Origin of the sequence: Acidovorax sp. 22279 (assembly GCF_052045435.1) — a bacterium.
Classification (GTDB): Bacteria; Pseudomonadota; Gammaproteobacteria; order Burkholderiales; family Burkholderiaceae_C; genus Acidovorax; species Acidovorax delafieldii.
Genome location: NZ_JBQEOV010000003.1, coordinates 282,079 through 374,429 on the forward strand (window position 1 = coordinate 282,079; position 92,351 = coordinate 374,429).

Genomic DNA, 92,351 nt, shown 5'->3' on the forward strand with positions numbered 1-92,351 from the left:
TGTTGCCAATTGCTCCGTTCACGGAAACTTCGGGCAGCTTTGTCAACGCCGAGGGACGCATACAGGGTTTCCACGCCGTGGTGCGCCCTCTGGGCGATACCCGTCCCGCTTGGAAGGTTCTGCGCGTGCTGGCCAACCTGTTGGGTGTGCCAGGCTTCGACTTTGAGACCTCCCAGGATGTTCTGACCCGTGCGACGAACGCCGCTGCCGGTGCCGTTACGCAGGTGCCCGCCGCACAGTTGTCGAATGCAGTGAAGGCGTCGCCAGCCGCAACGGCTGCAGCTGGTGATCCGGTCGTGGCATCCATCTATCAACTGGACGGCTTGGTGCGCCGTTCTACGTCGCTGCAGCTCACTGCCGACGCACGCATGGCACGCGAAGGAGTGGCCGCATGATCGACGCGATCTACAACGCGGGCCTGAACCTGCTCTCCTTTGGGTGGTGGACCGGCATCGTCTGGCCAGTGCTCTGGATCCTGATTAAAATCGTCTGCATCTTGGCGCCGCTCATGGGTGCCGTGGCTTACCTCACGTTGTGGGAGCGTAAGCTGCTGGGCTTCATGCAAGTGCGCCACGGTCCCAACCGCGTGGGGCCGATGGGGCTGCTGCAGCCCATTGCTGACGCACTGAAGCTGCTGACCAAGGAAATCATCCAGCCTACGGCGGCCAGCAAGGGCCTGTTTGTTCTCGGGCCCGTCATGGCCATCATGCCGGCCCTGGCTGCCTGGGTGGCCATTCCTTTCGGCCCCGATGTGGCCTTGGCGAATGTGAATGCTGGTCTGTTGTTGGTGATGGCCATCACTTCCATCGAAGTCTATGGCGTGATCATTGCGGGCTGGGCTTCCAACTCCAAGTACGCATTCTTGGGCGCACTGCGGGCCTCGGCACAGATGGTGAGCTACGAAATCGCGATGGGCTTTTGTTTCCTCGTCGTGATCATGGTGTCGGGCAGTATGAACCTGACGGAAATCGTGCTGGGTCAGGGGCGGGGCATGGCCGCAGACAAGGGCCTGACGTTCCTGTCTTGGAATTGGCTGCCCCTGCTGCCGATCTTCCTTGTGTACCTGATCTCCGGCGTGGCAGAAACCAACCGCCATCCCTTCGACGTGGTGGAAGGCGAGGCAGAAATCGTGGCCGGCCACATGGTCGAGTACTCCGGTATGGGCTTCGCGATCTTCTTCCTGGCCGAGTACGCCAGCATGTGGCTCGTATCCATCCTGGCGGCTCTCATGTTCCTGGGCGGCTGGCTGTCTCCCATCGATAGCGCGGTGTTCAACTGGATTCCAGGCTGGATCTGGCTGGGTCTCAAGACCTTCCTTGTGGTATCCATGTTCATCTGGATCCGGGCTACCTTCCCGCGGTTCCGGTACGACCAGATCATGCGTCTGGGCTGGAAGATCTTCATTCCGGTCACGCTGGTGTACTTGTTGTTTGTTGGCGGGTGGTTGCTCTCGCCTTGGAATATCTGGAAATAAGCGGGGACACAAATGACTGCTGTTGCTGCTGCTGCACCTTTTTCGTTCAAGGATTTCTTCAAGAGCTTCATGCTCGTGGAGTTGCTCAAGGGGATGGCCCTGACTGGCCGCTACGCGTTTCGCCGCAAAGTGACCGTGCAGTTTCCCGAAGAGAAGACGCCTTTGTCGCCACGCTTCCGTGGCCTGCATGCACTGCGCCGTTATGACAACGGCGAGGAGCGTTGCATCGCTTGCAAGCTGTGCGAAGCCGTATGCCCTGCGATGGCCATCACCATCGAATCGGATGTGCGTGCAGATGGTTCGCGTCGCACCACGCGCTATGACATCGACTTGACCAAGTGCATCTTCTGCGGGTTCTGCGAAGAGAGCTGCCCGGTCGATTCGATTGTCGAGACACACATCTTTGAATACCACGGCGAAAAGCGTGGTGACCTGTATTTCACGAAGGACATGCTCTTGGCTGTGGGCGACCGGTACGAAGGTGAAATTGCGGCAGCCAAGGCTGCAGACGCCAAGTACCGCTGAGCGGTACGGGGTTCAGCCTCTTTGCCAGACTTTCTATAAAGACCCGATTCATGGACGCCAAGACTGGTTTCTTCTATCTCTTCTCGGTGGTGCTGCTGTTTGCAGCCTTCCGGGTGATCACTGCGCGCAACCCTGTGCATGCAGTGCTGTATCTCATCCTTGCGTTCTCGCAGGCGGCGGCTGTTTGGCTGTTGCTCAAGGCAGAGTTCCTGGCAATTGCGCTGGTGCTGGTGTACCTGGGCGCGGTCATGGTGCTCTTCCTGTTCGTGGTGATGATGCTGGACATTCATATCGATACCGTACGCAAGGGGTTCTGGAAGCATTTCCCTTTGGCGGCCCTCATTGGGGCGGTCATCGCCCTGGAAATGGCTGCCGTGTTGATGGGCGGATTCCGCGGCATGGAAGAGCCCAAGGCCGTCGCTGCCATGGTCGATGCCGCTGGTCATGTGGTCCCGTACTCCAACACCAAGGCGTTGGGCAAGCTGCTGTACACCCAGTATCTGTATCCCGTTGAGATCGCTGCAGTCATTTTGCTGGTGGCCATGGTGGCTGCCATCGCACTGACCCTGCGTCAGCGCAAGGACAGCAAGGCCATCAATCCTTCAATGCAGATCCGAGTGCGTGCGGCCGATCGTCTGGCAGTGGTCAAGTTGGCCGCCACCCAAAAGCCTGCTGCTGAAGAGCCTGCGCAAGCTGCTGCCGAGGAGAAAAAAGCATGACATTGACTCTGGGCCACTTTTTGTCGCTGGGCGCCATGCTGTTTGCGCTCGCTGTGATCGGCATCTTCCTGAACCGCAAGAACCTGATCGTGCTGCTGATGGCGATCGAGCTCATGCTGCTTGCCGTGAACATGAACTTCGTGGCGTTTTCCCACTACCTGGGAGACATGCACGGCCAGGTGTTCGTGTTCTTTATCCTGACCGTGGCAGCCGCTGAATCGGCGATTGGCCTGGCCATCCTGGTGCTGCTGTTCCGCAACAAATCCAGTATCAACGCGGAAGACCTCAACACCCTCAAGGGTTGATGGGTCGCGAGTATTCCCAAGGTTCTCAAGAATGAGTCAAACCCTCTCTGCTTCAACCCTCCTGGCAGTGCCGTTGGCACCGCTGGCAGGCGCCGTACTGGCCGGCGTCTTCGGTACGACCTTCGGTAGTAACTGGATCGGTCGTCGCCTGAGCCATACCCTGACCATCCTCGGGGTGCTGGTTGCTTTCATCCTCTCGGCGATGACGCTCAAGAGCGTGGCGCTCGATGGTGCCCGGTTCAATGAAACCCTGTACACCTGGATGGTGGTGGGTGGCTTGAAGATGGAAGTGGGTTTCCTGATCGACAGCCTCACGGCGATGATGATGGTGGTGGTGACCTTTGTGTCGCTGATGGTTCACATCTACACCATTGGCTACATGGAAGAAGACGAGGGCTACAACCGCTTCTTTGCCTACATTTCGCTGTTCACTTTCTCCATGCTCATGCTCGTCATGAGCAACAACCTGCTGCAGCTGTTCTTTGGTTGGGAGGCGGTGGGTCTGGTGTCCTACCTGCTCATCGGGTTCTGGTTCAACAAGCCTTCTGCCATCTTCGCCAACATGAAGGCGTTTCTGGTCAACCGTGTCGGCGACTTCGGCTTCATTCTGGGCATCGGCCTGATCGCAGCGTATACCGGCACCTTGAACTATGGCGAGATCTTCGCCAAGGCGGGTGAACTGGGCTCTCTGTCGTTCCCCGGCACCAGCTGGATGCTCGTCACGGTGATCTGCATCTGCCTGTTCATCGGCGCTATGGGCAAGTCGGCGCAGTTTCCCTTGCACGTCTGGCTGCCTGATTCGATGGAGGGTCCGACTCCCATCTCCGCTCTGATCCACGCTGCCACCATGGTGACCGCCGGTATCTTCATGGTGTCGCGCATGTCGCCTCTGTTCGAGCTGTCGGACACTGCGCTGAGTTTCATTCTGGTGATTGGTGCCATCACAGCATTGTTCATGGGTTTCCTGGGCGTCATCCAGAACGACATCAAGCGCGTGGTGGCGTATTCGACGCTTTCGCAGCTCGGCTACATGACAGTAGCGCTTGGCGCCTCGGCGTACTCGGTGGCTGTGTTCCACCTGATGACCCATGCGTTCTTCAAAGCCTTGTTGTTCCTGGGCGCAGGCTCGGTCATCATGGGCATGCATCACAACCAGGACATCCGCTGGATGGGCGGTGTGCGCAAGTACATGCCCATCACCTGGATCACCTCGCTGCTGGGTTCTATGGCCCTGATCGGCACGCCGCTGTTCTCGGGTTTCTATTCCAAGGACAGCATCATTGAGGCGGTGCACTTCAGCCACCTGCCAGGTGCGGGCTTCGCGCACTTCGCTGTGCTGGCAGGTGTGTTCATCACAGCGTTTTACTCGTTCCGGATGTACTTCCTGGTCTTCCATGGCAAGGAGCGTTACGACCAGAACCCGGATGCTCACCACGACGATCACCATGGCCATGATGACCACCACGGTCATGACGCTAAGCCACATGAGTCGCCCTGGGTGGTGACAGTCCCCTTGGTGCTGCTAGCGATCCCGTCGGTGGTGGTGGGCTTCTTGTTCATCCAGCCCATGCTGTTTGGGGACTTCTTCAAGGATGTCATTTTTGTGAATGCGGCCAAGCATCCTTCCATGGCACACATGGCGGAGCATTTCCACAGCGCCTGGGCCATGGCATTGCATGGTCTGCAGACGGCGCCGTTCTGGCTCGCATTGGCAGGTGTTGCGCTTTCGTACTACATGTACATGGTCAATCCTGCGTTGCCCACGGCGATCAAGGCGCGCGTACAGCCCATCTACACATTGCTTGAAAACAAGTACTACCTCGACTGGATCAACGAGAACATTCTGGCTCGTGGTGCACGTGCGCTGGGCGTGGGTCTCTGGAAGGGCGGGGATCAGGCTGTGATCGATGGCGCCCTGGTCAACGGGTCCTGGAAGCTGGTCCGTGGCGTCGCGGGAGTAGTCCGCTGGGTGCAGTCTGGCTTTATCTTCCATTACGCACTGGTGATGATCCTGGGTGTATTCGCACTGATGACCTGGTTTGTCTGGGGCGATGTTTTCATGCAGCTCATCAAATAAGGAAAACAACAAATGGGTCTGTTGAGTCTTGCAATCTGGACACCGATTGCGTTTGGCGTGCTGTTGCTCGCCATCGGGCGCGATGAGCACGCGCGTGCCGTGCGCTGGCTGGCGCTCGTCGGCGCGCTGATCGGCTTCCTGGTCACGCTGCCTTTATACGATGGCTTCAAGCTGGGTACAGCAGCCATGCAGTTTGTGGAGAAGGCTGACTGGATCGAGCGCTTCAACGTCCACTACCACCTTGGGGTGGACGGCATTTCCTTCTGGTTCGTGCCGCTGACAGCATTCATTACCGTCATTGTGGTGATTGCTTCCTGGGAGTCGATCACGGAGCGCGTGAACCAGTACATGGGCGCTTTCCTGATCCTTTCGGGGCTCATGATCGGTGTGTTCAGCGCACTCGACGGCATTCTGTTCTATGTGTTCTTCGAGGCAACGCTGATCCCGATGTATCTGATCATCGGCATCTGGGGCGGCCCCAACAAGATCTACGCAGCGTTCAAGTTCTTCCTGTATACGCTGCTCGGATCGCTGTTGATGCTCATCGCGCTGATCTACCTGTACAACCAGTCGGGTGGCAGCTTTGACATTGCGACCTGGCATCAGCTGCCGTTGAGCGGACGTGCGCAGACCCTGCTGTTCTTCGCATTCTTTGCCGCCTTTGCTGTGAAGGTGCCCATGTGGCCCGTCCACACTTGGCTGCCCGATGTGCACGTGGAGGCGCCTACGGGCGGTTCTGCAGTGTTGGCCGCCATCATGCTGAAACTGGGTGCCTACGGTTTTCTGCGGTTTTCGCTGCCAATCGCTCCTGACGCTGCACGCCAGTGGGCTTGGCTGATGATTGCCTTGTCGCTGATCGCCGTGATCTATGTGGGCCTGGTGGCCATGGTCCAGAAGGACATGAAGAAGCTGGTGGCTTACTCGTCGGTGGCGCACATGGGTTTTGTGACCTTGGGCTTTTTCATCTTCAACGACCTGGGCGTGTCCGGCGGTATTGTCCAGATGATTGCGCACGGTTTTGTGTCCGGTGCGATGTTCTTGTCCATCGGTGTCTTGTACGACCGCGTGCACTCCCGTGAAATTGCCGCCTATGGTGGCGTGGTCAATACCATGCCGAACTTCACGGCGTTTGCCCTGCTGTTTGCCATGGCCAACTGCGGTCTGCCGGGTACGGCCGGTTTTGTGGGTGAGTGGATGGTGATCCTGGGTGCCGTCAAGGCCAATTTCTGGATCGGTCTGGCTTCCGCCACTGCGCTGATTTTTGGTGCTGCTTACACCCTGTGGATGTTCAAGCGTGTGTACCTGGGCCCCGTGGGCAATGACAACGTCAAGGGCTTGACGGACATCGACAGCCGCGAGTTCCTGGTGCTTACTGTGCTGGGCATCGCGGTGCTGGCCATGGGCCTCTACCCCCGTCCGTTCACCGACGTGATGGACACCTCGGTGGCAGAACTGCTCAAGCATGTCGCGCAGACCAAGCTGAACTGAACAGACCAGACTGAACTGAGAGATTCGAGATGATTGACAACATCAGCTGGCTAGCGATTTACCCCGAAATTGTGCTGTTGACGATGGCCTGCGTGATTGCGCTGGTTGATCTGGGCGTACACAGCCCTCGTCGCACCAGCACCTATGTGCTGACCATGCTCACGCTGGCCGTGGTGGCTGCCCTGCAGGCCATGTATGCCAGCAGCGGTAACACCTTCTACGGTTTTGGCAACATGGTGGTGAGTGACGCCATGGGCAATTGGCTCAAGTGTTTTGCCACCGTGGCCATGATGGTCACCCTGGTGTATGGCCGCCCCTATGCTGCCGACCGCGACATGTTGCGGGGGGGCGAGCTCTTCACGCTGGCCATGTTCGCTTTGCTCGGCATGTTCATCATGATCTCGGGCAACAACTTCCTGGTGATCTACCTGGGGCTTGAGTTGCTCACGCTGTCGAGCTATGCCCTGGTGGCATTGCGTCGCGACAACGCTACCGCCACAGAAGCGGCCATGAAGTATTTTGTGCTGGGCGCCATGGCCAGTGGCTTCCTGCTGTATGGGTTGTCCATGGTGTACGGTGCCACGGGCTCGCTGGATATTGGCCAGGTGTTCAAGGCAGTCAATTCCGGTCAGATCAAGCATCAGGTGCTGGTGTTCGGCTTGGTGTTTGTGGTAGCCGGTCTGGCCTTCAAGCTGGGGGTGGTGCCCTTCCACATGTGGATTCCCGATGTCTACCAGGGCGCACCCACTGCAGTGACGCTGATGATTGGTGGTGCGCCCAAGCTGGCTGCATTTGCCATCACCATCCGTTTGCTGGTGGATGGTCTGCTGCCGCTGGCTATCGACTGGCAACAGATGCTGGCCGTGTTGGCGATTGGTTCTTTGCTCGTGGGTAACCTGGCAGCCATTGCGCAGACCAATCTCAAGCGCATGCTGGCCTACTCCACCATCTCCCAGATGGGCTTTGTGCTGCTGGGCCTGATGTCCGGGGTCATCAATGGCAACGTGGACGCCACTGCGGTGGAGAACGCCTACAGCGCCTCGATGTTCTACGTCATCACCTATGTGTTGACCACGCTGGCGGCCTTTGGTGTGATCCTGCTGCTGGCCCGGGAAGGTTTTGAGAGCGAAGAGATTTCCGATTTCGCAGGCCTCAATCAGCGGAGCCCCCTGTACGCTGGCGTGATGGCTGTCTGCCTGTTCTCCATGGCAGGTATTCCTCCTCTGGTGGGCTTCTATGCCAAGCTGGCGGTTCTTCAAGCCCTGATCGCTTCGGGGCAGACCATCTACATGGCGATGGCTGTGTTTGCCGTGATCATGTCGCTGATCGGTGCGTTCTACTACCTGCGGGTGGTGAAGGTCATGTATTTCGACGCACCCTTGACCGCTACCAATGTATCGGCGCCCGCCGATGTGCGCGTGGTGCTGACCATCAACGGCGCGTTGGTGCTGGTGTTGGGCTTGCTGCCAGGCGGTTTGATGGCCCTGTGTGCCGACGCCGTGGTCCGCGCACTGGCGACCTGATCGTAGCCTGCGTGCACACGCCGCGCGGGCTACTGCTCCCATTCCCAATTTGCTGCCTCGATCAGTTCCTCTGTGTCACTTACCGGTTCGGTTTGGCTTGTGATTGTGGCGGCTTTGATTGCCGCCAATCTGCCCTTCGTCAATCAGCGCTGGCTGGTGGTGGGCCCCTCCGTCGCCAACGGCAAGCCTCTGGTCGGGCGCATGGCCGAACTGATCGTTTTGTACTTCTTGGTGGGCGGGATGGCTCTGTTGTTGGAGCGTCGTGCAGGCCAAATTGCACCTCAGGGCTGGGAGTTTTACGCCATCACCGGCACCATGTTTCTCACGCTGGCCTTCCCCGGGTTTGTCTATCGGTATCTGCTGCGGCGCCGCGGCTGAAGCAGCGGTCGGTTCCGGGCAGTTCCATTCGACAAAGCCTTGAGGGCACTTCCCCGTTGCCAGCTGTAGGCCTGCAAATGGGGTGGAGCACTTCTGAACACAACTCTGCACCTGGACGTTGATGTGCCTGGTGGCGCCAATCATGGGATCGCGCTCGCCAGCGTACGATGCATCTTATGAAGGTACTGGATCTCCAATGTCAGCACGGCCATGTGTTTGAAGGCTGGTTTGGTTCTGAAGATGACTTTCAGAGCCAGAAGCAGCGCGGGTTGGTGGAGTGCCCTTTGTGCGCAGACGTCCATATCGACAAGCGGCTGAGCGCGCCGCGCCTGAATCTGGGCGCCCGCGAGCCCGCCGCAGCTGCGGCGGCACCGTCCGGCACAACTTCTGTTTCGCGTGCTGTTTCCAGCGTGCAGGTCGAGGCATCGACGCTTCCCCCGGCGCTACAGGCAGCGTGGCTGGAGCTGGCCCGCAAGGTCGTCGCGAATACCGAAGATGTCGGCTCCCGGTTTGCCGATGAAGCCAGGCGCATGCACCACGGCGAGGTTCAGGATCGGGCCATTCGTGGCCAGGCCACCGCGCAGGAGGCGTTGCAGCTGCTGGATGAGGGCATTGCCGTCGTGCCGTTGCCAGCGGCAGTCAAGGAAACCCTGCAGTAGCCACTGCACCCGGTCCTGGGGGTAGACCTTGCGGAATGGTGCCGGGATCAACTGGTGAACTGCAGTGCCGCCAGGCGCGCATACACCCCACCTTGTGCCATCAATGCGCTGTGGGTGCCTTGCTCCACGATCTGACCGTGGTCCAGCACCACGATGCGGTCGGCATTTTGTACCGTGGCCAGGCGGTGGGCGATTACCAGCGTGGTCCTTCTGCCCGTGTGGCGCTGCATGGCGGTGTCCAGCGCGGCCTGCACCATGCGCTCACTTTCTGCGTCCAGTGCGCTGGTGGCCTCGTCCAGCAGCAACAGGGGCGGATTTTTGAGCATGGCTCGGGCAATGGCGATGCGTTGGCGCTGGCCGCCCGACAGGCGTACACCCCGTTCGCCCAGAAACGTGTGGTAGCCCTCGGGCAGGGCTGCGATGAAGTCATGCGCAAAGGCAGCCCGGGTGGCCGCCATGACCTCTTCGTCGGAGGCATCCGGACTGCCATAGCGGACGTTGTCCATGGCCGAGGCGGAGAAAATCACGGCATCCTGGGGCACGGTGCCCGTATGGGCGCGCAGTGTGTCCAGGCTCAGGTCGCGGATGTCCACACCGTTCAATAGGATGCGTCCCTCTCGTGAACCCTGAGCACCCGCCTCCCTGCCTCTATCCACGTCATAAAAGCGCTGCAGCAACTGAAACACCGTTGTCTTGCCCGCCCCGCTGGCGCCCACCAGTGCCACCGTCTCTCCGGGTAACAGGTGCAGCGAGAAGTTCTGCAGTGCGGGCTGATCCGGGCGCGACGGGTAGTGAAACTGCACGTTGTCAAACTGCACCTCCAGCCCTTGATCCGAAGTGGGCAGCCGCTTGGGTGTCGCAGGGTTTGCCACGGGGGACCGGCTCGACAGCAATTCCATCAAGCGCTCGGTGGCACCGGCCGCACGCAGCAGGTCTCCGTACACTTCGCCCAGCACTGCCACCGCGCTCGCCAGCAGAATCACGTACACCACGGTCTGGCCCAGGTGGCCCGCACTCATCTGTCCGGCCAACACGGCTTCTGTGCCCCGGTACAGCCCCCACAGCAACAGGGCCGCGTTGGCGATGATGATGAAGGCCACGAGCAAGGCGCGTGCCTTGGTGCGCTTGACCGCCGCGCGAAAGGCGTCTTCCGTGGCCCGCGCAAACCTTGAGGCCTCGCGTGGCTCAGCGGTATAGCTCTGCACCACGGGGATGGCGTTGAGCACTTCGGCCGCGATGGCGCTGGAGTCGGCCACGCGGTCCTGGCTGTCGCGTGACAATCGGCGCACCCTGCGACCGATCCACATCGTGGGCAGCACCACCAGCACGACGGCCAGCAGTACCACCGACATCACATAGGGATTCGTCCACACCAGCATGACCAGGGCACCCAGGCCCAGAACCGCATTGCGCAGCCCCATGGACAGCGATGAGCCGACCACGGTCTGCACCAGCGTCGTGTCCGACGTCAGCCGCGACAGCACCTCGCCGGTTTGGGTGGTCTCGAAGAACTGGGGGCTTTGCTGCAGCACATGGCTATAGACGGCGTTGCGCAGGTCAGCGGTGACGCGCTCGCCCAGCCAGCTCACCATATAAAAGCGCGCGGCTGAAAACCCGCCCAGTGCCATGGCCACCGCAAACAGCTCTTCAAAATGCCCACTAAGGGCCATGGCCTGCGCTCCCCGGTCACCCGTCGCAGAGACCAGACCTCCATCGATGAGATTGCGCAGTGCCATGGGAAACGCCAGTGTGGCCAAGGCCGCCAGCACCAGGAACACCAGCGACAGTGCAATGCGCGCACGATACGGCCGCAAAAAGGGCAGCAGTCCCGTGAGCGAGCGGGGGGCGCCACGGGCGGGTGTCGAGGAGGGGAGGGAGGGCATCATGGCAGTGTAGGCGGCTTAGCTGGGTGCCGCAGAAGGAGCGCGGTCCGGCCCCTCCATGGTTATAAGTGGTGCCCACGGTGGTGAATACCAAGGCTTGTCAGTAAAAAGTCAGTGATGGGCGCGGCGCTGCACCACCAACGCGCGTGGTCTTCTGTGCCTGCCACGGCGTCAGATTGAGCATTGGCGCGCTGCCCGCGCCCGTACATCCCCGGCGCCATGCGCCCTCAGGGCGGGTACGTAGGCATTTATACATAGGCATTAGTCCCAGTATCTACCGCGGGGTAGGGAGACATACGATGCGTTGCGATCCAACCTCCCCGGAGACCTTGTTGCAAGGCTCCTCATTTCAGCACCTTACGGAGCGGCCAAGGCGCAATGAGCGACGTCATTCTTGAAACCAACAGCCTGACCAAAGAGTTCAAGGGCTTCACCGCCGTCAGCGATGTGAACCTGGCCGTTCGGCGCGGCTCCATCCATGCGCTGATCGGTCCCAATGGTGCGGGCAAGACCACGTGCTTCAACCTGCTCACCAAGTTCCTGGAGCCGACCTCGGGTGTCATCCGCTTCAACGGGCACGACATCACGCGAGAGCAGCCCGCACAGATTGCGCGCCGTGGAGTGATCCGCTCGTTCCAGATATCGGCCGTGTTCCCGCACCTGACACTCATCGAGAACGTGCGCCTGGGCCTGCAGCGCAAGCTGGGCACTTCGTTTCACTTCTGGCGCAGCGAGCGCACCCTGCGACAGCTTGACGACCGTGCCATGCAACTGCTGACCGAGGTGGGGCTGGAAGACCTGGCCGATGAAGTGACCGTGAACCTGCCCTATGGCCGCAAGCGCGCATTGGAGATCGCGACCACGCTGTCCATGGAGCCCGAGTTGATGCTGCTGGACGAGCCCACGCAGGGCATGGGCCACGAAGACGTGGACCGCGTTACCCAGCTCATCAAGAAGGTCTCGGCAGGCCGCACCATCCTGATGGTGGAACACAACATGAAGGTGGTGTCGACCATCGCAGACCGTATCACCGTGCTGCAGCGCGGCGCCGTGCTGGCCGAAGGCCCCTACGCAGAAGTCTCCAACAACCCCCAAGTCATGGAAGCCTACATGGGCACGACCGACGGCCAACTGCAGGGAGCGCACTGATGGCTGGCGCTCCCGCACTCGAAATCAAGAACCTCGAAGCCTGGTACGGCGAGTCGCATGTGCTGCACGGCGTGGACATCGTCGTCCAGCCGGGCGAGGTGGTCACGCTGCTGGGCCGCAACGGTGCAGGCCGCACCACCACCATGCGCGCCATCATGGGGCTGACCGGTGCGCGCAAGGGTTCGGTCAAGATCAACGGCGTGGAAACCGTGAACATGCCCACGCACCGTATTGCGCACCTGGGCGTGGGCTACTGCCCTGAAGAGCGTGGCATTTTCTCCAGCCTGTCGTGCGAAGAAAACCTGCTGTTGCCACCCGCCCTCAAGACGGGCACGCCGGGCATGTCGGTGCAGGAGATCTACGCCATGTTCCCCAACCTGGCCGAGCGCAAGAACAGCCAGGGCACGCGCCTGTCGGGCGGTGAACAGCAGATGCTGGCCGTGGCCCGCATCCTGCGCACTGGCGCCAATCTGCTGCTGCTCGATGAAATCTCCGAAGGCCTGGCGCCCGTCATCGTGCAGGCCCTGGCCCGCATGATCACCATGCTGCGCCAGAAGGGCTACACCGTGGTCATGGTTGAGCAGAACTTCCGTTTTGCCGCACCGCTGGCCGACCGGTTCTACGTGATGGAGCACGGCCGCATCGTGGAGAAGTTTGGCGCCGCCGAGCTGGAGGCCAAGATGCCCGTGCTCAACGAACTGCTGGGCGTCTGAGCCACGCCCACACCCTTTCCCCACCGTTTTCTTCCACCACACCCACAGGAGACAAATCCATGAAGAAACAACTCAAAGTGCTGGCACTGATGCTGGGCGTTGCAGGTCTGGCCACCTCGGCCGCGCACGCGCAGGACAAGGTCAAGATCGGTTTCATCACCGACATGTCCAGCCTGTATGCGGACGTGGAAGGCAAGAACGGCGCAGTGGCCATTCAGATGGCGATTGATGACTTTGGCGGCAAGGTGCTGGGCATGCCCATCGAGCTGCTGACAGCAGACCACCAGAACAAGGCCGACATCGCAGCCTCCAAGGCCAGGGAGTGGATCGATACCCAAGGCCTGACAATGCTGTTTGGGGGAACCAACTCGGGTACCGCACTTGCTTCGGCCAAGGTCGCTGCAGAGAAAAAGCGTGTCTATATCAACAACGGTGCTGCCAGCTCCGCGCTGACCAACGACCAGTGCACACCGTACACCGTGCACTACGCGTATGACACTGTGGCACTGGCCAAGGGCACGGGCTCGGCCATTGTGGATGGTGGCGGCAAGAGCTGGTACTTCCTGACGGCAGACTATGCCTTCGGCCATGCGCTCGAAGCCGACACCACCGCCGTGGTCAAGGCCAAGGGCGGCAACGTGGTGGGCGCTGTGCGCCACCCGCTGAACGCGTCCGACTTCTCGTCCTTCCTGCTGCAGGCACAGAACTCCAAGGCACAGATCCTGGGCCTGGCCAATGCAGGTGGTGACACCATCAACTCCATCAAGGCTGCCAAGGAGTTCGGCATCGGCAAAAGCATGAAGCTCGCCGGCCTGCTGATCTTCATCTCCGACGTGCACAGCCTGGGCCTGCGCAACACCGAAGGCCTGCAGTTCACCACCAGCTGGTACTGGGATCTGAACGACGAGACCCGCAAGTTCTCGGCCCGCTTCTTCGAGAAGACCAAGCGCATGCCAACCGAAATCCAGGCGGCTGACTACTCGGCCACCATGAATTACCTCAAGGCCGTGGAAGCCGCCAAGTCGGTGGACGCCGACAAGGTCATGACCACATGGCGCGGCATGAAGATGAACGACTTCTTCGGCTCGGGCCAGCTGCGCGCCGACGGCCGTTACGTACACGACATGTACCTGATGGAAGTGAAGAAGCCTGCAGAGTCCACCAAGCCCTGGGACTACTACAAGCTGATCAAGAAGCTGCCTGGTGACTCCGTGTTCACCACCAAGGCCGAGAGCAAGTGCCCGCTCTGGAAGTAAACCCCTGAGAGGGCCCACGCCGGCCAAGCTGTCCCAGCGGGACGCCGGTCCCGGTGTGGCCCTCTGACCTGAACTCTCTCCACCTGCTGCTGCCTCCCATGGAAATCTTTGGTGTCTCATTGCCCGGCCTGTTGAGCCAGCTCCTTCTGGGGCTGGTCAACGGATCGTTCTACGCAATCCTCAGCCTGGGGCTGGCTGTGATCTTTGGCCTGCTCAACGTCATCAACTTTGCGCACGGTGCACTGTTCATGACCGGGGCATTGCTGACATGGATGGCCATGAACTACTTCGGCATCAACTACTGGTTGATGCTGGTGCTGGCGCCGCTCTTGGTGGGGCTGTTTGGGGTGCTGATCGAGCGCTTGCTGCTGCGTTGGATCTACAAGCTTGATCACCTGTACGGGCTGCTGCTCACGCTGGGCCTGACCCTGCTGATCGAAGGCGTGTTTCGCTCCATCTATGGCGTGTCGGGCCTGGGCTACGACACTCCCGAGCTGCTGGAAGGCGCGACCAACCTCGGCTTCATGATCATGCCCAATTACCGTGCGTGGGTGGTGGTGGCCTCGGTGGTGGTGTGCATCGGCACCTGGTACGTGATCGAAAAAACCAAGCTGGGCGCCTATCTGCGCGCCGGTACTGAAAACCCGCGCCTGGTGGAAGCCTTCGGCATCAACGTGCCGGTGATGGTGACCCTGACCTACGCCTTTGGTGCCGCACTGGCTGCTTTTGCCGGTGTGCTGGCCGCCCCCGTGTACCAGGTCACCCCGCTCATGGGCCAGAACCTGATCATCGTGGTGTTTGCCGTGGTCGTGATTGGCGGCATGGGCTCCATCATGGGCTCCATCTTGACCGGGCTGGGCCTGGGAGTGATCGAAGGTTTCACCAAGGTGTTCTACCCCGAAGCATCTTCCACCGTGGTGTTCGTCATCATGGTCATCGTTCTTCTCATTCGCCCCGCCGGCCTGTTCGGCAAAGAAAAATAAGGGGCCGCCAGCATGAATTCCAAGAACACTGCCACCATTGGTTACGGCCTGCTGTTGCTGGCCCTCATTGCCGCGCCTTTTCTCGGCGCCTATCCCGTCTTCGTGATGAAGCTCATGTGCTTTGCACTGTTTGCTTCCGCGTTCAACCTGCTGCTCGGTTACACCGGCCTGCTGTCTTTTGGCCATGCGGCCTTCCTCGGTGGCGCAGCCTATGTGGCTGGCCACGCCATCAAGGTGTGGGGCCTGACGCCTGAAGTGGGTCTGCTGCTCGGCACCGCCGGTGGCGCGCTGCTGGGCCTGCTGTTTGGCTGGCTGGCCATTCGCCGCCAGGGCATTTACTTCTCCATGATCACATTGGCGCTGGCGCAGATGCTGTTCTTTGCCTGTCTCCAAGCCCCCTTCACGGGTGGTGAGGACGGCTTGCAGGGTGTGCCGCGCGGTAAGCTGTTTGGCGTGATCGATCTGCAAAGCGACCTCGTCATGTACTACGTCGCGCTGGTCATCGTGGTCGCGGCCTTCTTGCTGATCGTGCGCACCATCCACTCGCCGTTCGGCCAGGTGCTCAAGGGCATCAAGGAGAACGAGCCCCGCGCCATCTCGCTGGGCTATGACACGCACCGCTTCAAGCTGCTGGCCTTTGTGTTGTCGGCGGCTCTGGCGGGCCTGGCAGGCTCTCTCAAGACCCTGGTGCTTGGCTTTGCCACGCTGTCCGATGTGCACTGGACCGCGTCGGGTCAGGTCATCCTGATGACGCTGGTAGGCGGCCTGGGCACGCTGTCGGGCCCGCTCATTGGCTCGGCCGTGGTGGTGCTGCTGGAGAACAAGATCGGTGAATTCGGCAACCTGTTGGCCGCCTTGACCAGCGTGGAATGGTTCAAGACCCTGGGCGAATCCGTCACCATGGTCACGGGCCTGATTTTCGTGATCTGCGTGCTGGCTTTCCGCCGCGGCATCATGGGCGAGATCATTGCCTGGCTGGCGCAGCGCCGCGCAGGCAGCTCCGCCAAGCATTGAAGATGTGACACCGCCCGATCTGGCGGTGTCTTTCTGACATCAAGCCGCTGCTGCTTTTACAGGCGCAGCGGCTTTGCGTATCCAGTCATCTCCAGGTAGCCCCTACCTATAGGTTGGCCTCTGGCGCTCATCAGGTCAGACAGGCCTTCCCAATAGATCGCCCCCGTTGATCCGCTGCTGTCCAGCTCCTGGCTTTCCAGCAGCGCGTTCACTTCAAAGCTGCCTGCGGGCGTTTCCACCCGCCACTGCACCGGGTAGCGCGCGCCACTGCGCGGGCTGGTCCACCACCGCAAGGGGGTGAACGCCACAGACTGCGCCCCAAACACCTGCACCGGCTGCCCGGGCGCTCGCCACGATCCTCCCGCCCACAACGCAGTGCCATCAGCCCGCCGCAGGCGAAAGGCTGTGAGCGCGCTGCCGTCGTGCAGGTTCATGCCGATCCAGTCCCACCCCTGGGCGTCAGGGTGCAGCAGTGCCTCGCTCCACTCGTGGTCCATCCAGGCGCGGCCAGTGTCGGGCGTCACCGCCATGCGTTGGTTGCCCACCTGCAAGGTGCCGCTGACGGCCAACTGTGGCTGGCTGTAGTAGTAACTGGCCTGCTCGGCGTCCGGCCCCTTGCGGGACAGCCCTTGCTGCCCCTGCAGCAGCACGGGCTGGGTGCTGTCAAACACCAGGTCCAGCCCAAAATCGCTGCCCACGATGTGGGTGGTGTAGCGGCTGGCTGCAAAGTCTGACTTGCCGCGCGCTGTGTCGCTGCGCTCCAGCGTCCAGTCCTGCAGGCGGATGCGGGTGTCGGCCTCACTGGCCTGCGCCACCCCAAAACCGGCACGCGCAATCCGCTGGTCATGCACCAGCTGCTGGCCTCGCACATCGGTGATGGCGGCGTGCGCAAACAGCAGGTGTTTGGCCGCAAAGGCGGACTGCAACTGCTGCGTGCCATCCACCCGCGAGCGGAAGAACGTGATCTGAAAACCCCAGGGCTGCCCCTGCGCCTGCACATGGCCGGTGATGTACCACCACTCGGTGCGCAGCTCCGGGTGGCTGCCATGGTCGCGCGGAAAGGCCAGCGTGCGTGCAGGCAAGGCATGCGCGGAAAGGGGCAACCACCCCGCAGCCCCGATGGCGGCCAGGCCCCAGGGCATCTGTTGCGCCAGCCACCGCCGGCGCGTGACCATGGGACCGGGGGCAAGCGGCAAAGAACCTGGGGGCAATGGGTGGGAGGGCATGGTGCAGTGCGTGGCTGGCATCAGCCGATCAGGCCATCCACCTTCTGCTGCGCAGCCGAGCAATCGCCAAACGTGCGGTCCACCCATGCCGTGTCGAAGTACGTGGGCAGATACCGTTCGCCCGCATCACACAGCAGCGACAGGATGGAGCCGCGCTCGCCCCGTTCGCGCATCTCGCTGGCCAGCGTGAGCATGGCCACAAAGTTGGTGCCTGTGGACGGGCCCACGCGCCGCCCCAGCAACTGCGACAGCGCACGCATGGCGGCGATGGACTCGCAGTCCGCCACATCCACCATGCGGTCCACCAGCGTACGGATAAAGCTTGGCTCCACCCGTGGGCGACCAATGCCTTCAATGCGGGATCCTGGCGCCGTCAACTGCGCATCGCCCGTGCGGTGGTAGGCGCTGAACACCGACCCCGCCGGGTCGGCCACACACACCTGCGTGGCATGGCGCTGGTAGCGCACGTAGCGGCCAATGGTGGCGCTGGTGCCGCCCGTGCCCGCGCCCACCACGATCCAGTGCGGCACAGGGTGCGGCTCGCGCGCCATCTGCGTGAACATGCTCTCGGCAATGTTGTTGTTGCCGCGCCAGTCGGTCGCGCGCTCGGCATACGTGAACTGGTCCATGTAGTGGCCGCCCGTCTCCTCGGCAATCGCACGGGCCGCGTCATACACAGCGCCCGCGCTGTCCACAAAGTGGCAACGCCCGCCATGGAACTCGATCTGCGCCACTTTCTCGGGTGACGTGCTGCGCGGCATCACCGCCACAAACGGCAACCCTAGCAGCCGGGCAAAGTAAGCCTCACTCACCGCCGTGGAGCCGCTGGACGACTCGACGATGGTCGAGCCCTCATGCACCCAGCCATTGCACAGCGCATACAAAAACAGCGACCGCGCCAGCCGGTGCTTCAGGCTGCCCGTGGGGTGGGTGGATTCGTCCTTGAGGTACAGGTCAATGCCATGCGCGGCAAACGCTGGCAAGCGCAGTGGGATCAGGTGGGTGTCGGCACTGCGCTGGTAGTCGGCTTCGATGCGAGCGATGGCTTCGTGCAGCCAGGGGGCGCGATCTTGAGGGTGGCAAGGTCCGGAGGTGTTCTGTTGAAAAGACATAGTTGCATTGTCGCGGTGTTCCATGGGGTAGCTTGTATCTTCACCAATCCTCCTTCACCGCCATCACCGCATCACGCCCTGCTGCCGCCCGGCCCGCCAGCCATGCGGTGACCGTGCCCGACACAACAACGGCAGCACACAGCCCCAGCAACCTCCAACCCGGCACCGCCAAATCCATCGTCCAGTGAAAACTCTGCGGGTTGACCACGTGCACCAGCACCACGGACACGGCCAGCCCCAGCAGCACGCCCGCCGCTGCACCCACCGCCGTCCACGCGGCCCCTTCGCCCGCCACCACGGTCAGGATCTGGCGCCGCGTGAGGCCCAGGTGGGCGAGCAGGCCAAACTCCTTGCGCCGTGCCAGCACCTGGGCGCTGAAGCTGGCGGCCACGCCGAACAGGCCGATGCCGATGGCGACGGCCTGCAGCCAGTAGGTGACGGCAAAGCTGCGGTCGAAGATGCGCAGCGAGCGTTCGCGGATGGTGGCGGCGGAGCTGAATTCCACCAGGGCCTCGTTACCGTCGCCCGTGGTGGCGCCCGCCGCAGTGGAGGGCTGGCGGCCGGCTTGGGTCGCAGCGAGCGCGCGGATGGACGCCTGCAAGGCAGACACATCGGTGCCCTCGCTGGGCCACAGGGCCAGGTCGCTGGTGCGGGCGTCGCCGGTCAGGCGCAGCCACACAGCGCGGTCCATCACCACGGCGCCGGTTTGCCGGGCATAGTCACGCCAGATGCCTGCTATGTAAAAGATAGCTGCTGGCGCATGATTCTCTGGCGCTTGAGGGCTAAAAGCCTTGGAAAGTGCAGGCCACTCCATGCCGGGGCGCAGGCCGTACAGGTCCACCACGGCCTCGCTGATGTAGACGCCGGTGCGGCCGGGGGGCACGGGCAGGGCCTCGCCCACCAGCGGCAGGGTCTGCGCCGGCTCATCTCCCAGGGGGCGGCTCAGCACCGTGAGGGCGGGCAGGGTGGGGGACAGCTGCAGCGGGCTGGCGCGCAGGGGCTGCACGTGGTCCAGTCCTGGCAACTGGCCCACCGCCTCCGCAAAGCCCGCAGGCAGCAACGCGGCCTCACCGCCGCCCGTGCCACCCGCACTGAGGGCCGAGCGCACGTACAGCGGCGACGGCAGCACCGCGTCCAGCCACTGTGTGACCGAGCCGCGAAAGCTGGACACCATCACCGTCAGCGCAACGGCCAGGCTGAGGGATGCGACCACGCCGCCCACCGCGATGGCAGCGCTGCCCCGCATGCGCCGCGCGCGCTCCAGCGCCAGCAGTGGCAGCGCATGGCGTGCGGCCAGGGGCTGCAGCCATGCCAGCAACCGCGCCATGCCCCAGGGCAACAGGGCGATGCCACCCACCAGCAGCAGGGCAATGGCGACGTACGCGGCCAGTGGAATGCCAAATACGGGTGGAGCGCTAGTCAAAATTGCCCCGGCAGCTATCAAAACGATACCAACAGTGCCCTTGTCCGCCTGGCTGGCTGCGGCGCCAAGGCCCTTCAGGGTCTGGGCCGGGGGCAGGGTCTGCGCGGCGCGGGCGGGCCACCAGCCACCCGCCAAGGCGGCCGCCACGCCCAGTGCGCCGTACATCAGGGCGGCGGGGGCGCTCCATTGCAGCGCGGGCCGCACGCCCGCAAAGTAGCCACCGCCCAGGTCGCCGCCCAGCAGTTGCAGCGCTGTGGCAGCCAGCGCGGTGCCCAGCGTTATGCCCAGCACGCTGCCCAGCAGGCCCAGCGCTGCCGACTCTGCCAGCACCAGTGCCAGCCGCTGGCGCGGTGTGGCGCCCAGCACGGCCAGCAGCGCAAACTGCGGCCCGCGCTGCGCCACGCTGAGGGCCAGCACCGAGAACACCAGAAACGCCCCGGTGAACAGTGCCACCAGCGCCAGCACCGTCAGGTTGACCCGGTAGGCGCGCGACAGGTTGCTGATGCGCTGGGTGGCATCGCCGGGCTGCGCCAGCACTAGGTTGGCAGGCCAGCCGGGCTGCGCGCGCAGTGTGGCTTCCCACGCAGTGCGGTCGGTGCCGGGCTGCAGTTGCAGGTCGATGCGGGTGAGTGCGCCCGCACGGCCAAACAGATCTTGCGCAGCGCCAATGTCCATCACGGCCAGCGGCGCGCCGCCGGCGGTCACGGTGCCCGCCACCTGCACCGTGAGCGCCTGTTGCAAACCCACCTGCAGCGTAAGGCGGGGCAGGGGCGACGATGGTGCTGGAGCGGCGGCAGAAAGCCCCAGCACCTGCAGCGCGGCCGTGTTGAGGAACACCGTTGCGGGGGCGAAGAGGGCAAACCGGTCGGCGCTGTCCCAGGGGCGTGGCACCAGCGCCGGGGCCATGGTGGGCAGCAGCAGTGCATCGGCGCCCAGCACACGGATGGGAGTGCGAAGGGACTGGTCTTTGGTGCCCGCTGCATTAGCGCCCGCCGTGGTGGCTGCCTGCGCTACGGCCGACAGCTCCAGCAGCGGGCTGGCGCGGGTCACTTGTGGGTCGGTGGCCAGGCGTTCGTACAGCGCCTCGGGCAGGCCGCCTTGCATGGCGCGCAGCTCCAGGTCGGGCTGGCCGTTGACGGCGCGCACGGCCTGCGAGAACTCGTCCAGCGCCGACGCATTGATCACATGCACCGCAAACGCCAGTGCCACACCCAGCATCACGGCCGCCACCGCTGCGGCGCTGCGCCAGGGGTGGTGGCGCAGGTCTTGCCAGGAGAAGGTGCGGAGCAGGGCGAGCATGGCCAGCATTGTGGCCGCAGGCGTTGGGAGCCTGGGTTTTTGACGCACATCAACCTTGCATTTCAACCCCCTTGAAGCCGCGATGCCGCAGGCCTATCTTGGAGTCAGGGCCCGCCCTCCTGCGCTGGCTCAGTTGTCTGTTTCAACCCCTTTTCAGGAGCCAAAACCATGAACTCTCTCGTGACCCGTGGCAGTCTGTTTGACGACTTTTTCAAGGACATTGCCCCCGGCTTTTACGTGCGCCCGCTGCATGGCGACAACCTGCCTTCGCCCAGCCAGATCAAGGTGGATGTGAAGGAAACCGAAAGCGGCTACACGGTGCAGGCCGAGGTGCCCGGCGTGGCGAAGGAGGACATCCATGTCTCGCTCGAAGGCAATGTGGTGAGCCTGCGCGCCGAGGTGCGCCAGCACGATGAAAAGCGCGAGGGCGAGAAGGTGCTGCGCAGCGAGCGCTACTTTGGCGCTGTGGCCCGCAGCTTCCAGTTGCCCGCCGATGTGGACGCCGCGCAGGCCAAGGCCAAGTACGACAACGGCGTGCTGACGCTGAACCTGCCCAAGAAGGTGAACAAGGCGGCGCAGCGGCTGAACATCGAGTGAGCGTGGCTCACACAACCCTTCTGGCGTCGTTGCTGCGCTTGGCCAGAACCGCTGCGCTGGGCAGTGTGATCCGCTCTACGCCTTCGCTGAAGTTCGGGTTTGCCTAGGCGGCGATGCCGCTGGCAGTGAGGCGCAGCACCCGGTCGGCCCGCGCCGCAGCAGCGTCGGAATGGGTGACCAGCACCAGCGATGCGCCGTGCTCGCGTGTCTGCGCCAGCAGCAGGTCCATCACGCGCGTGGCGGTGGTGGGGTCGAGGTTGCCGGTGGGCTCGTCGGCCAGCAGCAGGGCGGGGCGGTGCACCAGCGCGCGGGCGATGGCCACACGCTGCAGCTGCCCGCCGCTGAGCTGCTGAGGCAGCCGTGCGCCCAGACCTTCCAGGCCCACGGCGGCCAGCATGTGCTGCACCCGGGCCGCGTCGGTTTGGCCCAGCAGCATCAGCGGCAGTGCCACATTCTGTGCCACGTCCAGGTGCGGCAGCACGTGGAAGGCCTGGAACACAAAACCCACATGGGCGCGGCGCCACAGCGCGCGAGCGGTGTCGTCGAGCTGGCCCAGGTCGGTAGTGCCATGGGTGATGCTGCCTGTGTCCCAGGTATCCAGTCCCGCCAGGCAGTTGAGCAGGGTGGACTTGCCCACGCCCGAATCGCCCACGATGGCCACAAACTCGCCGGGTGCCACGGCGAACTGCACGTTGGCGAACACCGGCGTGCTGCCGTAGTGCTTGCCCAGGTTCTGCACACCCAGCAGCGTCATGGCGTGGGCTGCTCCAGGCGTTGCAGCACGGCCTGCACCAGCGTGGCCACGGCATGGGGCTGGTCGCAGGCGATGGCCTGGCGCTGCGGCATGCTGCGCAGCCAGGTGATCTGGCGCTTGGCCAGTTGCCGTGTGGCGGCAATGCCGCGTTCGCGCAGGAAGGCCGTGTTCAACGGGGTGCCCGCAGGACGGCTGGCCTGGAAGTCCAGCTCCTCCCACACCTGCCGGTAGCCTACGCAGCGCATGGAGGGCAGGTCGGGGTGCAGGTCGCCGCGTGCGCGCAGGGCCGCCACCTCGTCGATGAAGCCGCCAGCCAGCATGGCGTCGAAACGCTGGGCGATGCGCTCATGCAGCCAGGCCCGGTTCTCGGGTTCCAAGGAAAAAAGCGCGCTAGCGCCAGTGTTGTTTGTGTTGTCTGCTACCTTTTTGATAGTGTGAAAGCTCGACAACGGCTGGCCTGACACATGCCATACCTCCAGCGCCCGCTGGATACGCTGGCTGTCGCCGGGGGCCAGGCGCGCGGCCGTCACTGGGTCCACACGCGCCAGCTCGGCATGCAGGGCGGGCCAGCCCTGCTCGGCCGCCTCGGCTTCGATCTTGGCGCGTACCTCGGGGTCGGCGGCGGGCATGTCGTCAATGCCATCAAACAGTGCCTTGAAGTACAGCATGGTGCCGCCCACCAGTAATGGCATTGCGCCGCGCGCGCGGATCTCGGCGATGAGCCGGGTGGCGTCCTGCACAAACTCGGCGGCGCTGTAGGCCTGCAGCGGGTCGCGGATGTCGATGAGGTGGTGTGGCACGGCGACGCGCTCGTCGGGCGTGGGCTTGGCCGTGCCAATGTCCATGCCCCGGTACACCAGGGCCGAGTCCACGCTGATGATCTCGACCGGCCGGCCCTGTTTGCCCAGCACGGCGGCCAGCGCCAGCGCGCCGGCGGTCTTGCCCGACGCCGTGGGGCCCGCCAGGGCGATGGTAGGTAGAGTGTCAGGCGTGCTCACGGGGCGCTCCAAACTTCTGCACCAGCGTCCACGAGATCACGGCCAGCACCACCGACCAGAACCAGATGCCGTTGACCAGCGGCCAGACCGTGCCATCGAGCCGCAGCCCCAGCCAGCCGCCAATGGCAAAGGCCGCCAGCATCATCATGAAACCGTTGAGCGCGGATGCGACACCTGCCGCCTTGGGGAAAGGCCCTACGGCGCCACTTTGCCCGCAGGGCTGGTGGATGCCGTGCGCCACCATGAACAGGTAGAACGGTAGCGTCAGTGCCCAGGGGTGGTGCCAGCCCATCCAGGCCACCAGCGCCATCAGCGTGCCGCCGCTGGCGCTCAAGGCCCCGGCAATGGCCACCGTGCGCTGCAGGCCAAACCGTGCCAGCAGAGCGCGGCATACAAAGGTGCCCGCGAAGTAGGCCACGCAGGCAGACGCCATGACCCAGCCATACATGGTGCGCGTGAGGCCCAGCACGTCGATGTAGACGAACGAAGACGACGCCAGAAACGTGAACAGCCCACCATAGGTGGCCGTGGTCTGCAGCGAAAACGCCCAGAAGGTGGGGCTGCGCAACACCTGTTGCCAGGTGCCCACCAGCGCACGGGGCTGCAGCGCTTGGGGGTTGCGGTGGGCCAGGGTCTCGGGCAAGCGCAAGGCCACCAGCGCCAGCGTGACCACGGCGTACACCGTGAGTGCCAGCAGCGCAGCGCGCCAGCCCAGCCATTCGCTCAGCAGGCCACCCATGGGCGCGCAGATGCAGGCCACGATGCCCAGCCCCGTGAGCGCCTTGGACATGGCGCGCGCGCCCTCCAGCGGGGTGTACAGGTCGCGCACGATGGCGCGCGCGCACATCACCACGGCCCCCATGGCAGCACCCTGGGCGATGCGCCACAGAATCAGCAGGCCCATGGTCGGCGCAAAGGCACTGCCCAGCGAGGCCACGGTGTAGATGGTCAGGCCCGCCAGCAGGATGGGGCGGCGGCCAAAGCGGTCAGACAGAGGGCCCCACACCATCTGAGAACAACCAAACGCCAGCAGCAGCCCGCTGAGCGTGAGCTGCGCCGCCGCCATGGGCGCGCCCAGGCTGCGGGTGAGCGCGGGCAGCGCGGGCAGGTACAGGTCGGTGGTGACGGGCTGGATGGACAGCAACAGGGCCAGCACCAGAATGGCCAGACCGGGTTGGACAGAGACAGGGGCGGCCGCAGACGCTGCGGTGGCGGAGGGGGCAGACATATCTGTCTGAGCGTACCAGAAGGGGTGGGCGCGCCGCAGGCAGGGCGGTGGACCCAGGCGGTGAGAACTTGCGCAAATTTATGTATGACAAAGGTCGCGCGGGTGACATCCTGCCTTGCGCGGGGCGCAGCACCATGGTGGGGCGGTGGCTGGCAGCCCGTCATACCTTGGACGCTGTTCTGAGGGACGCTTCGCCCGAATGCTGCACCAAGCAACACAACACAACACCACAAGGAGACAAGCCATGCACAAGACTTACAGCGCCTCTGCGGCGCAAACCGCTCACCCTGCGCATCCTGCGCAGCCCCGGCGTTCTGGCGCATTCCCAGCCGCGCTGTGGCGGGCAGCCTGCGCTGCGGCGGCATTGGGTGTGGCCTTTGCGGTCCCAGCCCAGGCGCAGGCCCCGGCGCTACCAGCGCCCGAGACCGTGACGCTGGACAAGCTGGGCTACATGAGCACCTTCCCACCCGAAGGGGCGCAGCGTGTGGACCTGAGCAACTCGTACAAATACCCGCAGCTGCGCTGGGCCGTGCAGCACCTGCGCGAGCTGCAGCCCACACGCAATATCCGCCGGGGCGGTGCCGCACCATCTGCGTTGCCGGCCGACCCGCGACCATTGGGCGCAGTGGCATTCGATGACGACAAGGGCCAGCCCATCACGGTGGACCAATGGTTCACCCGCACCTACACCGATGCACTGGTGGTGATGCACAAGGGCCGCGTGGTGTACGAGCGCTACGACAACCAGATGAAGCCCTACTCGCCGCATCTGCTGTTCTCGGTCACCAAGTCGTTCACCGGGCTCATGGCGGCGCAGCTGGCGCACGAGGGCAAGATCGACCCCGAGGCGCTGGTGGCCAAGTACGTGCCGGAGCTGGCCGAATCGGCCTGGGGCGACATGAAGGTGCGCGATGTGATGGACATGACGGGCGCCGTGCGCTTCCGCGAGGTCTACACCGACCCGACCACCGAGATCTTTGGCTACAGCTGGTCCAGCGGCCTGCTGCCACGTCCGCCTGGTTACCAGGGGCCGACCAATGTCTACGACTTCCTCAAGACGCTCAAGAAGGAAGGCGAACACGGCGCCGGTTTTGTGTACCGCACCGTGCATTCTGAGGTGCTGGGCTGGATCGTGTCGCGCGCTACCGGCAAACACTGGGCCGAGCTCATGAGCGACAACATCTGGCAAAAGCTGGGCACCGAGGAAGACGCCCATGTGATGGTGGACAGCGTGGGCACGCCCCTGCAGGGCGCAGGCCTCACCGCCACGGCGCGCGACCTGGCGCGGTTTGGCGAGATGCTGCGCCTGGGCGGCAGCTTCAACGGCCAGAAAATTTTTGACAAGGCCGTGATCGACGACACCGCCAAGGGCGGCGACCGCGAGAAGTTCAAGATGGGGGGCATGGCCTTTCGGCCCGGCTACAGCTACCGCAACCAGTGGTGGGTGCTGCACAACGCCGACGGCGCCTACGAGGCTGCGGGCATCCACGGCCAGTTCATCCACGTGAACCCGGCTGCCGAGATGGTGGTGGTCAAGCTGTCGTCCCACCCTGTGGCGGGGGCAGGCTTTACCCACCCGCTCACCCTCAAGGCCTGGGCAGCGCTGGCGCAGGCGGTGCGCCGCTGAGACAGCGCGGCTGACTCGTCGCGGCGAGCCGCTGCGCTTACTTCAGGTGGAACAGCGAGGCCACGGCCTCGCGGTACTGCCGTTGGCCCACAGAGTTGGTGTTGTGGTGCGAGCCGCCCTCTACCAGCACAAACTGCTTGGGCTCCCGCGCTGCCTCGTACAGCTGGCGGCCGAGCGTGGGGCGGATCAGGCTGTCGTCGCTGCCATGCACCACCAGCAGCGGCGAGCCGATCTCGGCCACCTTGCGGATGGATTCGAACCGCTGCGTGATGAGCGGCGACACCGGCAGCCAGCCCCACTTGAAGGTGCTGACCACGTCGGGGATGCTGGTGAAGGTGCCTTCGACGATGGTGCCCTTTTCATCCGGCACCTGGCGCGCCAGATCGATCGCAATGGCGCCGCCCAGCGAGTGGCCGAAGATGTAGCGCGGCTTGTCCGGGTGCTGCTCGGCCAGCCAGTTCCAGGCGGCGCGGGCGTCCTCGGCGGCGGTGGCCTCGGACGGCAGGCCTGCGCTGCTGCGCCCAAAGCCCCGGTAGTCGATGGCCAGCACCGAAAAGCCCAGCTCCTGCATGCGCCGGATACGGCCTGACGAGCCCGCCACGTTCCAGCGCGCGCCGTGCAGGTACAGCAGCACCGGCGCGCCGGCCTGGGTGTGGGGCAGCCACAGCCCGTGCAGGCGCTCGGCCTTGCCGCTGGCGTCGGAGGCGAACTCGATCCAGACGTCCTGCATGCCTTCGGTGGACGGCGCGCCGCCCCAGCTGCGGTCGCTGGGCTGGAAGATCCATTCGCGCTGCTTGGCGTCAAGGGTGGCGCAACCCACGCTCACGGCCACCACCAGCCCCAGGGATGCAAGAAGAGGGATTCGTTTCATCGTCCGACTGATTCTGGCGCAGGTACAAAAGTTCGGTGAGGATCAAGCACGGGAGCCGGTGGCTTGCAGTGGTGGAGCAGACGATATCCCTGGCGCCGTCCCGGCGCTGGCGCCAGCACGCCGTTCACGACAGCCGCGAGGCCGACTGCATGGGCGAGGAGGTATCGATGGAAAGCTCTCCTGCATCCTGCGTGGTCACGCCGGCCGCCAGGCGCACGCGCAGCGCCAGGTCGGTGCGCGAGTCTGCGTTGTGCAGGGCCTCGTCCAGCGAGATGCGGCTGTCGGTGTAGAGCTGGTACAGCGCCTGGTCAAAGGTGCACATGCCGATCTCGGTGCTGTGGCCCATGGCCTCCTTGATGCCCGAGAACTCACCCTTGGCGATCAGGTCGGCGATGTAGGGCGAGTTGAGCATCACCTCCACCGCAGGCACCAGCTTTTCGTGCAGGCCGGGGATCAGGCGCTGAGAGATCACGCCGGCCAGGTTCAGGCTCAGGTCCATCAGTAGCTGGTGGTGGGCGTCTTCGGGGAAGAAGTTGATGACCCGCTCCATGGCCTGGTTGGCGTTGTTGGCGTGCAGCGTGGACAGGCACAGGTGGCCGGTCTCGGCATAGGCGATGGCCTGCTTCATGGTGTTGCGGTCGCGGATCTCGCCGATCATGATCACGTCCGGCGCCTCGCGCAGCGCATTCTTCAGGGCCTCTTCGTACGACTGCGTGTCGATGCCCACCTCGCGCTGGTCCACCACCGAGCGCTTGTGCGCGTGCAAAAACTCCAGCGGGTCTTCGATGGTGAGGATGTGGCCCGTGACGTTCTCGTTACGGTAGTTGATCATCGATGCCAGCGTGGTCGATTTGCCCGAGCCCGTGGCCCCGGTCACCAGCACCAGGCCACGCTTGCGCAGCACCAGCTTTTCCAGCACCGGGGGCAGGCCCAGCGCGGCCAGCGGCGGGATCTTGTTCTTGATGTAGCGCACCACCATGCCGGTTTCGCCGCGCTGCACGAACACGTTGACCCGAAAGCGCCCCAGGTTCTCGGCCGAGATCGACAGGTTCATCTCCTGCTTGGCCTCGAACTCGCCGATCTGCTTTTCGTTCATCACCGCGTAGGCCAGCTGCTTGACCTGACCGGGCAGCAAGGCGGGCATCTTCAACGGGTGTGTGACCCCTTCGATCTTGAGATTGACCGGCGCACCGACACTGAAAAAGAGGTCCGAGCCTCCCTTTTCGACCATGACGTTCAAGAAGCTGAAGATTTCCACGGCGGACTCCCGAAAGTGTGCGTATTGGTTTTCAAGTGCAGCATAGCCTGCACTGCGCTGCGCGCCAAAAACAAAGGGGCCGAAGCCCCAGTGATTTGCTGCGTGAACAGGCTCTTGGAACGCAAACACATTCCAAGGCCCGGCCCTTCCCCTTACACCACGCCCTGCGCCAGCATGGCGTCGGCCACCTTCACAAAGCCGGCGATGTTGGCGCCGTCGATGTAGCTCACGCTGCCATCGGCGCGCTTGCCGTAGTGCAGGCAGGCTGCGTGGATGCCCTGCATGATCTGCAGCAGTCGGGCGTCCACCTCCTCGCGGGGCCAGGACAGGCGGGCGGCGTTCTGGCTCATCTCCAGGCCGGATGTGGCCACGCCGCCTGCGTTGCTGGCCTTGCCAGGGGCGTACAGCAAGCCTGCGGCCTCAAAGGCCTTGGCGGCCTCGATGGTCGAGGGCATGTTGGCGCCCTCGGCCACGCAGAGCACGCCGTTCTGGATCAGCGTTTTCGCGTCGTTCTCGTCCAGCTCGTTTTGCGTGGCGCAGGGCAGGGCCACGTCCACCTTCACATGCCAGGGGCGGACACCGGCTTCAAACTTCACACCTGTGCGGGCGGCGTAGTCGCTCACGCGGCCGTAGAGGTGGTTCTTCACATCCATCAGGATGGCGAGCTTTTCGGGAGTGAAGCCATCCTCGTCCACCACGGTGCCGCTGGAGTCCGACACCGTCACCACCTTGGCGCCCAGCTCCATCGCCTTTTGCACGGCGTATTGCGCCACGTTGCCCGAGCCGGACACCGACACGCGCAGGCCGTCGAACGAACGGCCTCGGGTCTTGAGCATTTCCTGCGCAAAGTACACCGTGCCGTAGCCTGTGGCTTCAGGGCGGATCAGCGAGCCGCCGAACGACAGGCCCTTGCCGGTGAACACGCTGGCCGCGTTGTTGGCCAGCTTTTTGTACATGCCCGCCATGAAGCCCACCTCGCGGCCGCCCACGCCGATGTCGCCGGCGGGCACATCGGTGTCGGGGCCCACATGGCGGTACAGCTCGGTCACGAACGCCTGGCAAAAGCGCATGACTTCGCCAGGGCTCTTGCCCTTGGGGTCGAAATCAGAACCGCCCTTGCCACCACCCATGGGCAGCGTGGTCAATGCGTTCTTGAACGTCTGCTCAAACGCCAGGAACTTGAGCACCGACAGGTTGACCGACGGATGAAAACGCAGGCCGCCTTTGTACGGGCCGATCGCCATGCTGTGCTGGATGCGGTAGCCCCGGTTGACCTGCACGCCGTCATGGTCGTCCACCCAGGACACGCGGAACATCACGATGCGCTCGGGCTCCACCAGCCGCTCCAGCAGACCATGCTCGGCATAGCGCGGGTGCTGCGCGATGAACGGCCAAAGGCTTTCCATCACTTCGGTGACGGCTTGCAGGAATTCCGGCTGGCCGGGGTTGCGGAGCGCCACGTGGGAAAGGAAGCTCTCGGCGGTCGCGTGTTTCATGGTTCAAAAGGCTTTCAGCATCAAAAGTCAACAACGTCAAAGATCGCTAACGCACCGGTTTGGCGCACTGCAACATCGAATTATGTTCAAAAGTTATACGTTTATGCCGATGCCTATGCACAATGGTGGGGAATGTGGCCGAGATATTTGCCACATATTGGTGCGGTTGGTGTGTGGTGCGGCCGTCATGCGTTTGCAAAACGGACGTCATGGTCTTGTCACATGCCGACCCCACAGTTCGGCGGTTCTACCAACAACATAGCGAGGAGAAGAGCATGCACATCACTGGTGTGAAATGGGGAGCGCTGGCCATGGTGGCCACGCTGGCAGCCTGCGGCGGCAGCGACAACTATCCGTACCCCACCCTGAACGGCGACAAGCCCCTGGTGATCGGCCACCGGGGCACGGCGGGCTACCGGCCCGACCACACGCTGGAGGGCTACAAGCTGGCCATCGACATGGGCGCCGACTTCATCGAGCCCGACCTGGTCGCCACCAAGGACGGTGTGCTGGTTGCCCGCCATGAGCCCAACATCACGGGCACCACGGATGTCTCCACCCGCGCCGAGTTTGCGGGCCGCAAGACCAAGAAAGTGGTCGATGGCGTAGAGGAGGAAGGCTGGTTTGTCACCGACTTCACCCTGGCCGAACTCAAGACCCTGCGCGCCATCCAGCCTCTGTCGGACCGCGACCAGTCGTACAACGGCAAGTTCCAGATCCCCACCTTTGAAGAAGTGCTGGACCTGGCCAAGACCGAAGGCGCCAAGGCTGGCCGCGCCGTGGGCGTGTACCCCGAAACCAAGCACCCCACCTACCACGTCAAGCAAGGCTTGCCGCTGGAAGACCGCCTGCTGGCCATCCTGGCCAAGTACGGCTACACCTCCAAGAGCTCGCCCGTCATCATCCAGTCGTTCGAGGTTTCCAACCTCAAGTACCTGCGCACCAAGACCCAGGTGCGCCTGGTGCAGCTGGTGGACGCGGACGATGTGAACCCCGATGGCACCATGTCGCTGGTGGCCCCGTACGACAAGCCCTATGACTTTGCCGTGGCCGGTGACTCGCGCACCTTCGCCAGCCTGCTGACCCCCGCAGGCCTCAAGGAAGTCAAGACCTATGCCGACGGCATTGGCCCCTGGAAGCCGTACCTGATCCCCTCCAAGCAAGTGGATGCCAACAAGGACGGCAAGGCCGACGACCTGAACGGCGACGGCAAGATCGACGAGCGCGACCGCGTGATGATGGCGCCCACCGACGTGGTGAAGAACGCCCACGCCGAGGGTCTGTTCGTGCACGCCTACACGTTCCGCAACGAAGCCAAGCGCCTGGCCTCGGACTTCAAGGGTGATCCCAAGGCCGAGTACAAGCTGTTCTTCAACCTGGGTGTGGACGGCGTGTTCAGCGACTTTGCCGACACCGCCAAGGCTGCGCGGGACAACTGACCGCGACATCGGCCGTGACAGTGCGGCGTGCCGAACGCCCACAAAAAAGCCCGCATGCGCGGGCTTTTTTTATGCATTGCGCTTGTGTCAGAACCCCAGCGCAAACCCCAGGCTCAATAAGGTGCGCCCTTGCTGGCGGCCCACGGTAGCATCGAGTTGCTTGCCAGGCGCCCACTCCCACCGTGCACCCGTCTGAAAGGTGGGGGCGCTGCCCCGGGTGCCAAAGGCCTCCAGGTGCGGCGTGATGGCACCCCAGCTGCGTTCCACCGATGCGCCCCAGGTGGCGCGCCAGGACTGGCCGCGCTCGCGCTGGCTGCCCAGGTTGGCATTGACCACGCCCCAGGTCCCGGCGCATGTGCCGATGAGGTTGAGCGCGACCACGCTGCCTGCGCTCTGCCCGGCACCTTGGCGCCGGTGCACGACACCGGCACTGCTGCCTGCGTTGCAGCCCTGCTCCTGTGCGGGGCTCCAAAGCCACTTGGCCTGCACGCCTTGCAGGATGTGGCGCTCGTTGCGGTCACGTGCCAACACGGCGCCCAACTCCAGTCCGGCCATGGGGGTGAAGGCAGGGGCCATGTACACCGTGCCGGGCTGGCCGCGCTGGCCCTCCCACCACACTTCGACGTGACCATGGCCCACCTCGTCCACGCCCGCATCGTCCACGGTCAGGGGGCGCCCGGCGTGGGCGGACCAGGCCACGCACAGGGTGGTAGTGGCTGCCAGCATGCGCGATGCGGTGGCGTGGGTGGTACGGTGGTAGCGGTGCTGGGTCATGGAGGGCGGTGGGCAATGGCTGGAGGAAAGGGCTCTGGCTATGTCGCGGGCGGGGAAGTGCCCGCCGTTACCGACCGCGCAGGAACAGCGCATCCAGCTCCTTCATGCTCAACTGCCGCCAGGTGGGGCGGCCGTGGTTGCACTGGTCGGAGCGGTCGGTGGTTTCCATCTGGCGCAGCAGGGCGTTCATCTCGTCGATGGTGAGCTTGCGGTTGGCCCGCACGGCACCGTGGCAGGCCATGGTGCCCAGGATTTCATTGCGGGCGCGTTGCACCACGGTGGTGGCGTCGTGGGCGGCCAGCTCGGCCAGCACGCTGCGGGCCAGCTCCACCGGGTCGCCCTGCGCCAACGTGATGGGCACTGCGCGCACGGCCAGCGTCTTGGGCGAGAAGGGCACCACCTCCAGGCCCAGCGTGGCCAGCACGTCGGCAGACTCTTCGGCCGTGGCGACTTCCTGCGGCGTGGCAGCGAAGGTGGCGGGGATCAGCAAGGGCTGGCTGGCAATGCGCGCGCCACTGTCCACCTGGGCCTTCAGGCGTTCGTAGACGATGCGCTCGTGGGCGGCATGCATGTCCACCACCACCATGCCCTGGGCGTTTTCGGCCAGGATGTACACGCCGTGCAACTGGGCCACGGCCTTGCCCAGGGGCCAGGCGGTTTCGTTGCCATCGCGGCCCACAGGCCAGGCCGTGGGTGGGTTGCTGGCCGAGGGCTCGGTGGGGGAGCCTGCAACCGGAGCGGCAGTCTGTGCGGACGGCGCACCGTCCCAGGGCGTGGCAGATGCATGGTATGCGGCAGGCGTTGCCCATGCTGCGGGCGCATCTGCCTGGGCTGAGGGCGCCCACAAACCGCCCACGGCCGCGCCAGATGCGGGGTCTGCCACGGGGCTGGCAGGCGTCGCACTGCGCGGCCTCCACAGAGCCTGCAGGTCTTCCACACGGTGACCACGTTCTTCAAATTTGATAGCGGCCTGGGCATTCCACACCGGCGCTTGGGGCGTCTGGGGCTTGAAATGCTCCCCATCACCGGCTGCGGAGGGGCTGGGTGCCGCCGCAGCCGCTGCCAATGCAGCCGCCCGTGGCGCAGCCAGCGCGTTTTCCACCGCATGGCGCACGGCCTGGTGCACCTCGCGGCTGTCGCGAAAGCGCACCTCGATCTTGGTGGGGTGCACGTTCACGTCCACACGCGCCGGGTCGATCTCGACATACAGCGCATAAATGGGCTGCTTGTGCCCGTGCAGCACGTCCTCGTAGGCGCTGCGGGCGGCGTGCGTGAGGACCTTGTCGCGCACGAAGCGGCCGTTGACGTAGCAATACTGGTGGTCGGGCCGCGAGCGCGCCGCGTCGGGCAGGCCTGCGCGGCCGGTGACGGTGACCGGGCCCACGCGGTGCTGCACGGCGACCGACTGGGTGACGAAGTCTTCGCCCAGCACGTCCGACAGGCGGCGGGCCAGCGCGTCATGGGCGTCCTGCGGATCACCCTGGCCCGGCACAAAGGTGGCGCGCCACTGCTCCACCAGCTTGCCTTCGTGCCAGATGGCAAAGCCCACGTCGGGCCGTGCCAGTGCGTGGCGGCGCACGGATTCAATGCAGTGCGCCAGCTCGGTGGCGTCGGTCTTCAAGAACTTGCGGCGCGCGGGCGTGGAGAAGAACAGTTCCTTCACCTCCACCGTGGTGCCGGTGCTGCGCGCGGCGGGGCGCAGCTCCCCACTGCGGGCGTCCAACAAGAAGGCGCTGGCCTGCGCGGCCGGGCGCGAGAGCAGGGCCATCTCCGACACCGAGGCAATCGCTGCCAATGCCTCGCCCCGAAAGCCCATGGTGGCAACGGTCTCCAGGTCGTTCAGGTTGGTGATCTTGCTGGTGGCGTGGCGGCGCAGGGCCACGGGCAGCTCTTCTTGCGGGATGCCGCCGCCATCGTCCTCCACGGTGATCAGCCGCACGCCACCGGCCGACAGGCGCACGGTGATCTGCGTGGCACCCGCATCGAGCGCGTTGTCCACCAGCTCGCGCACCACCGAAGCGGGGCGCTCCACCACTTCACCCGCAGCAATCTGGCTGATGAGTTCATCGGGCAGATCGCGGATGGGGCGGCGCGTGGTGGTGGGGGGGCTGGAGGCGGGCTGCGCCGCTGCGAGGAAGGGGGTGGTGTCGTTCACCCACCGGATTTTAGGGCGGGGGCTGCGCAGGGGTATCGGGCTGGGGTGGGGCGTGATGGGGATAATGCGCCCACCTTTTTTCCGCGCCGCGCCCGGGCCCGCCTTTTCATGGAACTTGTCACTTTTCTCATCGACTTCATCCTGCATGTGGACAAGTATCTGGAGGCGTTTGTGCAGGCCTATGGCATGTGGGTGTACGCCCTGCTGTTTGCCATTGTGTTTGTCGAGACAGGCCTGGTGGTGATGCCGTTTTTGCCGGGCGACTCGCTGCTGTTCATCGTTGGCGCGCTGTGCGGTGCCGGCATGATGAGCTTTCCGCTGGCGTGTGCGGTGCTGCTGGCGGCGGCCATCTTGGGCGACCAGTGCAACTACTCCATCGGTCGCTACTTTGGCCCCAAGGTGTTCCAGTGGGAGGATTCGCGCTGGTTCAACCGCCGGGCGTTCAACCAGGCGCACGAGTTTTACGAGCGCTACGGCGGCATCACCATCGTGATCGCGCGTTTCATGCCCTTCATCCGCACGTTTGCGCCCTTCGTGGCGGGCGTGGCGGAAATGAATCGCGCCAAGTTCACCGCCTACAACGTGGGCGGGGCGCTGCTGTGGGTGCTGGGCATTGCCACGGCCGGGTACTTCTTCGGCAACTTTGCCTGGGTCAAGGAGAACCTGGACAAGATCATCTGGGCGATGATTTTTGTGCCGGGCCTGATCGCCATCTTTGGCGCCTGGCGCGCCGGGCGCCAGGCCCGCACAGCCTGACAGGCAGCGAATTTGCTACAAATAAAAGAGCGGCAGGCGCATGATTTACATGCGCCTGCCGCTCTTTTTATGCCCAGATCAACGCTCTGGGCGGGGAGGGAATTCCCAGAAGCTTAACGACGGTAAGGGCGGCGTTGGTCGCGGTCTTCGCCCACTTCATGGCCGATGAGGGCGCCGGCAGCGGCACCGCCGATGGTGCCCACAGGGCCGCCGAAGATGGCGTTACCGGCAACGCCGCCGACCACGGCGCCGACGCCAGTGCCGACCTGGGCGTTGGTGGGGTTGGATGCACAACCACCCAGTGCCAGGGCCGCAGTGCAGGTAGTCGCAAGAAGAATGTGACGGATGTTCATGGCGAGATTCCTTGATGGTTGTGGAGTCAGGCCGTGGTCCCCAAACCGCGGTAGCGGCTGAAGCTCGACCTGTGCCTCTACTGTCGCTGCCCGGCCGCGCGGTGGCTGTAGGCAGGCAAGGGTGCTGGGTGTAGGACAGGCGGCACAGGAGGAACTAAGGGTTTCCCTGCGCCTGTCGCTGTTGCCAACCGGGTTGCGCAGGCAGATCATTTCCTTGTCATACAAAACTTACACAAGGACACGCGATGACCCAGCACATCCAGCAAGCCGGCCGGGGCGGCGTGGGCACCCAGCTGACGGTGGCGCAGCAGATCGGGTTGATTGTGGGCGTGGCGGTGCTGGCGCTGGTGGTCGTCCTGGCGCTGAGCCTGGTGCGTGTGCAGCGCCTGGGGGCCACGGTGGATCAGCTGGCCACCGAGCAGGTGGAGCGGCTGCAACTGGCGCTGCGCTGGCGCAGCAACATCGCCGTCAATTCCACGCGTGTGTTCTCCATCGCCCAGACCGAGGGCGATGACCTCCAGAACTATTTCAAGGAGGCAGTGGCCGCCACCACCGCCGACACCAGCAAGGTGCAAAAGCGCTATACCGAGCTGGAAAACAGCCCGGAGGGCCTGCGCATCCAGGAAGAGCTGGCCACCATCCGCAAGTCGTACCTGGAGTCGCGCGACAAGTCGCTGGAGCTGAAAAAGGCGGGTGACATGGCCCAGGCGCGCGCCTATGCGCTGGGCACATTTGCGCCAGTGCTAGACAAGTACAACGCCGTGGCCGACAAGATGGTGGATTACCAGGTGCGCCGCTCGGCCGAGCAGGCGGCCGAGGCGGCAGAGCTCATCCAGTCCTACCGCATGACCGTGCTGGTGGCGGGTTTGGCAGGGCTGGCGCTGCTCGTGGTGCTGTCGTGGGTGGTGGTGCAGCGCATCCGCCGCTCGCTGGGGGCGGTGAGCGCGGTGGCGCAGCGCATTGGCGAGGGTGACCTGTCCCAACCCATCGAGGTGCAAGGGCGTGGCGAGGTGGCCGAGATGATGCGTGCCATGCAGGGCATGCAGACCTCGCTGGTGCGCATCGTGGGCGACGTGCGGCACAGCAGCGACAGCATTGCCACGGGCTCCAGCGAGATCGCCATGGGCAATGCCGACCTGAGCCAGCGCACCGAGGAACAGGCCAGCAACCTGGAGGAAACGGCCGCCTCCATGGAAGAGATCACCAGCACCGTGAAGAACAACGCCGACACCGCGCGCAAGGCCGCGACGCTGGCCGGCTCGGCATCGCAGGCGGCGGTCAAGGGCGGCGAGGTGGTGGGACAGGTGGTGACCACCATGCAGGACATTTCGGCCGCGTCCCGAAAGATCACCGACATCATCAGCGTGATCGATGGCATCGCGTTCCAGACCAATATCCTGGCGCTGAACGCGGCGGTAGAAGCAGCCCGTGCCGGCGAGCAGGGCCGTGGGTTTGCAGTGGTGGCCAGCGAGGTGCGCAGCCTGGCCCAGCGCAGCGCCGAGGCGGCCAAGGAGATCAAGGCCCTGATCAGTGCCAGTGTGGAGAAGGTGGAGAACGGCACCCAGCTGGTGAGCAACGCCGGGCAGAGCATGGAAGACATCGTCGCCCAGGTGCAGCGGGTGAGCGACCTGATTGGCGAAATCTCCAGCGCCACGGGCGAGCAGACCATCGGCATCAGCCAGGTGGGCGAGGCGGTGATGCAGCTGGACCAGGTCACCCAGCAGAATGCGGCTCTGGTGGAGCAGAGCGCTGCGGCGGCTGACAGCCTCAAGCACCAGGCGGCGCGGTTGTCAGAGATCGTGAGCGTGTTCCGGCTGGGGCGCTGACCGCCTTCAGTGCCGCACGGTCTACACCCCCTCAGGCCTTCGGGGCCCGGAGTGCAAAGAAGCCAATAAGCCAAGAGGCCGAAGAGGCCTCAGGTTTTCTCCGCAGGCTTGAGGCACATCGTCACCAGCAGTGAGGCAGGTTCTACCGCCTTGAGCGAATGCAGCGCGCGCGGTGCCAGGTGCACAAAGTCGCCGGGATGCAATTGCTGCACGCCCAGCTCGCTCGCAAACTCCACCATGCCCTCGATGCACTGCACGGTGGCCTCGCCGGGCGTCTGGTGTTCTTTCATGGATTTGCCCACGGGCAGGACCACCCGCATGACTTCGAGCTGGCCGGCTTTGAGGACGGCGGTGGTGACGGTGTCGGCCAGTCGTGCTCCCAGGGGACGCACGCTGACGATCTGACCAGATTGGGCGTGGGGCAGGGCCATGGCAGTTCTCCTTGCTGGCCAAGGCGCGGTGCGCGCCCGGCCGATGCAGGCTACTGTGCCTGCAGTTGGCAGTGCGCGCAAGGTGGGCTGGCCGTCCCGCGCGCGATGTCCCTGCCTGCCTACACCGATCGGCTGCGCGCCAGTGGCGGGTTCTTGGCGAAGTAGCGCGTGATGCCGCGCATCAGCGCGTCGGCCAGCTGCTCCTGGTAGGCGCTGCTGCGCAGGCGCTTTTCTTCTTCGGGGTTGCTGATGAACGCGGTTTCGACCAGCACGCTCGGGATGTCGGGCGCCTTCAGCACCGCAAAGCCCGCCTGCTCCACGCGCGGCTTGTGCAGCTTGCCCACGTTGCCGATCTCGCCCAGCAGCACGGTGCCCAGCTTGAGGCTGTCGTTGATCTGCGCGGTGGTGCTCATGTCCAGCAGCGCGCGCTGCACATGCTGGTCCTTGGACTGCACGTTGATGCCGCCCACCAGGTCGGCCTGGTTCTCCTTGTTGGCCAGCCAGCGGGCGGCCGTGCTGGAGGCCCCGCCCTGGCTCAGCGCAAACACGCTGGCGCCACGGGCCTCGGGCGTGGTGAAGGCGTCGGCATGGATGGAGACGAACAGGTCGGCCTGCACGCGCCGGGCTTTTTGCACGCGGGTGCCCAGGGGCACAAAGTAGTCGCCGTCGCGCGTGAGGTAGGCGCGCATGGGGTTGCCACCCACGGTGGTGGCGTTGATGCGGTCGCGCAGCAGGTGGGCCACGCGCAGCACCACGTCTTTTTCGCGGGTGCCGGAGGGGCCGATGGCGCCGGGGTCTTCGCCCCCGTGGCCTGGGTCGAGTGCCACGATGATGATGCGGTCGGTCTCGGTGGCTGTGGGGCGGTTGCCAGGTCGTGAGGGCGCGGCAGGGGCGGCGCTGGGCGCGGGTGCTGCGGCCACCACGGGCGGTTGGGCTGTGGTGCCGGACTGCGCGGGGCCATTGGCGCGTTGCGCGATCAGGTCGCCCAGCGGGTCGTGCTCTGCGGCGCGGGCTGTGGCCGGTGCGGGCGATGGCACAGGCGTGGCGGCCGGGCCGCTGGCATCGCGCAGGCGCTCGGCAATCAGTGCCTCCAGCGGGTCCACAGGCGCTGCGGGGTACAGGTCAAACACCAGCCGGTGGCGGTAGGCGGCGACGGGCGGCAGGGTGAACACCTGCGGCATGGCGGGCTGCTTGAGGTCCACCACCAGGCGCACCACACCCGGTGCGTTCTGGCCCACGCGGATGCCCGCGATGTTGGGGTCGTCGGGTTTGACCTTGGCCACCAGTTCGCGCAGCTCGGGGCTCAGGTCGATGCCCTCGATGTCCACCGCCAGGCGCGGCGGTGAGGTCACGAAGAACTGCTTGGCCACCAGCGCGCCATCGGACTCGATGGTCACCCGCGAGTATTCGGGTGCGGGCCAGACGCGCACGGCCACGATGGTGGCGCCGCGTGCAATCTGCTGTGCGCCCAGCAGCAGCACCAGGCTGCTGGCGCGCAGCACGGCACGGCGCGATGGCTGGGAAGCGGCGTGGCGGTCGGGCAGGGTGGGTTCGTTCACGGTGTCTCAGAGAGCTTGCAGCAGGCTGCGCCCCGTGGCGGTGGGGGCATGCAGCGTGACCTTCCTTTCGGTGTCATCCATTGCTTCAATGTGGATAGCAAGGTCTGCAAGCGGGGTAAGCGCTGCGGCCTTTTCCGGCCATTCTGCCACCTTGAGACCGGGGTTGGCAAAAATGTCCCTGAAACCGGCGTCTTCCCACTCGCGCGGATCGTCAAAACGGTAGAAGTCGAAGTGCCAGATCGAGAGACCCGGCGCCTCGTGGGGCTCCACCACTGCGTAGGTGGGACTCTTGATGCGGCCCTGCACGCCCAGCGCGCGCAGCAGGTGGCGCACCAGGGTGGTCTTGCCCGCGCCCAGGTCGCCGTGCAGGGTCACGAAGGCGTTGGCCAGCAGGGGCTGGGCGGCCAGGCGCTGGGCAAAGGCGGCGGTGTCTTCCTCGCTGTGCCAGGTGACATGGCGCGTGGCTTTGGCCGCAGCATCGGTGCCGCTTTCTACAATCTGGCCGGTATGTGGTGCAACAGTCAACTCGTTCCTCAAATGCAGGAGTGGGCCCGCGAGCTGGGATTTTCCCAAATCGGCGTGGCGGGGGTGGACTTGTCTGCGGCCGAGCCGGGTCTTGCGGCCTGGCTGGAGCAGGGGTTCCATGGTGACATGCATTACATGGCATCCCACGGCATGAAGCGCGCGCGCCCGGCCGAGCTGGTGCCCGGCACCGTGAGTGTGATCACGGCGCGCATGGATTATTTGCCGCGCGATACGGCCAGGGATGCGCCCGGGGGCTGGCAGGCGGCCGAACTCTCACGCCTTCAGCGCCCGCACGAGGGCATCGTCTCCGTCTATGCCCGTGGCCGGGACTACCACAAGGTGCTGCGCGCCCGTCTGCAAAAGCTCAGCGACCGCATTGCCGAGGCCATCGGCCCGTTTGGCCACCGCGTGTTCACCGACTCCGCGCCGGTGCTGGAGGCCGAGCTGGCCGCGCGCAGCGGCCAGGGCTGGCGCGGCAAGCACACGCTGGTGCTCAACCGCGAGGCGGGGTCCATGTTCTTTCTGGGCGAGATTTATGTGGACATGGCGCTGCCACTGAGCGAGCCCGTCACCCCACACTGCGGCAGCTGCAGCGCGTGCATCGACATCTGCCCCACACAGGCCATCGTCGCGCCGCACCGCGTTGACGCGCGGCGCTGCATCTCGTACCTCACCATCGAACACGCCGGGCCCATCCCTGTGGAGCTACGCCCGCTGATGGGCAACCGCATCTATGGCTGCGACGACTGCCAGCTGATTTGCCCCTGGAACAAGTTTGCGCAGGTCAGCCGCCTGCCGGATTTTGACGAGCGCAAGGGCCTGTCGGGCCTGCAGCTGGTGCACCTGTTTGCGTGGGACGAAGCCACCTTTTTGCGCATGACCGAGGGCGGCCCCATCCGCCGCATCGGCCATGAGCGCTGGCTGCGCAATGTGGCCGTGGCGCTGGGCAATGCGCTGCGTGCCACGGGCGATGGGGCCTTGCGCGCTGCGCTTCAGTCGCGCGCCGAGGATGCCAGCGCGCTGGTGCGGGAGCATGTGGCCTGGGCTCTGGACGCTGCTTGAGGGTGTTTTTGGAAGAAATAGCTTGGTAGCGCTAGTGCAATATGCCTTGGCAGCTATCAAAATAAGAGTGGTTGCCGTTGCTCCGGGTCCTCACTGCACCAGCAGCCCCGTCTGCCGCAAGGTGCCCACCAGCCCCTGGGCGAACTCCGCATATCCGGCAGCGTTGGCGTGGATCTGGTCCGACCGCAACCGCTCTTGCGCCAGCACGCTCGACCAGCCTTTGGCATGCAGCGGGATCTTCAGCTCTTCGGCAACCTCTTCGTACAGCGGGTGGTCGCTCAGGCGGCCGGCAGCGGCCATGAGCGACAGCTCCGGCACAGCCACCAGCAGCACCTGGGCGCCGCTGGCCCGTGCCTCGGTGCAGATGCGCAGGATGTTGGTGCGCGCGGTGGCAGCACTCTGGCGCCGCAAAAAGTCATTGCCGCCAATGCCCACGATGACCAGCGCGGGCTGGTGCTGTTGCAACAGGCCCGGCAGTCGCGCAAGCGCCTGGGCCGAGGTGTCGCCCGACACACCGCCGTTGACCACCTTCCAGCCCGTCAGGCGCGCCAGTTCGGCGGGGTAGGCGGTGTCGGCCGAGGCTCCCACGCCCGACGTGAGCGAGTCGCCCAGCGCCAGGACCGTGGCGCCTGCCGGGACGGCCTGGGCACGCGCAGGTTTGCGGCCGCAGGCGACCAGGCCGAACGCGGTGGCCAGGCTGGCGCCCAGCAGCCGCCTGCGGTTCAGACCCCGGCTCATCGCAGCACCCCCAGTGCAAACGGCAGGCTCACGATGCCCAGCAAGGTGGACAGCGTGACCAGCCCCGCCACATACGGCCCGTTGTAGCCCATGCGCGCCGCCAGCACATAGCATGTCGATGCCGTGGGCAAGGCTGCAAACGCCAGCAGCACCGTGGTCTGCACGGCATCGAGCCCGAACATGCGGGCCATGCCAAACGCCACGAGTGGCTGCACCAGGTGGCGGATGGCCAGCACCGACACGCTCAGCGTCTTGCCCCGCGTGAGCAGGCCAAACTGCAGCCCCGCGCCGGCCGCCATCAGGCCCAGCGCGAGCGACGCAGCGCTGATGCGGCTGACCGTGGGCACTGCCCATTCGGGGATCTGAAAGCCCAGCAGATTGGCCACCAGCCCCGAGGCGGTGGCGATGATCAGCGGGTTGCGCAACAGCTCGCGCGCAAAGCTGTGCTGCCCGTGCCGGGCCATGGGCCACACCGCAGCCACATTGAACAGCGGCACACACACGCCGATCAGCACCGCAATCATCAGCAGGCCCTGGGTGCCTGCCAGCCGCTCGGCAATCGCCAGGCCAATGAAGGAGTTGAAGCGGAACGCCACCTGCGCGCTGGCCGCATGGTCGCGCACATCGATGTGCTTGCCCACCCAGGGCCAGTGCGGCAGGCTGTAGGCCAGAGCGATGCCGATCACGCCCGACAGCATGCCCGCCCCGATCAGCCCCGACGCCGCGCCAATATCCATCGGGCTTTTGACGATGGACTGGAACAGCAGCACCGGGAACAGCAGGTAGTACACCAGGCTCTCCACCGGCTGCCAGACCGAGCGGTTCAGGGCGGTGTACCGGCAGATCAGGTAGCCCAGGAAGATGAGTGAAAAGTCGGGGAGCAGGAGTTGGGCGTAGTTCACACACCGAGAATACTTGATGCATGGCAAGCCGCACGGGGGCTCCCGGCAGGCTGAATGGGGCAGGGGGACTACCCACCCCCACTTTGTTTCTAGGGTTAGCCCTTATGTGGAATCCGCAGGGCGGTTTGGCGTGCGTTGGGCATACCATCTGCGCTGTTTGTTGTTACCCCGCACGAAGGAGATTTCCATGCATCGTCGTCAATGGCTTGCGCTGACCGTACTGGCTGCCGCAGCTGGATCGGCTGCCGCACAAGGCTACCCCAACAAGGTGATCCGGCTGGTTGTGCCCTTTGCACCCGGCGGCACCACCGACATCATTGCGCGCGTGATCGCCGAGCCCCTGGGCCGCGTGCTTGGCCAAAGCGTGATCGTGGACAACAAGGCCGGTGGCGGCGGCATTGTGGGTGCGGCCGAACTCGCCCGTGCCACGGCCGACGGCTATACGCTGGGCGTGGCCACCGTGTCCACCACCGCAGCCAACCCCGCCATCAACCCCAAGACGCCGTACAACCCGCTGACGGACTTCTCACCCATCATCAACATTGCGGCCACCCCCAACATCATCGCGGTGAACCCCAGCTTCCCGGCCAAGGACTACAAGGCGTTTGTGGCGGAACTCAAGAAGTCGCCTGGCAAGTATTCGTACTCGTCGTCTGGCACGGGCGGCATCGGCCACCTGCAGATGGAGCTGTACAAGAACCTCTCGGGCACCTTTGTGACCCACATCCCCTACCGCGGCGCGGGCCCGGCCCTGAACGACACCGTGGCCGGCCAGGTGCCCATGATTTTTGACAACCTGCCCTCGGCGCTGCCTTTCATCAAGGAAAACCGTCTGGTGCCCATCGTCGTTGCAGCGCCCCAGCGCGTAGCGGCCCTGCCCAACACGCCCACCTTCAAGGAACTGGGCCTGGAGCCGGTGAACCGCATGGCCTACTACGGCATCGTGGGCCCCAAGGGCCTGCCCAAGGATGTGGTGGACAAGATCAACGCCGGTGTGCGCAAGGCCCTGGAAGACCCGGCCGTGAAGAAGCGCATCGAAGACACGGGCTCGCTCGTGATCGGCAACACGCCCGAGCAGTTTGCCGAGCAGATCAAGGCCGAGTTCGCGGTCTACAAGGATGTGGTCGTCAAGCAGAAGCTGACGCTGGAATAAAAGCCACCGCCTCCGTCCCCAGCCGCCTTCGGGCGGCTTTTTTGTGCCCATGGAGTCGAATGCCCGCGATGCATGCTATGGTTTTTGGATGCTTGCCCCCAGTCTGAACGCCATCGACACCTTTGTGGACGCCCTGTGGCTGGAAGACGGCCTGTCGCGCAACACGCTGGCCGCCTACCGGCGCGACCTGACGCTGTATGCGCAGTGGCTGGCCGACCAGCAGCCCGCCCTGGCGCTGGACGACACGGCCGAACACCACCTGCAGGCCTACTTTGCCGCCCGCCATGCGCAGACCCGCGCCACTTCGGCCAACCGGCGCCTCACGGTGTTGCGCCGCTACTTTCACTGGGCGCTGCGCGAGCGGCGTATCACCGCCGACCCCACGGTGCGGCTGCAGGCGGCGCGCCAGCCGCTGCGTGTGCCCAAGACCCTGTCGCAAGCGCAGGTGGAGGCGCTGCTGAACGCGCCCGACCTGGGCAACCCTCTGGGCCTGCGCGACCGCACCATGCTGGAGCTGATGTACGCCAGCGGCCTGCGCGTGACCGAGCTGGTCACGCTCAAGACCTACCAGGTCGGCCTGAACGAAGGCGTGCTGCGCGTGATGGGCAAGGGCAGCAAGGAGCGCCTGGTGCCGTTTGGCGAAGAGGCCCGTGCCTGGCTGGAGCGCTATCTGAACGAGGCCCGCAGCGCCATCCTGGGCGGGCAGCAGACCGACGACCTGTTCGTCACCCAGCGCGGCAGCGGCATGACGCGCGTGATGTTCTGGGTCATTGTGAAGAAGTGGGCGCAGGTGGCGGGTATCACGGTGCCGTTGTCGCCACACACGCTGCGCCACGCGTTTGCCACGCACCTGCTCAACCACGGCGCCGACCTGCGCGTGGTGCAGCTGTTGCTGGGCCATGCGGATATCTCCACCACCACCATCTACACCCACGTGGCGCGCGAGCGGCTCAAGTCCCTGCACGCGCAGCATCACCCCCGTGGATAGCGTGCAACACCACACTGGCGTGGGCTGAGCGGCGCGCCAGACCGGTTTTCCCACACCACAACAAGGAGACATTGCATGAAAAAACTCATCACCAGCGCACTGCTGCTGGGGGCCGCCACCCTGGCCATGGCGCAGGCCTGGCCCACGGCCAAGCCCATCCGCCTCATCGTGGGGTACCCGCCGGGCGGCGGCATCGACTTTGCCGCGCGCACCGTGCAGGTGCCGCTGCAGGAGCTTCTCAAGCAGCAGATCGTGGTGGACTACAAGCCCGGTGCCGGCGGCATGCTGGCGGCGACCGAGCTGACCCGGGCCGCGCCCGATGGCTATACGTTGCTGCTGGCCAATACCGGCCCGTTCGCTATCGCACCGTACTTGCAGCGCAAGATGCCATACGACCCGCTCAAGCAATTCAGCTACATCGGCCAGATCAGCCAGGGCAGCTACATCGCGGTCACCCGGCTGGACCACCCTGCCAAGGACCTCAAGGAATGGGTGGCATGGGCCAAGGCCAACGCTGGCAAGGTGAACTTCGCATCGGGCGGCGCGGGCACCTCCACCCACCTGAATGGCGAGCTGATGAACCAGGCGACCGGGCTGGATGTGACGCATGTGCCCTACAAAGGCAGCGCCCCGGCTGTGCAGGACTTGATCGGCGGACAGACGCAGTTGCTGATCGATGCAGGGCCGGTGCTGCTGCCGCAGGTCAAGGGCGGCAAGCTGAAGGCGCTGGCAGTGACGGGCCCCCGCCGCGACCCGCAGTTGCCCGACGTGCCAACGGTCGCTGAACTTGGGCTCGGCGGCATGGAATCCGTCGGTTTCCAGGGGCTGGTGGGCCCCGCAGGCATGCCCAAGGAGGTGGTGGACAAGCTGGCCGCCGAACTGGCTAAGGTTCTGGCACAAGCGGAGGTGAAGGCCAAGTTCGCGTCCACAGGTTCAGAGGTACATTCTCTGGGACCCACGGAATTCTTCGGCTTTGTGAAGGGCGAGAACGACAAGTGGGCCAAGCTGATCCGCGAGCGCAAGCTCGAACTGGATTGACGGGCTGACCTGACGGCTGCCCATCGAACTCCTCACCATTGGCTCTCACCATGAATCTGCTTTTTTCTCGCCGCCAGTGGGTGGCCGCTGCTGCTGTCGCCCTGGTGGTCTCTCCCGTCGTGGCGTCGGCCCAGGCGTGGCCCGCCAAACCCATCCGCATCATCGTGGCCTACCCGGCAGGGGGCGTGAGCGACAACATCGCCCGCGCGCTGGCCGACAAGCTGGCGGTGCAGCTGGGCACCCCTGTGGTCATTGAAAACAAGGCGGGCGCCAGTGGCAGCCTTGGCGTGGACGCGGTGGCCAAAGCCGCGCCGGACGGCTACACGCTGGGCTTTGCAGCGGTCAGTCCCCTGGCGCTCAACCCGCACCTGGGCAAGTCCCCCTTCGATCCGCAAAAGGACATCGCGCCAGTGGTCAGCGTGATGTATTCGCCGGTGTTGCTGCTGGGCACGCCCGCGAGCCGGGCGACCGACTTCAAGGACCTTATTGCCCGCGCGCGGGCCCAGCCCGGCACGGTGCGCTGGGCCACGTCGGGGCAGGCGTCGTTGGGGCACATCATGCTGGAGCAGATCCAGTCGGTGGCCCAGGTGCAGATCACGCACATCCCGTACAAAGGCGGCGGGCAGCAGATGAACGACGCGCTGGGCGGGCAGTTTGAGGTGCTATCGACCAATGCCGGCCCAGCGGTGCTGCAGCACGTCCAGGCGGGCAAGCTCAAGCCGCTGGCGGTGGGGGCTCCGGCGCGGCTGGATTCGCTGCCCCAGGTGCCCACGCTCGCCGAGCTGGGTCAGCCTGCAGCCAATCTCTCGTCCCTGTTTGGCCTCTATGCCCCGGCCCAGACGCCCAAGACGGTCATCACACGCATCAATACCGAGGTGAACAAGGCGTTGGCCCTGCCGGACATTCGCGCCAAGCTCGATGCCACTGACAACGTGCCCACAGGTGGCACCACGGCCGAGTTCGCGCGCCAGATTGCGCTGGAGTCCGAAAATAACGCCCGCATCATCCGCGCGGCAGGAATTCAGGGCAACTGACCGTGTGCAGGGGTTTGAAGCCCCAGAAACGCCACAGGCCCTGTCAAAGCAGGGCCTGTGGTCTTTTAAGGGGAAAGGCGGGACTATTCTTCGTTCAGGCTCTCGGCCCAGGTCAGCGCCTGCAGGTGGGCCCAGTTCACCTGGCGGTTGGACAGGTGCAGCGCATCGGCGTTCTTGGCAAAGGCCACTTCATCGCCGCTTTCGCAGGCCTTGGTCAGCTCCAGGAACGGGGCAAACACACCGGTGCCACGCAGCAGGGCGTCCATCACGGGTTCGGGCAGGGCCACGGACTCCAGCGCCTTTTCGAGCGGCACGCCCAGCATGGTGTCCAGCAGCGAGAACACGCCCACGACGAAGGCGTTGTCGCATTCTTCGGGCGGCAGCAGCTCGGCAGCCAGCAGCTCCATCAGGCGGCCGCGCACCACGGCGGTCTGGCCCACGGCTGGTGGCGCACCACCGGCACGCGAGGTGGTCATCAAGAGGGCTGCCCAGCGGAACAGCTTTTTCAGCCCCAGGATCATCACCGCATGGCGGAACGAGGTGATCTCGCACGACAGGCCAAAACCCGACGAGTTGATGAAACGCAGCAGGTTGAAAGACAGGGTGGGGTCTTTCTTGAGCAGGTCTTCGATCTCCGCCGTGCTGGCCTGTTTGCGCACGAGGTTGATGAGCTGGATGATGGTGGCCTGCGAGGGGCGGATGGTGGTGGCCTTGACCAGCGAGGGATGCGCAAACCAGTAGCCCTGGAACAGCTTGACGCCCAGATCGCGCATCAGCTCGTATTGCGCAGCCGTTTCGACCTTTTCGGCCACCAGCGTGGCCTTGCTGTGGGTGGTGGCAAATTTGACCAGGGGGGCCGCCAGCTCGGGCTTGAAGGCCTGCATGTCCAGCTTGATGAACGCCGCCATCGGCAGCCAGCTGGTGTAGGCGCGCTTGAGGGCCTGCTGGTCAAACGCGAGGCGAAAGCCACGTGTGCGCAACGCCTCCAGCGTGGGCACGCGGCCTTCGATTTCTTCGGGGGTGGCGCTGTCGGGCAGCGGTGGCACCTCCAGCACCACCTTTTCGGGGTGGATCAGCTCCAGGTGGCCGCCCGAGAGGCTGTCATGCGTGCAGTTGATGAACACCGTCTTCTTGCCGACCAGGGCCTCGGTGCCCGCGTAGGACAGGGCATTGAACAGCAGGGCTGCATCGCTGGCGGCGGTGTGTGAGTCGGACGCGGTGGAGCGGTCGAACAGCTCGTAGCCATAGACCGCGCGGCTTTCGTCCACGATGGCCTGGCGCGCAATGATGGCAAGGTTCTCGTCCACGGGATCGACCACAGGCGCTGCGGCGTCCGGGGTGTCTTGTTCGGGTGTGCTCGACATGGGGTCCACTGAAATGAAGGGCTGGCGATCATTCTAGACCGCCGGGCGTTGGCAGAGAATCAAAGTCTGACCGGGGGCCGCCAGTGTGGCGGCGGTAGCTGTCAGTCGCTGATGTGGTCGGCCCAGGCCAGCGCCTGCAGGTGGGCAAAGTTGATCTGCTGGCTGGTCAGGTGCAGCAGGCCGGCAGCGCGGTCAAACACGGCGTCGTCGCTGGACTCGCAGGCCTCGGCCAGGGTCAGCAGGTCACCCAGGAAGCCTTCGCGCCGCAGCAGCGCGGCCGCCACGGGTTCGGGCACGTTGAGCAGGCCAATGGCCGACTCCATGGGCATGGAGAGCATCACATCCAGCAACGAGAAGATGCCCACCACAAAGGCCTGGTCGGCTTCCTCGGGGGGCAGTGTCTCCAGTGCCAGCAGCTCCATCAGGCGCCCGCGCACCACGGCGGTGTGGCCCACCGACGACGGCGTGCCGTTGTTGCGCGACGCGGTCAGCAGCAGCGCCGCCCAGCGGAACAGCTTTTTCAGGCCCATGAGCATCACGGCCTGGCGGAAGGAGGTGATCTCGCGCGACAGGCCAAAGCCGGCGGAGTTCATGAGGCGCATCAGGTTGAAGGCCAAGCCCGCATCCTTCTTGAGCACCTCTTCGATCTCGTCGGTGCTGGCCTGTTTGCGCACCTGGTTGATCAGCTCGATGATGCTGGCCTGCGACGGCGTGAGCAGCTTGGTCTCGACCAGGGCGGGGCGGGCAAACCAGTAACCCTGGAACAGCTGCACTCCCTGGCTGGACACCATGTCGTACTGCTGGGCCGTCTCCACCTTCTCGGCGATCAGTTCGGCCTTGCAGTGGCGGCCCGCGTAGCTGATCAGCACCGCGAGCTGGTCGGGCGCCAGCACCGACAGGTCCAGCTTGATGTAGTCCGCCAGGGGCAGCCACGGCGCATACGCCGACTGCAGCACCGTGTGGTTGAAGGCCAGGTGAAAGCCCCGGTCGCGCAGCTCGGTCAGGATGGGCAGGCGCGTGGCGACCTCTTCGGCGGCCGCATGGCCCAGGGGCGGAATCTCCAGCACCACCTTGTCGGGGTCCACCAGCTCCAGGTGGCCGCCCGACAGGCTTTCATGGGTGCAGTTGACGAAGATCAGCTTCTTGCCCACCAGCTCCTCGGTGCCGGCGTGCGACAGGGCGGTGAACACCAGGATCACGTCGGTGGCGGCCGTGTGGGCGGCTCCGCTGCGCGAGCGGTTGAACAGCTCGTAGCCCACCACCACCTGTTGTGCGTTCACGATGGCTTGGCGCGCAATCATGGCGACCGACGATTGGTTGCCCGGTGGTGGCGCGGGCGGTGTGCCAGGGGTGAAGGCTTGGGTCATGGGCGTGGGCTTGGAGTTCTTGAAAGAGGGTGCGCTGGCCCGCTGGGGGCATCGCCAAGAATTGTAGGAGCCATCGTATTCCCCTCGGATCGTCAACACATGGCTTGGTGATTAGGCCTGCTGCAGCCAGCGCAGCTCGGCGTCGCTGAAACCGGCGCTGCGTCGCGCCGACTCATTGAACGGTGGCTTCAGTCGGGGGGCTTCGTACCGCTGCACCAGCGCGCCGTAGAGGGTTTCCGGGTCCTGGCCCGCGCGGTCGCACAGCCAGCGGTACCAGTGGTTGCCGATGGCGACATGCCCCACCTCGTCATGCAGGATCACGTCCAGGATGGCAACGGCGGCCAGGGCGTCGGGCGTGCCCACCTGGCGCAGCTTGGCCTGGATCTGCGGCGTGGCGTCGAGCCCCCGGGCTTCCAGCGTGCGAGGCACCAGGGCCATGCGGGCCAGCACGTCGTGCCGGGTTTTCTCGCACATGGTCCACAGCCCCTGGTGGGCCGGGAAGTCCCCATAGTCGTGGCCCTGGCTGCGCAGGTGGTCGCGCAGCAGCCTGAAGTGCTTGGCCTCTTCGGCCGCCACGCGCATCCAGTCCTGGTAGTAGGTGCGGGGCATACCGTCAAAGCGCCACACGGCGTCCAGCGCCAGGTTGATGGCGTTGAACTCGATGTGGGCGATGGCGTGGATGAGGATGGCCCGGCCCTCGGGGGTAGCGGGCGAGCGGCGGGCCACCTGGGTGTGGCGCAGCAGTTCGGGGCGCTCGGGACGGCCGGGCAGTGCGTCCGGGTCGGTGGGGGCCGCAGGGGTAGTATCTGCTATCGAAAGCGTAGCTGCCTGGGCATACAGTTCTAGCGCTGCAGCCGCTTTTTGTTCGGGGTCTGCCAGGCACAAGACCTGCAGTGCACGGTTGCGAAGCTCCATCCTTACAATTCTAGGCCTTGCCATCGGCACCAAGGCTTGCGCTTTGTAACGATTGGCGACCTCTCAGGGCGCGCCATGGCGTGCCGCTTCTTTTGTTTCAGCGGAGTGGGTGCATGGCAATTTACGAACTCGACGGTGTGGCTCCCCAAGTGGCGGCGTCGGCCTGGGTGGCCGACAGCGCGCAGGTGATGGGCAATGTGGTGCTGGGTGAAGACGCCAGCGTGTGGTTCGGCACCGTGGTGCGCGGCGACACCGAGAGCATCACCATCGGCGCAGGCTCCAACATCCAGGACGCGAGCGTGCTGCACGCCGACATCGGCAAGCCCCTGGTGGTGGGCGAGCGGGTGACGGTGGGCCACCAGGTCATGCTGCACGGCTGCACCATCGGCGACGAATCGCTGATCGGCATTGGCGCTGTGGTGCTCAACGGCGCCAAGATCGGCAAGAACTGCCTGGTGGGTGCGGGTGCGCTGGTCACCGAGGGCAAGGAGTTTCCCGATGGCTCCATGATCATCGGCAGCCCGGCCAAGGCCGTGCGTGAACTCACCCCTGAGCAGATCGAAGGCCTGCGCCAGAGCGCCCAGCACTACATCGACAATGCGCGCCGCTTCCAACACGGCCTGCACAAGATCGGCTGAACGCCGCCCACTGGCGCTCTCTGCTGCTTTTTTTCTCCTGGAATCCCTGCGTGTCTGAACTCCACAAGTTTCTTTTCGATGGTCTGCCCGTGCGCGGCATGATCGTGCGCCTCACCGATGCCTGGACCGAGATCCTGAAACGCCGGGCGGGCAACACCGCCACCGGCGCCTATCCTGCCCCTGTGAGCGAGCTGCTGGGCGAGATGGCGGCTGCCGGCGTGCTGATGCAGTCCAACATCAAGTTCAACGGCGCGCTGGTGCTGCAGGTGTTTGGCGATGGCCCGGTCAAGCTGGCCGTGACCGAGGTGCAGTCGGACCTGAGCCTGCGCGCTACAGCCACCGTGAATGGCGAGGTGCTGCCGGACGCGAAGCTGAGCCAGATGGTCAATGTGGGCGGCGGTGGCCGCTGCGCCATCACCCTGGACCCCAAGGACCGCCACCCCGGTCAGCAGCCCTACCAGGGCGTGGTGCCTCTGCACGGCGACCACCACGAAAAGCTGGAGCGTCTGTCGGACGTGCTGCAGCACTACATGCTGCAGTCCGAGCAGCTCGACACCATCCTGGTGCTGGGCGCCAACGACCAGGTGGCCGCAGGCCTGCTGATCCAGCGCATGCCCATCAAGGGCGAGGGCAACCTGGCTGCGGGCCTCTCGCACCGCGAGAACGAAGACCAGATCGGCCACAACGAGGACTACAACCGCATTGCGCACCTGGCTGCCAGCCTGACCCGCGAAGAACTGCTGACGCTGGATGTGGATACCATCCTGCGCCGCCTGTTCTGGGAAGAAAAGTTGCTGCGCTTTGAACCCCAGCAGGGCGCCAGCGGCCCGCGTTTTGCCTGCACCTGCAGCCGCGAGCGCGTGAGCAACATGCTGCGCAACCTGGGCGCTGAAGAGGCCGAGAGCATCCTCGCCGAGCGCGACGACATCGAAGTGGGTTGCGAGTTCTGCGGCCAGCAGTACCGGTTTGATGCCGTGGATGCTGCGCAGATTTTTGTCTCGCCCGCCGCTGCTCAGCCCCCGGGGCCCACAGGCATCCAGTAGCCGTCTGCAGCCTCCATCGGGCGCGGTGGTCGGCTGACCATCGTTGACAATCGCCCCCGCCATCCCCGCCTAAGATTCCTGGGTCACCCTGCAGCAGCGCCTGCCGCTGCGAGGGGCCGGCGCACAAGGTCCGATAGCAAGGCCTGTGTGCGTTCAAGCGATCACATCCGGTCGCGCAGGAAATGAACGAGGGGTGTCATGCAGTTTCTTCGCCGTGTTCTGGGGGGCCACCGGGCCAGCCCGGCTACGCCTCCGCTGGCGCTGTACGACAGCGCGGCGGCACCCGACTCGCGGCGTGCCGATACCCTGCTCGCCGCGCTGGACATCGACGCCGCCATCAATGCCCACGAGCGCTGGAAAGACCGCCTGATGGACTACCTGGAGGGCCGCACCTCCGTCGGGCTGGACCCTGCGCTGGTGCGCCGCGCTGACCAGAGTGCGCTGGGCCGCTGGTTGCACGGCGTAGGCGGCGAGCTGCTGGGCGACCAGCCGGCCTATCCGCTGCTGGTGGCGCGCTACCAATACTTTCATGAGCAGGCGGCCACCCTGGTGGAACTGGCCCAGCAGGGCGAATGGGACCGGGCTGTGCAGGTGCTCAACGGTGGTTACCGCTATGGCTCCAGCCAGGTGGTGTTGCTTCTCAAGGAACTCAAGCGCGGTCTGGCGTGATGGCTTGCGGCGGTGTCGTATCCCGCTGCTCCATGAGCGCTGTGAACAGCCGATGCTCACAAGCCGGGTCGCTGCACTTTTCGCAGTTCCAGGCGCGCAGCCGGGCCGCCCTGGGCGTGTTTTCAGTGTCCCATGCGGCCCTTGCGCTAGTGGAATATGCCTTGGGTGCTATATTTTGTATAGCAATGAGCGCGTTGCGAGTGCGCTGCTCGCCCGTTCCGTACACCACGCGGTAGGGTATCGCCGCAGCCGCCAGGGCCGCACGCAGCCGGGTATCGCAGGCCTCCTGCGCAGTCCGCTCCTCGGCAGGACAGGGCTGATCGAGACCCATGAGCAGAGTCAATGCCACCGCGTCGGACTCTGCCTGCGGCGTGGGCGCGGGCGGGGTGTGGGCCAGGTGCGGGTGGTGCAGGGCGATATGTACCGTGCCGGGAGTGATCTGCTGCTGCAGCGCCTGTGCCAACGCCTCCACGCCCGTGTAGGGCGCGCCCAGCAGGGCAATCAAGGGAGTGGGGGGAGGGGACTGCCGCACGGGGGTGAATGAAGCGCAGGCCTTGGTCCAGGGCTGCGTTGTGGGTGTGGACGGTGCGGGGTGGTCCAAGGCGGCTGAGTGACCCTACACGGCAGGTCAGCGGGGTGTGAACTGCACGTACACCTCGTTGGGCTTGACCATGCCCAGCTCGCTGCGCGCCTTTTCTTCCACCATATCGAGGCCTTCCTTGAGGTCGTGCACCTCCGAGGTCAGCCGCGCATTCGCCTGGCGGGCCTGTTCGTTGGCCGCCTTCTGCACATCAATCTGCCGCTGCATCGCATTGACGCGCGGCACGCTGCCCCGCCCCAGCCAGAGCTGGGCGTGCAGCGCTGCCAGCAAGGCCAGCAGGATGACGGGGACGATGCGGGAGACCAATGGAGGGCTCGCTCAGGCGAGGGCTGCCAGGGGCTCAGCGCAGGTTGTAGAACGCAGCGCGGCCAGGGTACTGTGCGATCTCGCCCAGATCTTCCTCAATGCGCAGCAGCTGGTTGTACTTGGCGATGCGGTCCGAGCGCGACAGCGAGCCGGTCTTGATCTGGCCTGCATTGGTGCCCACGGCGATGTCGGCGATGGTGCTGTCTTCGGTCTCGCCCGAGCGGTGCGAGATCACGGCGGTGTAGCCGGCGCGCTTGGCCATCTCGATGGCAGCGAAGGTCTCGGTCAGCGTGCCGATCTGGTTGATCTTGATCAGGATCGAGTTGGCAATGCGCTTGTCGATGCCTTCCTTCAGGATCTTGGTGTTGGTCACGAACAGGTCGTCACCCACCAGCTGCACCTTGTCGCCCAGGCGTTCGGTCAGATGCTTCCAGCCGTCCCAGTCGCCTTCGTGCATGCCGTCTTCGATGCTGATGATCGGGTACTTGTCCACCCAGGCCGCCAGCATGTCCGTCCACTGCTGGGCGGTGAGCTTGAGGCCGCCTTCGCCTTCCAGCACATAGTGGCCGTCCTTGTAGAACTCGCTCGCAGCGCAGTCCAGGCCCAGGGCGATCTGATCGCCCGCCGTGTAGCCCGCAGCTTCAATGGCTTGCAGGATCAGGCGGATGGCTGCTTCGTGGTTTTCAACGCTGGGGGCAAAGCCGCCTTCGTCGCCCACGGCGGTGCTGATGCCCTTGTCGTGCAGGATCTTCTTGAGCGCGTGGAACACTTCGGCGCCCCAGCGCACGGCTTCGCGGAACGTGGGCGCGCCCACCGGGATGATCATGAACTCCTGCAGGTCCAGGCTGTTGTTGGCGTGTGCGCCGCCGTTGATCACGTTCATCATGGGCACGGGCAGTTGCACGCTGCCCATGCCGCCCAGGTAGCGGTACAGGGGCAGGCCAGACTCTTCGGCGGCGGCGCGGGCCACAGCCATCGACACGGCCAGCATGGCGTTGGCGCCCAGGCGGCTCTTGTTCTCGGTGCCATCGAGGTCGATCAGGGTCTTGTCCAGGAAGGCCTGCTCGGAGGCATCCAGGCCCAGCACGGCTTCGCTGATCTCGGTGTTGATGTATTCCACGGCCTTGAGCACGCCCTTGCCCAGGTAGCGGCCCTTGTCGCCGTCGCGCATTTCAATGGCTTCACGGCTGCCGGTGGAGGCGCCCGACGGCACGGCGGCCCGGCCCATCACGCCCGATTCGAGCAACACGTCGCATTCGACGGTGGGGTTGCCGCGGCTGTCCAGAATCTCGCGACCGACGATGTCAACGATGGCACTCATGGTTTTCCTTTTGCAGAAGTTTTAAATCAAATCAGTCTCTAGCGCCTTCTGTATAAGCGCTAGCAGCTATTAATTGGTGAGCGATTTGGGTGTGTGCGCTCAGACGCCTTCGACACACACCATGCGCATGACGGCGGCGCCTTCGCGGGCGGCCTTGGCTTTCTGGTACTCGGGCGTGTCGTAGAAGGCGCGAGCGGCTTCAAAGCTCGGGAACTTGAGGATCACGGTACGACCGGGGTTCCAGTCGCCCTCCAGCACTTCGACCTTGCCGCCACGCACGCAGACTTCAGCGCCGTGGGCTTGCATGGCCAGGGTGCTCCACTTGCGGTACTCGTCATACTGCGTGGGGTTGGTGACGGTGACGGATGCGATGACGTAACCACTGCTCATGTCTCAGGCTCCAAAGTTGTTTTCGAGGAATCCGTTTTTCTTGGTGACATCGTCCAGGGCCACCAAGGTCTCCAGCAGCGCCTTCATGTGCTTGAGCGGTACGGCGTTGGGGCCGTCCGACCAGGCCTCGGCGGGGCGGGGGTGGGTTTCCATGAACAGGCCCGCCACGCCCACAGCCACGCCGGCACGCGCCAGCACGGGCACCATGTCGCGCGCACCACCGCTCACGGCGCCCAGGCCGCCGGGCTTTTGCACCGAGTGGGTCACGTCAAACACCACGGGTGCGCCGGAGTTGCGCATCTCGGCCAGGCTGGTCATGTCGGCCACGAGGTTGTTGTAGCCAAAGCTCACGCCGCGCTCGCAGGCCAGAAATCGGTCTTCCGACAGGCCGACTTCGGCCGCCGCAGAGCGAGCCTTGTCGATGACGTTCTTCATGTCCCAGGGCGCGAGGAACTGCCCCTTCTTGATGTTCACCGGCTTGCCACTTTGGGCCACGGCGCGGATGAAGTCCGTCTGGCGGCACAGGAAGGCAGGCGTCTGCAGCACATCGACCACGCTGGCCACCTCGGCCACGTGCGAGGTGTCGTGCACGTCGGTCAGGATGGGCAGCTGCAGCTGGCGGCGCACTTCATCGAGGATCTTCAGGCCGGCCTCCAGCCCCACACCACGCTTGCTGGTGCCCGACGAGCGGTTGGCCTTGTCGAACGAGCCTTTGTAGATCAGCGGAATGCCCAGCGGCGCGCAGGCTTCCTTGAGCTGGCCTGCGACATCGAGCGACATCTCCAGGCCTTCAATGGAACAGGTGCCTGCGATCAGGAAAAAGCGCTGGTCCACGCCGACGTTGAATCCGCACAGCTGCATGGTGAGGTCCCCTTAGGCTTTTTTCGCGGCTTGCTGGTGTTCCACGGCCGCCTTGATGAAGGCATTGAACAGCGGGTGGCCGTTCCAGGGCGTGGACTTGAACTCGGGGTGGAACTGCACGCCGATGAACCAGGGGTGCACGGTTTGCGGCAGCTCCACGATTTCGGTGAGTTCTTCACGCTGGGTCAGCGCCGAGATCACCAGGCCCGCCTTGCGCAACTGGTCCAGGTAGTTCACGTTGGCTTCGTAGCGGTGGCGGTGGCGCTCGGTCACCACATCGCCGTAGATGCTGTGGGCCAGTGTGTCCTTGGCCACGTCCGAGCTTTGCGCGCCCAGACGCATGGTGCCGCCCAGATCGGAGTTTTCGTCGCGTTTCTTGATGGTGCCGTCCGCGTCCTTCCACTCGGTGATCAGGGCGATCACGGGGTGGGGCGTGGTGGGGTCGAACTCGGTGCTGTTGGCGTTGGCCAGGCCTGCCACGTGGCGCGCGTATTCGATGGTGGCCACCTGCATCCCCAGGCAGATGCCCAGGTAGGGCACCTTGCGCTCGCGGGCAAACTGGGCCGTGGCGATCTTGCCTTCCACACCCCGCTGGCCAAAGCCGCCAGGCACCAGAATGGCGTCGTATTTGGCGAGCTTGGCGGCTGCATCGGCGCTGTCGATGGTCTCGGAATCGACATGGTCGATCTTCACGCGCACATGGTTGCGCATGCCGGCGTGGCGCAGGGCCTCGTTGACCGACTTGTAGCTGTCCGACAGGTCCACATACTTGCCAACCATGGCGATGGTGACTTCGCCTTGGGGGTGTTCGGTCTCATGCACCAGATCGTCCCAGCGCTTGAGGCTGGTGGGCGGGGTGTTCAGGCGCAGCTTGTCGCAGATCAGGCCGTCGAGGCCCTGCTCGTGCAGCATGCGCGGCACCTTGTAGATGGTGTCCACGTCCCACATGCTGATCACGCCCCATTCGGGCACGTTGGTGAACAGCGAGATCTTGGCGCGCTCTTCCTCGGGAATACGGCGGTCGGCGCGGCACAGCAGGGCGTCGGCCTGGATGCCGATCTCGCGCAGCTTTTGCACCGTGTGCTGGGTGGGCTTGGTCTTGAGCTCGCCCGCTGCCGCGATCCAGGGCAGGTAGGTCAGGTGCACGAAGGCCGCATTGTTGGGCCCCATGCGCAGGCTCATCTGGCGCACGGCTTCGAGGAACGGCAGCGATTCGATGTCGCCCACGGTGCCGCCGATCTCGACGATGGCCACATCCACGGCATCGGGCGTGCCAATGCCGGCGCCGCGCTTGATGAATTCCTGGATTTCGTTGGTGACGTGGGGAATGACCTGCACGGTCTTGCCCAGGTAGTCGCCACGGCGTTCCTTCTCCAGCACGGACTGGTAAATCTTGCCCGTCGTGAAGTTATTGGTTTTCTTCATGCGCGTTTCGATGAAACGCTCATAGTGGCCCAGATCCAGGTCGGTTTCTGCGCCGTCATCGGTCACGAACACCTCGCCGTGCTGGAACGGCGACATGGTGCCCGGATCTACGTTGATGTAGGGGTCAAGCTTGATGAGGGTGACTTTGAGTCCCCGCGATTCGAGGATCGCGGCAAGGGAGGCTGAGGCGATTCCCTTACCGAGGGAAGACACCACACCGCCGGTGACGAAGACAAATTTGGTCATGTCTTTTTTGGTGGTGGGAAATTGGGATTATAGATGGCACCCCGGCGACACCCCCGGGGGCAGGGTCACCCCCGTCTGCTAAATTCGCGCCATGAATGAGCTTGCTGGCAAACACATTGTTCTGGGTCTGAGTGGGGGCGTGGCTTGCTACAAGGCGGCCGATCTGTGCCGCCAGCTCATCAAGGAGGGCGCCACCGTGCAGGTGGTGATGACCGAGGCGGCAGAGCAGTTCATCACCCCGGTCACCATGCAGGCGCTGTCGGGCCGTACGGTGTACGGCTCGCAATGGGATGCGCGCGAGCCCAACAACATGCCCCACATCAACCTGAGCCGCGAGGCGGATGCGATCCTGATCGCGCCTTGCAGCGCGGACTTCATTGCGCGCCTGGTGCAGGGCAGGGCGGACGAGTTGCTCAGCCTGCTGTGCCTGGCGCGTCCCGCCCAGCGCGTGCCTCTGTTGCTGGCCCCTGCGATGAACCGCGAAATGTGGGCGCACCCGGCCACGCAGCGCAATCTGGCCCAGGTGGCGCAGGACGGTGCAGTGGTGCTGGGCGTGGGCAATGGTGACCAGGCCTGTGGCGAGACGGGCGACGGCCGCATGCTGGAGCCGCTGGAGCTGCTGGAGGAGCTGATCGCTTTTTTCACACCCAAGACCCTTGTGGGCCGGTCGGTGCTCGTCACGGCGGGGCCCACGTTTGAAGCCATTGACCCGGTGCGTGGCATCACCAACCTGTCGAGCGGAAAGATGGGCTTTGCCGTGGCCCGGGCGGCGCGCGAGGCGGGTGCCGATGTCACCCTGGTCGCAGGGCCGGTGCATGTGCCCACGCCACGCGGCGTGCGGCGTGTCAATGTGCAGTCCGCCCAGGAGATGCTGGCGGCCGTGGAGCGGCATGTCCAGGCCGCCTCGGTGTTTGTTGCCACAGCCGCAGTGGCCGACTGGCGCCCTGCCCACCAGTCCGACCAGAAGATCAAGAAAGACGGCTCGGGCCAGTCCCCGTCGCTGAAGTTCGTCGAGAACCCCGACATTCTGGCCACCGTAGCCCGGTCGCCGCATGCGCTGGAAGGGGATCTTTTCTGCGTGGGTTTTGCCGCCGAAAGCCATGACCTGCTGGCCCATGCCACAGCCAAAAGGACGCGCAAGGGCGTCCCCTTGCTGGTGGGCAATATTGGCCCCGCTACCTTTGGGCAGGACGACAACGCCCTGCTGCTGGTGGACGCGCAGGGCCACCGCGAGTTACCCCGCGCGTCCAAGCGTGTGCTGGCGCAGCAGCTTATCGCTGAGATCGCCGCGCGTTTGCCACCTTTGCGTTCTTGACGACCACCACCATGGGGAGGTGTGATGACAACTGGTGCCACCAAGCCTGATTGGGACACTCCACCCGATGGCGACTTTGCGGCTTATGTGGAACGGCTGACAGCCCAGGCGCCTTTGCAAAAGGCCCGAGCGGCACAGGCAAGTGCAGCCGCTACCAACGGTGCCGTTCAGTCATCCAAGGCCAGTGCGCCAGCGACTTCCCTGCCTCAGGTCCTGCCGCCCGATGTGCTGCGGCTGATGCAGCCGCTGGCGGGCGCACTGCGCACGGTGCGATCGGTGTTGCTGGTGACGATGGTGTTGCATGGCATTGCGCTGTTCCTGCTTGGTCAGGGCTCGCTGCCAGGCTTGGTGGTCATGGGCGCGGTGTGGTGGGGACTGGGTTGGCTGATGCAATCGGCCGCGCAGGCTGGGGGCGCGCAGGCCCCGGGCGGGCGTGCAGGGATGGAATCGTTGCAGGATCGCCTGCGACAAATGGCGCAGCAGCGCCGTGGCACAGAAATAGGAACAGGAAAGAAAAAACCGTGAAGATAGATGTGAAGATTCTCGATCCGCGCATGACGGACCAATTGCCCACCTACGCCACACCCGGTAGCGCTGGGCTGGACCTGCGCGCCTGCCTGGATGCGCCGCTGACCCTGCAGCCCAACGCCTGGCAACTGGTGCCTACGGGCATTGCGATCTACCTGCAAGACCCGGGCTATGCCGCACTGATCTTGCCGCGCTCGGGCCTGGGGCACAAACATGGCATCGTGCTTGGCAATCTGGTGGGGTTGATCGACAGTGACTACCAAGGGCAGCTCATGGTGAGCGCCTGGAACCGCAGCAATGTGGCGTTTACCCTGGAGCCCATGGAGCGGCTGGCCCAATTGGTGATTGTTCCGGTGGTGCAGGCCCAGTTCAACGTCGTCACCGAGTTTGCGGCCACGCAGCGGGGTGAGGGGGGCTACGGATCCACAGGCAAGTCCTGAGGCGGACCGCTCGGGGTTCCGAGCGCGTGATGGGTGACTGGCCGGTTGTAAGACGCCGCTTACGTTTCGATGGGTCTGTTACCGACATGGCGATGGCCCCTTGTCTACGCCGCGGCATCCTCGGGCGTTGTTCCAATCGGTACATGGGCACTGAGCTCTTGGTCGTCGGAGATTTTTCAGTGCCTACCCCAACAACTTCTGGAGATTGAACATGCAATTCACCCGTCCCCTCGCCCTCGTGGGCACCGTGGTTCTGGCTGCTTCGCTGGCTGCTTGCGGCCACAGCCGCCCGGCACCTGCTCCGCAATACTCCGGCGGTTATTCGAGTGGCTACCAGACGGCTCCTGCCTATCCGCAGAATCAGGCTGGCACCGAATATGGTCGCGTATCCAACATCGAGGTCCTGCAGGGCCGCAGCCAAGGCCAGACCACCGGCACTGGCGCCGTTCTGGGCGCGGTGGTGGGCGGCGTTCTGGGCAACCAGGTGGGCAAGGGCACGGGTCGTGCTGCAGCCACCGCTGTAGGCGTGTTGGGTGGCGCGGTGGCTGGCAACGCCATCGAGGGGCGCAACAACCAGGAATATGTGCAGGGATACCGGTTGTCCGTGCAGCTGGACCAGGGGGGGTATCGCGTGTATGACGTGAGCAGCCCGGGTGACCTGCGCATCGGCGATCGCGTGCGTTTGTACAACGGTCAGATTTCGCGCATGTGACCTGACACACTGCCCTCACAAACGGGCGCTCCGAGTTTCCTCGGGGCGCCCGTTGTGCTTTTGGTGGGACTTAGTGCAGCAACGAGCTGCCTGGCGCCTGGGGCTGGACGCGGAAGAAGCCGGTTCCGGCCGTGCCACGTCCGATTTCTTCTTCGGTGGCTTCGCGCACGGCCTGCACCGTCAGTTGCAGGCGCAGCGCGATGCCCGCCAGAGGGTGGTTACCGTCGAGCACGATATGTTCGGGATAGATCTCGGCCACGGTGTAGAGGGCCGTGCGGGGGGCATCGGGGTTGCAGCCCTCGGGCAGGGCCATGCCGTCAAACGTCATCCCTTCTTCGATCTCGGCGGGGAAGAGGGCGCGGGGTTCCAGAAACAGCAATTGGTCATTGAAGTCACCGAAAGCGTCCTCGGGTTCGAGGTGCAGTGCAAGCGTGGCACCAGGGCCGTGGCCTTGCAGGGCCTCTTCGATACGGGGCAGGAGATCATCACCGCCCACCAGAAACTCCACGGGTTCGTCGAGTACGTCGAGTTCTTCGCCCAGGGTGTCTTTCAGGGTCCAGGTCAGTGCGACCACACATTGTTGGGTAATTTCCATAGGAGAATTGTCGCAGTTTGACCAACGGCCCCGCAAAAGGGCAACACTTTCCCCATGGACATTCAGCGACCCTTGGCCCTGCTCGGCGGCCTCACTCCCGCGCAATTCATGCGCCGCCACTGGCAGAAGAAGCCCTTGCTGGTGCGCCAGGCCATCCCGCAGTTTGCGCCGCCGGTGCTGCGGGCCGAGCTGTTTGCGCTGGCCGGGCAGGAGGGTGTGGAGTCCCGCCTGGTGCAACAGATCAAAGGTGCCTGGAAGCTGCGCCACGGGCCCTTCAACCGCCGTGCACTGCCTGCGTTGCAGCAGCCCGACTGGACGCTGCTCGTACAGGGCGTCGATCTGCACAACGACGCGGTGCATGCGCTGATGCAGCAGTTCCGTTTTGTGCCCGAGGCGCGGCTGGACGACCTCATGATCAGCTACGCCAGCAACGGCGGTGGCGTAGGGCCCCATTTCGACAGTTATGACGTCTTTTTGCTGCAGGCGCACGGCAAGCGGCGCTGGCGCATCGGGCGCCAAAAGGATCTGTCGCTGCGCGACGGCATTCCCTTGAAGGTGCTGGCCCAGTTCGAGCCTGAGGAGGAGTTTGTGCTGGAGCCGGGTGACATGCTGTACCTGCCCCCGCGTTATGCCCACGACGGGATTGCCGAAGGCGAGTGCATGACCTACTCCATCGGTTTTCGCGCGCCGGCCCGCGCCGAGCTGGCGCAAGAGCTGCTGGTGCGTCTGGCGGAAGATGCCGGGGAGGACGACCACCCGTTGCTGTACCGTGATGCGGGACAGGACGCTGTGGCGCAGCCGGCGCACATTCCTGCCGGGCTGCAGGACTTTGCGCGTGAGGCGCTGTCGCGCGCGCTGGCCCAGCCCCTGGTGCTGGAACGCGCGCTGGGCGAGTACCTGACCGAGCCCAAGCCCAGCGTGTGGTTTGAGCCTGGTGACCCCAAGGTGATGCTGGAAGGGGTGCGGCTGGACCGTAAGAGCCGCATGATGTACGACACACAGCACATCTTCATCAACGGCGAAAGCTACCGCGCAGCGGGGCGCGACGCCACGCTGATGCGGCGCCTGGCCGATGAGCGCCAACTGTCGGCACGCGATCTGGCACGGGCCAGCGACGACGCGCTGGAGCTGCTTTCGTCGTGGTGCGATGCGGGCTGGGCCCATGCCTGGGCCGGCTGAGACTGACCAGGAGCCAGTGATGACCGACACAGCAACCCCCTCCGCCGAGCCTTTGCGTGACTTGCCCAGTGGGCGATTCAGCGGGCGTGAGGCGTTTCAGCAACTGGTGCGCGACGCCATTGCAACGGCGGCGCGGGACGGCTGGCAAGAGATCTTCATCAGCGATGCCCACTTTCATGACTGGCCCTTGGGCGAGCGTGCGGTGGTCGAGTGTTTGCAGGACTGGGCCCGCAGCGGCCGGCGCTTCACCATGCTGGCCTGCAGCTACGACGACGTGATCCGCCGCCATGCCCGCTTTGTGCGCTGGCGCGGTACCTGGGACCACATCATCACCTGCCGCCGCAGCCCGGCCGCCGACCCGCTTGACCTGCCCAGCGCGCTGTGGTCGCCGCAATGGGTGCTGCACCGGCTCGATCCGGAGCGCTGCGTGGGGGTGACCGGCGGCGAGGCCGATCGCCGGGTGCTGCTGCACGAGACACTCAACGAATGGGTGCGCAGCAAGAGCGCACCCGGCTTTCCCTCCACCACACTGGGCCTGTAGCCTTCGCCCCACTTTGGGGAGCGCCCGTTGGCATGGCGCCACGCGGCAGTCGCGCCCGGGGAGATACTGCGCAAAGTCAAGCTGGCGTAAAGCTTTCGTCAGTGTTAGTCAGTATTGACTAAATACCAATATAATCTGCGGCTGTGCCCAAAAAGGTGCAACCAAGTGCATTGTGCCAATGCGTGCATGGGCTCAGGAAGCCTGACGCCGTGGCTTTTCAAGATTCTGTCTGTCCAAATAGGAAAATCGAAATGAAGAACTCTCTCGTTCTGGCCGCCCTGATCGCTGCTGCTGCACTCGCCGCTTGTGGCAAGAAGGAAGAACCCGCTCCAGCACCCGCTCCTGTGGAAGCTCCTGCCGCAGCACCTGCTCCCGCCGCCGAGCCAGCAGCACCTGCCGCTTCCGACGCTGCTGCTCCTGCCGCCGCTGCACCTGCTGCTGACGCTTCTGCTCCTGCCGCTGACGCTGCCAAGGCTGCTGCTGACGCTGCTGCCACCGCCGCTACCGGCGCTTCCGCAGCCAAGTAAATCGCTGCAGGCTCTGGGCTGACCCCAAGGTCGGCCTGTGCCACGGCCCCGCACCGCAAGGTCCGGGGCTTTTTTTATGCCCTTCGCCAGGGTGAGACATTTATGGACGCCCGGTCCGGGCCATCAAGGGTTGACGTCGAGCCAATCAGTGCCTTCGGTGGGGCTGGCGACCTGGATCTCCTCGTCCGCCCAACCCAGCGCGGCGGCGAGCGATTGGCGGGCGAGTGCGGGGAGGTTGTTTTGCGCACTCAGGTGCGCTGCCACTACGCACCGCAGGCCGTTGTGCTGCACCGCACGCAGAATCTCCGCCGTCGCCGGGTTGGCCAGGTGGCCGTACAGCCCGCCTACGCGGCGTTTCAGGAAGGGCGGGTAGCGGGACGCGGCCAGCATGTCGGGGTCGTGATTGGCCTCGATCAACAGGGCGTGGCATCCCTGCAGCTGCTGCAGCACATGGGGGCTGGCGTGGCCCAGGTCGGTCAGCACGCCCAGGTGTGCGGCGCCGTCGGAGCACCGCAGCTGCAGCGGCTCCCGGGCATCGTGGGGCACGGTGAAGGGGCGGGCTTCGAACGCGCCCATGTCAATCGCTTCCATGTCGTGCGCCACCCGCAGCAAGCCGTCCAAGTCTGGCGCACCGAGGGCCGCGTACGTGCCCTCACTCATCCACACGGGAATGCGAAAACGCAGCGCCACGGTCTGGGCACAGCCGATGTGGTCCGAGTGTTCGTGAGTGATGAAGAGGGCGTCCAGGTCTTCCACCTGCAACTGCGCTTGCGCCAGACGGGCTTGCAGCTGCCGGATGCCGAGCCCGCAATCGATCAGGAGGCGGCGAACCTGGCTGCCACTGCGGCCTTCGACGACCGTGGCATTGCCAGTGCTGCCGCTGCCCAGGTTCTTGAATCGAAGCATGGCGGAGCGAAAGGGTGGGTTTGTGGCGGCCCAAAAAACCAGAGCCACCGTCCACCAGAAGGCGGAGGGGGCTCCAGAGGTGTGGGTGGCGGCCTGCGGCCGGCTCTTATTTCAGATCGTCAGCAATCACGCGCACGATGCGCTCGGCGTTGGCCGAGGACTCGGGGGCACCAGCCTCATTGAGCACCGACACGGTGGTCGACTCACCCTGGCTGCGCACCACGATGCGGTACTTGAGCGGAGGTGTTGCGGAGGTGGAGCTGAACAGCTTGCTGAAGAAGCCAGGCTCTTTCTTCACGGTGTCTGGAGCTACGTAGCGCACGAAGTACGTGCCCTCATTGCGGTTGCGGTCTTCCACGGTGAAGCCGGTGCGGTCCAGGGCCAGGCCCACCCGGCGCCAGGACCGGTCAAAGCCCTCGTCCAGCTGGACCACCGGCACATTGTTGACCGTGGCCATGCGGGCGGCCTGGGCACGCGCCGCGGGTGCTGCTGCCACTGCCTTGGATTGCTCCTGACTGACGCCCAGCTTGACCATCAGGCGGCGCAGGAATTCGGTTTCGAGTTCCGGGTCGGACGGGCGGGGCTGCCAGACGGTGCTGTCCTTGGTGACGTTGCCATAGACCTCGACCATCCCGCGATGGGTGATGTAGATCTCGGTACTGCCATTGGCATTGCGTTCCAGCCGGGTGCGGAACTTGTCCCGTTCGCCGGTCGAGTACAGGGACTCCATCAGCTTGCCGATGGTGGATCGGATGAAATCCTGGGGCAGTTTGGCGCGGTTCTCTGCCCAGTCGGTTTCCATGATACCAACGTTGGCCTCGGACTGGGCCAGCGTGAAGCCGCTTTCCAGCCAGAAGTCGCGCACGGGCTCCCACAGCTTGTCGGCGGGGCGGTTGACCACCAGCCAGCGCTGGCTGCCGTCTCGTTCGATCCGCACGTCGCCCAGCGACAGGGCCGCCGCGTTGGTGTTGCCCGACGGCTGTGCGGCCTGGCCTGCCTGCATGGCAGCGGCAGACACCGAGCCACCTGGCATGGCGTAGCGCGAGTCGCGTGACAGCTGGGTGAGGTCCGGGGGGACTTCCAGTGACGAGCCCTTGGCGGCGCTCTTGTAGTCGATCTTGTCGCCCTCCAAAATGCTGGTGGAGCAGGCGGACAGGGCCATGACAAGAGCCAGCAGGCTCAGGCGGGTGGTAGCAGCTTTCACGCGGAAATCCTTGGGAAGTGTCTCTGAGAGCGGGCGCAAAGCCCGGATTAGATCAGGCCGCTGGTGCGCAGTGCCGACTCGACCACAGCCTCGTTGCTGCTGGCCAGGGGCGTCATGGGCAGGCGCATGGTGCCACCACACAGGCCCATGCGGGACATGGCCCACTTGACCGGGATGGGGTTGGCTTCGACAAACAGGTGCTTGTGCACCGGCATCAGCTGAAACTGGATCTGCATGGCGCGTTGCACGTTGCCGGCCAGTGCCGCCACGCACAGCTCGTGCATCAGGCGCGGGGCCACGTTGGCCGTCACGCTGATGTTGCCGTGGCCGCCGCACAGCATCAGGGCGACGGCGGTCGGGTCGTCGCCCGAGTACACGCCAAAGCCCTTGGGCACGTCACGGATGAGCCACTGGGCACGCTCGATGTTGCCGGTGGCTTCCTTGATGCCGATCACGCCGGGCACCTGGGCCAGGCGCAGCACGGTGTCGTGCTGCATATCGGCCACCGAGCGGCCGGGCACGTTGTACAGCACGATGGGCAGGTCGCCCGTGGCTTCTGCAATCGCCTTGAAGTGCTGGTACTGGCCCTCTTGGGTGGGCTTGTTGTAGTACGGCACGACCTGCAGTTGGCTGTCGGCACCCACGCCGCGCGCGAACTTGGCCAGCTCAATGGCTTCGGCGGTGGAGTTGGCGCCGCAGCCGGCCATGATGGGTACGCGCTTGGCGGACTGTTCCACGGCCACGCGGATGATTTCGCAGTGTTCTTCCACGTTCACCGTGGGGGACTCGCCCGTGGTGCCCACCACGCCGATGCAATCGGTGCCTTCGGCGATGTGCCAGTCGATCAGTTTGCGCAAGGTGGGGTAGTCCACGCTACCGTCCTCGTGCATGGGAGTGACGAGGGCGACGATGCTGCCGGTGAGTGGCACGGAAGAAGAAGTCATGTCCGCAGTGGTAAACGGTAAAAGGGCATTCTAACTAGCCCCGGTAGACAAAAGATGTCGTGAGGGTCCACCCGCCTGCGGGAGTTCCCGTACGGCCGTGATGCGTTGCACGAAACGCGCGGGTTCGTCGATGAAGCCGTCCTCATAAGCCACCACGTGCAGGTCCTGGCATGCCTGCAGCAGTTCGCCGTGCGCGAGCAGGAACTCCGCCCGTGACGGGCGCCCCACGGTTTCGTTGCCCTGGGCGAACGTTTCGTAGACCAGCACCCCGCCCGGCGCCACGCTGGCCACGATGGTGGGCAGCAAGGGGCGCCACAGGTAGTTGGTGACAACCACGCCACCAAACTGGCGGCCTGCAAAAGGCCAGGGGCCGTTTTCGATGTCAGCCTGCACCAGCTCGCCCAGCCCTTCGCAGGCGGCCAGAGCCTCGGCCGACCGGTCCACGCCGACCACGGTGTGCCCCAGTTCCCGCAGATGGCGCAGATGGCGCCCTGCGCCGCAGGCGACGTCCAGCACGGTGCTGTGGGGGGCGATCAGGTGGCTCCAGCGCCGCACCCATTCCGAAGGGGCTTCTGTACCGTGCATACCGTGCATAAAACTATAAAAATGATAGCTGTCAGCGCATGATCCACTAGCGCCTGCTGCCAAAAACGTTTGAAAATCCCGCCAAGGGTGTCAAAAACACGCCCACATCTGGTCTGCCAGCAGCACCATGAATTCGGGCACGGTGTACAAGCCAAACACCACCAGGCACAGCAGCACGGCCACGGCACCGCCCAGCCAGCGCAGGGCACGCGGCGCGGGTTTGCGGGGCGGGGTGGTGTCGCTCATGCGGGGGCAAACGGGTCAGGCGGGTTGGGGGCTGTTGCGCGCGATCGGGCTTTCCTTGACTGGCAGGTTCACCAGCCCGGCAAAAATGCCCAGGCCGATCGCGATGTACCAGACGATATCGTAGCTGCCGGTGGCGTCATACAGATAGCCGCCCAACCAGACGCCCAGGAAGCTGCCGATCTGGTGGCTGAAGAACACAAAGCCGCCCAGCATGGACAGGTGCTGCACCCCAAAGATTTGTGCAATGGTGGCGTTGGTGGGCGGCACGGTGGACAGCCACAGCGCGCCCATCACCGCCGAGAACACGTACACCGACAGCGGCGACAGCGGTACCAGCAAAAAGATGCTGATCGCCACCGCGCGGGCAAAGTAGATGAAAGCGAGGATGTGGCGCTTGGGCATGCGCTGGCCCAGCGTGCCCGCGATGTAAGTGCCAAACACATTGAACAGCCCGATCAGCGCCAGCGCATAGCTGGCCACCTGGGGCGACAGGCCATGGTCCTTGAGGTAGCTGGGCATGTGCACGCCAATGAACACCACCTGAAAGCCGCACACAAAGTAGCCGGCCATCAGCAGGTTGAAGCTGGGGTAGCGGAAGGCCTCGCCCAGCGCCTGCGCAATGGTCTGCTCGCGCTTGACCGGGGCCGTGCCCTTGAAGCCCGGCTCCCGCAGGCCAAAGGCCAGCGGCACGATCAGCAGCACTGCCATCGACAGCACCAGCAAGGCCTGCTGCCAGCCCAGGCCTGCAATCAGCCAGCCTTCGACCGGCACCATCAGGAACTGCCCGAACGAACCCGCCGCCGCTGCCACGCCCATGGCCCATGAGCGTTTTTCGGGCGCAATCTGCCGCCCCAGCACACCATAGATCACTGCATAGGTGGTGCCCGCCTGCGCCGCGCCAATCAGCACACCGGCCGTCAGCGCAAACAACATGGGCGTGGGCGACAGCGCCATGCCCGCCAGGCCCAGGGCATACAGGGCTGCACCGCCGAGCAGCACGCGGAAGGCCCCAAACCGGTCGGCCGCCATGCCCGCAAAAATCCCGATCAGGCCCCAGGACAGGTTCTGGATGGCGATGGCCAGGGCGAACGACTGGCGCGTCCAGCCCATCTCCTGGGTGATGGGAAGCAGCCACAGCCCGAACCCGTGGCGGGTGCCCATGGACAGGGTCACGATGGCCGCGCCGCAGGCCAGCACCTGGAACATGGATAGTTTGGGAGGATTCATATGCATGCGCAGGAATGTAGCCAGATTGTGTGAAACGCGCTGATACACCCGCGACCAATACAGTTGCCACCAGGGTCGCGGGAAGACTGTCTTTTTATCCAGCCCCAGGGCGGTGGCCGCACTACAATCCGCCGCTATGTCTGCCAAACCGTCTTCTGCTTCCGCCAGCGAATATTCCGAAGGTTCGATCCGCGTGCTTAAGGGCCTGGAGCCCGTCAAGCAGCGCCCGGGCATGTACACCCGCACCGACAACCCCCTGCACATCATCCAGGAGGTGCTGGACAACGCCGCCGACGAGGCGCTGGCCGGGTACGGCAAGAAGATCCGCGTCACCTTGCACGCTGACGGCTCTGTCAGTGTGGAAGACGACGGCCGGGGCATTCCCTTCGGCATGCACCCGGAAGAAAAAGCGCCGGTGATCGAGCTGGTCTTCACCCGCCTGCACGCGGGCGGCAAGTTCGACAAGGGCAAAGGCGGCGCCTACAGCTTCTCGGGCGGCCTGCATGGCGTGGGCGTGTCGGTCACCAACGCGCTGGCCACCCGGCTGGAGGCCACCAGCTACCGCGAGGGCAAGGTGGCGCGCCTGGTGTTTGCCGCCGGTGATGTGATCGAGCCCTTGGTGGCCCGGCCGCTGGAGGCGGGCGAGCGCAAGCAGGGTACCTCGGTGCGCGTCTGGCCCGACGCCAAGTATTTCGAATCCAGCGCCCTGCCCATGGGCGAACTCACCCACCTGCTGCGCAGCAAGGCCGTGCTGATGCCGGGCGTGACGGTGCAGCTGGTCAACGAGAAAACCCGCGATACGCAAACCTGGCAGTACAAGGGCGGCCTGCGCGACTACCTCATGCAGACGCTGAACGGCGACCCGGTGATCCCGTTGTTTGAGGGCGAGGGTTTTGCCGACCGCAACAACGAAAGTTTTGCCGAAGGCGAAGGCGCCGCCTGGGCCGTGGCCTTCACCGAAGACGGTCAGCCCATGCGCGAGAGCTACGTCAACCTGATCCCCACCAGCGCGGGCGGCACGCACGAAAGCGGCCTGCGCGACGGACTGTTCAACGCGGTCAAGAGCTTCATCGAACTGCACAGTCTGTTGCCCAAGGGCGTGAAGCTGCTGCCCGAGGACGTGTTTGCGCGCGCCAGCTATGTGCTCTCGGCCAAAGTGCTGGACCCGCAGTTCCAGGGCCAGATCAAGGAACGCCTGAATTCGCGCGACGCGGTGCGACTGGTCAGCGGTTTTGTGCGCCCGGCGCTGGAGCTGTGGCTCAACCAGCATGTCGAATACGGCAAAAAGCTCGCCGAGCTGGCCATCAAAGCCGCGCAGACTCGCCAGAAGGCGGGCCAGAAGGTGGAAAAGCGCAAGGGCTCCGGCGTGGCCGTGCTGCCCGGCAAGCTCACCGACTGCGAAAGCCGTGACACCGCCCACAACGAGGTCTTCCTGGTGGAGGGCGATTCGGCCGGTGGCAGCGCCAAGATGGGCCGCGACAAGGAAAGCCAGGCCATCCTGCCGCTGCGCGGCAAGGTGCTCAACACCTGGGAGGTGGAGCGCGACCGCCTGTTTGCCAACAACGAAATCCACGACATCTCGGTAGCGATTGGCGTGGACCCGCATGGCCCCAACGACACGCCGGACCTGAGCGGTCTGCGCTACGGCAAGATCTGCATCCTGTCAGATGCCGACGTGGACGGCTCGCACATCCAGGTGCTGCTGCTCACGCTGTTCTTCCGCCATTTCCCCAAGCTCATCGAGACCGGCCACATCTATGTGGCACGCCCACCACTGTTTCGCGTGGATGTGCCCGCGCGCGGCAAGAAGCCTGCGGCCAAGATGTATGCGCTGGACGATGGGGAGCTGACGGCCATCCTCGACAAATGCGCCAAGGATGGTGTGGCACGCGAGAAGTGCCAGATCAGCCGCTTCAAAGGCCTGGGCGAAATGAACGCGGAGCAGCTGTGGGAAACCACCCTCAATCCCGACACCCGCCGCCTGCTGCCCGTGCAGCTGGGGGATGTGGACTTTGCCGCCACCGAAGGCCTCATCACCAAGCTCATGGGCAAGGGCGAGGCCGCCGCGCGCCGCGAGCTCATGGAGCTGCATGGCGACGCGGTGGAGATCGATATCTGACCGAGGGCTGTCCGACAGGTCTGTCATGAGGAATCCAAACAAGAATGGCGTCATGCGCTGGTGTTTATTGGGTTGTTTGCTCTGTTTTTTGCAGCGAATGGCCCATGCAGACCTGTGGGCGCATGTGGATGAGCGCGGCGTGACGCACTTTGCGTCCGAGCAGGTCGATGCGCGCTACCAGCTGTTTTTTCGGGGCAACGACTTCGACTCCACCCGCGATGCACCGGCCAATGCATCGCCCATGCCCTATGCGCTTCCCGTAGCGGGTGCGCGCCTGCTGGCGTTTTTTGACATTGCGCCGGACTACAAGCGCGTCAAGCACCACCTGCGCGCTGCGTCCAGCCAACATGGTGTGGACTACGAGCTGTTGCAGGCCGTGATCGCCACCGAGTCCGGCTTTGACGCCGCCGCCGTGTCGCCCAAAGGCGCCGTGGGCCTGATGCAGGTCATGCCCGCCACGGCCAGCCGTTTTGGTGTGAATGCGGACAAGAAGCGCTCGGTCGAGCAAAAGCTCGCCGACCCCGCCGTGAACGTGCCCACCGGCACCCGTTACCTGCGCTATCTGCTGGACCTGTTCCCTGGCCGCATGGACCTGGCCGTGGCCGCCTACAACGCCGGCGAAGGCGCGGTGCAAAAGGCGGGCAACCAGATACCGGCCTTCAGGGAAACCCAGAACTACGTGCGCACCGTGCTGGGCCTGTATGCCCAGCTCAAGCCCCCGGCGCCGGTGCTGGCCCAGCGTGCGCTGCCCGGCCGCGTGCGCATGGAGCTGTCGGGCGGCGCGCAGAACCGGGGCAACCTGCCGCCCACCCGCGTGGCGCAGACACCCACCGCTCCCCAGAACGTGAATCCAGAAACTGTACCCAACGAATGAGCGACCAACCCACTCTCGATTTCACCACCGCAGGCGATGACGGGGGCGACTCCCTGGGCCTGGCGGGCTATGCTCAGCGTGCCTACCTGGAGTACGCACTGTCGGTCGTCAAGGGCCGCGCGCTGCCCGACGTGTGCGACGGCCTCAAGCCCGTGCAGCGGCGCATTCTGTATTCGATGGACCGCATGGGCCTGGGCTATAGCGGACCCACGCGCAACACGGCCGCCAAACCGGTCAAGAGCGCCCGCGTGGTGGGCGATGTGCTGGGCCGCTTCCACCCGCATGGCGATCAGTCGGCCTACGACGCGCTGGTGCGCATGGCGCAGGACTTTGCCCAGCGCTACCCGCTGATCGACGGCCAGGGGAACTTCGGCAGCCGCGACGGCGACGGCGCTGCGGCCATGCGCTACACCGAGGCCCGCCTGTCGCGCATCACCAGCCTGCTGCTGGATGAGATCGACGAAGGCACGGTCGATTTCATGCCCAACTACGACGGCAGCACGGAGGAGCCGCGCCAGTTGCCCGCGCGCTTGCCGTTCGCGTTGCTCAACGGCGCCAGCGGCATTGCCGTAGGCCTGGCCACCGAAATCCCCAGCCACAACCTGCGCGAGATTGCAGATGCCTGCATTGCGCTCATCAGGACGCCCTCGCTGAGCCAGGAAGACCTGCTCGCGCTGGTGCCCGGCCCGGACTACCCCGGCGGCGGCCAGATCATCAGCAGCGCGGGCGACATTGCCGATGCCTACCGCACCGGCCGTGGCAGCCTCAAGGTGCGCGCGCGCTGGAAGATCGAAGACATGGCGCGTGGCCAGTGGCAGTTGGTGGTGAACGAGTTGCCGCCCGGCGTGAGCACGCAAAAGGTGCTCGAAGAGATCGAGGAAATCACCAACCCCAAGGTCAAGACCGGCAAAAAGGCGCTCTCGCAAGACCAAACCCAGCTCAAGGCTAGCATGCTGGCTGTGCTGGATGTGGTGCGCGACGAATCGAGCAAAGACGCGCCCGTGCGCCTGGTGTTCGAGCCCAAGACGGGCAAGACCCCGCAGCAGGAGCTGATCACCGCATTGCTTGCCCACACCAGCCTGGAAACCTCGGCCCCCATCAACCTCACCATGGTGGGGCTCGATGGCAAGCCCGTGCAGAAGTCGCTGCGTGTGATGCTGGAAGAGTGGATTGCCTTCCGCCAGACCACCATCACCCGCCGAAGCCAGCACCGGCTGGACAAGGTGCTGGACCGCATTCACATCCTCGAAGGGCGGCAGACCGTGCTGCTCAACATCGACGAGGTGATCGCGATCATCCGTGCGGCCGAGGAGCCCAAGGCCGCGCTCATCGCGCGCTTCAACCTCAGCGACCGGCAGGCCGAGGACATCCTCGAAATCCGCCTGCGCCAGTTGGCGCGCCTAGAAGCCATCAAGATCGAACAAGAGCTGAAAGAACTGCGCGAAAGCCAGGGCAAGCTCGAAGACATCCTGAACAACCCCGGCTCGCTGCGCCGCACCATGGTCAAGGAGATCGAGGCGGACGCCAAGACCTTTGCCGACGCCCGCCGCACCCTCATCCAGGCCGAGAAAAAGGCCGTGGCCGAGGTGAAGGTGGTGGACGAGCCTGTGACCGTGGTCGTCTCGCAAAAAGGCTGGGTGCGCGCCCGCACCGGCCATGGCCACGAGGCCGCCAGCTTTGCCTTCAAGGCAGGTGATGGGCTGTACGGCACGTTCGAGTGCCGCACGGTGGATACCCTGCTGGCCTTTGGCAGCAATGGCCGCGTTTACTCGGTGGCCGTGTCGCTGCTGCCCGGTGCGCGTGGCGACGGCCAGCCGGTGACCACGCTCATCGAGCTGGAATCGGGCACGCAACTGCTGCACTACTTTGCGGGGCCAGCCAACGCCACGCTGCTGTTGTCCAACTCGGGCGGCTACGGCTTTCTGGCGGCGGTGGAAAACATGGTCTCGCGCCAAAAGGGCGGCAAGGCCTTCCTCACCCTGGGCGAGGGCGAAACCGTGTGCGTGCCATCACACGCTGCGGGCACCACGGGCAGCAAGCCGGTGCTGCCCGCCACGCATGTGGCCTGTGCCTCCACGGGCGGGCGCATCCTGACCTTCGAGATCACCGAGCTGAAAACCATGGCCAATGGCGGCCGGGGGCTGATGCTGATCGACCTGGAAGACAAGGACCAGCTCGCAGGCGCGGCGGCCTACACGCGCAGCATTCGCCTCGATGGCGTGGGCCGGGGCGGCAAGCAGCGTGATGAGACGCTGGAGATCCGCAGCCTGAACAACGCCCGTGCTGCGCGCGGCCGCAAGGGCAAGGCAGCAGACCTGGGCTTCAAGCCCACGACAGTGACGCGCGTCGAGTAAGGACAGCTCACACGACGCCTCCGGCGTTGTTGCCGCGTCCTGCAGCCATACCCGTACTGCAGCATTGCCTGCGGCGCAGCGCTCGGCCGGGGCCGTATCGCTGCGGTTTTTCGCCGCTTCAATCGTCGCCGCTGCCTGTGGAGCGGGGTGCGCGAAACGGGTTTGCCGCACTCGGCGCCTTTGGCGGCGCCTCCGATCGTGCTTGGGGATGACCCTCATGCGGCCGCTCCTGGTTTGTGCAATTGTCGGAAAGCGAGCAACATCTCGTGACAAACACACTCCAGGAGACCTCCATGCCTAAACAATTGAGGATGGCCCACAAGCTGTGGCTGGCTGTGATTCTGATCGTGGTCATGCTGGTCGCCGTGGTGGGGTTTGCGGCCTACCGCTCTGCAAAAGTGCAAGCCCAGGCCGATGCCGTGAGCAAGGACATGGAGGCGCGGGTGCAGGCCGCCCTGCGCTGGTCGGGGTTGACCGAAACCAATGCAGCGCGCACCCAGGCGCTGATCGTGAGCAACGACCCAGCGGTGGAAGCCGAGTTCAAGGACGTCATTGCGGCCACGTCGGCCCAGATCAGCGAGGTGCAGAAGTCGCTCGAATCCATGGCCTTGTCCGACGCCGACAAGGCCCAGATGAACAAGATTGCGGCCGCCCGCAAGACCATGATCGATCTGCGTGGCGAGGCCCGCAAGCTCAAGAGTGACGGTCAGCAAGATCAGGCCGTGACGCTGATCAACCAGAAGTACAACCCCTCCGTGGCGGCCTACCTCGCTGCTCTGCGCGAGTTTGTGGCCCAACTGCAGAAGAACGCCGCAGAGACGCAGGTGGCGATGGCGGCCGAACGCATGCTCACCGTCAAGATCGCCGCGGTGGCCGTGGGCCTGCTGCTGCTGGCCATCATCGTGGGGGCGTATTACCTGATTGGCAGCATCCAGCGGCCCTTGGCCCAGGCCAATGGACTGGCCGAACGCATTGCGGGTGGCGACCTGAGCCTGCAGGAAGCTGTCACGCGCAGCGACGAGTTTGGCGATCTGTTGCGCTCGCTTTATGCCATGAGCAATGCGCTGGGGCGCATGGTGCACCAGGTGCGCCAAAGCACGGACAGCATTGCCATCGCCAGCGCAGAGATCGCGACCGGCAACCAGGACCTGTCGGCCCGCACCGAGCAGACCTCTAGCAACCTGCAGGAGACCGCTGCCGCGATGGAAGAGTTCACCAGCACCATCCAGCAAAGCGCTGGCAGCGCCCAGCAGGCCAGCAGCCTGGCAGCGGGTGCCACCGGCGTGGCGCGCCGGGGCGGCGAGGTGGTAACCCAGGTGGTGGCCACCATGGAGGACATCAACCACAGCAGCAAGAAGATCGCAGACATCATTGGCGTGATCGACGGCATTGCGTTCCAGACCAACATCCTGGCGCTCAATGCGGCGGTGGAGGCCGCGCGTGCCGGCGAGCAAGGCCGGGGCTTTGCCGTGGTGGCCAGTGAGGTGCGCAGCCTGGCCCAGCGCAGTGCCGAGGCAGCCAAGGAGATCAAGCAGCTCATCAGCGCGTCGGTCGAGAAGGTGGAGACCGGCTCGCGCCTGGTGTCCGATGCGGGCACGACCATGACCGACATCGTGCAGTCGGTGCAGCGCGTGACCGACATGATCGGCGAGATCACCGCCGCATCGTCCGAGCAGAGCGCGGGGGTGTCGCAGGTCAACAAGGCGATCAGCAACCTCGACCAGATGACCCAGCAGAACGCCGCCCTGGTGGAAGAAAGCGCTGCGGCAGCACAAAGCCTGCGCGAGCAGGCCGATCACCTGGCGCGCGAGGTATCCATGTTCAAGGTCAACGCCGCCAGCTATGGTCCTGCACAGGCCGCCATTGGGGTCGCGCGCGGCGCGGCCAAGGCGACAACCACCATGCCTGCCACCCGCAACAAGCCTGCAGCGGCCGCCACTGCGGGCGGTGCCCCTGCAGCCCGCATCAACACTGCGAGTGCCCCGGCGGCACTGGCGAAATCGCCTTCATCATCGGCAGGCGTGAAGCAAGGTGCCAAGCACGGTGCCACGGCCGGGGCGGAAGAGGACTGGGAATCTTTCTGACACGCTGAGGTGGGTGCCCCCGGCTGCCGCAGGCCCAGGCGGCGGGACCCTGCGCTGCACAGGCAACAAAAAACCCATGGCAGTGATGCCATGGGTTTTTTGCTGGGGCGCGCGGTCTGTCAGGCCAGTTCGGCGATCAGTTCGATCTCCACGCACGCGCCCATGGGGATCTGGGCCACGCCAAAGGCGCTGCGGGCGTGCACGCCCTTCTCGCCAAACACTTGGCCCAGCAGTTCGCTGGCGCCATTAGTCACCAGGTGCTGTTCGGTGAAGTCGCCCGTGGAGTTCACCAGGCTCATGACCTTGACGATGCGTTTGACACGGTTCAGGTCGCCGCCGCAGGCGGCTTGCAGCGTGCCCATCAGGTCGATGGCCACAGCACGCGCAGCCTGCTTGCCTTCTTCGGTGCCGATGTCGCGGCCGAACTGCGCAGCCCAGGGCTTGCCGTCCTTGCGAGCGATGTGGCCGCTCAGGAACACCAGGTTGCCCGTCTGCACATAGGGCACGTAGGCGGCGGCAGGCACCGACACGGGGGGCAGGGTGATGTTGAGTTCTTTCAGCTTGTCGTAAACGCTCATGGTGGTCCTCGTTAGGAAGTGTGGGTGGATAGACGAGAGCGGTCTGGTGCGCAGGCCGCCGAGCGCGGTAAGTGTTACACAGCACCCCACCATCGCGCCGACGTGGCAGGCCCTGGCGGCGCATTAGCATCAGCGCATGTCCGCCATAAGCGCCTCTAATGCCACGACGCTGTCCGCCACAGGCTGGGGCGTGGAGGGGCCATTGCCCCCGCGTCCGTGGCTCCTGCCCGCTGTGTTGCTGGGCGTGGTGGCCGGGGCTGCGCTGCAGCTGCAGCAGCCCATGCTGTGGTCCGCTGCGGCCTATGGGTGGCTGTTGGGGGCTGGTCTGCTGCTGGGCGGTGGTGCGGTGGCCGCCGCGCGGCGGCGCCCAGGGCTTCGCTGGGCTCGCAGTGCCATCGCCATGGCGCCCTGGCTGATGTTGCTGGCGGGGGCGCTGGCCATGGCGGGAGGCACCGGCCTGCGGGCCCTGGCCTACCAGGCGCAGGCATTGCCGGCAGCGTTGGAGGGCAAGGACCTGCGCATCACCGGCGTGGTGGCCGCCATGCCGCAGATCAACGAGGCGGGCACCCGCTGGCGCATGGTGGTGGAGGGAGCGACGCTGCAAGGCGCGCCGGTGTCCTTGCCGCCCCTGGTGGATGTGGCCTGGTATGGCGGCGCTTTCGGCGGTGCGGGCGAGGTGCTGGACCTGCAGCGCCAGCCCGCCCCGGTGCGTGCGGGCGAGCGGTGGCAGATCACCGTGCGCCTGAAGGCCCCCCATGGCCTGCGCAACCCGCATGGCTTTGACTACGAACTGTGGATGTGGGAGCAGGGCCTGCAGGCCACGGGTTACGTGCGTGCGGGCCCCAAGGACGAGCCGCCGGTGCGTGTGGCCGCCACCTGGCAGTACCCGGTGGAGCAGTTGCGCCAGCGTGTGCGGGACGCCATCCTGGAGCGCCTGGTATTCGGGCAGGATGGCTCGGGCAATGACATCGCCGACCCCGCCCGCACGCGCACGGCGGGCGTGGTGGCGGCGCTGGTCACCGGCGACCAGCGTGCTATTGACCGTGCAGACTGGGATGTGTTCCGTGCCACCGGGGTGGCCCACCTCATGAGCATTTCGGGTCTCCACATCACGCTGTTCGCCTGGCTGGCGGCGCTGGTGGTGCGGGCGTTGTGGCGGCGCTCGCCCCGGTTGAGCCTGGCGGTGCCTGCGCAATCCGCCGCACTGGTGTCGGGTGTGCTGCTGGCCACGGCCTACGCCCTGTTCAGCGGCTGGGGCGTGCCCGCGCAGCGCACCGTGACCATGCTGGCCATCGTGGGGCTGCTGCAGCTGAGCGGGCGCCGCTGGCCCTGGCCCCAGGTGTGGCTGCTGGCGTGTGGGGCCGTGGTGGTGCTGGACCCCTGGGCGCTGGCACAGGCAGGTTTCTGGCTGAGCTTTGTGGCAGTGGGCGTTCTGTTTGCTACTAATCCAATAGCTACAGGGGCAAGTGGCACTAGCGCTACAGGCCATTTTTATGCCCTAGTGCGCGAGCAGTGGGTGGTCACGCTGGCGCTCACGCCCCTGGGCTTGCTGCTGTTTGGCCAGGTGTCGCTGGTGGGTTTTGTCGCCAACCTGGTGGCCATCCCCTGGGTGACGCTGGTGGTCACGCCGCTGGCGCTGGGGGGCGTGTTGTGGGCGCCGCTGTGGAGTGCGGCGGCCCTCAGCCTGCAGCCGTTCACCGCGTTGCTGCAGTGGCTGGCGCAGTGGCCCTGGGCCGCTGTGTTTTTGCCTGCCGCGCCGCTGTGGGCGGGTGTGGCGGCGGTGGCAGGGGGCGCGCTCTTGGCCATGCGCCTGCCCTGGCGCCTGCGTTTGCTGGCGTTGCCCCTGCTGCTGCCGGTGTTGTGGTGGCAGCCTGCGCGGCCGGCCGCGGGGCAGTTGGAGCTGCTGGCCGCCGACATCGGCCAGGGCAATGCCGTGCTGGTGCGCACGGCCACGCACACCCTGCTGTATGACGCGGGGCCGCGCTTCAGCCGCGAGAGCGATGCGGGCCACCGCGTGCTGGTGCCGCTGCTGCGGGCGCTGGGGGATCAGGTGGATGTGCTCATGCTCAGCCACCGCGATGCCGACCACACAGGCGGTGCAGCGGCCGTGCTGGCCCAGCAGCCGGGCGCCGAACTGACCGGCTCCATCGAAGCCGAGCACGCCCTGCAGCGCTTGCGCCCCAGCAGGCCCTGCCTGGCAGGCCAGCGCTGGGAGTGGGATGGCGTGGCTTTTGAGGTGCTGCATCCGCTGCCCGGTGACGAAGCCCCTGTGGCGGCCAAGGCCCCGCGTCCCAATGCACTCAGCTGCGTGCTGCGCATCACGGCCGCCGGGCCCGAGGGCGGGACGGCCCTGCTGGTGGGCGACATCGAGGCACCGCAGGAGCAAGCCTTGCTGGCGCGCAGCGCGCCCTTGCGGGCCGACCTGCTGCTGGTGCCGCACCACGGCAGCAAGACCTCGTCGTCGTCGGCTTTTCTGGAGGCCGTGCAGCCGCGCACCGCTTTGGTGCAGGCCGGGTATCGCAACCGCTTCGGTCATCCGGCGCCGGATGTGCTGCAGCGCTACCGTGCGCGCCAGATTGCGGTGGTGGAATCGTCGCGCTGCGGGGCCGCCCGCTGGTCCTCGTCGCAGCCTGGGCAGGTGGCCTGCGAACGCGACACCGGCGAGCGCTATTGGCAGCACCGCATGGTGCCACGGGACGACTGATTCGGGGCCGATGGCGCAGCGCCGCCAGGGGTGTTGGGCGGGGGTGGGCTCACAACTTGCTATCCTGATCGCAGGAGGCCCGTTCATGCAGAAATTTGACGAGATGTACGCCATGCTGCCGTTTGATGGCAGCGACGTGCGGGAACACTACAAGCGCTATGCGCAGTGGTTGAGCAAACAGCCCCCTGACGTGATGCAGGCCCGCAGGGCCGAAGCCGAGATGATCTTCCGGCGCGTGGGCATCACCTTCGCCGTCTACGGCGCCAAGGACGAAGGCGGCGCAGGCAACGAGCGGTTGATCCCGTTCGACCTGATCCCCCGCATCATCCCTGCCCACGAGTGGGCCAGCATGCAGCAGGGGCTGGTGCAGCGTGTCACGGCGCTCAACCGTTTCATCCACGACGTGTACCACGGCCAGGACATCATCCGCGCCGGCATCGTGCCCGCCGATCTCATCCTGAACAACGCGCAGTACCGGCCCGAGATGGCCGGCGTGCATGTGCCGCAAGACATCTACGCGCACATCGCAGGCATCGACATCGTGCGCGCCCCTGATGCCCAGGGCAATGGTGAGTACTACGTGCTCGAAGACAACCTGCGCGTGCCCAGCGGTGTGAGCTACATGCTCGAAAACCGCAAGATGATGATGCGGTTGTTCCCCGAGCTGTTCAGCCTGCACAAGGTGGCGCCGGTGGCCCACTACCCCGACATGCTGCTCGAAACCCTGCGCGCCAGCGCCCCCGCCACGGCGGATGAGCCCACGGTGGTGGTACTCACGCCCGGCATGCACAACAGTGCGTACTTCGAGCACGCCTTCCTGGCCCAGCAGATGGGGGTGGAGCTGGTGGAGGGCCAGGACCTGGTGGTCAAGGACAAGTTCGTGTACATGCGCACCACACGCGGCCTGCAGCGGGTGGACGTGATCTATCGCCGCGTGGACGATGACTTCCTCGACCCCCAAGTCTTCCGCCGCAATTCCACCCTGGGCTGCTACGGCCTCATGGAGGCTTACCGCGCGGGCAACGTGGGCATCTGCAACGCTGTGGGCACGGGCGTGGCGGACGACAAGTCCGTCTACCCCTATGTGCCGGAGATGATCCGCTTTTACCTGGGCGAGGAGCCCATCCTGAAGAACGTGCCCACCTGGATGTGCCGCAAGCAGGACGACCTGCAGCACGTGCTGGCCAACCTCAAGGACCTGGTGGTGAAGGAGGTGCACGGCGCGGGCGGCTACGGCATGCTCATCGGCCCTGCCGCTACGCAGGCCGAGATCGAGGATTTTCGCCGCGCGCTGCTGGCCAACCCGGCGGGCTACATCGCGCAGCCCACGCTCAGCCTGTCAAGCTGCCCCACCTATGTGGAAAGCGGCATTGCCCCGCGCCACATCGATCTGCGCCCCTTTGTGCTCAGCGGTCGCGAGGTGCAGATGGCCGCTGGCGGCCTCACGCGCGTGGCGCTGCAAGAGGGCTCGCTGGTGGTGAATTCGTCGCAGGGCGGCGGCACCAAGGACACCTGGGTGCTGGGCGAGGGTACGCCCACAGCGCAACCCAAGGCCGTGCAATCCCAATCGCAATCGCAGGGACAAGGTCAGTCGCAAAGTCAATCGCAAGGGAGCCTGTGAACATGCTGAGCCGCACCGCCGACCATCTGTTCTGGATGTCCCGCTACACCGAGCGGGCTGAAAACGCCGCCGAAAGCGGGGTTTCACCACAACACAGCCAGCGTGCGCAGCACGCGCGGGGTTCTCTGCCCGGGGAGGAAAAATGCTAAGTCGCACTGCCGATCATCTGTTCTGGATGTCCCGATATACAGAGCGGGCAGAGAACACAGCAAGAATGCTCAATGTGAGCTACGAGACCTCCCTGTTGCCCCAGGCTGCCGATGTGGCGCAAAAAGGCTGGGAGGGCCTGCTGTCCATCAGCGAGCTGATCCCTGCCTACACCGCCAAGCATGGTGAAGTGACGCCCGCCAACGTGCTGGAGTTCATGGTGCACGATGGCAACAACCCGTCGTCCATCCTGTCGTGCCTGCGCGCCGCACGCGAGAACGCGCGGGCCGTGCGCGGCGCGCTCACCACCGAGGTGTGGGAGACGCAGAACCAGACCTGGCTGGAACTGCACCGGCAACTGGAAGGCGGCGCGTTTGAGCGCGACCCAGGCCAGTTCTTTGAATGGGTGAAGTACCGCTCGCACCTCTCACGCGGCGTGGTGCTGGGCACGATGCTCCAGGACGAGGCGTTTCACTTCTTGCGCATGGGCACCTTCCTGGAGCGCGCGGACAACACCGCGCGCCTGCTGGATGTGAAGTTCCACGCGGTCAAGAACGACTTTTTTGGCCGCCCTAGTGACCGCAACCAGGAAAGCGACTTCTACCACTGGAGCGCCATCTTGCGCAGCGTGTCGGCGTTCGAGGTGTACCGCAAGGTCTACCGCGACGTGATCACGCCGGGCCGCGTGGCCGACCTGCTGATCCTGAGCCGCGACATGCCGCGCTCGCTGCACGCGTGCCTGCGGGAGGTGGTGGACAACCTGGCGGTGCTGGCCAACGGGCAGTCCGCCGAGACCAGCCGCAGGGCAGGGCGCCTGCTGGCCGACCTGCAGTACGGCCGCATCGACGAAATCCTGGCGACCGGGCTGCACGCGTTCCTCACGCAGTTCCTGGACCGGGTGAACGACCTGGGTGGCGGCATCAGCCGCGATTTTCTGGTGACGTCCGGCGATTGAAAACCAGCAGGGCGGCGCCATGCCAGGCCAGCCCTGCTGCGTAGGGAAGCAGCGGGGCCCAGGGAGAGCCCAGCCAGGCCCTTGCCTGGGGGCTGCTGAACCACGCTAACCAGGCGGGCAGGGTTGCACCCCACGGCGCGTGCAGGTGGGCCTGCAGTACGCCACAGGCGGTAAGCCCCAGGCCCACCAGCGTGCCCACCGCGATGCCGTAGGCGACCGGCAGCTTGCGGCGGCCCGCCATCGCCATGAAGGCCGCACTGAAGAACACCCCCAGGAACACGGTGGCCAGCCAGGCCACCGGCCACCAGCCTGCATCACCGGCTCCAGACCGGGCCACCAGCAGCGCGTTGAAACCGCCCATGGCGCCCAGCGCCAGCAGTGGTACCAGAAAGTTGCGATACCGCGCGCTCAGCTGTGCCGAATGCGCTGCCTGATTGGGCGTTTTTGCGGTACGGCTGCGCGCATCGCTGGTCATTCTTGCGCGTTGCGCCGCTGGTCCCGCAACATGAAGAGGTAGAGGCTTTCGACCTTCTCGCGCGCCCAGGGGGTCTTGCGCAGGAACTTGAGGCTGGAGCCCACGCTGGGGTCGATCTGGAAGCAGCGGATGGGAATCTGCCGCCCCAGCTCATCCCAGCCAAAGTAGTCGGCCAGGCCCACAACCATGGCTTCGAGTGTCACGCCATGCAGGAGGTTGCGCGGCTGGGTGGGCTTGTTGGCCGGTGGGGCGGGTGGCGGGGTCTCTGGAGTGCTCATGGCTCCAAGCATACAGACTGGGAGCGTGAACACGCCCTGAGGGCAATCCTGTCGTGTGCATCGGGCGTTAACTCCACCACCGCCACCACAGAACCGATTCAGGGGGCGTCAGGCTTTGCGCTGCAGATGGGCCTCGCGCTGGAACAGCTCGGCCGCCCAGTCCACAAACGCGCGCACCTTGGCGCTCAGGTGGCGGTTGGGTGGGTACACCACATACACGGGCAGCAGGGGTTGGGTCCAGTCCGGCAGCAGTTGCACCAGGGCTCCGCTGGCGAGGTAGCGCTGGGCTTGCCAGCTGGTGATCTGGCCAATGCCCAGGCCCGCCACGATGGAGGTCACGTAGGCGTTGGCCTCGTTCACGCTCAGCTGGTAGGGGCCGGTGATGTCGATGGACTCATCGCCCCGGCGAAACTCCAGCGGATAGTGCCGCCCGCTTTGGGGCGAGAAGTAGATCACGCTGGCATGTTTCTCCTCGATCTCCAGCGGGTGCGTGGGTGTGCCCTTGCGCTCCAGGTAGGCGGGTGCGGCGACGGTGATGAACTCCAGGTTGCCAATGCGGCGCGCCACCAGTGACTGGTCGCTCAGCTCGCCCCCCCGGATCACGCAGTCCACGTTGTCCCCGATCAGATCCACCGTGCGGTCGCTCACACCAAGGTCCACCTGGATGTCCGGGTAGCGGGCATGAAACTCCGCCAGTTGCGGAATGATGAGCAACTGGGCCACCGACGTGCCCACGTCGATGCGCAGCCGCCCGCGCGGGTTGGCGCGCGCGTTGGTCATGCTGGCCTCGATGTCGTCCAGGTCGGTCAGCAGCCGCACCGTGCGGTCGTAATAGGCCGCGCCGTCGGGTGTCACGGTCACGCGGCGGGTGGTGCGGTTGAGCAGCTTCACGCGCAGCCGCTCCTCCAGCGCCTGCACATGCTTGGTCACCGTGGCTTTGGGCAGGCTCAGCGAATCCGCTGCCCGGGTAAACGTGCCGGCCTCCACCACCCGCACGAATATGCGCATGGCCTGTATCTGGTCCATGGCTTCTCCTTGAGTCATCAGCACCCAGATTGGGTGCTGAGGAATTCTCACACGGGCGCCCCGGTTTGATTGTTGAGCTTTTGGAAACAGTGCGGTGGTGTTTGACCTGTTTATCAGAAAGGCCCAACCCACTACATTTCATCCATCGTCAACCGACCTTCCACCTATCCACCTACCTACTGGGTACCTGCCATGCAGCCCGACCGCCCGTCTTCATCCTCTTTGCCCACGCAGCCCGCTGCGGCGCCCGCCAAGGCGTCCGGGTTGGCTGCGTCCGTCTGCACCGATTCCACCATTGAGGTGGCCCAGGGGCAGGACGTGGAAGTGCGCATGTACGGCCGCAAGAAGACCGGCCAGGCGTCACCGGTGGTCGTGCACTTCCACGGCGGGGCCTTCATGTCGGGCGATCTGGACAACGGCTGCACTGTGGCCTCTCTGCTGGAGAGCGCCGGGGCTGTGGTGGTGTCGGTCGCGTATCCGCTCACGCCCTTTCCGCAGCCGGTGGACACGGGTTACGGTGTGCTCAAGTGGGTGCACAAGCACCGCACCAAGCTCGGCGGGCAGGGCGCCGCCGTATACCTGGCGGGCGAAGAGGCCGGTGGCAACCTGGCGGCGGCCGTGGCACTGATGGCGCGTGACCAGTCTCACCCCCCGCTGGCCGGGCAGATCCTGCTGTCGCCCATGCTGGACCCCTGTGTGGGCACCGCGTCGCTGCGCGAGGCCACGGGGGACTCCACGGGCTGCAAGTGGACCGAGGGCTGGCGCAACTTTCTGCGCTGCCCGCGCGATGCCGAGCACCCCTATGCGGTGCCTGCCGGTGCGCAGCGCCTGGCGGGGCTGCCCCCCACGCTGATCCTGGTGGGCGACACCGACCCCATGCACGACGAGGCGCTGGCCTACGCGGCCCGGCTGGAGGCTGCCGGCCTGCCGGTCACGCGCCACGTGTTCTCCAAGAACCCGCAGTGGCCCGATGCCCTGCTGCAGACCGGCCCGCATGAATGTCCGTGTGCGGCGGGTGCGCAGGAGCAGTTCCGGCAGTTCTTTGCCTCCACGCGAAGTCCGGTGCCGTCCTGACGACGGCCCCTGACACCTTCTCACATCCCTGACAGCCGCTGACCTCCACCCGGGTGGAGGCAGAGAAACGCGGGCTCGGCGCGAGCCCCATTCCCTTTTTACATCTTGATTTCCGGCCTGGCGTGCCGGAGGGGAAGCGCTTGCCCGGCGTTGCCCGCTCCGCATGTCCTAGAGCCCACGTTACCCATTCAAACGACACGGAGGAAAGAACACACCATGCATGCACCCCTGATCCCGTTGGCCTGCGGCCGCTGTCACAGCGCACCTGGCCGCACCGTCTTTTGACGGTGGCACGCAGGCCGCCCCGGTGTTTGTCGCCGGGGTATTGACCTTTCCACCGTGTCATTGCCGAGACTGCATTCCGCCCCCTTTGCATTGACCCCTGCCGAGCGCAGCCCACAGGCGCCAGCGCACGGCAGACAAGTTTCACAGCGTGCTCCACAAGGGCACACCTACTGATCGAAAGTGACCATGAACTTCCCATCCTTCTCCAAGTTCTCCCAGCGCCGCCCCCTGGGTCTGGCCACCCTTGCCACGGCCGTGACGGCCACCGTGGCGGCTGCTGTTCTGGTGTTTCAGGCACCCGTGGCGCAGGCGGATAGCGCCCCCGCAGCACCGCCCGCCATGCCGGTGTCGGTGGCTGCCGTGCTGCAAAAAGACATTGCCCTGTGGGACGAGTTTTCCGGCCGGCTCGAAGCCGTGCAGCGCGTGGATGTGCGCCCCCGCGTCTCGGGCGCCGTGCAGGCCGTGCACTTTCGCGAAGGCTCGCTGGTCAAGCAGGGCGACCTGCTGGTCACGGTGGACCCCGCTCCTTACGCCGCCGAGGTGGACCGCGCCGAAGCCCAGGTGGTGGCCGCGCAAGCCCGTGTGTCGTACACGCGCAGCGAACTGGAGCGCGCCACACGCCTGCTCGAAGAAAAAGCCATTGCCCAGCGCGAGCACGACGAGCGCCTGAACGCACAGCGTGAGGCCGATGCCAACCTGCGCGCCGCCCAGGCCGCGCTGCAGACCGCCAAGCTCAACCTGGGCTACACCCAGGTGCGCGCCCCTGTCGCGGGCCGCGTAGGCCGCATCGAGGTCACCGTGGGCAACCTGGTAGCCGCTGGCGCGGGCGCACCCGTGCTGACCACGCTGGTGTCCGTGAGCCCTATCTACGCCAGCTTTGATACCGATGAGCAGATCGTGGTGAAGGCCCTGGCCGACCTGCAAAGCGGCCAGCGTGGCAATAGCGCGCGCCAGCTCATCGAGCGCATCCCCGTGCAGATGGGCACCGGCACCACGGGCGGTACGCCGCACGCCGGCCGCTTGCAGCTCATCGACAACCAGGTGGATGCCAAGAGCGGCACGGTGCGTGTGCGCGCCGTGTTCGACAACGAAGACGGTGTCCTGATGCCCGGCCAGTTCGCCCGCATCCGCATGGGCCAGGCCCGCAACACGCAAGCGCTGCTGATCAACGAGCGTGCCGTGGGCACCGACCAGAACAAGAAGTTCGTGATGGTGGTGGGCGAAGGCAACAAGGCCGAGTACCGCGAGGTCACCCTGGGCGCGCCGATTGACGGCCTGCGCGTGGTCACCTCAGGCCTCAAGGCTGGCGAGAACATCGTCGTCAACGGCCTGCAGCGCGTGCGCCCCGGTGCCGTGGTGGCGCCCCAGTCGGTTCCCATGACCGCCAAGGCCGAGATTGCGGGTGATCGCAAGGAAGCCAAGAACGCAGCCAAGTCGCCAGCGGCCTGAGCGCCACGGACCCAAGGAATTTGCATCCATGAATCTATCCCGCTTTTTCATCGACCGCCCCATCTTCGCCGGGGTGCTGTCGGTGCTCATCTTCCTCGGGGGGCTCATCGCATTGCGCGGTCTGCCCATCTCCGAATACCCTGAAGTCGCACCGCCCTCCGTGGTGGTGCGCGCACAGTACCCGGGCGCCAACCCCAAGGTGATCGCCGAGACCGTGGCCACGCCGCTGGAGGAATCCATCAACGGCGTGGAAGGCATGCTCTACATGGGCAGCCAGGCCACCACCGACGGCGTGATGACGCTGACCGTGACCTTTGCCCTGGGCACCGACCCCGACAAGGCCCAGCAGCTGGTGCAAAACCGCGTCTCGCAGGCCGAGCCGCGCCTGCCCGAGGAAGTGCGCCGCCTGGGCGTCACCACCGTCAAGAGCGCGCCGGACCTGACCATGGTGGTCCACCTGGTCTCGCCCAACAACCGCTACGACATCGACTACCTGCGCAACTACGCGGTGCTCAACGTGAAGGACCGCCTCGCCCGCATCGGCGGCGTGGGCCAGGTGCAGATCTTCGGCGGCGGCGACTACTCCATGCGTGTCTGGCTCGATCCGCAAAAGGTCGCGCAGCGCGGCCTCTCGGCCAGCGACGTGGTGACCGCCATCCGCGGCCAGAACGTGCAGGCTGCCGCCGGCGTGGTGGGCGCATCGCCCGGCCTGCCCGGCGTGGACCTGCAACTGTCCATCAACGCACAGGGCCGTCTGCAGACCGAAGAAGAGTTCGGCGACATCATCGTCAAGACCGGTGCCGACGGCGCGGTGACGCGCCTGCGTGACATCGCCCGCCTGGAGCTGGGCGCAGCCGACTACTCCCTGCGCTCGCTGCTCAACAACGACCCCGCCGTGGGCATGGGCGTGTTCCAGGCGCCGGGCTCCAACGCGCTCGACATCTCGGCCAACGTGCGCAAGACCATGGACGAGATCCAGAAGAACATGCCCGAAGGCGTGGAGTACCGCATTGCGTACGACCCCACGCAGTTCGTGCGTGCCTCGATCAAATCCGTGATCCACACGCTGCTCGAAGCCATCGCCCTGGTGGTGCTGGTGGTGATTTTGTTCCTGCAGACCTGGCGCGCGTCCATCATCCCGCTGCTGGCTGTGCCGGTGTCGGTGGTGGGTACGTTTGCCGTGCTGCACCTGCTGGGCTTCTCGATCAACGCGCTCTCCCTGTTCGGGCTGGTGCTGGCCATCGGCATCGTGGTGGACGATGCCATCGTGGTGGTGGAGAACGTCGAGCGCAACATCGAGGCGGGCCTGACCCCGCGCGAGGCCACCTACCGCGCCATGCGTGAAGTCTCCGGCCCCATCATTGCCATCGCACTGGTGCTGGTGGCGGTGTTCGTGCCGCTGGCTTTCATCAGCGGGCTCACGGGCCAGTTCTACCGCCAGTTCGCGGTGACCATCGCGATCTCCACGGTGATCTCGGCGATCAACTCGCTGACCCTGTCGCCCGCGCTGTCAGCACTGCTGCTCAAGGGCCACGACGAGCCCAAGGACGCGCTTACGCGCGGTATGGACAAGGTGTTCGGCGGCCTGTTCCGCGGCTTCAATCGCTTGTTCCATCGCGGCTCCGAAGCCTACAGCGGCGGCGTCAAGCGCGTTATCGGCCGCAAGGCGCTGATGTTCGTGATCTACCTCGCGCTGGTGGGGGCCACCATGGGCCTGTTCAAGATCGTGCCGGGCGGCTTTGTGCCCGCGCAGGACAAGCAGTACCTGATCGGCTTTGCGCAGCTACCCGACGGCGCCACGCTGGACCGCACCGAGAACGTGATCCGCCGCATGGGTGAGATCATGAAGGAGAACCCGAACGTTGAAGACGCGATCGCCTTCCCCGGCCTGTCGATCAACGGCTTCACCAACAGCTCCAACTCCGGCATCGTGTTCGCCACGCTCAAGCCCTTTGCCGAGCGCACCCGTGCCGACCAGAGCGGCGGTGCGGTGGCAGGCCAGCTGAACCAGGCGTTTGGCAGCATCCAGGACGCGTTCATCGCCATGTTCCCGCCACCCCCGGTGGCGGGCCTGGGCACCACGGGCGGCTTCAAGCTGCAGATCGAAGACCGTGCCTCGCTGGGCTATGAAGCCATGGACAACGCGGTGAAGGCCTTCATGGCCAAGGCCTACCAGACGCCCGAGCTGGCGGGGTTGTTCACCAGCTGGCAGGTCAACGTGCCGCAGCTGTACGCCAACATCGACCGCACCAAGGCACGCCAGCTCGGCGTGCCCGTGACGGACATCTTCGACACGCTGCAGATCTACCTGGGCAGCCTCTACGCCAACGACTTCAACCAGTTTGGCCGCACCTACAGCGTGCGCGTGCAGGCCGATGCGGCCTACCGCGCGCGGGCTGAAGATGTGGGCCTGCTCAAGGTGCGCTCTGCCACCGGCGAGATGGTGCCGCTGTCGGCGCTGATGAAGATGGAGCCCAGCTTCGGCCCCGAGCGCGCCATGCGCTACAACGGCTACTTGGCCGCCGATGTGAACGGCGGCCCCGCGCCCGGTTATTCATCGGGCCAGGCGCAGGCGGCCATCGAGCGCATCGCCAAGGAGACGCTGCCCCAAGGCATCACCTTCGAATGGACCGAGCTGACCTACCAGGAGATCCTGGCCGGCAACTCTGCCGTGCTGGTGTTCCCGCTGGCCATCCTGCTGGTGTTCCTGGTGCTGGCCGCGCAGTACGAAAGCCTGACGCTGCCCATCGCCATCATCCTGATCGTGCCCATGGGCCTGCTGGCCGCGATGACTGGGGTGTGGCTGAGCAAGGGTGACAACAACGTGTTCACGCAGATCGGGCTCATCGTGCTGGTGGGGCTGTCGGCCAAGAACGCGATCCTGATCGTGGAGTTTGCGCGCGAGCTGGAGTTTGCCGGGCGCACGCCCATACAGGCCGCCATCGAGGCAAGCCGCCTGCGGCTGCGCCCCATCCTGATGACCTCGCTGGCCTTTGTGATGGGTGTGTTGCCCCTGGTGCTGTCCACCGGCGCGGGCGCGGAGATGCGCAGCGCCATGGGCGTGGCGGTGTTCGCCGGGATGATTGGTGTGACGGCCTTCGGCCTGTTCCTCACGCCCGTGTTCTACGTGTTGCTGCGCAAACTGGCTGGCAACCGCCCGCTGGTGGAGCATGGCGCGCATGTGGCGCCGATCTCGCACAACACTGGCACCGGTGGCACTGCGCACCCTGTGCTGGCTGCGCCACGCAAGGAGCACGAGTGATGCCCTTGACCACGGTGACAACAACGACCTTTGTGGCCCTAGATGCGCGCTCCACGGTGCACCCGCTGCCGACTGCAACGGGTGCATCGGGCGGGGCAGGAGACCAACCATGACCGATTTGCTATTGAAGAAAAAATCCACCGAGGGTGCTGCCTTTGGCGTGCGCAAGCGCAGCCTGCTGGCGCCCCTGGCCGCCGCCCTGGTGCTGGCCGGTTGCATGACCCAGCCCGTGGCCCCCGCGCCGCATGCGGGTGTGCCCGTGCCCGCCAGCTTCACGGCAGGGGGCGACGCGCTGCCCACGGCCCCCTGGACGGTGGCCGCCCCCGCCGAGGCACAGCCACGCGGCGAGTGGTGGCTGGGCTTTCAAGACCCGGTGCTGGCCGACCTGGTATTGCGCGCGGGCACAGCCAACACCAGCATCCAGCAGGCCGCCGCGCGGCTGGCCGAGGCGCGCTCGCTGCTGCGCTCTGCCGATGCCGCGCGCTCGGTGCAAGTGGGCGCCTCGGCCGGTGTGACGCGCCAGGCAGGCGCTGCCACCACGGGCAGCGCAGCACCTGCCACGCTGGGTACGGCGGGGCTCAATGCCTCGTACGAGCTGGACCTTTTCGGCCGCCTCTCGCAAACCAGCGACGCCGCGCGGCTGGACGCCGACGCGCGCGAAGCCCTGCTGCAAAGCACGCGCCTCATGGTGCAAGCCGACGTGGCGCAAACCTATCTGCAGCTGCGCGCGGTGCAGGCCGAGCAGGTGCTGGTGCAAGAGAGCCTGGCCGCGCACCAGGACACGCTGCGCCTGACGCAGCGCCGCCTGCAGGCAGGCGATGTGGCCGAGCTGGACGTGGCCCGTGTGCAGACCGAGGTGGCCGCCACCGAGTCCGATGCCCTGGCCTTGCAGCGCCAGCAGGCCCTGCTGACCAACGCCTTGGCCGTGCTGGCGGGTGAGGTGGCCAGTGGTTTTGTGCTGCCGCCCGCGACGGGCGACGCCGCGTTGCCGGTGATTCCGCCGGGCGTGCCCGGCACGGTACTGGCGCGCCGGCCCGACGTGTCGGCCGCGCAAACTGCCGTGCTGGCCGCGCAAGCGCGCGTGGGCGTGGCGCAGAAGGCGTGGTTCCCGGCCGTCACGCTCACGGGCAATGCGGGGCATGCGTCGCCCGAGCTGGGTGACCTGTTCAAGTGGTCGGCCCGTGCCTGGGGCGTGAGTGCGCTGCTGTCGCTGCCGATCTTTGACGGCGGCCAGCGCGACGCGCAGATCGAGGGCGCCAAGGCACGCCTGGAGGCTGCGCTGGCGGACCACCGGGGGCAGGTGCTCAATGCGTTTCGTGACGTGGAGGATCAGCTGACCTCGCTGCGTTTGTTGTCTGGCCAGGCCGAGGCGCAGGGGCGGGCGGTGACGGCCGCGCGGCGGGCGACGCAGTTGTCGGATGTGCGGTATCGCAATGGCTTGGTGAGCCAGCTGGAGTTGCTGGACGCGCGCCGCAGCGAGTTGCGCAATCGGCGGCAGGAGCTGCAGGTGCGGACGGCGCAGTATGTGGCGACGGTGGGGTTGATTCGGGCGCTCGGAGGAGGGTGGGGGGATCAGCCTGTGGTGAAGATGGCTGCTGTGCCGCAGTAGTTTTTTAGCGACTTTGGCTGCTTGCGCTAGTGGGATATGCGCTGGTAGCTATTGATTTTGTAGTGTTGGTTTTTGTGCGCTGATTGAGCCGCGTGCCTTTGTTGAGGGCGGAGGCCGGGAGTCGCCCCGGCGGGCGAGGTACTTTTCTTTGCTTCGCCAAAGAAAAGTACCCAAAAGAAAGGCGACCCCCAGTCTGCGACCCCTTCGCGGTGCGAAGGGGCAAACCTGCGTCGTGTCGGTTGCGGGGTGCGCCGTGGAACTCACTGCGCTGCGTTGCAGCTTCGTTCAGACATCCACGGCGAGTCAGTTGACGAAGCATGGGCGCTTCGACGCCCATGCTCACCCCACAACCGCCCCGCCGCAGGCGCAGCCAGCAGGGGTTGGACAGCCGAACATCCAAACAGCCGAACATCCATTCGGGCCATTGCTGCGCTCGGCTTGGCCCGCGCAGCGCGTGGCGCTTGCGCCCGCGAGAATGGGCCGAGCGCAGCAAAGGCCCGTGTGGAGGTTCTGTCCCCCTTGCCCCTGTGGATGCGCCGAGGAGCGCAGGGTTTGGCGGATCAGGGCTCGCGTGTGTTTGAGCGACGCGCAGCG

85 protein-coding genes (1 of these 85 running past the window's edge) are annotated in these 92,351 nt (G+C 65.3%); 47 read left to right on the forward strand and 38 right to left on the reverse strand.

The features are described 5' to 3' along the window. From nuoG to ACTJKQ_RS05860, 10 genes are all read left to right on the forward strand, one after another. A protein-coding gene (gene nuoG, locus ACTJKQ_RS05815; RefSeq protein ID WP_440596289.1) for an NADH-quinone oxidoreductase subunit NuoG crosses the window boundary here: on the forward strand, positions 1-395 show its final stretch. It extends 1,738 nt beyond the left edge of the window; the window shows 395 of its 2,133 coding nt (coding positions 1,739-2,133); its start codon lies beyond the left edge, outside the window; its stop codon occupies positions 393-395. Continuing rightward, positions 392-1,474: an NADH-quinone oxidoreductase subunit NuoH gene (gene nuoH, locus ACTJKQ_RS05820; RefSeq protein ID WP_056061569.1), complete on the forward strand. Its 1,083-nt coding sequence runs from the start codon at positions 392-394 to the stop codon at positions 1,472-1,474. Before nuoG ends, nuoH begins: the two co-directional genes overlap by 4 nt. Positions 1,475-1,486: 12 nt before the next feature. Continuing rightward, entirely contained in the window at positions 1,487-1,999 is a 513-nt protein-coding gene (gene nuoI, locus ACTJKQ_RS05825) for an NADH-quinone oxidoreductase subunit NuoI (RefSeq protein WP_010463942.1), read from the forward strand. A 50-nt stretch (positions 2,000-2,049) separates the two neighbouring features. Further along, positions 2,050-2,718 carry an NADH-quinone oxidoreductase subunit J gene (locus tag ACTJKQ_RS05830; protein ID WP_440596290.1) on the forward strand — a complete coding sequence of 223 codons (669 nt, stop codon included), beginning with the start codon at positions 2,050-2,052 and terminating at the stop codon, positions 2,716-2,718. Then, positions 2,715-3,023, forward strand: coding sequence for an NADH-quinone oxidoreductase subunit NuoK (nuoK, locus tag ACTJKQ_RS05835; RefSeq protein ID WP_005793248.1), 309 nt, complete (start codon positions 2,715-2,717; stop codon positions 3,021-3,023). Before ACTJKQ_RS05830 ends, nuoK begins: the two co-directional genes overlap by 4 nt. 31 nt (positions 3,024-3,054) lie before the next feature. Beyond that, positions 3,055-5,100: an NADH-quinone oxidoreductase subunit L gene (nuoL, locus tag ACTJKQ_RS05840; RefSeq protein ID WP_440596291.1), complete on the forward strand. Its 2,046-nt coding sequence runs from the start codon at positions 3,055-3,057 to the stop codon at positions 5,098-5,100. Between the two features lie 12 nt (positions 5,101-5,112). Further along, on the forward strand, positions 5,113-6,588 hold the full coding sequence (locus ACTJKQ_RS05845) for an NADH-quinone oxidoreductase subunit M (RefSeq protein WP_440596292.1): 1,476 nt from the start codon (positions 5,113-5,115) through the stop codon (positions 6,586-6,588). 29 nt (positions 6,589-6,617) lie between these two features. Beyond that, positions 6,618-8,111, forward strand: a complete 1,494-nt coding sequence (nuoN, locus tag ACTJKQ_RS05850) for an NADH-quinone oxidoreductase subunit NuoN (RefSeq protein ID WP_440596293.1) — start codon at positions 6,618-6,620, stop codon at positions 8,109-8,111. Between the two features lie 72 nt (positions 8,112-8,183). Then, entirely contained in the window at positions 8,184-8,489 is a 306-nt protein-coding gene (locus ACTJKQ_RS05855; RefSeq protein ID WP_440596294.1) for a DUF2818 family protein, read from the forward strand. A gap of 176 nt (positions 8,490-8,665) precedes the next feature. Next, the gene (locus ACTJKQ_RS05860; protein ID WP_440596295.1) at positions 8,666-9,148 is read left to right on the forward strand and encodes a DUF1178 family protein; all 483 of its coding nucleotides are present in this window, start codon (positions 8,666-8,668) and stop codon (positions 9,146-9,148) included. Positions 9,149-9,195: 47 nt separating this feature from the next. Here the strand turns inward: ACTJKQ_RS05860 and ACTJKQ_RS05865 are convergent, their stop codons facing one another. After that, positions 9,196-11,031, reverse strand: a complete 1,836-nt coding sequence (locus tag ACTJKQ_RS05865; protein ID WP_440596296.1) for an ABC transporter transmembrane domain-containing protein — start codon at positions 11,029-11,031, stop codon at positions 9,196-9,198. 378 nt (positions 11,032-11,409) lie between these two features. Here ACTJKQ_RS05865 and ACTJKQ_RS05870 point away from each other — a divergent pair, with 378 nt between their 5' ends. From ACTJKQ_RS05870 to ACTJKQ_RS05890, 5 genes are all read left to right on the forward strand, one after another. Continuing rightward, entirely contained in the window at positions 11,410-12,180 is a 771-nt protein-coding gene (locus tag ACTJKQ_RS05870; protein WP_015013285.1) for an ABC transporter ATP-binding protein, read from the forward strand. Further along, a complete protein-coding gene (locus ACTJKQ_RS05875; protein ID WP_056747689.1) occupies positions 12,180-12,893 on the forward strand; it encodes an ABC transporter ATP-binding protein in 714 nt (237 codons plus the stop codon). Before ACTJKQ_RS05870 ends, ACTJKQ_RS05875 begins: the two co-directional genes overlap by 1 nt. 59 nt (positions 12,894-12,952) lie before the next feature. Then, complete coding sequence (locus ACTJKQ_RS05880; protein ID WP_056061590.1) at positions 12,953-14,149, forward strand: ABC transporter substrate-binding protein; 1,197 nt, start codon at positions 12,953-12,955, stop codon at positions 14,147-14,149. Positions 14,150-14,247: 98 nt separating this feature from the next. After that, on the forward strand, positions 14,248-15,132 hold the full coding sequence (locus ACTJKQ_RS05885) for a branched-chain amino acid ABC transporter permease (RefSeq protein ID WP_056061592.1): 885 nt from the start codon (positions 14,248-14,250) through the stop codon (positions 15,130-15,132). A gap of 12 nt (positions 15,133-15,144) precedes the next feature. After that, on the forward strand, positions 15,145-16,146 hold the full coding sequence (locus ACTJKQ_RS05890) for a branched-chain amino acid ABC transporter permease (RefSeq protein WP_395455601.1): 1,002 nt from the start codon (positions 15,145-15,147) through the stop codon (positions 16,144-16,146). Positions 16,147-16,202: 56 nt separating this feature from the next. Here the strand turns inward: ACTJKQ_RS05890 and ACTJKQ_RS05895 are convergent, their stop codons facing one another. Genes ACTJKQ_RS05895 through ACTJKQ_RS05905 form a run of 3 tightly spaced genes read right to left on the reverse strand, consistent with a single transcriptional unit; the run spans position 16,203 to position 21,215 of the window. Further along, positions 16,203-17,372 carry a lipocalin-like domain-containing protein gene (locus ACTJKQ_RS05895; protein WP_440596297.1) on the reverse strand — a complete coding sequence of 390 codons (1,170 nt, stop codon included), beginning with the start codon at positions 17,370-17,372 and terminating at the stop codon, positions 16,203-16,205. 20 nt (positions 17,373-17,392) lie between these two features. Further along, positions 17,393-18,484: a PLP-dependent cysteine synthase family protein gene (locus ACTJKQ_RS05900; RefSeq protein WP_440596298.1), complete on the reverse strand. Its 1,092-nt coding sequence runs from the start codon at positions 18,482-18,484 to the stop codon at positions 17,393-17,395. Between the two features lie 40 nt (positions 18,485-18,524). Next, complete coding sequence (locus ACTJKQ_RS05905) at positions 18,525-21,215, reverse strand: FtsX-like permease family protein (protein WP_440596299.1); 2,691 nt, start codon at positions 21,213-21,215, stop codon at positions 18,525-18,527. Positions 21,216-21,374: 159 nt separating this feature from the next. Between ACTJKQ_RS05905 and ACTJKQ_RS05910 the strand changes: the two genes are divergently transcribed. Further along, entirely contained in the window at positions 21,375-21,803 is a 429-nt protein-coding gene (locus tag ACTJKQ_RS05910) for an Hsp20/alpha crystallin family protein (RefSeq protein WP_015013295.1), read from the forward strand. 103 nt (positions 21,804-21,906) lie between these two features. Here ACTJKQ_RS05910 and ACTJKQ_RS05915 read toward each other — a convergent pair whose 3' ends face one another. Genes ACTJKQ_RS05915 through ACTJKQ_RS05925 form a run of 3 tightly spaced genes read right to left on the reverse strand, consistent with a single transcriptional unit; the run spans position 21,907 to position 24,783 of the window. Continuing rightward, a complete protein-coding gene (locus ACTJKQ_RS05915) occupies positions 21,907-22,557 on the reverse strand; it encodes an ABC transporter ATP-binding protein (protein WP_440596300.1) in 651 nt (216 codons plus the stop codon). Continuing rightward, positions 22,554-23,555 (reverse strand): tRNA (adenosine(37)-N6)-dimethylallyltransferase MiaA, encoded by a 1,002-nt coding sequence (miaA, locus tag ACTJKQ_RS05920; protein WP_440596301.1) that lies wholly within the window; start codon positions 23,553-23,555, stop codon positions 22,554-22,556. The genes ACTJKQ_RS05915 and miaA overlap by 4 nt, the downstream gene beginning before the upstream one ends. After that, a complete protein-coding gene (locus ACTJKQ_RS05925; RefSeq protein WP_116749364.1) occupies positions 23,542-24,783 on the reverse strand; it encodes a multidrug effflux MFS transporter in 1,242 nt (413 codons plus the stop codon). Before ACTJKQ_RS05925 ends, miaA begins: the two co-directional genes overlap by 14 nt. Positions 24,784-25,027: 244 nt before the next feature. Here ACTJKQ_RS05925 and ACTJKQ_RS05930 point away from each other — a divergent pair, with 244 nt between their 5' ends. Next, positions 25,028-26,410, forward strand: a complete 1,383-nt coding sequence (locus ACTJKQ_RS05930) for a serine hydrolase domain-containing protein (protein ID WP_440596302.1) — start codon at positions 25,028-25,030, stop codon at positions 26,408-26,410. A 37-nt stretch (positions 26,411-26,447) separates the two neighbouring features. On the opposite strand, the gene ACTJKQ_RS05935 is transcribed toward ACTJKQ_RS05930, so the two are convergent. The 3 genes from ACTJKQ_RS05935 to gdhA all read right to left on the reverse strand — a co-directional run bounded on the left by ACTJKQ_RS05935 (position 26,448) and on the right by gdhA (position 30,035). After that, entirely contained in the window at positions 26,448-27,281 is an 834-nt protein-coding gene (locus tag ACTJKQ_RS05935) for an alpha/beta hydrolase (RefSeq protein WP_056743467.1), read from the reverse strand. Positions 27,282-27,405: 124 nt separating this feature from the next. Continuing rightward, complete coding sequence (locus tag ACTJKQ_RS05940) at positions 27,406-28,539, reverse strand: PilT/PilU family type 4a pilus ATPase (protein WP_260666836.1); 1,134 nt, start codon at positions 28,537-28,539, stop codon at positions 27,406-27,408. 152 nt (positions 28,540-28,691) lie between these two features. Continuing rightward, positions 28,692-30,035 carry an NADP-specific glutamate dehydrogenase gene (gene gdhA, locus ACTJKQ_RS05945; RefSeq protein WP_440596303.1) on the reverse strand — a complete coding sequence of 448 codons (1,344 nt, stop codon included), beginning with the start codon at positions 30,033-30,035 and terminating at the stop codon, positions 28,692-28,694. A gap of 275 nt (positions 30,036-30,310) precedes the next feature. Here gdhA and ACTJKQ_RS05950 point away from each other — a divergent pair, with 275 nt between their 5' ends. Further along, positions 30,311-31,474 carry a glycerophosphodiester phosphodiesterase gene (locus ACTJKQ_RS05950; protein ID WP_440596304.1) on the forward strand — a complete coding sequence of 388 codons (1,164 nt, stop codon included), beginning with the start codon at positions 30,311-30,313 and terminating at the stop codon, positions 31,472-31,474. Between the two features lie 87 nt (positions 31,475-31,561). On the opposite strand, the gene ACTJKQ_RS05955 is transcribed toward ACTJKQ_RS05950, so the two are convergent. Beyond that, on the reverse strand, positions 31,562-32,248 hold the full coding sequence (locus ACTJKQ_RS05955; RefSeq protein ID WP_440596305.1) for a hypothetical protein: 687 nt from the start codon (positions 32,246-32,248) through the stop codon (positions 31,562-31,564). Between the two features lie 67 nt (positions 32,249-32,315). Further along, positions 32,316-34,403 (reverse strand): DNA mismatch repair endonuclease MutL, encoded by a 2,088-nt coding sequence (gene mutL / locus ACTJKQ_RS05960; protein WP_440596306.1) that lies wholly within the window; start codon positions 34,401-34,403, stop codon positions 32,316-32,318. Positions 34,404-34,511: 108 nt separating this feature from the next. Here mutL and ACTJKQ_RS05965 point away from each other — a divergent pair, with 108 nt between their 5' ends. Beyond that, positions 34,512-35,159, forward strand: coding sequence for a DedA family protein (locus ACTJKQ_RS05965; protein ID WP_056061629.1), 648 nt, complete (start codon positions 34,512-34,514; stop codon positions 35,157-35,159). A 113-nt stretch (positions 35,160-35,272) separates the two neighbouring features. Here ACTJKQ_RS05965 and ACTJKQ_RS05970 read toward each other — a convergent pair whose 3' ends face one another. Next, positions 35,273-35,512, reverse strand: a complete 240-nt coding sequence (locus ACTJKQ_RS05970) for a glycine zipper 2TM domain-containing protein (protein ID WP_056061634.1) — start codon at positions 35,510-35,512, stop codon at positions 35,273-35,275. Positions 35,513-35,757: 245 nt separating this feature from the next. Between ACTJKQ_RS05970 and ACTJKQ_RS05975 the strand changes: the two genes are divergently transcribed. Further along, entirely contained in the window at positions 35,758-37,338 is a 1,581-nt protein-coding gene (locus tag ACTJKQ_RS05975) for a methyl-accepting chemotaxis protein (RefSeq protein WP_440596307.1), read from the forward strand. An 89-nt stretch (positions 37,339-37,427) separates the two neighbouring features. Here ACTJKQ_RS05975 and ACTJKQ_RS05980 read toward each other — a convergent pair whose 3' ends face one another. The 3 genes from ACTJKQ_RS05980 to tsaE all read right to left on the reverse strand — a co-directional run bounded on the left by ACTJKQ_RS05980 (position 37,428) and on the right by tsaE (position 39,853). Beyond that, the gene (locus ACTJKQ_RS05980) at positions 37,428-37,769 is read right to left on the reverse strand and encodes a cupin domain-containing protein (RefSeq protein WP_440596308.1); all 342 of its coding nucleotides are present in this window, start codon (positions 37,767-37,769) and stop codon (positions 37,428-37,430) included. Between the two features lie 119 nt (positions 37,770-37,888). Beyond that, positions 37,889-39,328 carry an N-acetylmuramoyl-L-alanine amidase gene (locus ACTJKQ_RS05985; protein ID WP_440596309.1) on the reverse strand — a complete coding sequence of 480 codons (1,440 nt, stop codon included), beginning with the start codon at positions 39,326-39,328 and terminating at the stop codon, positions 37,889-37,891. Positions 39,329-39,334: 6 nt separating this feature from the next. Further along, entirely contained in the window at positions 39,335-39,853 is a 519-nt protein-coding gene (gene tsaE / locus ACTJKQ_RS05990; RefSeq protein WP_440596310.1) for a tRNA (adenosine(37)-N6)-threonylcarbamoyltransferase complex ATPase subunit type 1 TsaE, read from the reverse strand. A gap of 12 nt (positions 39,854-39,865) precedes the next feature. On the opposite strand from tsaE, the gene queG reads away from it, so the two are divergent. After that, positions 39,866-40,915, forward strand: a complete 1,050-nt coding sequence (gene queG / locus ACTJKQ_RS05995; RefSeq protein ID WP_440596311.1) for a tRNA epoxyqueuosine(34) reductase QueG — start codon at positions 39,866-39,868, stop codon at positions 40,913-40,915. A 90-nt stretch (positions 40,916-41,005) separates the two neighbouring features. On the opposite strand, the gene ACTJKQ_RS06000 is transcribed toward queG, so the two are convergent. After that, on the reverse strand, positions 41,006-41,653 hold the full coding sequence (locus tag ACTJKQ_RS06000) for a GDSL-type esterase/lipase family protein (protein WP_440596312.1): 648 nt from the start codon (positions 41,651-41,653) through the stop codon (positions 41,006-41,008). Continuing rightward, positions 41,650-42,555, reverse strand: a complete 906-nt coding sequence (locus ACTJKQ_RS06005) for an AEC family transporter (RefSeq protein WP_056061656.1) — start codon at positions 42,553-42,555, stop codon at positions 41,650-41,652. Before ACTJKQ_RS06005 ends, ACTJKQ_RS06000 begins: the two co-directional genes overlap by 4 nt. Before the next feature lie 187 nt (positions 42,556-42,742). Here ACTJKQ_RS06005 and ACTJKQ_RS06010 point away from each other — a divergent pair, with 187 nt between their 5' ends. The 4 genes from ACTJKQ_RS06010 (at position 42,743) to ACTJKQ_RS06025 (ending at position 46,768) form a co-directional block, all read left to right on the forward strand. Beyond that, positions 42,743-43,708 (forward strand): tripartite tricarboxylate transporter substrate binding protein BugE, encoded by a 966-nt coding sequence (locus ACTJKQ_RS06010; RefSeq protein WP_056743439.1) that lies wholly within the window; start codon positions 42,743-42,745, stop codon positions 43,706-43,708. Positions 43,709-43,796: 88 nt separating this feature from the next. Beyond that, on the forward strand, positions 43,797-44,696 hold the full coding sequence (xerD, locus tag ACTJKQ_RS06015) for a site-specific tyrosine recombinase XerD (RefSeq protein WP_116749375.1): 900 nt from the start codon (positions 43,797-43,799) through the stop codon (positions 44,694-44,696). Between the two features lie 75 nt (positions 44,697-44,771). Further along, positions 44,772-45,734 (forward strand): Bug family tripartite tricarboxylate transporter substrate binding protein, encoded by a 963-nt coding sequence (locus ACTJKQ_RS06020; RefSeq protein WP_056743435.1) that lies wholly within the window; start codon positions 44,772-44,774, stop codon positions 45,732-45,734. Between the two features lie 50 nt (positions 45,735-45,784). Next, complete coding sequence (locus tag ACTJKQ_RS06025) at positions 45,785-46,768, forward strand: Bug family tripartite tricarboxylate transporter substrate binding protein (protein WP_146871162.1); 984 nt, start codon at positions 45,785-45,787, stop codon at positions 46,766-46,768. A gap of 83 nt (positions 46,769-46,851) precedes the next feature. Here the strand turns inward: ACTJKQ_RS06025 and ACTJKQ_RS06030 are convergent, their stop codons facing one another. The 3 genes from ACTJKQ_RS06030 to ACTJKQ_RS06040 form a co-directional block, all read right to left on the reverse strand. After that, entirely contained in the window at positions 46,852-48,132 is a 1,281-nt protein-coding gene (locus tag ACTJKQ_RS06030; protein ID WP_056061670.1) for an EAL and HDOD domain-containing protein, read from the reverse strand. A 101-nt stretch (positions 48,133-48,233) separates the two neighbouring features. Beyond that, a complete protein-coding gene (locus ACTJKQ_RS06035) occupies positions 48,234-49,499 on the reverse strand; it encodes an EAL and HDOD domain-containing protein (RefSeq protein ID WP_440596313.1) in 1,266 nt (421 codons plus the stop codon). Positions 49,500-49,610: 111 nt separating this feature from the next. Next, complete coding sequence (locus ACTJKQ_RS06040; protein ID WP_440596314.1) at positions 49,611-50,414, reverse strand: ferritin-like domain-containing protein; 804 nt, start codon at positions 50,412-50,414, stop codon at positions 49,611-49,613. A 113-nt stretch (positions 50,415-50,527) separates the two neighbouring features. Between ACTJKQ_RS06040 and ACTJKQ_RS06045 the strand changes: the two genes are divergently transcribed. From ACTJKQ_RS06045 to ACTJKQ_RS06055, 3 genes are all read left to right on the forward strand, one after another. Next, positions 50,528-51,052: a gamma carbonic anhydrase family protein gene (locus tag ACTJKQ_RS06045; RefSeq protein ID WP_056061680.1), complete on the forward strand. Its 525-nt coding sequence runs from the start codon at positions 50,528-50,530 to the stop codon at positions 51,050-51,052. Between the two features lie 50 nt (positions 51,053-51,102). Further along, on the forward strand, positions 51,103-52,095 hold the full coding sequence (gene hslO, locus ACTJKQ_RS06050) for an Hsp33 family molecular chaperone HslO (RefSeq protein ID WP_440596315.1): 993 nt from the start codon (positions 51,103-51,105) through the stop codon (positions 52,093-52,095). 198 nt (positions 52,096-52,293) lie between these two features. After that, complete coding sequence (locus ACTJKQ_RS06055) at positions 52,294-52,764, forward strand: CZB domain-containing protein (protein ID WP_440596316.1); 471 nt, start codon at positions 52,294-52,296, stop codon at positions 52,762-52,764. Here the strand turns inward: ACTJKQ_RS06055 and ACTJKQ_RS06060 are convergent. The 6 genes from ACTJKQ_RS06060 to ACTJKQ_RS06085 form a co-directional block, all read right to left on the reverse strand. Continuing rightward, positions 52,745-53,269 (reverse strand): hypothetical protein, encoded by a 525-nt coding sequence (locus ACTJKQ_RS06060; protein ID WP_440596317.1) that lies wholly within the window; start codon positions 53,267-53,269, stop codon positions 52,745-52,747. The genes ACTJKQ_RS06055 and ACTJKQ_RS06060 overlap by 20 nt on opposite strands. 123 nt (positions 53,270-53,392) lie before the next feature. Next, positions 53,393-53,671: a septum formation initiator family protein gene (locus ACTJKQ_RS06065; RefSeq protein ID WP_056061693.1), complete on the reverse strand. Its 279-nt coding sequence runs from the start codon at positions 53,669-53,671 to the stop codon at positions 53,393-53,395. A 34-nt stretch (positions 53,672-53,705) separates the two neighbouring features. After that, positions 53,706-54,992 carry a phosphopyruvate hydratase gene (eno, locus tag ACTJKQ_RS06070; RefSeq protein ID WP_056061696.1) on the reverse strand — a complete coding sequence of 429 codons (1,287 nt, stop codon included), beginning with the start codon at positions 54,990-54,992 and terminating at the stop codon, positions 53,706-53,708. A 99-nt stretch (positions 54,993-55,091) separates the two neighbouring features. Further along, complete coding sequence (locus tag ACTJKQ_RS06075) at positions 55,092-55,382, reverse strand: DUF1330 domain-containing protein (protein WP_056061699.1); 291 nt, start codon at positions 55,380-55,382, stop codon at positions 55,092-55,094. A 3-nt stretch (positions 55,383-55,385) separates the two neighbouring features. After that, entirely contained in the window at positions 55,386-56,243 is an 858-nt protein-coding gene (kdsA, locus tag ACTJKQ_RS06080) for a 3-deoxy-8-phosphooctulonate synthase (RefSeq protein ID WP_436077955.1), read from the reverse strand. 12 nt (positions 56,244-56,255) lie between these two features. Next, positions 56,256-57,914 carry a CTP synthase gene (locus ACTJKQ_RS06085; RefSeq protein ID WP_056061705.1) on the reverse strand — a complete coding sequence of 553 codons (1,659 nt, stop codon included), beginning with the start codon at positions 57,912-57,914 and terminating at the stop codon, positions 56,256-56,258. Between the two features lie 91 nt (positions 57,915-58,005). Between ACTJKQ_RS06085 and coaBC the strand changes: the two genes are divergently transcribed. The 4 genes from coaBC to ACTJKQ_RS06105 all read left to right on the forward strand — a co-directional run bounded on the left by coaBC (position 58,006) and on the right by ACTJKQ_RS06105 (position 60,909). Then, complete coding sequence (gene coaBC / locus ACTJKQ_RS06090) at positions 58,006-59,229, forward strand: bifunctional phosphopantothenoylcysteine decarboxylase/phosphopantothenate--cysteine ligase CoaBC (protein WP_440596318.1); 1,224 nt, start codon at positions 58,006-58,008, stop codon at positions 59,227-59,229. 24 nt (positions 59,230-59,253) lie between these two features. Next, on the forward strand, positions 59,254-59,754 hold the full coding sequence (locus ACTJKQ_RS06095) for a hypothetical protein (protein WP_440596319.1): 501 nt from the start codon (positions 59,254-59,256) through the stop codon (positions 59,752-59,754). Next, on the forward strand, positions 59,751-60,197 hold the full coding sequence (gene dut, locus ACTJKQ_RS06100; RefSeq protein WP_440596320.1) for a dUTP diphosphatase: 447 nt from the start codon (positions 59,751-59,753) through the stop codon (positions 60,195-60,197). The genes ACTJKQ_RS06095 and dut overlap by 4 nt, the downstream gene beginning before the upstream one ends. A gap of 211 nt (positions 60,198-60,408) precedes the next feature. Next, a complete protein-coding gene (locus tag ACTJKQ_RS06105; protein WP_056061711.1) occupies positions 60,409-60,909 on the forward strand; it encodes a glycine zipper 2TM domain-containing protein in 501 nt (166 codons plus the stop codon). 70 nt (positions 60,910-60,979) lie between these two features. On the opposite strand, the gene ACTJKQ_RS06110 is transcribed toward ACTJKQ_RS06105, so the two are convergent. Further along, positions 60,980-61,504, reverse strand: coding sequence for an FKBP-type peptidyl-prolyl cis-trans isomerase (locus ACTJKQ_RS06110; protein WP_056061714.1), 525 nt, complete (start codon positions 61,502-61,504; stop codon positions 60,980-60,982). Between the two features lie 54 nt (positions 61,505-61,558). Between ACTJKQ_RS06110 and ACTJKQ_RS06115 the strand changes: the two genes are divergently transcribed. The 3 genes from ACTJKQ_RS06115 (at position 61,559) to ACTJKQ_RS06125 (ending at position 63,751) form a co-directional block, all read left to right on the forward strand. Continuing rightward, positions 61,559-62,683 carry a cupin domain-containing protein gene (locus tag ACTJKQ_RS06115; protein ID WP_056061717.1) on the forward strand — a complete coding sequence of 375 codons (1,125 nt, stop codon included), beginning with the start codon at positions 61,559-61,561 and terminating at the stop codon, positions 62,681-62,683. Between the two features lie 19 nt (positions 62,684-62,702). After that, positions 62,703-63,224: a hypothetical protein gene (locus ACTJKQ_RS06120; RefSeq protein WP_440596321.1), complete on the forward strand. Its 522-nt coding sequence runs from the start codon at positions 62,703-62,705 to the stop codon at positions 63,222-63,224. Positions 63,225-63,475: 251 nt separating this feature from the next. Continuing rightward, positions 63,476-63,751, forward strand: coding sequence for a hypothetical protein (locus ACTJKQ_RS06125; protein ID WP_082522412.1), 276 nt, complete (start codon positions 63,476-63,478; stop codon positions 63,749-63,751). A 123-nt stretch (positions 63,752-63,874) separates the two neighbouring features. On the opposite strand, the gene ACTJKQ_RS06130 is transcribed toward ACTJKQ_RS06125, so the two are convergent. The 6 genes from ACTJKQ_RS06130 to ACTJKQ_RS06155 form a co-directional block, all read right to left on the reverse strand. Continuing rightward, positions 63,875-64,657 (reverse strand): MBL fold metallo-hydrolase, encoded by a 783-nt coding sequence (locus ACTJKQ_RS06130; protein ID WP_440596322.1) that lies wholly within the window; start codon positions 64,655-64,657, stop codon positions 63,875-63,877. A gap of 106 nt (positions 64,658-64,763) precedes the next feature. Next, a complete protein-coding gene (bamC, locus tag ACTJKQ_RS06135; protein ID WP_440596323.1) occupies positions 64,764-65,861 on the reverse strand; it encodes an outer membrane protein assembly factor BamC in 1,098 nt (365 codons plus the stop codon). Positions 65,862-65,908: 47 nt separating this feature from the next. Continuing rightward, the gene (dapA, locus tag ACTJKQ_RS06140; RefSeq protein WP_056061726.1) at positions 65,909-66,805 is read right to left on the reverse strand and encodes a 4-hydroxy-tetrahydrodipicolinate synthase; all 897 of its coding nucleotides are present in this window, start codon (positions 66,803-66,805) and stop codon (positions 65,909-65,911) included. 30 nt (positions 66,806-66,835) lie between these two features. Then, on the reverse strand, positions 66,836-67,390 hold the full coding sequence (locus ACTJKQ_RS06145) for a class I SAM-dependent methyltransferase (protein ID WP_440596324.1): 555 nt from the start codon (positions 67,388-67,390) through the stop codon (positions 66,836-66,838). Positions 67,391-67,480: 90 nt separating this feature from the next. Next, positions 67,481-67,636 carry a hypothetical protein gene (locus ACTJKQ_RS06150; RefSeq protein WP_165836555.1) on the reverse strand — a complete coding sequence of 52 codons (156 nt, stop codon included), beginning with the start codon at positions 67,634-67,636 and terminating at the stop codon, positions 67,481-67,483. 15 nt (positions 67,637-67,651) lie between these two features. Continuing rightward, the gene (locus ACTJKQ_RS06155) at positions 67,652-68,869 is read right to left on the reverse strand and encodes an MFS transporter (protein WP_440596325.1); all 1,218 of its coding nucleotides are present in this window, start codon (positions 68,867-68,869) and stop codon (positions 67,652-67,654) included. Between the two features lie 130 nt (positions 68,870-68,999). Between ACTJKQ_RS06155 and ACTJKQ_RS06160 the strand changes: the two genes are divergently transcribed. The 4 genes from ACTJKQ_RS06160 (at position 69,000) to ACTJKQ_RS06175 (ending at position 76,294) form a co-directional block, all read left to right on the forward strand. Continuing rightward, a complete protein-coding gene (locus tag ACTJKQ_RS06160; protein ID WP_440596326.1) occupies positions 69,000-70,982 on the forward strand; it encodes a DNA topoisomerase IV subunit B in 1,983 nt (660 codons plus the stop codon). Between the two features lie 97 nt (positions 70,983-71,079). Beyond that, complete coding sequence (locus tag ACTJKQ_RS06165) at positions 71,080-71,856, forward strand: lytic transglycosylase domain-containing protein (RefSeq protein ID WP_440596327.1); 777 nt, start codon at positions 71,080-71,082, stop codon at positions 71,854-71,856. Next, positions 71,853-74,210, forward strand: a complete 2,358-nt coding sequence (gene parC, locus ACTJKQ_RS06170) for a DNA topoisomerase IV subunit A (RefSeq protein WP_440596328.1) — start codon at positions 71,853-71,855, stop codon at positions 74,208-74,210. The genes ACTJKQ_RS06165 and parC overlap by 4 nt, the downstream gene beginning before the upstream one ends. A 293-nt stretch (positions 74,211-74,503) precedes the next feature. After that, a complete protein-coding gene (locus ACTJKQ_RS06175) occupies positions 74,504-76,294 on the forward strand; it encodes a methyl-accepting chemotaxis protein (RefSeq protein ID WP_440596329.1) in 1,791 nt (596 codons plus the stop codon). Positions 76,295-76,413: 119 nt separating this feature from the next. On the opposite strand, the gene ACTJKQ_RS06180 is transcribed toward ACTJKQ_RS06175, so the two are convergent. Then, entirely contained in the window at positions 76,414-76,872 is a 459-nt protein-coding gene (locus ACTJKQ_RS06180; protein WP_008906002.1) for a RidA family protein, read from the reverse strand. 136 nt (positions 76,873-77,008) lie between these two features. On the opposite strand from ACTJKQ_RS06180, the gene ACTJKQ_RS06185 reads away from it, so the two are divergent. The 4 genes from ACTJKQ_RS06185 to ACTJKQ_RS06200 all read left to right on the forward strand — a co-directional run bounded on the left by ACTJKQ_RS06185 (position 77,009) and on the right by ACTJKQ_RS06200 (position 82,299). Continuing rightward, positions 77,009-79,576 (forward strand): DNA internalization-related competence protein ComEC/Rec2, encoded by a 2,568-nt coding sequence (locus ACTJKQ_RS06185; RefSeq protein ID WP_440596330.1) that lies wholly within the window; start codon positions 77,009-77,011, stop codon positions 79,574-79,576. 85 nt (positions 79,577-79,661) lie between these two features. Further along, positions 79,662-81,197 carry a circularly permuted type 2 ATP-grasp protein gene (locus tag ACTJKQ_RS06190; protein WP_440596331.1) on the forward strand — a complete coding sequence of 512 codons (1,536 nt, stop codon included), beginning with the start codon at positions 79,662-79,664 and terminating at the stop codon, positions 81,195-81,197. A gap of 2 nt (positions 81,198-81,199) precedes the next feature. Next, positions 81,200-81,346, forward strand: coding sequence for an alpha-E domain-containing protein (locus ACTJKQ_RS06195; protein WP_082564882.1), 147 nt, complete (start codon positions 81,200-81,202; stop codon positions 81,344-81,346). Continuing rightward, entirely contained in the window at positions 81,340-82,299 is a 960-nt protein-coding gene (locus ACTJKQ_RS06200) for an alpha-E domain-containing protein (RefSeq protein ID WP_055400923.1), read from the forward strand. Before ACTJKQ_RS06195 ends, ACTJKQ_RS06200 begins: the two co-directional genes overlap by 7 nt. On the opposite strand, the gene ACTJKQ_RS06205 is transcribed toward ACTJKQ_RS06200, so the two are convergent. The 3 genes from ACTJKQ_RS06205 to ACTJKQ_RS06215 all read right to left on the reverse strand — a co-directional run bounded on the left by ACTJKQ_RS06205 (position 82,265) and on the right by ACTJKQ_RS06215 (position 84,078). Continuing rightward, positions 82,265-82,774, reverse strand: a complete 510-nt coding sequence (locus ACTJKQ_RS06205; RefSeq protein WP_099729783.1) for a hypothetical protein — start codon at positions 82,772-82,774, stop codon at positions 82,265-82,267. The genes ACTJKQ_RS06200 and ACTJKQ_RS06205 overlap by 35 nt on opposite strands. Then, the gene (locus ACTJKQ_RS06210; RefSeq protein WP_440596332.1) at positions 82,771-83,052 is read right to left on the reverse strand and encodes a VF530 family DNA-binding protein; all 282 of its coding nucleotides are present in this window, start codon (positions 83,050-83,052) and stop codon (positions 82,771-82,773) included. Before ACTJKQ_RS06210 ends, ACTJKQ_RS06205 begins: the two co-directional genes overlap by 4 nt. A gap of 108 nt (positions 83,053-83,160) precedes the next feature. Further along, the gene (locus ACTJKQ_RS06215) at positions 83,161-84,078 is read right to left on the reverse strand and encodes a LysR family transcriptional regulator (RefSeq protein WP_056061756.1); all 918 of its coding nucleotides are present in this window, start codon (positions 84,076-84,078) and stop codon (positions 83,161-83,163) included. 192 nt (positions 84,079-84,270) lie between these two features. Between ACTJKQ_RS06215 and ACTJKQ_RS06220 the strand changes: the two genes are divergently transcribed. The 4 genes from ACTJKQ_RS06220 (at position 84,271) to ACTJKQ_RS06235 (ending at position 91,757) form a co-directional block, all read left to right on the forward strand. Next, positions 84,271-85,152 (forward strand): alpha/beta hydrolase, encoded by an 882-nt coding sequence (locus ACTJKQ_RS06220; protein WP_440596333.1) that lies wholly within the window; start codon positions 84,271-84,273, stop codon positions 85,150-85,152. A gap of 471 nt (positions 85,153-85,623) precedes the next feature. After that, the gene (locus ACTJKQ_RS06225) at positions 85,624-86,886 is read left to right on the forward strand and encodes an efflux RND transporter periplasmic adaptor subunit (RefSeq protein WP_440596334.1); all 1,263 of its coding nucleotides are present in this window, start codon (positions 85,624-85,626) and stop codon (positions 86,884-86,886) included. 28 nt (positions 86,887-86,914) lie between these two features. After that, on the forward strand, positions 86,915-90,148 hold the full coding sequence (locus tag ACTJKQ_RS06230; RefSeq protein WP_440596335.1) for an efflux RND transporter permease subunit: 3,234 nt from the start codon (positions 86,915-86,917) through the stop codon (positions 90,146-90,148). A 109-nt stretch (positions 90,149-90,257) separates the two neighbouring features. Further along, the gene (locus ACTJKQ_RS06235; protein WP_440596336.1) at positions 90,258-91,757 is read left to right on the forward strand and encodes an efflux transporter outer membrane subunit; all 1,500 of its coding nucleotides are present in this window, start codon (positions 90,258-90,260) and stop codon (positions 91,755-91,757) included. Positions 91,758-92,351: the final 594 nt, after the last annotated feature.

Bases quoted from the DNA above. Each gene is read 5' to 3' on its own strand.
- ACTJKQ_RS06085 (WP_056061705.1), bottom strand. From the start codon at position 57,914: ATGACCAAATTTGTCTTCGTCACCGGCGGTGTGGTGTCTTCCCTCGGT.
- ACTJKQ_RS06155 (WP_440596325.1), bottom strand. From the start codon at position 68,869: ATGCATATGAATCCTCCCAAACTATCCATGTTCCAGGTGCTGGCCTGC.
- ACTJKQ_RS05875 (WP_056747689.1), top strand. From the start codon at position 12,180: ATGGCTGGCGCTCCCGCACTCGAAATCAAGAACCTCGAAGCCTGGTAC.
- ACTJKQ_RS05845 (WP_440596292.1), top strand. From the start codon at position 5,113: ATGGGTCTGTTGAGTCTTGCAATCTGGACACCGATTGCGTTTGGCGTG.
- ACTJKQ_RS05865 (WP_440596296.1), bottom strand. From the start codon at position 11,031: ATGCCCTCCCTCCCCTCCTCGACACCCGCCCGTGGCGCCCCCCGCTCG.
- ACTJKQ_RS06185 (WP_440596330.1), top strand. From the start codon at position 77,009: ATGTCCGCCATAAGCGCCTCTAATGCCACGACGCTGTCCGCCACAGGC.
- nuoI (WP_010463942.1), top strand. From the start codon at position 1,487: ATGACTGCTGTTGCTGCTGCTGCACCTTTTTCGTTCAAGGATTTCTTC.
- ACTJKQ_RS05950 (WP_440596304.1), top strand. From the start codon at position 30,311: ATGCACATCACTGGTGTGAAATGGGGAGCGCTGGCCATGGTGGCCACG.
- ACTJKQ_RS06160 (WP_440596326.1), top strand. From the start codon at position 69,000: ATGTCTGCCAAACCGTCTTCTGCTTCCGCCAGCGAATATTCCGAAGGT.
- ACTJKQ_RS05895 (WP_440596297.1), bottom strand. From the start codon at position 17,372: ATGCCCTCCCACCCATTGCCCCCAGGTTCTTTGCCGCTTGCCCCCGGT.
- ACTJKQ_RS05880 (WP_056061590.1), top strand. From the start codon at position 12,953: ATGAAGAAACAACTCAAAGTGCTGGCACTGATGCTGGGCGTTGCAGGT.
- ACTJKQ_RS06130 (WP_440596322.1), bottom strand. From the start codon at position 64,657: ATGCTTCGATTCAAGAACCTGGGCAGCGGCAGCACTGGCAATGCCACG.
- ACTJKQ_RS05955 (WP_440596305.1), bottom strand. From the start codon at position 32,248: ATGACCCAGCACCGCTACCACCGTACCACCCACGCCACCGCATCGCGC.
- nuoK (WP_005793248.1), top strand. From the start codon at position 2,715: ATGACATTGACTCTGGGCCACTTTTTGTCGCTGGGCGCCATGCTGTTT.
- ACTJKQ_RS06040 (WP_440596314.1), bottom strand. From the start codon at position 50,414: ATGGAGCTTCGCAACCGTGCACTGCAGGTCTTGTGCCTGGCAGACCCC.
- gdhA (WP_440596303.1), bottom strand. From the start codon at position 30,035: ATGAAACACGCGACCGCCGAGAGCTTCCTTTCCCACGTGGCGCTCCGC.
- ACTJKQ_RS06165 (WP_440596327.1), top strand. From the start codon at position 71,080: ATGGCCCATGCAGACCTGTGGGCGCATGTGGATGAGCGCGGCGTGACG.
- nuoL (WP_440596291.1), top strand. From the start codon at position 3,055: ATGAGTCAAACCCTCTCTGCTTCAACCCTCCTGGCAGTGCCGTTGGCA.
- ACTJKQ_RS05885 (WP_056061592.1), top strand. From the start codon at position 14,248: ATGGAAATCTTTGGTGTCTCATTGCCCGGCCTGTTGAGCCAGCTCCTT.
- ACTJKQ_RS06110 (WP_056061714.1), bottom strand. From the start codon at position 61,504: ATGGAAATTACCCAACAATGTGTGGTCGCACTGACCTGGACCCTGAAA.
- xerD (WP_116749375.1), top strand. From the start codon at position 43,797: ATGCTTGCCCCCAGTCTGAACGCCATCGACACCTTTGTGGACGCCCTG.
- ACTJKQ_RS06220 (WP_440596333.1), top strand. From the start codon at position 84,271: ATGCAGCCCGACCGCCCGTCTTCATCCTCTTTGCCCACGCAGCCCGCT.
- ACTJKQ_RS06215 (WP_056061756.1), bottom strand. From the start codon at position 84,078: ATGGACCAGATACAGGCCATGCGCATATTCGTGCGGGTGGTGGAGGCC.
- ACTJKQ_RS05830 (WP_440596290.1), top strand. From the start codon at position 2,050: ATGGACGCCAAGACTGGTTTCTTCTATCTCTTCTCGGTGGTGCTGCTG.
- ACTJKQ_RS06035 (WP_440596313.1), bottom strand. From the start codon at position 49,499: ATGACCCAAGCCTTCACCCCTGGCACACCGCCCGCGCCACCACCGGGC.
- ACTJKQ_RS06230 (WP_440596335.1), top strand. From the start codon at position 86,915: ATGAATCTATCCCGCTTTTTCATCGACCGCCCCATCTTCGCCGGGGTG.
- ACTJKQ_RS06075 (WP_056061699.1), bottom strand. From the start codon at position 55,382: ATGAGCAGTGGTTACGTCATCGCATCCGTCACCGTCACCAACCCCACG.
- ACTJKQ_RS06210 (WP_440596332.1), bottom strand. From the start codon at position 83,052: ATGAGCACTCCAGAGACCCCGCCACCCGCCCCACCGGCCAACAAGCCC.
- ACTJKQ_RS06150 (WP_165836555.1), bottom strand. From the start codon at position 67,636: ATGAGCGACACCACCCCGCCCCGCAAACCCGCGCCGCGTGCCCTGCGC.
- ACTJKQ_RS06025 (WP_146871162.1), top strand. From the start codon at position 45,785: ATGAATCTGCTTTTTTCTCGCCGCCAGTGGGTGGCCGCTGCTGCTGTC.
- ACTJKQ_RS06020 (WP_056743435.1), top strand. From the start codon at position 44,772: ATGAAAAAACTCATCACCAGCGCACTGCTGCTGGGGGCCGCCACCCTG.
- kdsA (WP_436077955.1), bottom strand. From the start codon at position 56,243: ATGCAGCTGTGCGGATTCAACGTCGGCGTGGACCAGCGCTTTTTCCTG.
- nuoN (WP_440596293.1), top strand. From the start codon at position 6,618: ATGATTGACAACATCAGCTGGCTAGCGATTTACCCCGAAATTGTGCTG.
- ACTJKQ_RS05970 (WP_056061634.1), bottom strand. From the start codon at position 35,512: ATGAACATCCGTCACATTCTTCTTGCGACTACCTGCACTGCGGCCCTG.
- coaBC (WP_440596318.1), top strand. From the start codon at position 58,006: ATGAATGAGCTTGCTGGCAAACACATTGTTCTGGGTCTGAGTGGGGGC.
- ACTJKQ_RS06045 (WP_056061680.1), top strand. From the start codon at position 50,528: ATGGCAATTTACGAACTCGACGGTGTGGCTCCCCAAGTGGCGGCGTCG.
- ACTJKQ_RS05935 (WP_056743467.1), bottom strand. From the start codon at position 27,281: ATGAAACGAATCCCTCTTCTTGCATCCCTGGGGCTGGTGGTGGCCGTG.
- ACTJKQ_RS06200 (WP_055400923.1), top strand. From the start codon at position 81,340: ATGCTAAGTCGCACTGCCGATCATCTGTTCTGGATGTCCCGATATACA.
- queG (WP_440596311.1), top strand. From the start codon at position 39,866: ATGCAGGAGTGGGCCCGCGAGCTGGGATTTTCCCAAATCGGCGTGGCG.
- ACTJKQ_RS06190 (WP_440596331.1), top strand. From the start codon at position 79,662: ATGCAGAAATTTGACGAGATGTACGCCATGCTGCCGTTTGATGGCAGC.
- ACTJKQ_RS06095 (WP_440596319.1), top strand. From the start codon at position 59,254: ATGACAACTGGTGCCACCAAGCCTGATTGGGACACTCCACCCGATGGC.
- ACTJKQ_RS05965 (WP_056061629.1), top strand. From the start codon at position 34,512: ATGGAACTTGTCACTTTTCTCATCGACTTCATCCTGCATGTGGACAAG.
- ACTJKQ_RS05915 (WP_440596300.1), bottom strand. From the start codon at position 22,557: ATGACGCTGCTGGGTGTGCAGAACCTGGGCAAGCACTACGGCAGCACG.
- ACTJKQ_RS05925 (WP_116749364.1), bottom strand. From the start codon at position 24,783: ATGTCTGCCCCCTCCGCCACCGCAGCGTCTGCGGCCGCCCCTGTCTCT.
- ACTJKQ_RS06175 (WP_440596329.1), top strand. From the start codon at position 74,504: ATGCCTAAACAATTGAGGATGGCCCACAAGCTGTGGCTGGCTGTGATT.
- dapA (WP_056061726.1), bottom strand. From the start codon at position 66,805: ATGACTTCTTCTTCCGTGCCACTCACCGGCAGCATCGTCGCCCTCGTC.
- ACTJKQ_RS06055 (WP_440596316.1), top strand. From the start codon at position 52,294: ATGCAGTTTCTTCGCCGTGTTCTGGGGGGCCACCGGGCCAGCCCGGCT.
- ACTJKQ_RS06205 (WP_099729783.1), bottom strand. From the start codon at position 82,774: ATGACCAGCGATGCGCGCAGCCGTACCGCAAAAACGCCCAATCAGGCA.
- ACTJKQ_RS06010 (WP_056743439.1), top strand. From the start codon at position 42,743: ATGCATCGTCGTCAATGGCTTGCGCTGACCGTACTGGCTGCCGCAGCT.
- eno (WP_056061696.1), bottom strand. From the start codon at position 54,992: ATGAGTGCCATCGTTGACATCGTCGGTCGCGAGATTCTGGACAGCCGC.
- ACTJKQ_RS06000 (WP_440596312.1), bottom strand. From the start codon at position 41,653: ATGAGCCGGGGTCTGAACCGCAGGCGGCTGCTGGGCGCCAGCCTGGCC.
- ACTJKQ_RS05870 (WP_015013285.1), top strand. From the start codon at position 11,410: ATGAGCGACGTCATTCTTGAAACCAACAGCCTGACCAAAGAGTTCAAG.
- ACTJKQ_RS05980 (WP_440596308.1), bottom strand. From the start codon at position 37,769: ATGGCCCTGCCCCACGCCCAATCTGGTCAGATCGTCAGCGTGCGTCCC.
- nuoH (WP_056061569.1), top strand. From the start codon at position 392: ATGATCGACGCGATCTACAACGCGGGCCTGAACCTGCTCTCCTTTGGG.
- ACTJKQ_RS06180 (WP_008906002.1), bottom strand. From the start codon at position 76,872: ATGAGCGTTTACGACAAGCTGAAAGAACTCAACATCACCCTGCCCCCC.
- ACTJKQ_RS06235 (WP_440596336.1), top strand. From the start codon at position 90,258: ATGACCGATTTGCTATTGAAGAAAAAATCCACCGAGGGTGCTGCCTTT.
- ACTJKQ_RS05975 (WP_440596307.1), top strand. From the start codon at position 35,758: ATGACCCAGCACATCCAGCAAGCCGGCCGGGGCGGCGTGGGCACCCAG.
- parC (WP_440596328.1), top strand. From the start codon at position 71,853: ATGAGCGACCAACCCACTCTCGATTTCACCACCGCAGGCGATGACGGG.
- ACTJKQ_RS05900 (WP_440596298.1), bottom strand. From the start codon at position 18,484: ATGTCTTTTCAACAGAACACCTCCGGACCTTGCCACCCTCAAGATCGC.
- ACTJKQ_RS05910 (WP_015013295.1), top strand. From the start codon at position 21,375: ATGAACTCTCTCGTGACCCGTGGCAGTCTGTTTGACGACTTTTTCAAG.
- ACTJKQ_RS06225 (WP_440596334.1), top strand. From the start codon at position 85,624: ATGAACTTCCCATCCTTCTCCAAGTTCTCCCAGCGCCGCCCCCTGGGT.
- ACTJKQ_RS05890 (WP_395455601.1), top strand. From the start codon at position 15,145: ATGAATTCCAAGAACACTGCCACCATTGGTTACGGCCTGCTGTTGCTG.
- ACTJKQ_RS06105 (WP_056061711.1), top strand. From the start codon at position 60,409: ATGCAATTCACCCGTCCCCTCGCCCTCGTGGGCACCGTGGTTCTGGCT.
- ACTJKQ_RS06115 (WP_056061717.1), top strand. From the start codon at position 61,559: ATGGACATTCAGCGACCCTTGGCCCTGCTCGGCGGCCTCACTCCCGCG.
- ACTJKQ_RS06145 (WP_440596324.1), bottom strand. From the start codon at position 67,390: ATGCACGGTACAGAAGCCCCTTCGGAATGGGTGCGGCGCTGGAGCCAC.
- ACTJKQ_RS05930 (WP_440596302.1), top strand. From the start codon at position 25,028: ATGCACAAGACTTACAGCGCCTCTGCGGCGCAAACCGCTCACCCTGCG.
- ACTJKQ_RS06125 (WP_082522412.1), top strand. From the start codon at position 63,476: ATGAAGAACTCTCTCGTTCTGGCCGCCCTGATCGCTGCTGCTGCACTC.
- ACTJKQ_RS05905 (WP_440596299.1), bottom strand. From the start codon at position 21,215: ATGCTGGCCATGCTCGCCCTGCTCCGCACCTTCTCCTGGCAAGACCTG.
- ACTJKQ_RS06195 (WP_082564882.1), top strand. From the start codon at position 81,200: ATGCTGAGCCGCACCGCCGACCATCTGTTCTGGATGTCCCGCTACACC.
- ACTJKQ_RS06120 (WP_440596321.1), top strand. From the start codon at position 62,703: ATGACCGACACAGCAACCCCCTCCGCCGAGCCTTTGCGTGACTTGCCC.
- ACTJKQ_RS05860 (WP_440596295.1), top strand. From the start codon at position 8,666: ATGAAGGTACTGGATCTCCAATGTCAGCACGGCCATGTGTTTGAAGGC.
- ACTJKQ_RS06030 (WP_056061670.1), bottom strand. From the start codon at position 48,132: ATGTCGAGCACACCCGAACAAGACACCCCGGACGCCGCAGCGCCTGTG.